The following is a 109,498-nucleotide window of genomic DNA, read 5'->3' on the forward strand; positions in this document are numbered from 1 at the left end:
GATGGCCGCGGGATCCTGGGTCTGGGGCGGCGTTGCCGGCGCGCGCGGGCTGGGCGATGCCCTGACGGGGGCGGGGCTGGTGCTGCTGGCGGGGGCGGTGATCGGCGTCTGGTTCAAGGCACCGGAATTCGGCACCGCCGATCTGGACCCGGTGAACCGGTTCCGCGAACCCGCGCTGCGGCTGGATCTGCGCGGGCGGTCGGGACCGATCATGGTGATGGTCGATTACCGCATCGACCAGGCGGACGTGCCGGAATTCCTGCGCCTGATGCGCCGCCGCCGCGCCATCCGCCGCCGCGACGGCGCGCGCAACTGGGCGCTGCTGCGCGATCTGGAACATCCCGACCTGTGGTCCGAAAGCTATCACATCGCCACCTGGGACGAATATGTCCGCCACAACCTGCGCCGCACCAAGTCCGACGCCGAGGTGACGGTGGCCCTGCGCGCCCTGCACCGGGGCGAGGGCGATCCCCTGGTGCATCGCATGATCGAACGCCACAGCGTCGGCCCCGAGGACGACCTGCCCCTGATCGGCAAGATGGAGGTCTGATTGCCATGACCACGGCCCTGTTCACCCACCCCGACGCGGAACGCCACATCACGCCGCCAGGCCATCCCGAGCAAGTGGCGCGATACGCCGCCGTCATGGACGCGCTGGAGGCTATGGACCTCGACCGGCGCGAGGCCCCGCGCGCGGACGAGGCCGACCTGCTGCGCTGCCATCCGCAGTCCTATCTGGACCGCATCCGCGCGGCGATCCCCGGACAGGGCTGGCAGATGCTGGACACCGATACCCACCTGTCGCCCGGCAGCCTGGATGCGGCCCTGCGCGGGGCAGGGGGCGCGGTTGCTGCGGTGGACGCCGTACTGGCGGGCAAGGTCGCCAACGCCTTTGTCGCCATGCGTCCGCCCGGCCATCATGCCGAACGGGAAACGCCCATGGGCTTCTGCCTCTTTGGCAATGCAGCCATCGCGGCGAAACGCGGGCTGGACCATCACGGACTGGACCGCGTGGCGGTGCTGGATTTCGACGTGCATCACGGCAATGGCACCCAGGATCTGCTGTGGGACGAATCCCGCGCCTTTTTCGCATCCTCGCACCAGATGCCGCTTTATCCGGGCACCGGGGCGGTCACGGAACAGGGCGCGCATGGGCAGGTGATGAACGTCCCCCTGCGGGCCGGATCGGATGGGGCGGCGGGGCAGGCGGCCTGGCGCGATATTCTGGCGCGAGCCCGGGATTTCAAGCCACAACTGGTGATCGTCTCGGCGGGGTTCGATGCCCATGCCGCCGATCCTTTGGCCCAGCTCAACTGGACCGAGGGCGATTTCGCCGCCATCACCCGGATGATCTGCGAGCTGGCGGCGGACCTGTCGGCGCCGGTGGTATCCTGCCTGGAAGGTGGCTATGATCTGGCGGCCCTGGGGCGGTCCGCCCGCGCCCATGTCCACGTGCTGATGGAGGCCGGAGAATGAACGACATCGCGACCATGAGCTTTGAGGAGGCCATGAAGGAGCTTGAGGCCACGGTCGGCAAGCTGGAAACCGGCGATGCATCCCTGGACGAATCCATCCGCCTTTACGAACGCGGCGCCGCCCTGCGCGCCCATTGCGAGAAGCGCCTGCGCGAGGCCGAGGAGCGGGTGGAAAAGATCACCCTGGCGGCCAATGGCCAGCCCACCGGGACGGAACCGGCCGAGGGGTTGTGATGCAGGCCCGACTGGGCGCCGTGAAGGCGCAGGTGCAGGGCGCGCTCGACCGGGCGATCGTCGCGCTGCCGCCGGGCGAGTTGCGCGACGCCATGGGCTATGCCTGCGCGGGCGGCAAGCGCATCCGGGCCTTTCTGGTCATGGAATCCGCCCGCCTGCACGGGGTGTCCGACCATGCCGCCCTGCCCGTGGCGGCGGCGGTCGAGGCGCTGCACGCCTATTCGCTGGTCCATGACGACCTGCCCGCCATGGATAACGACGACCTGCGCCGGGGCCTGCCCACGCTGCATGTGAAATGGTCCGAGGCCACCGCGATCCTGGCGGGCGACGCGCTGAATGCGCTGGCCTTCGGGCTGCTGGCCGATCCGGCGGTGGGCGATGCCGCCGCCCGGCTGCGGCTGGTTGCCGCATTGGCACGGGCCTCGGGCGGGGCGGGGATGGTCTGGGGGCAGATGCTGGACATCGCGGCTGAGTCCGCCGCCGTGCCGTTGACGCTGGACCAGATCAAGGAGTTGCAGGACGGCAAGACCGGCGCGCTGATCCGCTTTGCCGCCAGTTCCGGTCCGCTGATCGCGGATGCCGACCTGGCGCCGCTGACCGCCTATGCCGACGCGCTGGGCCTTGCGTTCCAGATCGCCGACGACATCCTGGACGTGACCGGCAACGAAGATGTGACCGGCAAGCGCGTGGGCAAGGATGCCTCGGCGGGCAAGGCGACCTTCGTGTCCCTGCTGGGCCTGGACGGCGCGCGCGCCGAGGCCACGCGGCTGATCGACGCGGCCGATGCCGCCCTTGAACCCTATGGCAAGGACGCCGAAAACTTGCGTCAACTGGCGCGTTTCGTTATCGAACGTGACACCTGAGTGACGCCCGACCCCAAGCCCGCCCCGCCATTCCTGCCCGAAGGGCCAGCCGATGACCGACCTTGCCAAGACGCCGATCCTTGACCGGGTCACGCTGCCCTCGGACCTCAAGGCGCTGAGCGACCGCGAACTGCACCAGCTTGCCGATGAACTCAGGGCCGAAACGATCAGCGCGGTCAGCGTCACCGGCGGGCATCTGGGCGCGGGCCTGGGGGTGGTGGAACTGACCGTGGCGCTGCATGCGGTGTTCGATGCGCCGCGCGACAAGATCATCTGGGACGTGGGTCACCAGTGCTATCCCCACAAGATCCTGACCGGCCGGCGCAACCGCATCCGCACGCTGCGCATGGGTGGCGGGCTGGCCGGGTTCACCAAGCGCGCCGAGAGTCCCTATGACCCCTTCGGCGCGGGCCATTCCTCGACCTCGATCAGCGCCGCCCTGGGATTTGCGGTGGCGCGCGATCTGGGCGGCGATCCGGGCGACGCCATCGCGGTGATCGGCGATGGCGCCATGAGCGCCGGCATGGCCTTCGAGGCGCTGAACAACGCGGGCCACCTGGGCAAGCGGCTGATCGTGATCCTGAACGACAACGAAATGTCCATCGCCCCGCCGGTGGGCGCGCTGTCGTCCTATCTGACCAGTCTGTACACGCGCCGCCCGTTCCAGGATCTCCGGGCCGCCGCCAAGGGCGCGGTGGGCCTGTTGCCGCCGCCCTTCCAGGAAGGCGCGCGTCGGGCCAAGGAAATGCTGAAGGGCATGACCATCGGCGGCACCCTGTTCGAGGAACTGGGATTTTCCTATGTCGGGCCGGTCGATGGGCATGACCTGGACCAGCTTCTGCCGCTGCTGCGCACCGTCCGGGACCGCGCCACCGGTCCGGTTCTGATCCACGCCGTCACGCAAAAGGGCAAGGGCTATGCCCCTGCCGAAAACGCCGCCGACCGCGGCCATGCGACGGGCAAGTTCGATGTGATCACCGGCGTGCAGGCCAAGGCGAAATCGAATGCGCCCAGCTATACCGCCGTCTTTGCCCGCGCCCTGATCGACGAAGCCGGGCGGGACGAGCGGATCGTCGGCATCACTGCCGCCATGCCGGACGGCACGGGCCTGAAGCAGTTCGCCGAACGTTTCCCGCGCCGGACCTTTGACGTGGGCATTGCCGAACAGCACGCCGTGACCTTTTCCGCCGGGCTGGCGGCGGGCGGCATGAAGCCGTTCTGCGCGATCTATTCCACCTTCCTGCAACGCGGCTATGACCAGGTGGTCCATGACGTGGCGGTCCAGAACCTGCCGGTGCGCTTTGCCATCGACCGCGCGGGGCTGGTGGGCCAGGACGGTCCGACCCATGCCGGCGCCTATGACATCGCGTTCCTGGCCAACCTGCCGGGCATGGTCGTCATGGCCGCCGCCGACGAGGCCGAGCTGATGCACATGGTGGCCACCGCCGCCGCCCATGACAGCGGCCCCATCGCCTTCCGTTTCCCGCGCGGCGAGGGCACCGGGATTGACCTGCCCGAACGCGGCCATGTGCTGGAGATCGGCCGTGGCCGCATCGTGCGCGAAGGCAAGGGCGTCGCGATCCTGTCCTTTGGCACCCGCCTGTCCGAGGCTGAAAAGGCCTGCGAATCGCTGGCCGCGCGCGGCATCACGCCGACCCTTGCCGATGCCCGCTTTGCCAAGCCCCTGGACCGCGACCTGATCCTGCGGCTGTCGGCCACCCACGAGGCGCTGATCACGTTGGAGGAGGGCGCTGTCGGCGGCTTTGGCAGCCACGTGGCGCAGCTTCTGGCCGAGGCGGGGGTCTTTGACCGCGGGCTGCGGTTCCGGTCCATGGTGCTGCCCGACCGCTTTGTCGATCACGACGCGCCTTTTGCGATGTACGACACCTCGGCCCTGAACTCCTCCCATATCGAGGCCAAGGTGCTCGAGGCGATGGGCATTACCCTGCTGGCTGACCGGTCGGCGTGATCCACGTCTGCCTTTCCGGTGGGCAGGCCGCCGGTTCGTGCGGCAGGGATCGGTTTTTTCTGCGATGCCGCATGAAATTGCGACGCGAAAAACGACTTTTTAAGCGATTCGGCCCATTGTCGGGGGGTGGAGCGTGTGATCATGCCCCATTCCTCGAAGACGACAGATGATGCCGTCCAGCCGCCGGAAACCGTCCCCCTCCTCCCTGCGATGTTTCCGGCGGCCTTTCGGACACAAGAAAGGGAGCGCCACCACAGCGCCCCAATTCGCCGTTCCGGTCAGTGAAGCGTGGCTTCGGGCTTGGGGCCTTCGCCCACGGCGCCCAGCTTGGGGCCGGCCTTGCCGACCAGGCTGCCGACGATCAGCCCGTCCGGCCCGGCACTGACATGCACGGTCTGTCCATCCAGAACCTCGCCCGACAGCAGCAGTTCTGCCAGGGGGTCCTGCAGGGCGCGCTGGATCACCCGCTTCAACGGACGCGCGCCGAAGACCGGATCATAGCCCTGATCGGCCAGCCATTGGCGGGCCGCGTCATCCAGATCCAGCGTGATCTTGCGGGCTGCCAACCGCTGTTCCAGACGCCGCAACTGGACCTTGACGATGCCGTCCATGTTCTGCCGCGACAGGCGGCGGAAGATGATGATCTCGTCCAGGCGGTTCAGGAATTCGGGGCGGAAATGCGCCCTGACTGCCTCCATCACCTGATGGCGGGCCTCCGACGAATCCGATCCTTCGGGCAGATGCGACAGCGCCTGAGACCCGAGGTTCGAGGTCAGGATGATCAGGGTCTGCTTGAAGTCCACCGTCCGGCCCTGACCGTCGGTCAGCACCCCGTCGTCCAGCACCTGCAACAGCACGTTGAACACGTCCGGATGCGCCTTTTCGACTTCGTCGAAAAGGATAACCTGATAGGGGCGCCGCCGCACGGCCTCGGTCAGCACGCCCCCTTCGTCATAGCCGACATAGCCCGGAGGGGCCCCGATCAGGCGGGCCACGGAATGTTTTTCCATGAACTCGGACATGTCGATGCGGACCATCGCGGAATCGTCGTCGAACATGTATTCGGCCAGGGCCTTGGTCAGTTCGGTCTTGCCGACGCCGGTCGGCCCCAGGAACAGGAAGCTGCCCAGCGGACGGTTCTCGTCGTTCAGGCCGGCGCGGGCGCGGCGCACGGCGTTGCTGACCGCCACCACGGCTTCCTGCTGGCCGATGACGCGGGCGCCGATCTGCTCTTCCATCTTCAACAGCTTCTCGCGCTCGCCTTCCAGCATCTTGCTGGTGGGGATTCCGGTCCAGCGTTCCACGACCTCGGCGATCTGCTCGGGGCGCACGGCTTCCTCGACCATCAACCCGTCGGCGCCGCCGTTCTCGGTTTCGGCCAGCTTCTTTTCCAGGCCGGGGATGATGCCATAGGACAGTTCCCCCGCGCGGGCCAGGTTGCCCTCGCGCTTGGCCTGGTCCAGTTCGGCCCGCGCCCGGTCAAGCTGTTCCTTGAGGTTCCGGGACCCTTCCAGCTTGTCGCGCTCGGCCTGCCAGCGGGCCGTCATCTCGGCACTGCGCTGTTGCAGGTCAGACAGATCCTTTTCCAGCCGCTCCAGCCGGTCGCGGGATGCCGAATCGTCCTCTTTCTTCAGCGCCTCGGCCTCGATCTGCATTTGCAGGATCTGGCGGTCGAGCTGGTCCAGTTCCTCGGGCTTGCTGTCCACTTCCATGCGCAAGCGGCTGGCGGCCTCGTCCATCAGGTCGATGGCCTTGTCGGGCAGAAAGCGGTCGGTGATATAGCGGTGCGACAGCGTGGCCGCGGCGACCAGGGCCGCATCGCTGATGCGCACGCCGTGATGCAGTTCGTATTTTTCCTTGATGCCGCGCAGGATGCTGATGGTGTCCTCGACCGTCGGCTCGTTGACCATCACCGGCTGGAAACGCCGGGCAAGCGCGGCGTCCTTTTCGATATACTTGCGGTATTCGTCCAGCGTCGTCGCACCGATGCAGTGCAGTTCGCCCCGCGCGAGCGCCGGCTTGATCAGGTTGGCCGCGTCCATCGCGCCGTCGGTCTTGCCCGCGCCGACCAGGACGTGCAGTTCGTCGATGAACAGGATGATCTCGCCCGCGGCATTCTCGATTTCCTTCAGGATCGACTTCAGCCGCTCCTCGAATTCGCCGCGATATTTCGACCCGGCGATCAGGGCACCCATGTCCAAGGCCATCAGCCTCTTGTCGCGCAGGGATTCGGGCACGTCGCCATCGACGATGCGCAGGGCCAGTCCTTCGGCAATGGCGGTTTTACCCACGCCGGGTTCGCCGATCAGCACCGGGTTGTTCTTGGTGCGGCGCGACAGAACCTGCATGGCCCGGCGGATTTCCTCGTCCCGGCCGATGATCGGGTCGATCTTGCCGTCGCGCGCGGCCTGCGTCAGGTCGCGGGCATATTTCTCAAGCGCCTCGTAACTGTCCTCGGCAGATGCGCTGTCTGCCGTGCGGCCCTTGCGGATGTCATTGATCGCGGCGTTCAGGTTCTGGGCGTTCACCCCCCCCGCCGACAAGGCATCGCGGGCATTGGTGTTGACCATGGCAAGCGCCATCAGGATACGTTCGGCCGGCACGAAACTGTCGCCCGCCTTCTTGGCGACCTGCTCGGCCTCGTCCAGGACGCGCACCAGCAAGGGGTCCACATAAACCTGGCCGTTGCCGCCCTTGACCTTGGGCAGCTTGCCCACGGCCAGATCGACGGCCTCCTTGACGCGACGCGCATCGCCGCCCGCGCGGGTGATCAGGTTCGACGACAGCCCCTGGTCGTCGTCCATCAGCGCCTTGAGCAGATGTTCGGGAACGACCCGCTGGTTTTCCTCGCGGATCGCAATGGTCTGGGCCGCCTGCATGAAACCGCGCGACCGCTCGGTGAACTTTTCCATGTTCATCGACAATCTCTCCTTCATTAGCCCCCGTGTCGCAGGCGCCCTGTTGCGGCGCGCCCCGGTCCGGGTCTTCGATCAAGACTTGGGGGCTTTGCCGGCACTTTCAAGGCGCGGCCGCCTGTGCGATAACACCGCGATTTCAACGGGCATGGGGACGGGCATGGACGACCGGCTGATCGTGGCGCTGGATGTGCCGAACGCCCTTGCGGGGCTGGATCTGGCCGAGCGGTTGGGCGATGCCGTGGGCTTCTACAAGATCGGGCTTGGAATGCTGACCGGCGGCGGGCTGGCGCTTGCCAACGAACTCAAGGGGGACCATGGCAAGCGGATCTTCCTGGACATGAAGCTGTTCGACATCGGCGCCACGGTGGAATCCGCCGTCCGGGGGCTGGCGGCGTTCGACCTGGATTTCCTGACGGTGCATGGCGATCCGCATGTCGTGCGCGCCGCAAAGGAAGGCGCCTCGGGGTCGAACCTGAAAATTTTGGGCGTGACGATCCTGACCTCGCTGGAACGCTCGGATCTTGACGCGGGAATGCTTCGGCCCGGCGATCTGCACGAGATCACCGTGGAACGCGCCGCCCGCGCCTTCGAGGCGGGCGCCGACGGCATCATCTGTTCCCCGCGCGAGGCGGCGGCGATCCGCGCCCTGCCGGGATCGCGCCTGATCGTGACGCCGGGGGTCCGTCCCGCGGGCGCGGCCCTGGGCGATCAGAAGCGCGTCGAAACCCCAGCCAGCGCAATCGCCGCCGGAGCCGATCACATCGTGGTCGGCCGTCCGGTCTGGCAGGCTGCCGATCCGCGCGCGGCAGTGCAGGCGATCCTGGCGGAACTGCGCGGCTGAGGGAGCAGGCGATATGGCGGACAAGAACGGGATTTCCCAAAAGGCGCACAACGATCTGGTTCTGTCGTTTCTGGCCGTTCGTCGGGCCATCGGGGCGCTGGGATTTTTTCTGCCCCTGGCCCTGATCGCCTATGGCCTGGGCAGCGGAGAGATGCTGTCCAGCCTTTCGGCCTCTTATTATTCTCCCATGCGCGAGGTGTTCGTGGGCACCCTGATCGCGCAGGCCGTGTTCCTGTGGAGCTATGAAGGGTTCCGCCCCGATGCCGGCGACCTGATCAGCGACAAGATGACGGCCCGCGTCGCGGCGGTGGCCATTGCCCTGGTGGCATTGGTGCCGACCTGTCCCGGCGACGGCATCTGCGAAGTGCCGCCAGAAACCTGCACCCTGCTGCAATGCGCCCTGAAGCCCCCGCTGTCGGCATGGGTTCATCTGATCGCGGCGGCGGTGTTTTTCGGGGCGCTGGCGCTCTATTGCCTGGTGCTGTTCACCAAGGGGGCGGTGGATGGACCAGAGAAACAGGCATCGAATCGCATCTATCGGATCTGCGGCTGGACCATCATCGTCAGCATCGGGATGGTGGGCCTATTGTTCGCCGCCCGGCTGGACGATCCGTTGAAGGGGCTGAACCCCGTATTCTGGCTGGAAACGATCGCAACCTTTGCCTTTGCGGCAAGCTGGATGGTCAAGGGCGACGCGCTGCGCCCGTTGGTGCATACGGTCGCGGCGATGCGCTGATCGGGTCAGTCTTCGCCGCCACGGCCCCGAAGGCGGCGAAAAGCCCGCCCGGCCGATTCCCGCCGGCATGGGCGCCTTTCGCTATTGCGCCGCGATCACTGTCTGGATGGGACCGTCGGCATCCAGAACAGACAGTCTGCGGATGACCGCTGTGAACCTGGCTGCGAAGTCGTCGAACCCCTCATGGGGGGTGATGGTCTGTTCATCCATGTACAATGCCCGGTCGATTTCCAGTTGCACCACATGGACGTTCTGGCCGGGGCGCCCATAGGTCGAACAGATATAGGCGCCCGCAAAAGGCGAATTGCGCCGCACGCGCCAACCTTCGGATTCGATGGCGGCGACGATGGCGTCCGACACCCGCGCGGCGGCTGACAGGCCATGGCGATTTCCCAGAACCATGTCTGGCCGCGACCCTTGCAGATGACCCAGCGCATCATGGGGCATCGAATGCATGTCGATCAGGATCGCCTGGCCGAACCGGGATCGTGCCTCGGCGATCAGGCCGGACAAGGCCTGATGATAAGGCCGCCAATAGCTGTTGATGCGGCGTTCGGCCTCGGACCGTTCAAGGGGGCGTTCCAGGATCGCGCGGCCTTGGGACACGACGCGCGGGATGACCCCCAGCCCCGCCAGGGTCCGCTGGTTCAGCGGATGGCGCGGCACGCCGCGCACGACAAGGGGGTCGATCTCGTCGGGCGCGCGGTTCAGGTCCACGACGGCGCGGGGCACCTGCGCCCGAATCGTCACCGCGCCAAAGTCGGGCGCGCCGGCGATCAGCCGGTCCACGAAGGCATCCTCGGACGAGCGCAGCGTTGCGGGGGGCAGCCGCGTGCCCTTCAGGAACCAGTCGGGATAGATGCAGCCCGAATGCGGGGATCCAAAGATGACGCCACTGACCCAGTGATCGGGCCGCTCGATCAGGACGGAAAGGTCGGATTCGGTCAAGGCAGACCCCGGCAGGCGGTTTCTTCGGGTCCCATATAAGCAATAACTTTCTTGCTGCGATAGGCTTGAAACCCTGTTTGCCCGTCTGTATAGACACGCGGACCCAAGGCCGTTCGGCGCGCAATCCTGCGGGCCGGACTTCCGGGGAACGGGCGGTTAGCTCAGCGGTAGAGCACTACGTTGACATCGTAGTGGCCACTGGTTCGATCCCAGTACCGCCCACCATTGTTTTCGCCGCCCCCGGCCGGACAGTCGGGGGCCTTTCGTTTTCCTGCGGCTGCGGGCCGCGTGATGGAGAAAAACCGATGAAGGTTCGCAATTCGCTCCGCTCGCTGAAAAGCCGGCACCGCGACTGCCAGGTGGTGCGCCGCAAGGGCCGCATCTATGTGATCAACAAGACCAACCGCCGGTTCAAGGCCCGCCAGGGCTGATCGACCGGTCCCCGTGGATCGCAGGGAGAACGAGACAACCCGCCACGCCGGCGGGTTTTTTCATGCCGCGGTCGGCGTTGGGGGGAGCCGTCCGGCGATCCGCCTGCACCCCCTTTCCATGGCGCCGCTTTTCCTTTATGGGCGGCCATCCGCCAAGGCGGAGACCTCCACGGGCCAGCGCTGGACGACATCCCGGCCTGAGCCATAACCCTTTTGCAAAAGGAGAACCCGATGTCGATCACTGTCGAGGAAAAGGCCCGCGTCATTCAGGAATTCGCGACCGGGGCCAACGACACCGGCTCGGCCGAGGTGCAGGTGGCGATCCTGTCGTCGCGCATCGCCACCCTGACCGAGCATTTCAAGACCCACAAGAAGGACAACCATTCGCGCCGTGGCCTTCTGAAGCTGGTTGCACAGCGCCGCAAGCTGCTGGACTATCTCAAGCGCAAGGACGAGGCCCGCTATACGGACCTGATCGGCAAGCTGGGCCTGCGCCGCTGATCGCGGCACGGCCGACCGCCATCCTGCATCAAGCGCCCGCAAACGATTTGCGGGCGCGTTTGATTTGCAAAGCGGGATGGTTAAGAATTCGTTAAAATTCATAGGGCTTTGTCGTAGGCTAAAGGTGGTTTGCGGGCTAGTTTCGCGATGTTTTTGTGAAAGGAACCGCACATGGTACTGAGTCTTCTGAAGCCCGTCATGAGCCCATCGCCGTCATCCACCACCACGACCGCGCCCACGACCAATATATCCGCCTCCACCTCTGCATCTGCGCCCCCCGAGTCGGAGTCCACCACCGAGGCTGCCGGGCAGCAGACAAGCCAGCCCGAGGCGCCCGAGGGGGTGAGGTTCGATTTTTCGGACGCTGCCCTGAAACAGATCGAGGCGGCGGCCTTGTCGGCTGAAACAGCGATGATGTCCGGGTCCACCCGGTCCTATGGCCTGAGCAGGTCAGAGGCTCCTGCGGCAACGTCCGCCGGTCCTGTCGAGCGATCGGCCGATGCCGTCGACCCGACCGAGGAAGATCGCGCCCGCGCCTGGGCCATCCGGGGAATGGAGCGGGAAAAGCTGCTGAATCTGGTCAGCACGCTGAACGCCACACCTGCCGCCAATCCGGCCGAAAAAGAGGTGGCAGAGTATGCCGCCGCTCAGCCAAATATCCAGATAGCCCCGTCGTCCGATCGCCTCGTGGCGTGATAAAACCTGTATCGCCCTGTCACGCCCGCAGCCTGTCAAGCTGCGGGCGTTCTGATTATTTCCCCCAGGAACTTGGACAAGATTTTGGTCTGAATGGTTTTTCATAATCCATTCGGCCAAATGCGTCGTCTTTTCTGTCCTGCGGGCACTTTCTTTTCATGTCCAGGTTTCTTCCCGGCAGACCCCCTCCAATCCTATGGCGGCAACCATGCAGCCCGGAATCTGCCTTTGTCCGACAATCTGGTTTCCGCCGATGATCGCCCTCGGCATCTCTGCATGGCGCGAGAGGTCTGAGAGTTCCGAAGAATGTCTCCTCCGGGCACAGGCACTCACCTGCCTGCGCCTGCAAGGGCGGCGAAAGCCCGAATCGCGCCGGGCTTCCCAAGACCCGTGTTTTCCTGTAATGCCCCGCCATCTGTGACGTGACGCCCCAAGCCCCGGGGCACATGCAAAGGATAGGGGCGGCGGCAATGGGGCCGCCATAGGACACGGCCGCTGCCAGAGGGCTGGCGCGGCCCAGAGGAAACCAGATGTTCGACGAAGTGAAGAAATCCATCCAGTGGGGCCAAGAAACGCTCACGCTGGAAACGGGCAAGGTTGCCCGTCAGGCCGACGGCAGCGTCATCGCCACCCTGGGCGAGACCAGCGTCATGGCCAACGTGACCTTCGCAAAGGAACCCAAGCCGGGGCAGGATTTCTTTCCCCTGACGGTTCATTATCAGGAAAAATACTATGCCGCCGGCAAGATCCCCGGCGGCTTCTTCAAGCGCGAGGCGCGCCCGACCGAAAAGGAAACGCTGACCGCGCGCCTGATCGACCGGCCTTGCCGTCCGCTGTTCGCGCCGGGCTTCAAGAACGAAACCCTGGTGATGTGCACGGTCCTGTCGCACGATCTGGTCAACGATCCCGACATCGTCGCGATGATCGCGGCATCGGCCGCGCTGACCATTTCGGGCGTTCCCTTCATGGGGCCGATCGGTGCGGCCCGCGTGGGCTTTGCCAACGGCGCCTATGTGCTGAACCCCGAGGTTCAGGATATGGACAACCTGCGCGCCAATCCCGAACAGCGCCTGGATCTGGTCGTCGCCGGCACCAAGGACGCCGTGATGATGGTCGAATCCGAGGCCTATGAGCTGACCGAGGAGGAGATGCTGGGCGCCGTCAAGTTCGGCCACGAACAGATGCAGCCGGTCATCGACCTGATCATCGACCTGGCCGAGGCTGCCGCCAAGGAGCCTTTCGATTTCCGGTCGCCCGACTACAGCACGCTCTCTGCCCGCGTGAAGGAACTGGGCGAGGACGGGATGCGCGCGGCCTATGGCCTCATCGACAAGGCCGAGCGGCGCGACGCGATCCAGACGGTGCGCGAAACGATCGTGGCCAGCCTGTCCGAGGAGGAACTGGCCGATCCGAACCTGGGTTCGGCGCTGAAGAAACTGGAATCCGGTATCCTGCGCGGTGACATCATCCGCGGCGGCGCCCGCATCGACGGCCGCGACAACCGCACCGTCCGGGCCATCCAGTCCGAGGTCGGCATCCTGCCGCGCACGCACGGCTCGGCCCTGTTCACCCGCGGCGAGACGCAGGCCCTGGTGGTCACCACGCTGGGCACCGGCGATGACGAACAGATCATCGACGCGCTGCACGGCAACAGCCGCTCGAACTTCCTCCTCCACTACAATTTCCCGCCCTATTCGGTGGGCGAGGTGGGTCGCGTAGGGTCGCCCGGCCGCCGCGAGATCGGCCACGGCAAGCTGGCCTGGCGCGCGTTGCAGGCTGTTCTGCCCGCACCGACGGATTTCCCCTATACCATCCGCCTCGTGTCCGAGATCACCGAATCGAACGGTTCGTCCTCGATGGCGTCGGTCTGCGGCGGCTCGCTGTCGATGATGGATGCGGGTGTGCCGCTCAAGGCGCCGGTGGCCGGCGTGGCCATGGGCCTGATCCTCGAGGATCAGGACAACTGGGCAATCCTGACCGACATCCTGGGCGATGAGGATCACCTGGGCGACATGGACTTCAAGGTTGCCGGCACCGCCGAGGGCATCACCAGCCTGCAGATGGACATCAAGGTTCAGGGCATCACCCCCGCCATCATGGAGCAGGCCCTGGCCCAAGCCAAGGACGGCCGGCTGCATATCCTGACCGAGATGGGCAAGGCCCTGACCGAAGGGCGCCGCGAATTCAGCGCCCATGCCCCGCGCATCGAGACGATGACCATCCCCACCGACAAGATCCGCGAAGTGATCGGTTCGGGCGGCAAGGTCATCCGCGAGATCGTGGAAACCTCGGGCGCCAAGGTGGACATCAACGACGACGGCACCATCAAGATCGCCTCGGCCAATGCCGATTCGATCAAGAAGGCCTATGATCTGATCTGGTCGATCGTGGCCGAGCCGGAAGAGGGCAAGATCTATACCGGCAAGGTCGTCAAGCTGGTCGATTTTGGCGCCTTCGTAAACTTCTTCGGCAAGCGCGACGGTCTGGTTCATGTGTCCCAGATCGCCAACAAGCGCCTGACCCATCCCAACGAGGTTCTGAAGGAAGGCCAGGAGGTCAAGGTCAAACTGCTGGGCTTTGATGACCGCGGCAAGGTCCGCCTGGGCATGAAGATGGTCGACCAGCAGACCGGCGAGGAAATCGCCGAGAAGAAGGAAGAAACAACCGAAGGCTGAGGCCCGTTGTCTTGAACCGACAGGATGCCCCCGGTCCCCGGGGGTATCCGTGCTTTGACCGGGATTGCAGATGGCTCATCTGGCATCATTCTGGACTGGCGGCGGGCTGGGCCGCCAAGGGGCAGAGGCGTTTCCAGCGCAACCCAGGCGATCGTCCGGCGACCGCCATTCCCTTTATCCCCTGATCAGGCAGTACCGCATGGCCGGCGACAGGGCCTTGGGCCTTGGGGCACAGGCTGTTGCAGCAGGCCCGGCCGACGCGGCGCGGCACGGGCCGGGACTGATGGTCACGCCGGATCCTTGGCAAACCGCAGATAAGGCAGCTTGATGTCGAGGGGGCCATAGCGTTCCGCGGCGGCCTTGTCGTCCAATGCCAGGGCCACGATCACGTCCTGCCCCGGCACCCAGTCGGCCGGCGTGGCAATGGGCACGCCATCGGTCTTGCGCACGGCATCCAGGGCCCGCAGGATTTCGGCAAAGTTGCGGCCGATCGACATGGGATAGGTCATCGTCAGACGGATCTTCTTGTCCGGTCCGACAATGAAGACGCTGCGCACCGTCGCCGAATGCTGCGGCGTGCGCCCTTCGGTCGGCAGATAGTATTCGGCGGGCAGCATGTCATAGGCCTTGGCCACCGTCAGGTCGCTGTCGTCGATGATCGCGAAATTGGCCGGAGCACCCGCGACCTGCTCGATGTCGCGCTTCCATTTGGCGTGGTCCTCGACCGAATCGACCGAGACGCCGATCACCTTGGTGTTGCGCTTTTCGAATTCAGGGATCAGCCGGGCCACGGCGCCGAATTCGGTGGTGCAGACCGGCGTGAAGTCGCGCGGGTGGCTGAAGATGATGGCATAGCTGTCGCCCAGCCAGTCGTGAAACCGGATCTCGCCCTCGGTCGAGGGGGCGGTGAAATCGGGGGCGATGTCGTTGATGCGCAGGGACATGGCGTGACCTTTCCAGAAAGGGTATCAAAGGCAACATAGGCCGATCAGGCCGGAATGCCAGAGATTGCCTGCAGCGGGCTGTCTGCTTGCCGGGGGTTGCGCCCACGCGATCCGCGATCCACGCTGCGACGGGAAATGCGACAAAGGGATGCCGATGACCGACCTTCTGGACAAGCGCAAGTTCTACATCGACGGGGCATGGGTGGACCCGGCACGGCCCAACGATCTCGAGGTGATCGATCCCTCGACCGAGGATGCCGTAGCCGTCATCAGCCTGGGCGACCAGGCCGACACCGACCGCGCCGTGGCCGCGGCCAAGGCTGCCTTTGCCGGCTGGTCGCAGACCGAACCTGCCGAACGGCTGGCCCATGTTCAGCGGATTCTGGACATCTATCGCCGCCGGGCCGGCGACATGGCCTGGGCCATCAGCCACGAGATGGGCGCGCCGCAGGACATGTCCTTGAACGACCAGGTCGATGCCGGAGCCTATCACATCCAGAACTTCATCGATGCCTTCCGGGATTTCCGCTTCATCCGCCCGTTGGGGGATCACGCCCCGACCTCGATGATCGCATGGGAGCCGGTGGGCGTGGCGGGTCTTATCACTCCCTGGAACTGGCCCATGAACCAGGTCACACTGAAGGTCATTCCCGCGATCCTTGCGGGCAACGCCTGCGTGCTGAAACCCTCCGAGATCGCGCCCCTGTCCTCTTTGCTGTTTGCCGAGATCGTTGACGAGGCCGGACTGCCCAGGGGTGTTTTCAACCTGGTCAACGGCGACGGGTCGGGGGTGGGCGCGCAGCTCTCTACCCACCGCGACGTGGACATGATCAGCTTTACCGGATCGACCCGCGCGGGCATCGCCATCACCAAGGCCGCGGCCGATACCCTGAAGAAGGTGGTTCTGGAGCTGGGCGGCAAGGGCGCCAACATCGTCTTTGCCGATGCCGACGACAAGGCCGTCGTGCGGGGCGCGCGTCACTGTTTCTATAACAGCGGTCAATCCTGCAATGCGCCGACCCGGATGCTGGTCGAACGTTCGATCTATGACCGGGCGGTCGAGACGGCCGCGCGGGTCGCCCAGGAAACGCAGGTGGCCAGCGCCCATCAGCCGGGCCGCCATATCGGCCCGGTGGTCAGCCGCCAGCAATGGGAACGTATCCAGGACCTGATCCAGAAGGGCATCGACGAGGGCGCCCGCCTGGTCGCCGGCGGACCCGGCCTGCCCGAGGGCGTCAATCGCGGCTATTTTGTGCGCCCCACCGTCTTTGCCGATGTCGGCAACGACATGGCCATCGCCCAGCAGGAAATCTTTGGCCCCGTCCTGTCGATCATTCCCTTTGACAGCGAGGACGAAGCCATCGCCATCGCCAACGACACTCCTTATGGTCTGACAAACTATGTCCAGTCGCAGGACGGCGCGAAACGCAACCGCGTGGCCCGCCGCCTGCGGTCCGGCATGGTCGAGATGAATGGCGTGTCCCGCGGTGCCGGATCGGCCTTTGGCGGTGTCAGGATGTCGGGCCGTGCCCGTGAGGGCGGCGTGATGGGGCTTGAGGAATTCATGGATTCCAAGGCCATAAGCGGCTGGGCCAACGACTGAGCCTGCCGGTCCCTTGGGATGTCCGATAATACCGGGCATTTGAGGGGTTAACTTGTTCTTTGCCCTGCATATCGCGACATTGTACCCGAATGGTTCAAGGCGGTCAGGACAATGGCAAGGCAAAAAGGGGCTGATGGTCCCACGATCATGATCAAGCGGGTCACCGCCTCGACCGAAGTGGGACACCACGGCGGGGCATGGAAGGTTGCCTATGCGGACTTCGTGACCGCAATGATGGCATTTTTCCTGCTGATGTGGCTGCTGAGCGCCACCACCGAACAACAGCGCAAGGGTTTGGCCGATTATTTCAATCCGACCATCGTGCGCACGCCGGGCGCCTCGGGCGATGGGCTGGAACAGTTGGGCAAGGCGCCATCCGACGCTGCCTTTGAACAGATCGCCGCCGAAATCGACCGGCAACTGCGCGGTGGCGGTGGCGAATCGCAGCAGTTGACCAACCTTTTGCGCCATGTCGCGACCCGGATGACCGATGAGGGCCTGGTCATCGAACTGGGCGACCTGACCGACCAGCCCCTGTTTGTCGAGGATACCGGCCAGCCGCAGCCGATTCTGTCCGACCTGACGCGAATCATCGGTCGGGTCATCGCCAAGACCCGCAACCAGATCGCCATCTCGGGCCATGTGCGGGCCTATCCGGAAACCCTCGTGACCTCTCCGGTCTGGGCCTTGTCAAACGCGCGTGCCCATACCGTGCGCAACCTGCTGGAAGGGTCGAGCCTGGACGCGCAGCGAATCCAGCGTGTTACGGGATATGCCGACCGCAAGGCAGTAACCCAGAATCCCATGGACCCGGCCAACAACCGGATCGAGGTGATTTTACTCAGATGACCACGGCGATTAGCCGAATCTTAAGCCCTGGCATGGATGATCCATGTTGAACCACAAGAAGGTGATGCCATGTCAATGTCTTCCGCAATGAGCGCCGGGGTTTCGGGGCTGGCTGCGAACTCCACGCGTCTCGCCACCATCTCGGACAATATCGCGAATTCCGGAACGCACGGCTACAAGCGAGTAGAGACCGACTTCAACGCCTTTGTGATGAATCAGGGCCGGACAGCCGGGCTGTATTCGGCGGGCGGCGTCACGGCAGCCACGCAAAGGGTGATCGAAGATGACGGAGGGCTCACTACCACTGGCCATCCTCTGGACATCGCGGTGGCGGGGCGCGGCATGTTGCCGGTAACGTCGATCGTGGGTATCGACAACGGGTTCTCTGATGCCCCTTTCATGATGACCCGGACAGGGTCGTTCAGAACCGATGCCGAGGGGGTGCTGAGAACCGGTTCGGGACTGGTCCTGATGGGGTGGCCGGCCCAGCCGGATGGCACGGTGCCGGTGATGACGCGCGACAGCATGGGCAGCCTTGCTCCGATTGTGGTCAATACCAACCAGACCGCCGGCGATCCGACGACCAGGGTTTCGCTGGGCGTCAACCTGCCCGCCACGGAAACGCAGCCGGGCGCATCGGGTGCGCCTCTTCCTTTGAAGGTGGAATATTTCGGCAATCTCGGCACCTCGGAATATCTGGACATCAACTTCGTGCCGGACACGTCAGACCCGATGGGCATGTCCAACACCTGGGTGATAGAGATCAGCGATTCTGCATCGGACCCGGCGCTGAACCCCATCTCGACCCATACCATCACCTTCAATGACGGGCGGGCCAATGGCGGCAGCATTGCCACCGTCGCACCTGCCGGCAACTACGATCCGGTATCAGGCTCGATCTCCCTGGCGGTCGGGGGCGGCGTGATGGATCTGGTGATCGGCACACCGGGGGGGACGACAGGCCTGCGGCAGTTGTCGGCCAATTTTTCGCCCACCAATATCACCAAGAACGGATCGCCCGTCGGAAACCTGACCACGGTCGAGGTGGATGCCAATGGCTTCCTGAAGGCCAGCTATGACACGGGCTTCATCAAGACGCTTTATCAGATTCCGCTAGTGGACGTGCCCAACCCCAACGGGCTGAATTCGCTCAGCGCACAGGCCTATACCGTGTCATCGACGTCGGGGAACTTTTTCCTGTGGGATGCAGGCGACGGACCGACCGGGGCGATCCAGGGTTATGCGCTTGAGGAATCGACCACCGATGTGGCCAAGGAACTGACCCATCTGATCCAGACGCAGCGCGCCTATTCCTCGAACGCCAAGATCATCCAGACGGTGGACGAGATGCTGCAAGAAACCACCAATATCAAGCGCTGAAGGACCCGGGGACATGAGCATCGCACGCGCCCTTGGCAACGCCCTGTCGGGACTGACCACGACCGCCCGGGGAACCGAGATGGTGGCGGCCAATATTGCGAATGCCTCGACACCGGGCTATGCGCGGCGCGATCTTGTCGTCAGCCCCCAGACGGTCGGGGGCAATGCCGGGGGCGTCAGGATCGACGGCGTGTCCCGCGCCGTCAATGCCAGCATCCTGTCCGAATTGCGCTCGGCCGAATCCGCGCGCGCCGAGGCTGCGACCCGGCTGACCTTTGCAGCCGAGATCGAAAACGCCATCGGCATTGCCGGCAATGCCGGAAGCCTGGGGTCTGCCCTGAACGACTTTCGCGCGGCTCTTGGTTCGGCCGCCAGCCGGCCCGATGATGAGGTTCGGCTGACCCATGCCGTGGACAAGGCGCGGGTTCTGGCCCGGCAGTTCAACACCATCTCGGACAAGGTGCAGGCTGCGCGTAGCGCCGCCGATCAGGCAATCGCTGACGATGTCGCCACCCTGAACGTGTCGCTGACCCAAGTGGCCGATCTCAACCGCAAGATCACTGCCTTGGAGGCGGACGGCTCTGACCCCTCGTCGCTCTACGACCAGCGCCAAGGCATCATCAGCGAAATCGCCAAGATCGTGCCGGTTCAAGAGGTGATGCGTCCCGCGGGCGCCGTTGCGCTGTTCACCGCCGAAGGTGCGGTGCTGTTGGACGGAACGGTTCCCACGGACTTCTCGTTTGCGGCGGCGGGCCAGATCACCCCGGACCAGACGATCGGGGCGCCGCTTGCCTTGTTGACGCAAAACGGCATTGACCTGTCTTCGCCGCAAATGCGGCTTTATGGGGGCGGGCGGCTGGCTGCAAATTTCGCCATCCGCGATGAACTGGCCCCGGCAGCCCAGTCGCTGGTGGACGATCTGGCCATGGACTTGCATGATCGTCTGACCGATCCGGCAGTTGATCCGACCCTTGCGGCGGGAATGGCCGGACTTTTCACCGATGCCGGAGCTTTTGCCGATCCGGCAAACAAGGCCGGACTGGCCGGGCGCCTCGGGGTGAACTCGGCTCTTGTGATATCCGAAGGGGGCGATGCCTGGCGTTTGCGATCGGGCATCGGCGCGGCGACCCCCGGTGCCGTTGGCGATTCATCCCTGCTGATCGCCCTGTCGAACGCCATGGACACAGCACAGGCCGCGCCCAGCGCGACAGGTTTTTCCGGCACGGCTACGCTGATAGGTCGGCTTGGCGCGGTAGAGTCGCAGATTTCGACCGCAAGGGTGAATGCCCAATCCGCAGCCACCGTCCGCAACAGTCAGGCCGATACCATCGCCACGCGCTTTCTGGCCGATGGAGTCAATAGCGACGCTGAAATGCAGAAGCTTCTGCAATATGAACAGGCTTATGCCGCTAATGCGCGCGTGATCCAAGCCATCCAGACCATGATGGACCAGATATTGGAGATTTGACGATGACGGTTCAATCCATCGGGGACCAGGCCCGCGCGTTTGCGATGCAATCTGCATCGAACCGGATCAAGACAACGCTGGCGACGCTGACCGCCGAACTTACCAGCGGAGAGGTTTCCGATCTGGGCGCCCGACTGGGCGGCAAGACGCAGAACCTGACCGGGATCGAGGCGCGCTTGGCCATGCTGGCACAATTCAAGTCGAACGCCGCAGAGGCCGCTGCGCATACGGCGGGAATGCAAGAGGCGCTGACGGCAATCCATTCAATGTCTGAAAAGCTTGGGCAAAGCCTTTACATCGAGCCGGCAGGCACAACCGATGCCTCGGTGCGTGCCCGGTCAACCGAAGCGGCCACAACATTCCAGACAGTGGTCGGGCGTCTCAATGCATCGGTAGGTCAGCGGTTCCTGTTTTCGGGCATTGCCAGCGACACTCCTCCGCTGGTCTCGGCCGATGATATGCTGGCAGAATTGTCGAATGTGGTCGGAGGCCTGACAACGGCCGTTGATATGGCCCAAGCGGTTTCGGACTGGTTCGACGCCCCTGCGGGAACCGGAGGATATGCCGATTTCGCCTATCGTGGCATGGCTGACGGTCTGGCCGTCCCGGTCGGCGAGGATACTACCCTGCTGCTGGAAACTACTGCATTGGCTTCCTCTGTTCGAGACACTTTCAAGGGGCTTGCGGCAGCGGCACTGGTTGATCGTGGTGCACTGGCAGGCAATCTCCAGGAGGAACGTGCCCTGCTCAGGGACGCCGGCAAGAATCTCATAGAGGCTTCACCCGCCTTGGTGGCGGAAATGGCGCAGGTGGGTTATGCCCAGCAAGTCATTGCCAGCACTCATACCGAGGGCGAAGCTGCCACAGCCACTCTGCAGACCGCACGCAACACCCTGCGTGAGGCCGATCCTCTTGCAACAGCAACGGCCCTCAACGATGCCGAAACAAGGCTGCAGACACTCTATGCGGTGATCGGCCGGTTGTCGCAACTCAAACTGGTGGATTACATTTGATGCGACAACTGGTGGCCATCCTTCTTATGACGTTGATGCCGATCTGGGCCGCAGCGGCCCCCGTTCGGGTCAAGGATCTGGCAGATTTCGATGGTGTGCGGGGCAACGATCTGGTCGGCTATGGCCTTGTAGTCGGGTTGGACGGGACCGGCGACGGCTTTCGAAACGCACCCTTTACCGAAGAGCTTCTAGCCGGGTTGCTGGAACGGCTGGGCGTGAATGTCACGGACGAGGCGCTGCGGTCACGCAATGTCGCCGCCGTCGTGGTCACGGCGACGCTGCCGCCCTTTGCCCGGTCGGGCAGCCGGATCGATGTCAGTGTGTCAACGATCGGCGATGCAAAGAGCCTTTTGGGCGGGACATTGGTGATGACCCCGCTCAAGGCAGCTGACGGCAATATTTATGCGGTTTCACAAGGCTCGATCATTGCGAGCGGTGCCGCAGTCGAGGGCGAGGCTGCGCGTGTGGTCGAAGGGGTGCCGACATCTGGCAAGATTCCGGCTGGCGCGCGGGTCGAACGCGAAGTCGAGTTCGACTTTGCGGGAATCGAAAACATTCGCATTGCTCTGCGCAATGCCGATTTCACCACCGCCACGCGGATCGAGGATGCCATCAACCGCGATTTCGACCGCCGCTTGGCCACTGCTCAGGACAGCGGCACCGTTCTTGTGGAATTCCGGCAGTTGGGGAATGTAAATCCTGCACGTGTCCTTGGCCGCATCGAGAACCTGACGGTCGAACCCGAGGATCGCGCCAAGGTCGTCATCGACCACAAATCGGGCACGATCGTTATCGGCGAGCGGGTGCGAATTTCAAGGGTTGCGGTATCGCAAGGCGCCTTGACGCTTCAGGTCAGCGAGGCCCCTTTGGTTTCACAGCCCAATCCGTTTTCGCGGGGTGAAACGGTCACTGTCCCGCGCACCGTGGCCGAACTGCGAAACGAGCCGGGTATCGGTTTTGCCGAAGTCGTGGGCGAAACCTCGCTCAGCGATCTGGTCGAAGGCTTGAACGCTTTGGGCGTTCGGCCGCGGGAGATGATCGACATCCTGAAATCGATCCATACGGCCGGGGCCTTGCATGCAGAACTGATCGTCGAATGACAGGACGTCATTTTCTTTGCGAGGGCAAGTGACAGTCGCGGCCGCTTCCCTTACAGGATGAGGCCGTAGTGCTGACCGGATCGCCGATGAAGATCGAAACCACCACCCTGCCCGATGTGCTTGTCCTGACGCCGCCCCGGTTCGGCGACGAACGGGGCTTCTTTTCGGAAAGCTGGAATCGCCGAACCCTGTCCCAGGCCGGCCTTGATCTGCCGGACTTTGTCCAGGACAATCATTCGCTGTCTGCACATGTCGGCACCATTCGCGGTTTGCATTATCAGGCGCCGCCTTTTGCCCAAGGCAAACTGGTGCGTTGCGGGCGGGGATCGCTCCTGGATGTTGCTGTGGACGCTCGCCTGGGCAGTCCCTTTTATGGGCAATGGGTTGCGGTTGCTCTCAGCGATCGGAACGGGCGGCAGCTATGGGTGCCGCCAGGTTTCCTGCATGGCTTCGTCAGCTTGGAGCCTGACACCGAAATCATTTACAAATGCACCGCCCACTATAACCGCGAGAGTGACGGGGCTGTCCGGTGGGACAGCCTGGGCATCGACTGGGGGGTGACCGATCCCATCCTATCGCCCAAGGATCGCGATGCTCCCCCCTTTGCGGAATGGGATTCTCCTTTTGTCTATGGCGGTGGGGCATGAGGATTCTTGTGACCGGCGGCGCCGGCTTTATCGGCTCGGCCGTGGTGCGGCTGGCTATCCGACGGGGGCACGAGGTCGTCAACGTCGATGCGCTGACCTATGCCGCCAATCCTGCCAACATCGCCGAGGCGGCCGGCAGCTCCCGCTATCGCTTCGAGCATGTGGACATTCGTGATCGGGCAGCGCTGGACCGGGTCTTTGCCCAGCACCGGCCCGATAGCGTGATGCACCTGGCCGCAGAAAGCCATGTTGACCGCTCGATCGACGGGCCCGCCGCCTTTGTCGAGACAAACGTGATCGGCACCTTCAATATGCTAGAGGCCGCCCGACGCCACTGGATCGACCAAGGCCGGCCCGATGGATTCCGCTTCCACCACATCTCGACCGACGAGGTGTTCGGCTCTCTGGGGGAAACCGGGCAGTTTACCGAATCCACGCCCTATGATCCCCGCAGCCCCTATTCCGCCAGCAAGGCCGGATCGGATCACCTGGTGCGCGCGTGGCACGAAACCTATGGATTGCCAGTTGTCCTGACCAACTGTTCCAACAACTACGGACCCTATCATTTCCCCGAAAAGCTGGTGCCGGTGGTGATCCTGAAGGCCCTGTCGGGCGAGCCGATCCCGGTTTACGGCGATGGCGGCAACGTGCGGGATTGGCTGTATGTCGAGGATCACGCCGATGCGCTGCTGCTGGTTCTGGAAAGGGGCCGGGACGGTCGCAGCTATAATATCGGCGGCGAAAACGAGGCCAGGAACATCGATCTTGTGCGAACGATCTGCGCGCATATGGACGATCTGCACCCGCGGGGGGCGCCCCATGCCGAGCTGATCACCTTTGTGGCGGACCGGCCCGGCCATGACCGCCGCTATGCCATCGACCCTTCGCGCATCCGGGACGAACTGGGTTGGCGGCCCTCGGTCACAGTCGAGGAGGGATTGCGGCGCACGGTGGAATGGTATCTGGATAATCGCGACTGGTGGCAGCCGCTTCTGGGCCGCAACGGTGTCGGTCATCGTCTGGGCCAAGCGCGATGACCGGCCTGCTGGTTTTGGGCAGATCAGGCCAGCTTGCCCAGGCTCTTGCGCGCCTTGCTCCGGACGCTGCATTCTGGGGCAGGGCCGAGGCTGACCTGACCGATCCCAAGGCCGTCGCATCCCGGTTGCGCGATCATCGGCCCTCGGCTGTCATCTTTGCCGCCGCCTATACGGCAGTTGATCGGGCCGAAACCGATGCCGAGGCTGCCATGTTGCTGAATGCCACGGCTCCGGGGCTGCTGGCCCAGGCTGCGGCTGATTTGGGTATCCCCTTCCTGCACGTCTCGACCGATTACGTCTTCGATGGATCCGGCAATGCCCCGCGCGGCGAGGATGCTGCCCCCGCCCCCTTGGGCGTTTACGGCCGGACCAAGCTGGAGGGGGAACGGCGGGTCGCCGCGGCGGCAGGGCAGTGGGCCATTTTGCGCACCTCCTGGGTTTTTTCCCCGGATGGCGTCAACTTTGTCAAGACGATGCTGCGGCTGGGTGCCGAGCGCGACCGGATCAATGTTGTGGCCGACCAGATCGGCGGTCCGACCGAGGCAGGGCGGATCGCTGCCGCCTTGCTGGAGATGGCGCACCAGATGCGGACCGACCCGCACAAGGGCGGGCTTTACCATTTCGCCGGGGCCCCGGATGCCAGTTGGGCCGATCTCGCCCGCGAGATCATGGCCCGCGCGGGCTTGCCCTGTGCCGTTTGTGACATTCCGTCCGGTGACTACCCGACCCCGGCCCGGCGTCCGGCCAACTCCCGGCTGGACTGCGGGCGCATTGCGCGCGATTTCGGCATCGGCCGTCCCGACTGGCGGGACGATCTGGACAGGGTTCTGCAGCATCTGGGATACGCGACATGACCGCACGCAAGGGCATCATTCTGGCCGGAGGTTCCGGGACACGCCTTTATCCGATCACCCTGGGCGTGTCCAAACAGCTTTTGCCGCTTTATGACAAGCCCATGATCTATTATCCGATCTCGGTACTGATGCTGGCCGGCATCCGCGAGATTGCGATCATCACCACGCCCGACGACCAGGCGCAGTTTCAGCGCCTTCTGGGGAATGGCGGGCAGTGGGGACTGCGCTTTGAATGGATTGTCCAGCCGTCGCCGGACGGCTTGGCCCAGGCCTATCTCTTGGCCGAGGATTTCCTGGCCGGCGCGCCTTCGGCCATGGTGCTGGGGGACAACATTTTTTTCGGGCACGGCTTGTCGGATTTGCTGAAGGACGCCGATCAGCGGAGAGAGGGCGGGACGGTTTTCGGCTATCGGGTGTCCGACCCGGAACGCTATGGCGTGGTGGATTTCCAATCGGATGGAAAGGTCCGTGCGATCATTGAAAAACCGCATTTGCCGCCGTCGAATTTTGCCGTCACGGGCCTTTATTTCCTCGACGGTACGGCCTCTGGGCGGGCAAGAACCGTCCGGCCGTCGGATCGCGGCGAACTGGAAATCACCACTCTGCTGGAAAGCTATCTGCACGAGGATCTGCTGACCGTCGAAAAGATGGGCCGCGGCTTTGCCTGGCTGGACACGGGCACCCATGGCAGCCTGCTGGATGCCGGCAATTTCGTACGCACCCTGGAAAAACGGCAAGGTCTGCAAACCGGTTGCCCCGAGGAAATCGCCTATGAGGCCGGCTGGATTACCGAAGACATGCTGCGCGAACAGGCCCAGAGATTTTCGAAGAATGCCTATGGGCGCTATCTGATGGGGCTGGTCGGTCAGGGTTGACGCAGCCGGCCCATCAGGGCTGCCGCATAGAGCGCAGCCGTGCCGGTCCGCGTCTGGCGGTAAAGTCCGGTACGCATCATCGTGGCGGCCGCGTACGGTCCCGGCTGGCAAAGAGCATCGCCGAGCCGGTCCAGGATCCGGCGGTTTTCCGGCCGGAACACCGTCGTGACAGCGTCCAGCGCCGCATGATTCCGGCCCAGCCAGACGGCGTAATCCCCTGACATCAGCATCCCGGCGCGTTGGGTCATGGCGGCAAGGGTGTCGTTGCGGCCCATTTCGCTGCGCGCGTGCTGCCGATAGAACAGCGCGGGGGTGGCGTCATGGATCAGCACCGCCCCGGCGCCCGAAGTGATCTGGTAGGCCCACCAGTCGTGAGAGGGAATCCGGTGGTTCTGCGCGGGCGCGACGCATTGCTTCAGGATCGCTGCGGCGGGGGCGTTGAACACGGATGTATTGCCCGCCATGATCGCCTGGACCAGGGCGTTGCGAAACCCCAGCGGGCGACGGAAATGGCGCGACGGCGCCACGGGGTTCAGCGCCGCATCCGTAATGACCGTGCGGGCCGCATAATGAGCAGGGCCGTCCTGCGCCGACAGCGCCACCATGGCGCGAGCCAGCTTGTCGGGGAACCAGACATCGTCCTGATCGCAAAAGGCGACCGGCCCGTCTGGGGCAATCGACAGCAGGTGCAGAAAATTCTGCGTGGCGCCCTGGCATGGCCCGGAAACCACCTGCACCTGGCCGGGGGCACAATCGGTCGCGAATTTGGCAACGATATCAGGGGTGCCGTCGCTTGATCCGTCATCCGACACAATAAGCCGCCAGTTTCCCAAGGTCTGTTTGGCGATGCTGCGCAGTTGCGCACTGATGAAATCCGCGCCCTGATAACTGGCCAGAAGGATCGTTAGCGGTGCCTCCTTGGGCTGGCTCTGGAAGGATGGATGGTTCACGCGGAAGCCCCTGGTCGAACAGGTCGGGCTTCTGCCCCCTGCACCCGGCCGATGCAACCGTCATCCGGCCTGACGGGCAATATCCTCGATCAGGATCGCCTTGACGGGCAGATCCGTGCCAGCCTGCGCAGCCTTGTGCAACCGTTCGCGCAGGGGTGCCAGCCGCGCCTCGGCAGTGAAGTTACCATCGAAGCCGCCGGTATTGGCATGGATCAGCAACTCGCGAAGCAAGGCATCGCGCAGGCGGTGTTCCTGCTGTTCCATGGCCGCAAGGTCGCTTTCCGAGGTCTCGATGCTCAGCGTCAGGATCATGACCGCACCCATGTCGCCGTTGCGCATCAGGGGCACAAAGAACTGCGTCGGAAAGGTGAACCATCCCGCAGGCGCCGTGGCCCCGCCTTTTTCGTCGGTCGTGGCGGCATAATCGTCGGCGGGCTTTTCGGATTCATAGTCCTCCTTTTCAGCCTCCGGACTGCTGGGTGCAATCTGGTCCGCGTTATCCGCCGGGGCCTCGGCCTGGTCGGTCGCGGGCGCGCCGGGACGCAGCATCTCGCCCGCGGCAACGCCTCCGACCAAGGCCAGGACCGGGATCAGCAGAACCAGGATCTTCTTCATCGGCGCCCTCAATACGGCAGGATCACGTCGGCCAGTTGCTGGCCGAGACGGGGTTGCTGGACATCCGTGATCTGGCCGCGCCCACCATAGGAGATGCGCGCCCCGGCAATGCGGTCATAGGCGATCTCGTTGCTGCGGTCGATGTCGGCGGGGCGGACAAAGCCGCTGACGGTCAGTTCCCGCAGTTCGAAGTTCACGCGAACCTCCTGAGTGCCCTCGATCTGCAAGGTGCCGTTGGGCAGGGTATCGATTACGGTGGCCGCCACGCGCAGGGTCAGCTTGTCGCGCCGGGTGATGTTGCCGCTGCCCTTGTAGGTCGAGGAGGACTGGGCATCGGCCAGGTCGTCGAAGCTGGCGCCCTCGGGCAGTTTCTCGTTCAAGCGCTGGGGGATGCCGACCATCTGCGGAATGCTGACGCTTTCGCCCGCCGACCGGCTGCGCCCCGAAGTATTGGTCATCTGCGCCTCGTCGTCGATCTGGATCACCACGGTCAGGATGTCACCGCGTGTGGCGGCCCGCCGGTCGCTGATCAGCGACGAGGTGGTCCCTGCCCACAGCGATGCCGCGGCTTCGGGACGGCCGGAATCGACCGGGATTTCCAGGGGCGGATTGGTCATGGCGATGAATTCCTCGCTGTTGCGAGGCGAGGTCAGGGTAGGGGGCTTGCCCAGATGGTCGGCGCGCGCGCAGGCGGTCAGGGTCAGGGCCAGGCAGATCAGGGCGGTCGGTTTCATCGGATATCCTTGCGTCATTTCATGGCCAGCAGGCTGCCATCGGGCTGGACAACCGCGCTGACGGTTGCGCGTGATTCGAGGTTCATCACACGGATCACGTCGCCCGCCGCGCCGTCCGACAGGGTGCGGGCGGTGGTCACGATGCGCAGGGCGCCGCGTTCAAAGACCAGCGGGTGCATCTGGTTACGGGAAATCAGCTTCGGGGCCTGCAACAGCGAGGCCTGCAAGGGCCGGCCCTCGTGAATGGTGATGCGGGTCTGAAGGCCGATGGCCTCGGACGGATCGGACAGACCGAGGCGGTTGCCGTCCATCGCGCGCAGGTCCGCTGCGGTGATCACCGTGCCGGCGGGCAGGGTGCGGGCGGCGGCCAGCACGGCCGCCGATGCGGGCAAGGGGGCCAAGGCCAGGATCAGGGCAAGCCAGCGCATCAGCGCACCTGCGTGGTCGCCGCCAGCATCTGGTCGGCGGCGGTGATGACCTTGGCGTTCAGTTCGTAGCCGCGCTGCGCCTTGATCAGTTCGGTGATCTCGCGCACGGAATCGACCGAACTGTCCTCGAGATAGCCCTGCCGCAGCGTGCCCAGGCCTTCCTGGCCCGGTGTCGTGACCTGCGGCGTGCCGGAGGCCGCGGTTTCCAGAAAGAGGTTCGACCCGATCGCCTCGAGGCCCTTCTCGTTGGAAAAGCCGGCCAGGGTCAACTGTCCCAGCAGTTCCGGCTCGACCTGGTCGTTGAAATAGGCATAAACCTCGCCGGCGGCATTGATCGAGATCGTCCGCGCATCGTTGGGGATGGTAATGGCGGGCACCACCGGATAGCCGTCCGAGGTCACGATCAGCCCATCGGGCGAGCGTTTCAGGCCGCCGTCGCGCGTAAAGGCCGAGATCCCCGAAGGCAGCGTCACCTCAAGGTAGCCGTCGCCGTCGATGGCCAGGTCCAGGTCGCCCTCCGTCGCATTCAGGGAACCCTGCTGCAGGTTGATGCTGACCGCTGTGGGTCGCACCCCCAGGCCCAACTGGACGCCCGCCGGAATGACGGTGCCGTCCGCCGCCGTGACGGTGCCTGGGCGCGTGGCCTGCTGATAATGCAGGTCGGCGAATTCCGCACGCCGGGCGTTGTAGCCGGTGGTGGACATGTTGGCGAGGTTGTTCGAGATCACCTCGACACGGGTCTGCTGCGCGCTCATGCCGGTGGCGGCGATCTGCAAGGCTCTCATGGGCTGTCCTTTCAGCGGGTCATGCCGGTGATCGCGCTGCGGATGCGCTGATCTTCGCGGTCAAGGAAGGATTGGCCCAGTTCGTAGGCACGCTGGACCTCGATCATGCGGGTGATCTCAAAGACGGAATCGACATTTGATTCCTCCAGGAAGCCCTGGCGGATGCGGGCGTCGTCGACCGGTTCGGGCTGTTCGTCCGTGGTGAACGCAGTGCCGCCCTGATGGGTCAGTTGCGCATCTTCAGGGGCCGTGAACACACCGATCTTGCCGAATGCCACGCCGTTTGCGGACAGCGTGCCGTCCGCCCCCACCGCGACGCCGCTGGCGCCTGCGGGCACGATGATCGGGGCCATCCCCTCGTCCAGCAGGCGGAAGCCATCGGCGGTCATCAACTCGCCCTCGGCCGAGGGCAGAAAGGCGCCCGCCCGGGTCAGGCGGTTGCCGTCGGGCGTCTCGACCAGAAAGAAACCTTCGCCCTCGATTGCCAGGTCGTAATTGCCGTTGGTCTGGGTCAGCACGCCTTGGTCAAGATCGACCAGACGGCCGCGCGCATGGGCCATCGACAGCGTGTCGCCGCGGCGGTCGAGCGCCGAAAGGTGTTCGGCAAAGATCACACCTTCGCGGCGAAAGCCGGTCGTATTGGCATTGGCGATGTTGTTGGCGACCACCCGCATTTCCGCCATCAGGCCGGATTGCCGGGTCAGGGTCGCGTAGATTCCGTTCTCCATCGGCTCAGCCTCCCGCGACCAGGGGAATGATCTGCCCCAGATAGAAATCAGACAGGGCGGTGGTCATGAAGCTCATGCTGACCCAGAAGACCGCCAGCATCAGCCCGACCTTGGGCACGAAGGTCAGGGTCATTTCCTGGATCGAGGTCAGCGCCTGGAACAGCCCGATGACCGCCCCCGCGATCAGGGCCACCGCCAGCATCGGGGCGGACATGCGCACCGCGATCAACAAGGCCTGGCGCAGCATGTCGAAAAGCAGCGTTTCATCCATGGATCACACCGGCATCCGCAGGATTTCCTGATAGGCCTCGACCACCTTGTCGCGGATGGCGACAACCGTCTCCATGGCCAGTTCGGCCTCGGCAATGGTCTGAACCAGGCGATGCGTTTCGACCTGTCCGGTCATGGCTCCGGTGGCAACGGCATCGACCTTGCCCATCTGGGCAGCAAAATCCTCGGCCGCTTGCGACACGGCTTGGACGGCGGGGCCGGACGGTCCCGGCGTGACCGCGGTGCGGGCTGCGGAATAGGCAGTGGCGGCATTGAGACTGGTGAGCATAGCGAGCCTTTCTAGCGACGCAGAAGATCCAGAAGCGACGCGCCCATCTGGCGCGTTTGTTCGAACATTTTCAGATTGGCCTCGTAGGAACGACCAGCCTCGCGCGAGTCGGCGATCTCGATCACCAGATCCACATTCGATCCCAGATAATAGCCGTCGGCATCCGCCATGGGATGCGATGGATCGTAAAGGCGCGGCAGTTCCCGCTGATCCAGCCGCAGCCGCGAGGCATCGACCTCGCCCGAAGGGCGGCCGAAGCGGATGGCCTCTTCGAAGGTGACAAGCTTGCGGCGATAGCCGGGGGTGTCGGCGTTGGCGATGTTCTCGGCCGTGTGGCGCAGGCGTTCGCTTTGCGCGCGCATTCCCGATGCCGACAGGTGCAGGGCGGATACGGGACGGTCCATCACGCCCTCCGCCCGATGCTGGTGCGCATCAGATCAAGCGCCGAGCGATAGATGCCCAGCGACAGGTCATGGCTCCGCTTGACTTCGGCCGCCTTCAGCATCTCTTCCTCCAGCGAGACGGAGTTTCCATTGGGCGAGACGCCCGTTTCGTCGGAAACCTGTCGGGCTGCGGGGGACCAGCCGGGCGCTTGCAAATGACGCGGATCGGTTGCCCGCAAGGGTTCGGACGCTGCACGATAGCTGTCGGCAAAGGACTGCACGTCCCGGGCCTTGAAGTCCGGGGTATCGGCATTGGCGATGTTGCGCGCCACCGTGATCTGGCGCTGGCTTGCGTGATGGCCCAAGGCGCGGGCCATGCGCATGACTTCGATCTTTTCAAACATGAGGCTTCTCCTCATTGGCGATAACCCGGTCTTAACTGCGATTCGTTTAGAAACCGTTTGCGGACTGAAAAAACGGATGGGACTATGGACCAGTTGGCTTCGATCGCGGCACGGATCGCCGATCTGCGCGTCACCCGGCATTTCGGCCGGGTCCATTCCATGCAAGCGGGCCTGATCCGTGTCGAGGGGTTGAACACCCATGCCTCGGTCGGGGACAGGGTTATGATTTCCCTGCAGAAAATGAACGTCGGCGGGGAAGTCGTGGGGTTGGCTCCCCGCCATGTCGAGGTGCTGCCCGAAGGAAATACCGAAGGGTTGTCGGTCGGGGCCGAGGTCGAGCTGTTGTTTGCCCCCTCCATCGCCCCCTGCGATGGATGGATCGGACGAATCATCGACCCGCTGGGCCAGCCCTTGGACGGGCGTCCCCTCCCCAAAGGGCACGAACCCCGCCCGTATCGGCGCGAGGCGCCCCCTGCTGTAAGACGCAAAAGGCTCGGTGGTCGGCTGCCGACGGGGTTTGCCGTTTTCGACACCCTGCTGCCCCTGGTCATGGGCCAGCGAATCGGGCTGTTCGCGGGATCGGGCGTGGGCAAGTCCACGCTGCTGTCGGGGCTGGCCCGGGGTGTAGAGGCCGATGTGGTGGTGATCGCGATGATCGGCGAACGGGGCCGCGAGTTGCGCGAATTCGTGGAAAAGACGCTTGGCCCCGAGGGCATGATGCGGGCGGTGATCGTGGCCGCGACCTCGGATCGGTCGCCCCTGATCCGGCGGCGCTGCGCCTGGGCGGCCATGGCGGTGGCCGAGCATTTCCGCGATCAGGGGCGTCACGTCCTGTTTCTGGCCGATTCGATCACCCGATTTGCCGAAGCCCACCGGGAAATTGCTCTGGCCGCGGGCGAGCCCCCCAGTTACCGCGGCTTTCCGCCATCGGTATCGAACCTGATCATGGCGCTTGCCGAACGATCCGGGCCGGGACTGGAGGGAACAGGCGACATCACCGGCATTTTCAGCGTGCTGGTTGCCGGATCGGACATGGACGAGCCGGTCGCCGACATCCTGCGCGGCACGCTGGACGGACATGTGGTTCTGGACCGGACAATCGCGGAACGTGGCCGCTTTCCCGCCATCGACGTCGTGCGCTCTGTGTCCCGTTCGCTGCCGGACGCGGCAACGAGCGAGGAAAACCGCCTGATCGGCGAAGCCCGCGCGGCCTTGGGGGCCTATTCCGAATCCGAACTGATGATCCGGGCGGGGCTTTATTCGGCCGGGACCGACCCGCGTCTGGACAAGGCCGTGAAACTTTTTCCCCAGCTAGAGGCTTTTGTTACCGAAAAAACGACGGGTATCGGCGAAAGTTTCACTTTCCTGGACAGGGCGTTGAGAGTGCCGGCACAGGGACGGCCCGTGCGGACAACCTGATCTTCATATAATCGGCTGGTTTGGCTTAATGAATGTTACATTGCAAGGCCACCTCGATGGAGGGAAAAGGCCTATTGCAACGGTCGCAGGTTGAACGGAAAAGGGTGCTGGAATTGGCGATCACCGAATACTTTGTCCGCTATCTTCAACAGCGCGACAATCTGGCTCCACAGGATCTCGAACGCCTGAAAGCCATCAGGACGACCCATGCCAGCTTTGGCCCCGGAGAAGTGATCGTTCCCGCCCATGTGATGGAAACGCGCAGTTGCATGATGCTGCGCGGGCTGTCGGCACGGTCCCATCGTCTTGTGGGCCGGCCCGATGACCGGGTCATCACGGCCCTGCATGTGCCGGGTGACTTTGTCGATCTGCACGGCTTCATTCTGGCCGGGCTGGATCACGCGGTGATTGCCGTCGGTCCCACCGAGGTCGAGCTGATCGAACATGAGGAACTGATCCAGATCACCGAGAACTTTCCGCATCTGACGCGGCTCTTGTGGATGGCGACGCTGATCGACGCGGCCATTCACCGGCAGTGGCTGGTCGCCGCGGCCTCGCTGCGGTCAAGCGCGCATCTCGCGCATCTCCTGTGCGAGATCTACACGCGGCTCAGCGCAGTAGGCGCGGCGTCGGGTGGACAATTCCAGTTGCCCCTGTTGCAGCGCGAGTTGGCCGACATCCTTGGCTATTCGCCCATCCACGTGAACCGCGCGGTTCGCGACCTGCGCGACCGGGGCCTGATCCGCTGGTCGGGGTCTGACATCGTCATCATCGACTGGAATGGGCTTGTGCTGCTGTCGCGTTTCGATCCGGCCTATCTGGATCTCGAGCGCGTCCGCCGCTGATCACTGACAAAGCCGCCAGCCGCCGGGACGCAAGGCGGTGTCCAGATGCAGGTGGTCGTCATGGGCCGCGTTCGATCCCGGGCCCAGGACCGTGGAAAAGAACAGGCAGCCCGACGCGCGAAGCGTGCCCTGGAATGCCTCGGCCAGATCGCCCGTATCGGTGCGCGGCTGGATGGCGATGGGGTCGCCCCGTGACAGGACAACGCCAGCGATGTCGATGGCATTGCCAAGGGCATGTTCGGACAGCTTCGGCACCTCCTGCCCGGTCCCCACGCGGGGGCGGCAATCATAGGTGGTTCCCAGTCGCAGGCCGGTGACCTGCGGCGCGCCCGGCAACCGCGCCGCGGCCGGTTGCAGAAAGTCGCGTGCCCATGATCCCAACGCCTGCGCGGTGGCACAGCGCATCACGGCCCCACCCTCCAGCGCCAGACCCGGCAGGATCTGTTCGACCCGGATCGGACGGGCAATGCCGCAATCCCGATCCTCGTCGCCGGTAATGGGCGGCTGGTCCTGGAACACCGTTCCCATCGCCGTCAGGGCCGCCTTGCAGGCCGCGAGTTCGACGTCGGTTTCGCGCAACAGCCACCAGGCCGGCGGGAGGGGCGGGCCAAGAACTGCCGCCGGTTCGCCGTCCGGTGTGGGGACGGCAGGCCCGGACGTGGCAGCGGGTGCCGACAACGGTTCCGTCGGACGCTCTGGCGGGCGATCCTGTCCAAGAGCGGGGGCCTGCCCAAGAGCGGGCGCCATCGGCAGGCAGAGCGCCGCCAGGATCGCGGCTGCCCGGATCACGGCTGTTCGCTGACCGGGGGAACGACGAAGCCGTCGGGCAAGGCCCCGGTCAGCGCATGACTGAGGGGATCGGCCTCTGGGACCAGCGAATCGGCCGCTTCTTCCGAGGTGTTCTCGTAGACCGGTTCGACCGGCGTCCTTTTGGCCGCCAGGGGATCGCTGTAATCCAGAGTGGCCTGGGGTTCGGCCGGCATGGCCTCGGCCAAGGCCGGGCTTGCGGCCACCGGCGTTTCCAACGGCTGGGCCGGCGGGATATCACCGGTCGAGATGCCCAGACTGTCGGCGATGGTCACGCCCGACGGCAGGAATTCGACGGCGGTTCCGTCGATCTTGACCATATGAGCCAGTTCCTCGGCATCCCAGTTGGTCAGCCGCACGCAGCCCATCGACTGGTTGACGAACAGTTGCGATGGCGTCGGCGTGCCGTGGATGCCGTAACTGGGCTTGGACAGGCCGATCCAGACCGTGCCGACCGGACCATTCGGACCCGGCGGCACCACCAGGGGCTTGTCATTGTCACCCTGCTGAAAATTGCGCTGGGGGTTATAGGTATAGTTGGGGTCCAGAGCGATGGTGGCCACCTGATGATTGCCCGAGGGCGAGGGTGTTGCCGCCGATCCGATAGTGGCGGGATAATCTACCAGCAACTGCCCGTCCGCCCCGAATCCTGCCACACGGCGCGTATTCACATCCACCAGAATGCGCGTCACCGTTCCCTTGAGTTTCTGACCGGGATTGATGACCTTGATCGTCGCGCCCGGCACCAGATCCACACCGGGGTTCAAAAAGGCGACGAACTTTTCGTCCATGTGGAACCGCTCGCCCAGGCGTTCGGCCACGCTGGTATAGGCCAGGGATTCCATCTGGGCCTTCTCGGCATAGTCGGTGGGGATCGAATCGACCAGACCCTGCGCGTCCTCGGCGGTGATCGTATAGTCCTGGGTCATGGGCTGTGCCGCAAAGGACTGGAGCAGGTTCCAGACATGGGCGTCCAGTTCCCCGTCGATGGGCAGGCCCGCGCGGCGCTCGAAGGCCATCAGGGCACTGCGGCTCATGCCGCCCTTGAAGCCGTCGATGACCCCCGGAGAGATCCCGGCCCGATCCAGCAGAACCTGGACCTTGGTGGTCAGCGCCGAACGCCCCGACGCAAGCCCCCCCGTCCCGCCATAGGCCGCCGCCTCGACATCGGCCGCCAGAAACGGGGCATCGTTCGTTTGGGCCGGGCCGGTCTGAGCCGGGTCGCCCTGAGCCGGGTCGGTCTGAGCCAGGGCGGGCAAGGCACCCAAGGAAGCCAGCATCACGGCAAGCGGGAATCGGAAGGAAAGGAGGGGCATCGGTGTCTCCGTCGAACAGGCGCAGCATCGGCGGTTCTGCGCAAAATCGCCAGATAGACCGTTGTTCACAATCCGGTCAATTCCCGTTCAGGACGCCGTTGGTCCAACCCCTTCTTGTCCTTTTTGCCACGGCCGACGCTTTGGTCCGTGTCGGGCCTTGGCCTAATCCCCTGACATCAGCCGGTGCTGCGGAGGGTAAAGCTGCCGCGCAAATGACAGGGGGGTTGTGTCGGCCCAGTTCGTGCGCTCGATGGCCAGAACGGGGGTGCCCTCCTCGATCTTCAGATGACGCGCATCCTCGGCTCCGGCCCGGTCGGCCATGATCGAGAAGTGTCCGTGGGTCAGGGTTACTCGATCGGCCAGCCATTCATGGGCTGACTTCCGCTCCAGATCTTCGCGCTTCAGGGGCGGCAGAACTCGTGCATTCAACCACACCGTTTCAAAGCAATGCGGCAGGTCGTCCGCGCAATAGATCGCTTTGATCGCCACGGTTTCGTCGCCGGCGGACAGTTGCAGGGCATGGGCCGCCGCCTCGGTCGGGGCCTCTACCGAAAACCCCGCAAGCGCATAGGCATAGATCGCACCCATGTCCTCGATCTCGGTGCGGATCGCAGGCATGTCCAGAACCGTGCGGCGCGCAAGCGTGGTCGCCACCCGTGTGCCGACCTTTCGGCGGCGTTCGATGATGCCGATGTCGGCCAGTTCGCGCAGCGCGCGGTTCACGGTGGCCCGCGCACAGCCAAGGCCGGCCGCCAGCTCCTGTTCGGTAGGGATCAATTCGCCAGGGGGCCATTCGCGGCTGCGAATGCGGTCCAGGACATAGGCGCGCACCGATTGCCACGTGTTCATGCGCCGGCCACCCCCGGCCGCACCTGATGCCCGCAGCGACCGGACAAGATTTCCGGAGGTTTTAACCATTCGACTGACTATGATACTCGAAAAAAGATACAACCCGGCCACATTCGGAAAAAGTTGACGCAAAAGGAAGCTATCCAAATCGTCAATTGGCGGGAACCTGCAGGTTCCTGCCGGCAGGGGGTTATAAGAGAGCCGCTTGAAACCCTTGGAATCGCTGCTATTGCATGATGTGCAGTCAGGGGGTGGAGAACCGATGCGCGCCGAGACATCGACAGCGGGGCCGGCTGCGGCCCCGGGCACGGCCTGGTGCATCCTGACCGCGATCAGCCTGTGCCATATGATCAACGACGTGATGCAGTCGATGCTGGCGGCCATCTATCCGCTGCTTCGGATCGAATTCGCGTTGAGCTATGCGCAGATCGGGGTGATGACCTTTGCCTTTCAGGTCACGGCCTCGCTTCTCCAGCCCCTGATCGGCATGGCCACCGACCGCCATCCACAGCCCCGGTCTCTGCCCTTCGGCATGGCCTCGACCTTTTGCGGGGTGCTGCTGCTGGCCTTTGCCCATCGGTACGAGATGCTGCTGCTGGGGGCGATGCTGATCGGCGTCGGATCGGCGGTGTTCCACCCCGAAAGCTCGCGCGTGGCGCGGCTGGCCTCGGGCGGGCGGTTCGGCACGGCGCAGTCGCTGTTCCAGATGGGCGGCAATTTCGGGCAATCGCTGGGGCCGCTGCTGGCGGCCTTCATCGTCGTGCCGTTGGGCCGCCCGGCGGTGGCCTGGTTCGCGGTTGTCGCCGCCCTGGGCGCCGCGCTGCTGTGGCATGTGGGCGCCTGGGCCGAGGGGCGGCGCCGCGCCACGACCATGCGGGCCGACACGACCCTGCGCCATCCTCGTGGCATCGTGTTCCGGGCAATCGCCGTTCTGGCGATCCTGACCTTTACGAAGAACATCTACACGGCCTCGATGAGCAGCTACTTCACCTTTTTCACCATCGAAAAGTTCGGCCTGGGCACACAGGGAGCCCAGATCATGCTGTTCCTGTTCCTGGGCGGCATGGCCGGGGGCGTCATTCTGGGCGGCATCGTCGGCGACCGGATCGGGCCGCTGCGGGTAATCTGGTTCTCGATCCTGGGGGTATTGCCCTTTACGTTGCTGCTGCCCCATGTCGGGCTGGCGGCGACGGGGGCGCTGGCGGTCGTCATCGGGCTGATCCTGGCTTCGGCCTTTCCGGCCATCGTGGTCTTTGCACAGGAACTGGTGCCGGGCCGCACGGGCACCATCGCCGGACTGTTCTTCGGCTTTTCCTTCGGCATGGGCGGCATCGCCGCTGCGGCCCTGGGCGTCCTGGCCGATGCGCGGGGAATCGAGACAGTGTTCGTGCTGTGTTCGTTCCTGCCCGTCCTGGGCATCCTGACGATCCTGCTGCCGCGACCGGGGCGTCTGATCGGCGGATGACGGGCGAACCCCTGTTTTTCCACATCAGCCCGGACGGTTGCGGAGAGGACCGTCTGGCCCACCTGTTCCACCGGAACGGCCTCCCTGCCATCTGCCACGACGGCGGACGGCTGGCCGAAGATATGCTGTTCGCCAAGGCCAGCGGCGGCGCGCCCCTGACCCGGTGGCCGGGAGCGGTGCTGTTTTCCGGCCTTTACCGCCATGCGCCGCATTGGCGCCCGCCGTTGGAGGCATGGCGCCATTTTGACTGTCTGGCCGGCCGCTTTCCGCAGGCGCGCTTTATCCTGGCCCTGCGCCGGCCCGAGGACTGGATCCTCGACCGCCTGACCCGCGACGGGGGTGCGGTCGCGCGCTGCCACGTCCATCATCGCGGCTGCGGCCCGGCGGATTTGCCAGATATCTGGGCTGCGGACTGGGCCGATCATCTGGCCGCCGTCGAGGCCTTTTTCGGTGACGACCCCCGCCTGATCCGCCTGAATCTGGATCGTGACACACCCGGCGATCTGGCTGCCCGGATGGGTCCGATCCTGTCGGATGCCGGATCGCCGGGCTGGTTTTCCAAAAGCGGCGAAGCCGGTATTGACCCGGCTGCTCTGGCCAAGCCTGAGGCTGAACAGGTCGATCCCGCCTATGTCGAGGATGTCGCGGCATTCTGCCTGTCTGGCCTGTTGCCCGGCACCGGCCCGGAGGCCGGCGCGGACGCCGGTCTTTCGGAATATTTTTCCAGATGGGACGGCGCGGGGGTGGTTGCCGACCGCAAGGGCGCCCCGCGCCGGATCGTGGTCCGGGACGGGATCGCCCTGTCCGCTCCTGATCGTCCCTTCAAGATCCTGCGCGCCGAAGGGGTCATCAACGACGCCCTGCGCCTGGGCTGTGCCCAGCCCCTGCGCATCGACATGGAGGATTCGCGGTGGTTCGGATCGCCGCAGGGCGAACCCTTGGCTGCGCCGACCCTGTGCCACAACCGCCGGGTCGGCGCGCGGAACGCGGTGCTGTGGCCGCTGCCCGACCAGCATTCCATCGGCCTGCCCGGTTTCGACGATGCCGCCCCCGACCCGATCCCGTGGGAAGACAAGCGCGACCAGGTCGTCTGGCGCGGCATGATTTCGGGCAGCGAGATGCGGGATGGCATCAGGCCGGGTCCGGCCGCGCATGTGTTCCTGCGTCAAGTCGCGGATGCGGGGGACGACCCGGCGGCGCGGCAGGCTGCGTGGGACCGGCTATGCAACACCAACCGGCTGGCCTTTGTGCGCCGGTGGTGGGGTCATCCTGATTTCGACCTGGGCGTCGTCATGGCCTGGGGGTTCCGCGAGTTCGCCGCCGACCCGCTGCTGGCACCCTACTGCACGCCGCGCCGAGATCGTGCCTTCTTTCGGCAGTTCCGCTATCAGTTGTGCCTGACGGGCTATGACCACGGCTCGAATTTCATCGGCGCCATCGACGGGCATTCGGTGCTGCTGAAGGAGGAGGACGGGTGGGAAGTGTTCTACTCCGGTCGCTTCCAGCCGTGGAAACACTATATCCCGCTAGAGCGTCATGGCAGCGACATCGCTGAAAAGCTGGCTTGGGCGCGCGCAAATTCCCAAGCCTGCAAGGCCATGGCGAGTGCCGCGCGGGTCGAGGCGGCCCTGCTGCGCAAGCCTGCCACGCGGCGCGCGATCCTGGCGCGCATCCTCGACGGGCTGGCGACTGCGGGCTAGAACGGGAAACCGGAGGATTCCATGACCAAGATCCGCATCGAACCTATCACCGCCGACGCCTTTGCCCCCTTTGGCGATCTGCTGACCCCGCGCGCCACCCCCGACAAGATGATCAATGGAGGCCATTGCGAGCGCCACCATGCCCTCGCCACCATCGAACGGGCGGGGGGCGAGGCGATCATCTCGATCTTCCGGTCAGACGCCGTCAGCCTGCCCTATGACTGCACGCTGCTGGAACGGCACCCGCTGGGCAGCCAGGCCTTCATGCCGCTGGGGCCGGACGCGTGGCTGTCGGTTGTGGCCCCGGATGACGGCGGCAGGCCGGGGATGCCGCGCGCCTTTCTGGTGCCGGCGGGCACCGGCGTGAACCTGCGCGCCGGGGTCTGGCATGGGGTGCTGACGCCGCTGGATCGGCCGGCGGATTTCCTGGTCGTGGACCGCGAGGGCGAGGGCGCGAACCTCGAGGAATATGCCGTTGTCCCTCCTGTCACCATCACCGCATGACATTGCCGGACTTCAGCTTTGAACGGGCCGCCCTGGCTGGGGGTGCCCGCCGCATAGCGGGCGTGGACGAGGTCGGGCGCGGCCCCCTGGCGGGGCCCGTCACCGCCGCAGCCGTGGTCCTGGACCCCGGCAACATCCCCAAGGGACTGAACGATTCCAAGAAGTTGACGGCGAAACGGCGGGAGGTTCTGGCCGAATGGCTGGCCGCCCATTGCGACCATTGCATCGTCCATGTCGGCGTCGATGACATCGACCGCTTGAATATCTATCATGCCGCGCATCTGGCGATGTGCATGGCCGTGGACGGGCTGCGAAGCCGGCCTTGTCATGTCCTGGTGGACGGCAACCGTGTCCCGCACGGGCTGTCCTGTCCCGGCGAAGCCATCGTTGCGGGCGATGCCCGCTGCGTCACCATTGCCGCGGCCTCTATCCTGGCCAAGGTGGCGCGGGACCGGCTGATGGTGGATTTAGCGCAACAGCACCCCGGATATGGCTGGGAAACCAATGTCGGATACCCGACGCCGGCGCATCGGCAGGCCCTGATGGATTTGGGCGTAACACCATATCATCGGCGTTCATTCGGACCGGTACACAACATCTTGTGTAAACCTTTGTCATCAAACCTTTGATTCAAAAAAGAAATTGACGCCGATTCGGCTCTGAATCATCTTAAGCGGATACCAGACCGGCAAAAGCCGGCAGTTTTCCCCGAGGCGATGATGATAAAGATCAAGGATCAGCGCATGGCAGCCGCGCAACCGCTCCCCCTGAACCAGATTCTGGCCGGCGATTGCATCGAGGTCATGAAGGCGCTTCCAGCCGCCAGCGTTGACCTGATCTTTGCCGACCCGCCTTATAATCTGCAACTGCGCGGCGACCTGCACAGACCTGACCATTCCAAAGTCGATGCGGTGGACGATCACTGGGACCAGTTCTCGAACTTCGCCTCTTATGACGCCTTCACGCGCGACTGGCTGACCGCCGCGCGCCGGTTGCTGAAACCCGACGGCGCCATCTGGGTGATCGGCAGCTATCACAACATCTTCCGCGTCGGCGCCGAGATTCAGAACCAGGGCTTCTGGATCATGAACGATGTGGTCTGGCGCAAGTCGAACCCCATGCCCAATTTCCGCGGCAAGCGGCTGACCAACGCGCATGAGACGCTGATCTGGGCGGCGAAGTCGGAAGCCTCGAAATACACCTTCAACTACGAGGCCCTGAAGTCACTGAACGAGGGCACGCAGATGCGGTCAGATTGGGTGATCCCGATCTGCAACGGCGGCGAGCGGCTCAAGGATGCAGCGGGCGACAAGGCCCACCCGACCCAGAAGCCCGAGGCGCTGCTGCACCGCATCCTCATCGGCACCACCAATCCCGGCGACGTGGTGCTGGACCCGTTCTTCGGCACCGGCACCACTGGCGCGGTCGCCAGAATGCTGGGCCGCGACTTCATCGGCATCGAACGCGAACCGGCCTATCGCGAGGTCGCGGAACGGCGCATCGGTCGCACCCGCCGTCTGGACGCGGACGCCCTGTCCACCACCCGCGCCAAGCGCGCCGAGCCGCGCATCCCCTTTGGCCAGGTGGTCGAACGCGGGATGCTGCGGGCGGGGGAGGAGCTGTTTTCCATGAACAACCGCCACAAGGCCAAGGTCCGCGCCGACGGCAGCCTGATCGGCAACGACGTCAAAGGCAGCATCCACCAGGTCGGCGCTGCGCTGGAAGGCGCGCCTTCCTGCAACGGCTGGACCTATTGGCATTTCCGGCGCGAAGGCCGGATGATCCCCATCGACATCCTGCGTCAGCAGATCCGGGCCGAGATGGAGGGCGAGGTGTCTCTCCCCAACTGATCCCACAAGGTTCGCCTGGTTCCCCTGGCTGCCGCCACAAAAGGGGAACTGCCTTGCCCCGCCATGCCCGCATGGCGGGGTTTTTTCGGAAACGCCCCCGCCTTGCTTGACCCCACCCGGCGGCCCGGCTAACCCGGAACCGCATCGCAAGGAGGCCCGCATGTCCGACCGTTATTCGCTTCTTGTCCTGCCCGGCGACGGGATCGGCCCCGAGGTCATGGCCGAGGTGACCAAGGTCATCGACTGGTTCGGGACCAATCGCGGCATGTCCTTTGACATCAGCCACGGGCTGGTGGGCGGGTCGTCCTATGACGCGCATGGAACGCCCCTGACGGATGAGACCATGGCCCGTGCCCAGGCGGTCGATGCCGTGCTGCTGGGTGCGGTCGGCGGCCCGGCATACGACAACCTGGATTTCAGCGTCAAACCCGAACGCGGCCTGCTGCGTCTGCGCAAGGAGATGGACCTCTACGCCAACCTGCGCCCGGCCCAGTGCTTCGATGCCCTGGCCGATTTTTCCAGCCTCAAGCGCGAGGTGGTGGCGGGCCTTGATATCCTGATCGTGCGCGAACTGACCTCGGGCGTCTATTTCGGCGAACCCCGCGGCATCCATTCCGACGACAACAATCCCGACAACGAGGGCGGGCGGGTCGGCATCAACACCCAGCGCTATACCTCGGGCGAAATCCGCCGTGTGGCGCGGTCGGCCTTTGAACTGGCGCGGCGGCGGTCGAACAGGGTCTGTTCGATGGAAAAGGCCAATGTGATGGAATCCGGCATCCTCTGGCGCGAGGAGGTGCAATGGGTTCATGACAACGAATATCCGGACGTGGGCCTGACGCATATGTATGCCGACAACGGCGCCATGCAGTTGGTCCGCCGCCCGCAGCAGTTCGACGTGATCGTGACCGACAACCTGTTCGGCGACATCCTGTCGGATGCGGCGGCGATGCTGACCGGCAGCCTGGGGATGCTGCCCTCGGCCAGTCTGGGCGCACCGATGGCGAACGGACGGCCCAAGGCCCTGTATGAACCCGTTCATGGCAGCGCGCCCGACATCGCGGGGCAGGGCAAGGCCAATCCCATCGCCTGCATCCTGTCCTTCGCCATGGCCTTGCGCTATTCCTTCGACCGGGGCGACGCGGCGGTCGAACTGGAACGGGCGGTCGAGCGGGTGCTGGCGGACGGCGTGCGCACGGCCGACCTGATGGGTCCCGAAGGCGGCACCCCCGTCACGACCGCCCAGATGGGCGACCGGATCGTGGCCGCCCTGTCGCAAGGCTGATGGAGACCGCCACGAACGTCCGCGGCGCGGCCCTGGCCCTGCTGGCCATGGGCCTTTATGCGACCCACGACGTTCTGATCAAGGTGCTGGGCGCGCAGTATCCCGCCCTTCAGGTGCTGTTCTTTTCATCGCTTCTGTCGTTCCCGCTGGTGATGGTCATCATCATGCGCGATCCCACCCCCGGAACCTTGCGGCCGGCCAATCCCGGCTGGGTCGCGTTGCGCAGCATCGCCGGTGTCGTGGCGGGAATGGGCAGCTTCTTCGCCTTTTCCCAACTGCCGCTGGCGCAGGTTTATTCGATCCTGTTCGCCGCGCCCCTGCTGATCACGATCCTGTCGATTCCCATCCTGGGGGAACGGGTCGGCCCCCACCGCTGGGCGGCTGTTGCGGCCGGGCTGGCCGGCGTTCTTGTCGTGCTGCGTCCCGGTGCGCAACCGCTGGAACTGGGTCATCTGGCCGCGCTGTTGGCGGCGCTCGCGTCGGCATCGACGGGGGTCATCATCCGCAAGCTGGGCCGGTCGGAACGCCCGCTGGTCCTGCTGATGTGGCCGATGCTTGGCAATTTCGCAGCCACCGGCGCCTCTCTGGCGCTGGACTACCGCCCGATGGCGCTGCCCGATCTGGCACTGGCGGGCGTGATCGCCTGCCTGGGGCTGGCGGCGGGGTTTCTTCTGATCATGGCCTATCGCGCGGCCGAGGCCGCGATCGTGGCGCCCATGCAATATTCGCAGATCCTCTGGGCCACCGGCTATGGCTGGTTCCTGTTCGGCGAGACGCTGGACCTGCCTACGATACTGGGCGGCGGCATCATCATCGGTTCGGGTATCTACATCGTCTGGCGCGAGGGGCGCGGGGGCAATTCGGCGAACCGCCCGGTGATCGCCTCGCGCATCCGGGCGGAAACCGTGACCGCGCCGCGCAGCACGATCCTGCAAAGATTGTGGCCCCCGCGCCCCTGACGGGGCTTGCAATCGGTCCCGGGCCGCGCTACCTGCCCCACCTACGGTCGGAGCGTAGCGCAGCCTGGTAGCGCACCTGCTTCGGGAGCAGGGGGTCGGAGGTTCGAATCCTCTCGCTCCGACCAGTTTCCCCGAAATCCCTTCCTTCAGGCCTGTCCGATCAGCAGCATGATCAACGGGATCGTCACAATACTGCCCGCGGTCGAGATCAGGATGGCGGCTGACACCCGCTGTTGTGCCACGCCGAAATACTCGGCCAGGATATAGATAGTTCCTGCCACCGGCAGGGCGGATGTGGCGACCATGACGCCTGCGGCAACGGGCTCGACTCCGATCATCCAGGCTGCCAGACCCACGGCCAGGGGATGCAGTATCAGCTTGGCCAGGCTCAGCCAGGTCGATGCCGCCAGCCGTTGGATGCGCCGCCCGGCCAGACCCGCGCCGATGGCGAACAGCGCGCCGGGGGTGGCCGCAGCGCCCAGCAGCACCAGGAACTCGTCCAGCGGGCCGGGCAGGGGCAGGCGCATCTGTGCCCAGGCCAGCCCGGCCACCATCGACAGGACCATCGGATTGGCGACAATGCCCCGCAGGACGGGGATCACGCTGGCCAGACGCAGACCGCCGCTGCGACCGGCATGAATGATCAGGGTGATCAGCGTCGAAAACACCACCATGTCGATGGTCAGCACCATCAGCACCGGCCCGATGGCCTGTTCGCCCAGCAGCACAACCAGCATCGGCACCCCCAGAAACCCGGTATTGCCGATCATGCAGCACTGCGCCTCCATCGCGGATTCCGCCAGCGACAGGCCACGCGCGCGGGCCGTCATCATGCCGATCGCCCAGACCGCAAGCGACCCGCCCAGATAGGCCAGCACAAAGCGCGGGTCGAACAGCGCCGCCAGATCCAGCCGGGCGGCAAAGCGGAACAGCATGGCCGACAGGGCAAAATAGAACACGAACTTGGTCAGCCAGGCGGCCCCGTCCTGCGGAAAAAAGCGCGTCCGCGCTGCCAGCCAGCCCAGGCCGATCAGCCCGAAGAAGGGCAGGGTTTTCAGAAATACAGCCAGCATTGTCGGTGTCTGATCATCCCTGCTGGGCAGGGGTTGCAGGCCCCCGCTCGATAATGAATTCGGTCACGCCGTCGTCGTCGGCGCTGCGCTGGACGACCAGACGATGCCCGGCTTCTGCGCAGAAATGCGGCACGTCGAGGGCGGCCATGGCATCGGTCGCCAGCAGCGTGACCCGCGCGCCAACGGGCTGCGCCATCAGGGCCTTGCGCAGGCGCAGCACCGGCAGGGGGCATACCAGCCCGCGCGCGTCGACGACACGGCTCAAGATACGCCCGCGACCTGATCCAGGCACCACTCGGCCAGATCGTCGGGCGCCAGCTCCTGTCCCATGTCGCCGCAGAAGTCGGCGAATGCCGCGCGCTGTTCGGGCGGGACATGCAGCAGGACGGGGATGCCCTCGGCCACGGCCTGCGCGATCACGCTGCGAAAGCCGCGGCCCACCGCCTCTTGACGACCGAACTTGGGCAGGATCAGCAGTTCGGCCCCCGCCATGCGCGCCGCCACCCGGGCCGATGCGGTTTCCAGCGCCCCGGGATCGAGCCTGCATCCCGACGATCCCGCCCCCAGCGACTGCGAGATGCGGATGGGCCGACCCTCGTCACCGATCACCGTCACATCCATGTCGCAGGCGCAGTCGGCCCCCCGGTCGGTGTTCACCTGCACCGCGCCCGCCACCCGCAGCCCGGCATCGGCCAGCCGGACCGACAGGCGTTCCAGCAGCCGGTCGGCCCCGCCCGGCGGGGCATCCGTTCCCATGGTGAACCATCCCAGCATGTCAGACTCCGCTGTCCAGGGCGAATTTCATCAGCCCGTTGATTCCGTCCACCCCCAGCTTGCGCTTGAGCGCCGAGGAGGTATTGGCCGCCGTCTTGTAACTGACATCCAGTTCGTCTGCGATGGCCTGAAGGCTGAGGCCGCGCCCGATCAGCCCAAGCACCCGCCGTTCGCGGTCCGACAGCGCAGCCAGGGGATCGGCCGCCGCACCCGCCCGCAACGTCGCAAGCGCCATGGCATGCCGGGGGGACAGATAGAATTCGCCCGCCTCGAGCGTGCGCACCGCCTCGCGGAAATCGTCGGGCGGCGCATTCTTGGACAGAAAGCCCTGGGCGCCTGCCTGCAAGGCGCGGGCGGCAAAGCCGGTCTGGTCGTTCATGGAAAAGACCAGGATGCGCGCCTCGGGGGCGGCCGCCAGCAACGGCGCGACCAGATCAAGCCCGTTCGCGCCGGGCAGGCTGATGTCCAGAACGATCAGGTCGGGGCCAGGATCGCCGGCAATCTGGGACAGCGCCTCCTCGGCCGACATGGCCTGCCCGACCGGGTCGTATCCCAGGTCGCGCAGCAGGCGGCTGGCCCCCAGATGGGTGATCGGATGATCGTCGATCACAAGCGCGGATTTCATCGCATCCTCTTTGACGGGCCTTCAGTCGATCTGATGCCGGGGCAGGCTGGCCGCGATGGTGGTCCCCTGCGCGCCCGTGGACAAGGCCAAATCGCCGTCCAGCAGGGTGATGCGTTCGCGCATCCCGGTCAAGCCGGTGCCTTCGCGGCTGTCCGCCGCCATGCCGCGGCCGTTGTCCGATACCGTCATCCGCCAGTGCGCCGGGTCGGTCCACAATCGAACCGCGATGCGGCTGGCCCCCGCATGGCGCAGGGCGTTGGTAGTGCCTTCCTGAAGGATTCGGAACAGGGTCAGGGCGGTGGCCTCGTCGGGTTCGGGCAGGCCGGGCATCACGTCCAGGTCGATATGGGGGACGGCAAAGCGCCGCCGCAGGTCGATCACATAATCCGACAGCACCGTTGCCAGCGGCAACTGACCGATGGCCACCGGGCGCAGGTCGCCCAACAGCGCGCGGTTCACGCGCGCGATCTCGTCGGCGATGGCGGCGATGGCCTGGGCCTGGGCGGCGATGGCGGGGGTGGGCGCGGCCTTGTGCAGGGCGTCGGCCTCGACCCGCAGGCCGAACAGGCAGGGGCCCATCTCGTCATGCAGGTCGCGGGCGATGGCCTTGCGTTCCTCGTCCCCGCGGGTGACGACGCGGCGTTGCAGCCGGGCGCGATCGGCCTGCGCCTGTTGCAGGGCCCGGGCCAGTTCGTCCATCCCGGCGGCGACGCCCGCCAGGTCGCGCCCCGCCACCGGCCCGACCCGGGCCTTCAGGTCGCCCCGGCGCAGGGCGGCCAGACGGCTGGCGATGACGGCCACAGGGTGCAGCGCCTGCCGCGTGGCCAGCAGGATCAGGACGGCCTGCACCAGGGATGCCAGCGCGGCCAGACCCAGAAAGGCCGACAGGTCGCGCCAGGCCCGCGCGATCTCGGCGTCCGGATCGGTGGCGATGAAGACATAGCCGCGCGGGCGTCCGTCGATCATGACGGGCAGGCGGGTTTCGGAGGGATCGGGGGCCACCATCGCGGCGAACCAGCCGGGCGCGCGGGCAGGGGGCGTCGGGGGGGCGGGCGGGCGGCGCACCACGCCGTCCAGGATGTCCACCGTGCCCACCGCCACGTGGCGCGGCACCACCAGCCGTTCGGGCAGCAACTGCATGATCCGGTCGGGCGGCACCGATCCCTGCATGGTGCCGATCGTTGCAAGCACCAGGGCGCGGGCCGTTTCCGCCGCCAGACGCGTTTCGGCTGCGATGTCGCGGCGCGCGCTGTTCAGGCTCGCGGCCGCCAGGGTCACAAACAGGGCCGCCTGGACCGCTAGGATCACCAGAAGAATGCGCTGCGTCAGGCTGAGGCGGTTCATGGCGGGCAGAGTGACCGAGCCTGCGGCGCGCGTCAAATGGCGCGCTTGACGGCTTTTCGCGCCCGTTCCGGCGGCATAGAAGAGGCGCATGACCGATTACGACGCCCTTCATGCCCGCATCCGCGCCCTGACCGATGGCGAAACCGACGAGGTTGCGCTGATGGCGACCCTTGCCTGCGAGATCCACCATTCGGACGACCGCTTTGACTGGACCGGCTTCTACCGCGTGGCGGCGCCCGAATTGCTGAAGATCGGCCCCTATCAGGGCGGGCACGGCTGTCTGGTGATCCCGTTTTCGCGCGGGGTCTGCGGGGCGGCGGCGCGGACCGGGCAGGTGCAGATCGTGCCGGATGTGGACGCCTTTCCCGGCCATATCGCCTGCGCCAGTTCCACCCGGTCGGAAATCGTCCTGCCGGTCCGGGGCCGGGACGGGCGGCTGATCGGCGTTTTGGACATCGACAGCGACCGGCCCGACGCCTTTACACAAGACGACGCCGACCGCCTGGGCGCCATTCTGAAGGAGGTTTTCCGTGATGTCTGATTTCACCGGACGCTGCCTGTGCGGGGCGGTCACCTTTTCGGGCCGCTGGGGCGGCGATGACCTGCGCGCCTGTCACTGCGGCCAGTGCCGTCGCTGGTCGGGGCATGTCTGGGCCGCCGCAGGGACTGTGGATCTGGCGATCGCGGGGCCGGTCAGGTGGTTCCGGTCCTCGGACATCGCCGAGCGCGGGTTCTGCCCCGATTGCGGCAGCAGCCTGTTCTGGCGCAGGCAGGGCCGCGACCGGATCGAGGTGGCGGCGGGCACCGTCGATAATCCCACCGGCCTGCGTCTGGCGGGCCATATCCATGTGGCGGACAAGGGCGATTACTATGACATCGCCGACGGGCTGCCGTGCGAGGAGCAGGGCGGATGATCTGGGATAGCCTTGCCAACATCCCCGCCGCGCAACTGACCGCCTTTGTCGCGGGCGGGCTGGTGCTGAACTTTGCGCCCGGCCAGGACGTGTTCTTTGCCAGCGCCTGCGGCATCCAGGGGGGGCCGCGCGCGGGCGCGCTGGCGGGGATCGGCGTGGGCCTGGGCGTGGTGATGCATGTGGCGCTGGCGACGGTGGGGCTGGGTGCCCTTGTTGCCGCCCATCCCGAGGCGCTGCGCGCCATCAAGTATGCGGGTGCCGCCTATCTGCTGTGGCTGGCTTGGAAAAGCTGGCGGGCGGGGCCGGTCGATCCCTCGGCGCGCGGCAGCGTCCGGTCATGGACCATTGTCCGGCGCGGTTTCCTGTCCAACGCCCTGAACCCCAAGCCGGTGCTGTTTCTGCTGGCCTTCCTGCCGCAGTTCACCCACCCCGCCTGGGGGCCGGTCTGGCAGCAGATCCTGGGCCTGGGGCTGATCTTTGCCGTGACCGGCACGCTGGTGACGATGGGCTATGGGATCGTCGGGGGTCTTGTCGGACAGGTGATGGGGCGGCGAATGGGCCTGTTGAACAAGATCGCCGCCGTCATGTTTGCCGGGCTTGCGGTCCGGCTGATCGCCCGATGACCGCCGTCGCCTATAGGCCCCCCGATGGACAGCCGCAGGTTCTCCATGCCGACCACGAGGTTCTGGTGGTCGCCAAGCCCTCGGGCCTGTTGTCGGTGCCGGGCCGAGGCGAGGACAAGGAGGATTGCCTGATCAACCGCTTGCGCGGTGCCTTTCCGACGATCCTGCTGGTGCATCGGCTGGATCAGGACACATCGGGCGTGATGGTCTTCGGCCTGACCCCCCATGCGCAGCGCAACCTGTCGAAGCAGTTCGAGGAGCGCCGCGTCAAAAAGGTCTATGTCGCCCGCCTGGCCGGGCGGCTGGAGCCGAAAAACGGCAAGGTGGATCTGCCGCTGATCGTGGACTGGCCCAACCGCCCGCGCCAGAAGGTCGATCACGACGCGGGACGGCCGGCGCTGACGGAATGGCGGGTGATCCGCGCGGGTGACGACGAAACCCGTGTGCGGCTGTTCCCCTTGACCGGCCGCAGCCACCAGTTGCGGGTGCATATGGCCGCGACCGGCCATCCGATCCTGGGCGATCCGCTGTACGCGACAGGCCCGACCGCCGATCACCCGCGGTTGATGCTGCATGCCGAAAGTTTGCGATTTCGCCACCCCGACAGCGGCGTGCAGGCGACCTTCGGCCAGCCCGCGCCGTTCTGACGCCCCGTCGCGATCCGCCTCAGACGACCCGTGTGACCAGGGGCGTCAATCCCTCGATCATGACCGTGACGGTCTGACCCCGCATCGCCGCGCCAACGCCCGCCGGGGTGCCGGTAAAGATCAGGTCGCCCGCCGACAGCTTCACGAAGCCGGACAGATGGGCGATCACCTCGGCCACCGGCCAGATCATCTGGGACAGATCCGATTCCTGCCGCAAATCCCCATCGACCGTCAGCGCGATCCGGCCCCGGTCCAGCCGCCCCGTCCGGGCGACCGGGTGCAGGGGACCGCAGGCCGCCGACAGGTCGAACCCCTTGGCCAGATCCCAGGGCCGCCCGGCCCGTTTCGCCTCGGCCTGCAAGTCGCGCCGGGTCCAGTCGTTTCCCGCAGCGTAACCCCAGATCAGATCCCCGGCGCGGTCTGGCGCCACGTCCGATCCGCCCGCGCCAAGCGCCACGACCAGTTCCGCCTCGAAATGCAGGTCGTCGGTCCGGGGCGGATAGGGCAGGACCGCATCCCCGGTCAGCAGCGTGTCGGCGGGCTTGGAAAAGAAGAACGGCGGCTCGCGATCCGGGTCGTGGCCCATTTCGCGCGCATGGTCGGCATAGTTGCGCCCCACGCAATAGATCCGGCGCACCGGAAAGCGCCTGTCCTCGCCATGGACAGGCAAGGACGGGATGGCGGGCGGGGGGATCACGAAACGGTCGTCGGCGGGCATGGGCATGGTCCGGTTGTTGCGCCGGCCACAGTGTTCGGCCCCGCTGTTATCGTCAAGGCCAGCCACGGCCCGACGACACCGGGTCCAGCACCACCACCGTTGGCCGATCGGGCAGGCTGCGCAGGGATACCACGTATTCGCTGCTGCCAGGCCGCTCGACCGCGAACTGTTCCGACATGCCCGTGACAAAGGTTTCCAGCCGGGCCGGTCCGAACCAGTGCATCGGAATCACCACCGAGCTGTTCAGACGGCTGACCACGCGCATCATCGCCGCCTGTTCCATGGTATAGCTGCCATCCACCGGCACCAGCAGCACATCCACGCGGCCCAGCATGGCATATTGCTGGTCGGTGGGTTCGTGATGCAGATGCCCCAGATGGCCGATGCACAGGCCCCCCGCTTCGAAGACGAAGATCGAATTGCCGTTTTCCTCGACGGCGCCAAAGGACCGGATGTCGGTCGGCACATTGCGGATCAGCGCATCGCCCACCGTCAGGTAATGGTCGGCCCCGATGCCGAACTGGCTGGACCAACCGCGCAGGACCTGGGGAATGCCCTGGACCGCGTCGGTCCAGTGGGTGGAATGGGCGTGATTCATCGTCACCACATCCGGGGCAGGCGCGCCCTGCGGAAGGGCGCCGTTATAGTCGGTAACGATGTCCACGCCGCCCTCGGTCTGGATCAGGAACATCGCGTGGCCCAGAAACGAAAGCCTGACGGACCGTTCGGGCACCGGGTCGGACCAGGCGGCCTGCTGGACCCGTTCGGGCCCGCCGGCGATGGCGATGCAGTGGCTGGGACGTCGGTCCTGCGCCTGTGCCCCATGGGCGAATGTCATCAGCAGGGCAGCGGCGATCAGGGCAAGGCGCATGGGATGTTCCCTTCTGCGGTTGGGTGCCGAAGACTAGCGCGAATCCCCCCTGCGCCCAAAGCCCGGCTGCACCGCCGGCCTCACATCCGCGTGACATGCACGCCCTGGGCTTTATGAATGGGAAGGGATGCCCGCAAGATCGCCAGCCATACCCTTGAAAGGACCTCTCCATGTTCATCGCCATGAACCGCTTTACCGTGCCGGTCGAGAATGCCGAGGCGTTCGAGGCCATGTGGCTGGACCGCGACAGCCGGCTTTCCGAACTGGCGGGCTTTGTCGAATTCCATATGCTGAAAGGCCCCGAAGAAAACGGGCGCCGCCTTTATGCCTCGCACACCGTCTGGGAATCCGAGGATCACTTTGTCGGCTGGACCCGCAGCCAGCAGTTCCGCGACGCCCATGCCGGGGCCGGCGGCACGCGCAAGCTGTATGACGGATCGCCCCGGTTCGAGGGGTTCACCGCCATCCAGCATATCGGGCGCACGGGATAGGCCGCGCCGGTCAGGGTTCCATGCGGGCCGGCCGGCAGGCCGAGAGGATCGCCGCTCCATAGCCATCGGCGGCAATGTCGCGGCACAGGCCGGACCAGCCGCAGCCCCCGCAGGCGCCGCGCAGCGCGCCGGTGGCAAATGCCTTGCGCATATGCGCAAGGGTCGCGGCGTCAAGCACCAGTTCATCCCCGGGCCGCACCGGACGGCCCAGCAGGGCGGCGATATCCCGGGCTGCCCGCCGGTCGCGCCGTGCCACGCTGTCATCGTGGCAATGGCAGGCGGGGTCGCCCAGCATCGGCGCGCAGACCTCGTCGGGGCCGCGTTCAAGGGTGATGCTCTCGCCGTTCGCGATGCGCCGGGCGATCGCCGTGAACCCCGCCGTGAAGGCGGGGCTGTATCCCTTGCCCGCATAAGTCAGCAGGCAGAGCAGGTGATGGGCGCGAAGCCGGATCGTCACGTCCTGCGCGCACGGCCCAGTTGCCGCAGCGCAAGCGCACCCACCGCCGATTTGAGCACCCCGCCCAGCACAAAGGGCAGAACGCCGTGGGTGATCGCCGCGTCCCAGCCGATGCCCTGCGCCAGCCAGGCCGCGCCAAGCGCAAGGCAAAGCAGGTTTCCGGCCAGCATCGACAGGAATGCCAGGCCCGGCCGGTCGCCATTCCAGCCGCGTTCGGCCAGCCAGCCGATCAGCGCGGCCATGACCGGAAAGGCCGCCAGGTATCCGGCAGTCGGTCCTGCGAAATGCGCAAGTCCCCCCGCGCCCCCCGCCAGCACCGGCAGGCCCAGGGCCGCCTGTCCCAGCCAGGCCAGCACGGTCGCAGTGCCCAGCCGCCAGCCATAGAGCGCCCCGATCATGGCCACGGCAAAGGTCTGCATGGTGATCGGCACCGGCACCATCGGTACCTCGATCCGCGAGGAAATGGCCAGCAGCACCGTGCCGAAGGCAAGGGCCGCCAAACGGAAGGCCTGGGAGCGACTTTGAAGGTCGAGGGGGCTGAAGGCGGTAGAATTGAACACGAACGAACCTCATTCCTTGATTATAGATAATTTTCGATTCACGGTGGCAACATCCTGCCAGGATTATCTATCAAATCAAGAAGGGATCTTCAGGCCTGTTGTCTTTGGCTTCTGCCCGCTGGCCTGGATGTGGCGGGCCAGAACCATTGCCGCCCTGTCCGGGTCCCTGGCGCGCAGGGCGTGAAGAATGGCGCGGTGGTCGCGGTCTGTCGGTGCCTCCCATTCCGCGCGCCACCCGGAAAACAGGAACCGCGCGCTGGCGACATGCAGGTCGTCGATGGACTGCAACAGCCGCGGCATTCCGCACGGGCCCAGGATCAGCCGGTGGAACAGCCGATTGGCCTGATCCCAGGTCTCCACATCCGCCGCATTGTCTCCGGCCCGGATCGCGTTTTCGGCCTGGTCCAGAACGGCCGGGGTCAGATGTGGGGCGGCATGGCGCAGGGCCAGCATTTCCAGCGCGGCGCGCATCTCGGCCACCTCGCGCACCTCGGCGGCGGAAAAGCCCGCCACGCGGAATCCCCGCCGGGGTTCGTTGACCGCAAGGCCCCGGCTTTCCAGTTGCCGGAACGCCTCGCGCACGGGGACATGGCTGGCGCCGAATTCCGCGGCGATGTGATCCTGCCGCAGGCGTTCACCCGGGGCGATCCGTCCCGACACGATGCGGGCGGCCAGTTCGCGGCTGATGCGGTGGGCAAGGGGTTCCGGCGGCATGGATTCCAGATAGTCCCGCCAAGGTCCGTCGTCCAGCCGTCAGAAGCCCTTGTGCGTTTTCAGGAATTCCTCCTCATCGGGCGTATTCGGCCGATCCAGCAACGCATTGCGATGAGGAAAGCGGCCGAAACGCTCGACGATCTCTCGGTGGCGGATTGCATAGTCAAGATAGTCTGGAATGCCCAGGGCCTCGAACAGTTCGACCGAGCGGGTCTGGTCGGGCAGATCCTCGCTGTGTTCGAAAGGCAGGTACAGAAAGACCCGCCGCGCCGCGTCGATCTGCCGGTCGAAGCCCGCCTCCACGGCGGCGCGGGCATGGTCCAAGGCGATGTCGTCTGATTCGAAGGCCCGCCCGCTGCCGCGAAAGATGTTCCGCGGAAACTGGTCCAACACGATGATCAGCGCCAGCGCGCCGTCGGGGGTGGCGGCCCAGTTGTCCAGCTCGCGCCGATGCCCGGCATGATAAGTGTCGGCGAACCGGTGGCGGATACGATCGTCGATCATGTCCGACTTGGCGAACCAGTGCGGTTGCATGGCGTCCGAGAACCAGAAGTCCAGCACGTCCTGGGCGGTCCTGATGGTCATGTCATGTCCTTTCCGGCAGGGGGATATGCTCGGCCCGGTCGGTGGGCGGCAGGTCGAACAGGCCCTGTCCCCAACGCTCGGCCCGCCACTGGCGTTTCGCCTCGTCGATCCGCTCGCGCGAGGAGGCGACGAAGTTCCACCAGATATGGCGTGGCCCGTTCAGCGTCTCGCCCCCCAGGGCCATCAGCCGCGCCCCCCGGTCGCCGGCCTGCACGGTGATCGCATCGCCGGGGCGGAAGACCATCATCTGCCCCGCCGTGAATTCCTGTCCGGCAATCCGGATGCTGCCCTCGGTGACATACAGTCCCCGATCCTCGTGATCGTCGGGCAGGGGAAAGCGGGCTCCCGGATCCAGCGTCACGTCCAGATAGAAGGTGTCGGAATACAGCGTGGCCGGCGCAGTCTGGCCATAGGCGCGGCCCAGGATCAACCGCGCCTGAATGCCGTTGTCGCGGATTACCGGCAGGGCGTCCCGGCCGTGGTGTTCAAAAACCGGCGCCATGTCCTCGTGGCTTTCGGGCAGGGCGATCCATGTCTGGATGCCCAGCAGGCTGCTGGGGCCCTGGCGCACCGCCTCGGGGCTGCGTTCCGAATGGGTCACCCCGCGCCCGGCGATCATCCAGTTCAGCGCGCCGGGCGTGATGATCTGATCGGCCCCGGTGCTGTCGCGATGCTGAAAGCTGCCGCGATAGAGATAGGTGACGGTGCCCAGTCCGATATGGGGGTGCGGGCGCACGTCGATGCCCTGGCCCGTCAGGAATTCGGCCGGTCCCATCTGATCGAAGAAGATGAACGGCCCGACCATCTGGCGCCTGGGCGCGGGCAGGGCGCGGCGCACCTCGAAACCGCCCAGGTCGCGGGCGCGGGGGATGATCAGGGCTTGGATGGCATCCGGGCCGATCTCGTCGGGGCAGCCGGGGGTCAGGGCGGGGTTCCAGCTCATGGCGTTTCTCCGGGCGGGACATGGGTATCATAGGATCGATGGGGCGGAACGCGAACCGGAATGTGGTTTGGAAAAACCGAACGCCGCGTTGCCCGGCGCGCCGCTGGCGCCGAAGGGGCAGGCACCGCATCTTTGGCAAGAAAGCTTTGCATAAGGAGCGCGCCATGAGCAGCGGAATCCACCACGTCACGGCGATCACCGGCGACGTTCAGGCCAATGTCGATTTCTGGATGGGCTTCCTGGGCCTGTCTCTGGTCAAGCAGACGGCGGGGTTCGAGGATGCGGAACAACTGCACCTGTTCTATGGCGATCCCGATGGTTCCCCCGGCAGCCTGGTCAGTTTCCTGGTCTGGCAGGGCGGCGCGCCGGGCCGGGTGGGCCATGGCCGGGTGGCGGAAATCGCCCTGGCCGTTCCCCGGGTCCGGATCGGCGACTGGCTGACGCGTGCCATGCAGCGGGGCCTGCGCGTCGAGGGGCCGGGCCGCGAATGGGGCGAACCCGTGCTGCGGCTGCGCGATCCCGATGGCATCATCGTCAAGCTGGTGGGCACGGATGCGCCCGATACCGCCTGGCCTGCCGCCCCCCTCCGGCTCCGCGCGGTGACGATCTGGTCCGAGGATCCTGACGGGACCGCGGCATTCCTGGGCCGCTATGGCTATCGCCCGGGTCCGCAGGGCGGTGGGGTAAGGCGGCTGCTGTCGGACAGGGACGCCATCGACATCCGCAACGCTGCGGGGTTTCTGCCGGGCGTTCCGGGAACGGGCGTCATCGACCATGTGGCGCTGCGGGTGCCCGATCTGGCAGCCCTGCATGGGCATCACGATGCCTTGCGGTCAGCCGGCGCGGCGAATGCGGTGACGGTTCATGACCGCCGGTATTTCACCTCGCTCTATGTCCGAGAGCCGGGAAATGCGCTGATTGAACTGGCGACCGACGGACCGGGCATGGCGGTGGACGAACCGGCCCGGGCCCTGGGCCGGACCCTGGTGTTTCCCCCGCATGTCGCAGACAGTGACGAGCTGCGCCTGCGGCTGCCACAATTCGCCCGTCCGGGCGAGGAAAGGATAGCGATGAGAGATCTGCCCTTTGTTCATCGGTTGCACCGGCCCGACAGGCCGGACGGATCTGCGATGGTGCTGCTGCACGGCACCGGTGGATCCGAGACGGACCTGATGCCCCTTGCCCATCGGATCGCGCCCGACGCCCTGCTGCTGGGCCTGCGCGGCCGTTCGGCCGAGGAAGGCGTGGCGCGGTTCTTTCGCCGCCTGACGATGACCACCTTCGATCAGGACGACATCCGGGCCGAGGCTGCCGCCTTTGTCGCCTTCTGGCGGGGCGCCCTGGCCGCTTATGATCTGGATCCGGCGCGGATCACGGTGATGGGATACAGCAACGGCGCCAACTTCGCGGGCGCGGTGATGGGGTTGCATCCCGGACTGATCCGGCGGGCCATCCTGATGCGGCCGATGGCGGTGCTGGACGACCTGCCGCAGGTCGATCTGGGGGGCGTGTCGGTGCTGACCCTGAGGGGCGCCCGCGATCCCTATGGTCCCCATGCGCCGCGGCTGAACGACTGGCTGGCAGCAGCGGGCGCCGATCTGGACGCGCGGGTCGTTCAGGCCGGGCACGACCTGACGGCGGATGATCTGACGGCAGCCACCGGCTGGATGGGCGTTACCGGATAGGCGCCTGTCCGAAGGGGGGCGCCACCCCGATCAGACGAACCGGAACCGCGTGCCCCAGGGATCGGCGATGGTTTTGCCCGCGTGATCGGGGTCGGCGATGACGATCTCGGCCAGGCCGGTCATCTGCGGATCGCGCGTCCCTGCGCCGCGGCTGTTCCAGATGTTTCCCGCAAGATGGTGGTGATAGCCGTTCCAGCCGTACCAGGCCCCGCCAGGGCCGTCGAAAGTCCGCGTCAGGCCCAGATTGCCTGCGAAAAACCCGTCCGCCCGGTCCAGGTCGCCGACTTGCATGTGGACATGTCCAACGGTGCTGCCCTGGGGCATCGCGGACCAGGGCGCGTCAGCCTCCGCCAGCAGATTGTTCAGGTCCAGACGGTGGGTGAACATCTGGATGCGGTCGCCATGGCGGCTCCACTGTTCGGGCGAACGATCGCAGTAAATCTCGATCCCGTTGCCCTCGGGATCGTCCAGATACAGGGCCTCGCTGACGCCATGATCGCTGGCGCCGGACAGCCGGGTGCCGCTGTCTGCGGCATGGCGCAGCCAGCGGGCCAGGGCCGCGCGGTCGGGCAGCAGAAAGGCGGTGTGAAACAGCCCCGCCTGACGCGGATCGCGAGGTTTGGCGGCGGAATCGCGGCGCAGTTCCAGCAGAATCCGGTCGCCCGCGCCCAGATGCGCGGTTTCGCCGTCGCCGCCCAGGGGCGTCAGACCCAGCACATTGCGATAAAAGGCCGCCATGCCGGGCAGGTCGCGCACCGTCAGGGCCACATGGTCAATAGAGGGGGTCATGCCCGGTCCTTTCCTGCCACGCTGGCTGAGAAGCCCACGATGAAATCGGCCACCATCTGGCGGGTCTTGTCGTCGGTCAGGCTGCCGTCCGCATCGAACAGTCCACCTGCGCGCGACACCATCAGCCGCCCGTCCCACCAGGGCCGGGTCCGCAGGGTGCGCAGCACCGGCCACCAGTGCGATTGCGCCTGCGTGGTCCCGAACCCGCCGGGCGAGGCGCCGATAACGGCCACCGGCTTGCCCACGAACAGCGCCAGCCCGTCGCCACGCGACATCCAGTCGATGGCGTTCTTGAAGACGCCCGGAATGCCGTTGTTGTATTCGGGCGTCGCCAGCAGCAGCCCGTCGGCCTGCGCAAGCTGTTCGACCAGCCGCGCGACCGCCGGGGGCGTGCCATGGGCGGTTTCCAGGTCGCCATTGTAAAGCGGCACCCCGGATATGTCGCCGATGACGACGTCCACGCCATCCGGCGCCGCGTCGCGCGCGGCCCGCAGCAGGCCCGTGTTGATCGAGGCGCGGCGCAGGCTGCCCGACAGGCCGAGGATGATGGTCATGCGGAAACTCCTGACGGGACGGGGACAGGGTGCCCCCGGCGCGGGGTTCAGTCCAGCGGTTTCAGCCCCGCCTCGATGGCGGCGCGCCGGCTTTCCAGAAAGGGCGGCAGGGACAGGCCCTGGCCCATCGTGTCGCGCGGCTCGTCCACGTCGAAGCCGGGGCCGTCGGTCGCCAGTTCGAACAGGTTGCCGCCCGGTTCGCGGAAATAGAGCGAGCGGAAGTAATAGCGTTCCACCTCGCCCGAGTTGGGGACGCGGAAGCCCCGCACATGGTTCGTCCAATCGGTCAGCGCGGCGGTATCGGGCACGCGGAAGGCGACATGATGGACCCCGCCCGCGCCCTGGCGGGCCGTCGGCAGGCCGGGCTGGACCGCGACATGCAGTTCGGCCGCCGCGCCCCCGTCGCCCATCTGAAAGACATGGACCTGGCCTTGCCCGTCCGGGCTGGCATAGTCGCGGACGCGGGTCATGTTCATGACGCGGGTCAGCACGGTTTCGGTCGGGGCCAGGTCGGGAACGGAAATGGTGATCGGGCCAAGGCCGCGGATCTGGTGTTCGGCAGGCACCGGGCTTTGGTCCCAGGGCTGGCCCGCGGGGTCGGACGCGGCGATCAGGCGCAGGCGCTGGCCTTCCGGGTCCTCCACGTCCAGGCTGGCGCGGCCGTCCAGGATCGTCACCGCGCCGGTGGAGACGCCAAGGTCGGTCAGGCGCGCGGCCCACCAGTCAAGGCTGTCTTCCGCCACGCGCAGCCCGGTACGGGTGATGGTATGGGTGCCGCGCCGTTCGCGGGCCGTGGGCCAGTCGAAAAAGGTGATGTCGGTGCCCGGCGTGCCCGCGCCGTCGGCGAAGAACAGGTGATAGGCCGAGGTATCGTCCTGGTTCACCGTCTTCTTGACCCGGCGAAGGCCCAGGGATTCCGTGTAGAAGCGGTTGTTGCCGGCCGCGTCGGCGGTGATCGCGGTCAGGTGATGGATTCCGGTCAGTTGCATGAAGCGCCTCCTGTGTTGGCCCCAATATGGCGCATGGCGGGCGTTCGTTGCACCCGCCATGCAGGCAAAGCGGCGTTCGATTCTTGCGAACGGGGGTCCGGCCGCTATGCTGTCCCCGATGGACTGGACGATCAGCGACATACGCACATTCCTGGCAGTGCTGGACGCGGGCAGCATATCGGGCGCCGCGGCGCGGGCCGACCTGTCGAAATCCGTGGTCAGCAAGCGGATCAGCGATTTCGAATCCGCCCTGGGCGTGGCGCTGTTCGTGCGTCATGCGGGGCGGATCACGCCCACGGACGCCGCGCTGGCGCTGGCCGATCGGCTGCGCCCAGCCCTTGCCGAACTGGTCGCCGCCACCGAAAGCGTGGGCGCTGAGGTCGAGTTGCGCGGACGGCTGGCCATCGCCGCGCCGATGAGTTTCGGCATCCGCCATCTTGGCCCGGTGATCGCCGGTTTCGCCCGCGCCCATCCGGGGCTGGAGATGGTGCTGGATTATGACGACCAGTTGGCCGACCTGGGCCGGGCAGGGTTCGATGCGGGGCTGCGCATCGGCGATCTGAAGGACAGCAGCCTGATGGCCCGACGCGTTTGCGAGGATCCGCGCGTGTTGGTGGCAAGCCCGGACTACCTGGCGCTGCATGGTCCCATCGACAGGCCCTCCGACCTGGCGCGGCATCCCGCCATCGGCTATCTGAATGCGCGGATGGGCGATCTGTGGCCCTTTGCCGAGATTTTGCCCCCGCCCGTGGGACGGATCACCGCCAACAACGGCGATGCGATCCGCGATCTGGCGATTGGCGGGCTGGGTCTGGCGCTGCTGCCGCTGTTCATTGTCCATGATGCGCTGCGCGACGGGCGGCTGGTGCGCCTGCTGCCCGGCCTGCCGCAGCGCCCGCTGCCCGTCAGCGTGATCTGGCCGCCGGTCCGGCCGATGCCGCGCAAGACCCGCGCCTTTGTCGATCATGTGGCGGCGGCATTTGCAGGAGCGCCGCCCTGGCAGGCGGGGTTGTGAGGGGGCAAGGCCGGAGGACTTCACGTCACCCCCGGCCTGCCGCATGGCGTTCATCGCGGGAAAACGTCCAGTGGACCTTTTTCCGGGCACGCTTCACCCTGTGTGAAATTTGAACCAAGGCAAAAGCGGGAGTTTAAAGATGCTGGTTGATCCGAATGCCCCGTTTTTCCGGAGCCTGTGGGTGCGCATCCTCTGCGTGGTCGTGCCGCTGGCCTGGGCGGGGGTCGAGCTTTATACCGGCAACCCCTTCTGGGCGCTTTTGTCGGGGGCTGCCGGGATGTATCTGGCGTTCGAGCTGTTCGTGCGCCGCAGGCCGGATTGACCTCAGGCCGACAGGCCGACCGTTCCGTCCAGCCACGCAAAGCCGTTGGCCGGCAGGTCCAGCACCTTTCCCGACAGCGTGGCCCGCGATGGCCCGACCAGGGCCGCATTGCCGGACAGGTTGAGGCTTGCTGCCGTCCTGGACAGGTTGAATACGCAGGTCAGCGACCGGTCCTCGAAGCAGCGATGAAAGGCCAGGATCGGTTCGGGCAGATCCAGAAACGATGTCTCGCCCCACCGCAGGGGGGGCTGCGCCTTGCGGAATGCGATGGTCGCGCGATAGGCCGCCAGAACGCTGTCGTTACGCCCTTGCTGGCCCGCCACGGCGCGCGCGGCCTGCGGTTCCTTGACCGGCAGCCAGGGCCTTGCGTCGGAAAACCCGGCATGGGGGCTGTCGTCCCAGACCATCGGCGTGCGGCAGCCGTCGCGGCCCCTGACCTCGGGCCAGAAGCGCAGGGCCGGGGGGTCGGTCAGTTCGACGTATTCCAGTTCGGTTTCAAGCTGGCCCAGTTCCTCGCCCTGGTACAGGCAGATGGTGCCGGGAAAGGACAAAAGCATCGCCGCCGCCTGCCGGGCGATGGCCTCGGGGCTTTCCGCATGGGGCAGCCAGCGGGTGACATGGCGGAACACGTCGTGGTTGGAGAACGACCAGCAGGCATGGCCGTCGGGCGCACCGTCATGGACCCCCTGTATCGTGTGGCGGAAATGCCGGGCGGTGAACTCGGCGCTCAGCATCTCGAAGCTATAGCACATGTGCAGCCGGTCGCTGCCTGCCGTGTATTCCGCCATGATGCGGATCGAGGTGTCGCCGCCGTCGCCGACCTCACCCACCATCATGCGGGCGTCGTATTCGTCGGTCAGCCGACGCATCCGTTTCAGGAAGCCGATGTTTTCCGGCCGGTTCTTGGAATAGACATGGCGCTGGAAGCCATAGGTGTCCGGCCCGGTGTGATCGGGATTGGGCGGGTTGCTGCGTAGCCGGGTGTCGTGGAAGTAATAGTTCACGGTGTCCAGCCGGAACCCGTCCACGCCGCGTTCCAGCCAGAACCGCATCGATTCGAGCAGCGCGTCCTGCACGTCGCGGTTCCACAGGTTCAGGTCGGGCTGTTCGATCAGGAAGTTGTGCAGGTAATACTGGCGCCGCTGCGGCTCCCATTCCCACGCGGGGCCGCCAAAGACCGAGGGCCAGTTGTTGGGCGGCGTGCCGTCGGGATTGGGATCAGCCCAGACATACCAGTCGGCGCGGTCGTTGTCGCGGTTCCTGCGGCTTTCGGCGAACCAGGGGTGCAGGTCGCTGGAATGGCTGATCACCTGGTCGATGATGACCTTCAGCCCCAGATCGTGGGCGCGTGCCACCAGCGTATCGAAATCGGCCAGCGTGCCGAACAGCGGGTCGATGTCGCAGTAATTGCTGACATCATAGCCCATGTCCTTCATGGGAGAGGTGAAGATCGGCGACAGCCAGATCGCATCCACCCCCAGGGAGGCGACATGATCCAGCCGGCGAGTGATTCCCGGCAGATCGCCCACGCCGTCGCCGTTGCTGTCCTGAAAGCTGCGGGGATAGATCTGATAGATCACCGCGTCGCGCCACCATTCCGTCATCCGGATCTCCTGTCTGGTCCGTGCCGGGTCGATTGAACACGACCGGGGTGGCAACAGAAAGGGGCTTTCGGCGTTAGGGATCGATTGCCCTGTTGCGCGGGCCGGCTAGAGTGAGGTTCATGGAACAGTCGAAGCAAGCATCCGGCCTGACGAACGACGACATCGCGGCTCTGTCCGGCGGGCGATGCGACCGGCCTTTCGACATCCTTGGACCCCATGGCGGCTGGCTGACGGTCTATCACCCCGATCTTGCCGCGCTGAGCGCCGTGACCCCCGGCGGCGAGGTTTCGCTGGACCGGGTTGCGGGCGATCTGTTCCGGGGACGGGTGGACGGCCCCTATCGGCTGAAGGCGCGGTCAGGTGGCGGGATAGAGTGGCTTTTTGACGATCCCTATCGTTTCGGGCAAGTGCTGGGCGAGATGGACCTGCATCTGCTGGGCGAGGGCACGCATCGGCGGCTGTGGCAGGCGCTGGGCGCGCATGTGATGACGCATGAGGATACGGCGGGCACGCATTTCGCGGTCTGGGCCCCCAATGCGCGCCGGGTGTCGGTGGTCGGGCCGTTCAATGGCTGGGACGGGCGGCGCCATCCGATGCGGCGGATCGGCGGTACGGGCGTGTGGGAAATCTTTTTGCCGGGCCTGGGCGAGGGGACGCTTTACAAATATGAAATCCTTGATGCCCAAGGCGGCCTTCTGATGAAGGCCGACCCGGTGGGCTTTGGCAGCCAGCATCCCCCTGAAAAGGCCAGCGTGGTGCGGGACATTTCGGGCTATGGCTGGAAGGATTCCGACTGGATGGCCGGCCGCGCCGTCATCCAGGATCGCCGTGCGCCGATCAGCATCTATGAGGTTCATCTGGGATCGTGGCGCCGCAAAATTGATCAGGGCGGCCGGCCGCTGTCCTACAAGGAACTGGCCCGCGATCTGGTGGCCTATGCGGTGGACATGGGGTTCACGCATCTGGAGCTTCTGCCGGTCAGCGAATTTCCGTTCGACGGCTCTTGGGGCTATCAGCCGGTGGGCATGTATGCACCCACCATCCGCTTTGGCCCGCCGCACGAATTCCGCGATCTGGTCGAGGCCGCGCACGAGGCGGGCTTGGGCGTGTTGCTGGATTGGGTGCCGGGCCATTTCCCGACCGATGCGCATGGGCTGGCCCGGTTCGACGGGACGGCGCTTTACGAACATGCCGACCCCCGCGAAGGCTTCCACCAGGACTGGAACACGTTGATCTATAACTATGGCCGGATCGAGGTTCAGAATTACCTGATCGCCAACGCCCTGTACTGGCTGGAGGAATACCACATCGACGGTTTGCGTGTGGATGCGGTGGCGTCCATGCTGTATCGCGACTATTCCCGGCGCGAAGGCCAGTGGATCCCGAACCGCCACGGGGGGCGCGAGAATCTGGAGGCCATCGAGTTCCTGAAGAACACAAATGTCGCAGCTTATGCGGAAAGCCCGGGCATCATGACCGTGGCCGAGGAAAGCACGTCCTTTCCGAAAGTGTCGGCCCCGGTCGATGCCGGGGGGCTGGGCTTCGGGTTCAAGTGGAACATGGGCTGGATGAACGACACGCTGCGCTACATGAGCCGCGATCCGGTGCATCGGCAATATCACCACGACCTGATGACCTTCGGGCTGATGTATGCCTTTTCGGAAAACTTCATCCTGCCGATCAGCCATGACGAGGTGGTGCACGGCAAGGGGTCGATGCTGCGCAAGATGCCGGGCGACGACTGGCAGCAATTTGCCAACCTGCGGGCCTATTACGGCTTCATGTGGGGCCATCCGGGCAAGAAGCTGCTGTTCATGGGCTGCGAATGGGGCCAGCCCGAGGAATGGAACCACAATGGCGAGCTGAACTGGCCGGCTGCGGCACAGCCGCGACATCAGGGGGTGCAGGCGCTGGTGCGCGACCTGAACCGTCTGTATCGCGGGACGCCTGCGCTTTATCGCAAGGACGCCGAGCCGGACGGGTTCGGATGGATCGCCACAGATGCGGCGCAATCGACCTTTGTGTGGCTGCGCCGGGGCGACGACGGCGACGCGCCGGTGGTCGTGGCCTGCAACATGACCCCGGTGCCGCGCCACCGGTTCCGCATCGGCGTGCCTTGCGCGGGTTACTGGCGCGAGGCGATCAACACCGATGCCGAACTTTATGGCGGCAGCGGCATGGGCAACCTGGGGGGGGTGCGCGCCAAGGATGGCCCGCAGGACGGGCAGCCCGCCTTTATGGAGATCACGCTGCCGCCCTTGTCGGTGGTGATCTTCGTGGCAGACAAAAGCGGCAAAGGGGAGGAACTGTGATGGCCGAGAAACGATTGACCCGCCGGGCCATGGCCTTCGTGCTGGCAGGCGGACGGGGCAGCCGCCTGCGGGAACTGACCGACCGCCGGGTAAAGCCGGCCGTCCATTTCGGGGGCAAGACCCGCATCATCGACTTTGCCCTGTCGAACGCGATGAACTCGGGCATCCGCAAGATCGCCATCGCCACGCAGTACAAGGCCCACAGCCTGATCCGCCATGTTCAGCGCGGCTGGAACTTTTTCCGTGCGGAACGCAACGAATTCATGGACATCCTGCCTGCCAGCCAGCGCGTGTCAGAGGAGCACTGGTACCGCGGGACGGCGGACGCGGTGACGCAGAACATCGACATCGTTGACAGCTATGACGTCGATTACATCATCATCCTGGCGGGCGATCACATCTACAAGATGGATTACGAGGTCATGCTGCGCCAGCATGTCGAAAGCGGCGCGGATGTGACCATCGGCTGCCTGACCGTGCCGCGCATGGAGGCCACGGCCTTTGGGGTGATGGCGGTGGACGGCACCGGGCGCATCACCTCGTTTCTGGAAAAGCCCGCCGATCCGCCGGGGATACCCGACGATCCCGACAGCGCCCTGGCGTCCATGGGGATCTATGTGTTTAGCTGGCCGTTCCTGCGCGACCTTCTGGAACAGGATGCCGAGGATCCGAATTCCAGCCATGATTTCGGCCATGACCTGATCCCCGCCATTGTGAAGAACGGCAAGGCCATGGCGCATCGCTTCGATGTGTCCTGCGTACGCGATCCGGGCGCCCCGGCCTACTGGAAGGACGTGGGCACCGTCGATGCCTTCTGGCAGGCTAATATCGACCTGACGAATTTCACGCCCGAATTGAACCTGTGGGATCGCGACTGGCCGATCTGGACCTATTCCGAAAGCGTGCCGCCGGCGAAATTCATCCATGACGAAAAGGATCGCCGGGGGGTCGCGGTATCCTCGATGGTGTCGGGCGGCTGCATCATCTCGGGAACGGAAATCCGCAACTCGCTGCTGTTCACGCAGGTTCATACCAACAGCTATGCCTGCCTGGATCACGTCGTTGCGCTGCCCTATGTCACCGTGAACCGCCATGCGCGTCTGACCCGTGCGGTGATCGACCGGGGTGTCGTGATCCCCGAAGGACTGGTCGTGGGCGAAGACCCCCAAGAGGACGCCCGGTGGTTCCGGGTCAGCGATGGCGGCATCACCCTGATCACGCAGGACATGCTGGACCGGCGGGCGGCCAGCCTGTGATGCGGGTTCTGTCGGTTGCCTCGGAATGCGCGCCGCTGGTCAAGACCGGGGGGCTGGCCGATGTGGCGGGCGCGCTGCCCGCCGCCCTGGCCGGGCAGGGGGTGGACATGCGCACCCTTCTGCCGGGTTATCCGGCGGTCATGGCGGCCTTGGGCGAGACGCCCGAGGTGGCCCGCTTCGATGACCTGTTCGGCGGACAGGGCCGGGTGCTGGCGGGCCGGGCAGGGGGGCTGGATCTGCTGGTGATCGACGCGCCCCATCTGTTTGCCCGGGCGGGCAACCCGTATCTTGGCCCCGACGGGCGCGACTGGCCCGACAATCCCGAACGCTTTGCCGCCCTGTCCTGGATCGGCGCGCATCTGGGCGTGCATGGCGCACAGCGCTGGCATCCGCAGATCCTGCACGGGCACGACTGGCAGGCGGGGTTGATGACCGAATACCTGCGCCAGATGGGCGGGGGTCCGGCCACCGTCCTGACCATTCACAACATCGCCTTTACCGGCACGACCGATGTCGGCCGGATGCATTCGCTGCGACTGGACCCGAACCGCTACACGGTCGATGGCTATGAATTCTGGGGCGGCATCTCGGCGCTCAAGGCCGGGCTGATGGGGGCCGATGCACTGACCACCGTGTCGCCCACCTATGCCGAGGAACTGATGACCCCCGACTACGGCATGGGCCTGGACGGGGTGATGCGGTATCGGCGCGAATCCCTGACCGGCATCCTGAACGGCATCGACACGGACGCCTGGAACCCCGCGACAGACCCGGCGATCCATCCCTATGGTGACCTTGACGGCAAGGCCGCGAACAAGTCCGCCCTGCGGGCCGAGATGGGCCTGCCCGATGCCGACGGCCCGTTATGCGTGATCGTGTCGCGCATGACCCACCAGAAGGGGCTGGATCTGGTGCTGGCGGCGCTGCCCGCGCTGCTGGACCATGGCGGTCAGCTTGTCCTGCTGGGATCGGGCGATCCGGCGCTTGAACACGGGTTCCGGATGGCGGGCGAACAGCATCCCGATGTCGCCGTGCGCATCGGCTATGACGAGAGCCTGTCCCATCGCCTGATCGCGGGCGGCGACGCGATCCTTGTGCCATCGCGGTTCGAGCCCTGCGGCCTGACCCAGATGTACGGGCTGCGCTATGGCACGATCCCCGTGGTGGGCCTGACGGGCGGGCTGGCGGATACGGTCATCAACGCCTCGCCCGCGGCGCTGGCGCAGGGCGTGGCGACGGGGGTGCAGTTCTCGCCCGTTACGGCCGACGCCCTGCGCAACGCCTTGGTCCGACTGTGCCAGCTTTATGCCGACCGTGACATCTGGCCGCGCCTGGTGGCCAATGCCATGGCCCAGCCGGTCGGCTGGGACCAGTCGGCCCGCGCCTATGCCGCGCTTTACGACAGGCTTGCAGCCGCCCGATGACCCGACCCGCCGCCGCCCTGGGCGCGATCACCGGGGGCCGCCCCTTTCCCCTTGGCGCGTCCTGTGACGGGGACGGGGTGAACTTTGCCCTGTTCTCGCGCCATGCCGACCGGGTGGTTCTGTGCCTGTTCGACGACCAGGACCGCGAAACCCGCATACCCCTGCCCGAACGCGAGGGCGATATCTGGTACGGCCATGTCGCCGGCCTGACCCCCGGACAGCGGTACGGGTTCCGCGTCTATGGACCCTATCGCCCCCAGGACGGGCACCGCTTCAATCCCAACAAACTGCTGATGGACCCTTATGCCCGGCGTCTCAGCGGGCGGCCCCGCGCCGATGACGCGTTGCTAGGATACCGCGCGGGCCATCCCGATGCCGACCTGTCCTTTGACCGTCGTGACAGCGCCGCCCATATGCCGCGGTCTGTCGTGACCGATCTTGGTCCCGGCGGGGACGACGACCCTCTGCGGCGCCCCCTGTCGGAAACGGTGATCTACGAGGCGCATGTCAGGGGCCTGACCATGCTGCATCCCGGTGTGCCGCGACCCGGCACCTTTCTGGCCATGGCCTCGGACCCGATCCTCGACCATCTGACCAGGCTTGGCGTCACCGCCATCGAGTTGCTGCCGGTTCATGCCTTTCACGACGAACGCTTCCTGACCGACCGGGGCAGGACGAACTACTGGGGCTACATGTCCTATGGGTTCTTCGCACCCGATCCGCGCTACATGGAGGGGGGCGACATCGCCGAATTCAGGCAGATGGTCGCCCGGTTCCACCAGGCCGGGATCGAGGTGATCCTGGACGTGGTCTATAACCACACCGCCGAAGGAAACGAGCTTGGCCCGACGCTGAATTTCCGGGGCATCGACAACGCGTCCTATTACCGTCTGGCCGACGACCGGCGTTTCTATGTCAACGATGCCGGCACGGGGAACGTGCTGGATCTGGACAATCCCTTCGTGCTGCGGCTGGTGATGGACAGCCTGCGCTACTGGGTCGAGACAATGGGCGTGGACGGCTTTCGCTTTGACCTGTGCACGGTCCTGGGCCGGTCGCGGGGCAGCTTCGATCCCGACGGGCCATTCTTTCGCACCATCCTGCAGGATCCGGTCCTGAACCGCGTCAAGCTGATCGCAGAACCCTGGGATCTGGGACCGGACGGCTATCGGCTGGGGGGCTATCCGGCGCCCTTTGCGGAATGGAACGACCGGTTCCGCGACGGCGTGCGGGCCTTCTGGAGGGGCGATCCGGACCATGTGGGCCAACTGGCCAAGCGGATTGCCGGATCGGCGGCGCGCTTTGACCATGGCGGACGGGCCGCAACCTCGTCCATCAATTTCGTGTCGGCACATGACGGATTCACGCTGATGGATACGGTCAGTTACGACCACAAGCACAACCAGGCCAACGGCGAGGACAACCGCGACGGCCACAATCACAACCTGTCCGACAATATGGGCGTCGAAGGCCCCACCGACGATCCGACCATCCTTGCGCGACGCATCCGCCGCCGCCGCAACCTGTTTGCCACCCTGATGCTGAGCCAGGGCACGCCCATGATGCTGGCCGGGGACGAGCTGGGCAAGTCGCAGGGGGGGAACAACAATGCCTATTGTCAGGACAACCCGACGGGCTGGGTGACATGGGCGGGGGCCGATCAGGGTTTTTTCGACTTCTGCCGGGCGGCAATCGCGTTTCGAAAGGCCCATCCGATCCTGCGCCAGCGGCGGTTCCTGCACAGCCAGCCGCGCGAACAGGACGGACTGCCCGACCTGTTCTGGCGCCGTGCCGATGGTCAGCCGATGACCTATCAGGACTGGGCCGACCCGGCCGGGCGGCTGCTGGCGGTGGAACTGCGCATGGCCTCGGGCACACCCGCCCATGCGGCGCTGCCGGGGGCGATCTTTCTGGTGTTCAACAACGGGCCGGCCACCGTTGTCCGCCTGCCCGAATCGACCCGTAATGGCCACTGGCGGCGCCAGTTCGACACCGCTTGCGATTCCATGCCGGACGATCCGGCAGCCCGGACAGAGGGGATCGCCGCGGAAAGCGTGGTGGCTTTTGTGTTGCGCGATGGTCCGATCAGGCCCTGACACGTGCCCACGCGGCAGGGCGGATCCTTGCGAAATGACGCGCTGCGAGGCGGGTGCCAAAGGGCTTTTCAATACCCGGCAAAGCTGGCAGCAGAAAATTAACATTTGTATCCTAGGGTGGCGGTTCGCCAGAATGGCGATGTGCGATCCCTTGCGGCAGGAGGCCCGATCTTGACATCAACCCCCACGGCCCAGACCCTGCACGATCGCATCCTGCATCATCTGGCCTACAGCCAGGGGCGGGGGGCGGAATTCGCCACGACCTTCGATTGGCGAATGGCGGTCAGCCATACCGTCCGCGATCTCATGACGCAGACCTGGATCGACGCCTTTCGCGCCGCCCGCGATCAGGGCGCCAAGCGGGTCTATTACCTGTCGATGGAATTCCTGATCGGCCGTATTCTGGACGATGCCATCATCAACCTGCGCCTTGAAAAGCCGATGGACGAGGCTTTGGGGATGCTGGGCCTGAACAAGCAGGAAATTCTGGACGACGAACCCGACGCGGCCCTGGGCAATGGCGGTCTGGGGCGGCTTGCGGCCTGCTTCATGGAATCGCTCTCATCGCTGAGCTGCCCCGCCTTCGGATTTGGCATCCGCTACGAGCATGGATTGTTCCGACAGCGGTTCGAGGGCGGCCAGCAGGTCGAATCGCCCGAGGATTGGTTGAACCAGCCCCACCCCTGGGAATTCGTCAAGATCGACTACAGCTATACCGTGGGCTTCAAGGGGCATGTCGAGCGGATAGGCGGCAGGTCGGTCTGGCATCCGGGCGAAAGCGTGATCGCGCGCGCCTATGACACGCCGGTGATCGGCTGGGGCGGCCACTGGGCCAACACGCTGCGGCTGTGGGGGGCACATCCGACCACCTTGCTGGATCTGCATCGCTTCAATGCCGGCGATCATACGGCGGCGGCCGAACCCGAGGCCTTGGCGCGAACCCTGTCGCGTGTCCTTTATCCCGACGACACGACCGACGCGGGCAAGGAACTGCGGCTGAAACAGGAATATTTCCTGACCTCGGCCTCGCTTCAGGACATCCTGCGCCGGTTCTTTCAGGAATATAGCGATCTGGAGATGCTGCCGGACAAGGTGGCGATCCAGTTGAACGACACCCATCCCGCCATTGCCGGACCGGAACTGATCCGCCTCTTGATGGATGATCACGGCCTTGCCTTCGAAAAGGCGCGCGACCTGGCGCGGGGGGTGCTGAACTATACCAACCATACCCTCATGCCCGAAGCGCTGGAACGATGGTCCACATGGCTGATGGGCCGCGTTCTGCCGCGCCACATGCAGATCATCCAGATGATCGACGACGACCACCGGCGGACCAGCGGGCGCCCGCCGCATGTGGGCATCATCCAGCACGATCAGGTGCTGATGGGCGAACTGGCCTTTGTCATGGCCAGCAGGGTGAACGGCGTGTCCGCACTGCATACCGAACTGGTCAAGAACACGGTGTTTGCGGATCTGCACCGATTGCATCCCGACCGGATCGTGAACCAGACCAACGGCGTCACTCCGCGCCGCTGGATGCGGCTGGCAAACCCCGGGCTGGCACGGCTTCTGGATGATACCATCGGCGAGGGGTGGACCACCGATCTGGACCGTCTGCGCGCGCTAGAGCCCCATGCCGACGACGCCGCCTTTCGCGAATCGCTGTCCGGCGTCAAGCGCGCCAACAAGGTATGGCTGTCCAACGGCCTTTTGGCGGGACTGGGCGTCAGGGCAGACCCCGATGCGATCTTCGACGTGCAGATCAAGCGCATCCACGAATACAAGCGGCAACTGCTGAATATTCTTGAAGCCATCGCCCTGTGGAAACGCATCCATGACGACCCCAAAGGCGACTGGACGCCCCGCATCAAGATCTTTGGCGGCAAGGCTGCCCCCGGATACTGGCTGGCGAAATCGGTGATCCACCTGATCAACGACGTGGCCGCAACCATCAATGGCGATCCGGTCACGGCGAAATTCCTCCAGATCGCCTATCCGTCGAACTACAACGTCTCGATGGCCGAGGATCTGATCCCGGCCGCCGACCTGTCCGAACAGATCAGCACGGCGGGCAAGGAGGCATCGGGCACCGGCAACATGAAATTCACCTTGAACGGCGCGCTGACAGTGGGCACGCTGGACGGGGCAAATGTCGAAATCCGCGATCTGGTCGGGCCAGAGAACTTTTTCCTGTTCGGCCTGACCGCCGAAAAGGCCGCAGCCGAGGCCGCCACTCCCGGCCATGCCCGCCACGCGATCGAGCAGAGCGAGGATCTGAAGACCGCGTTGCACCTGATCGCCGAGGGTCGCTTTGGCCGGGCCGAGAATTATTATCACCTGCTGGACCGAACCTGGAATGACGATCCTTTTCTGGTGGCCAGCGACTTCGACGCCTATTTCGCCACGCAGCGCCGCATCGATGCCGCCTACCGCGACAGCGCGGCCTGGGACCGGATGGCGGCGCTGAACATCGCGCGGGCGGGATTCTTTTCGTCCGACCGGACCATCCGGGGCTATATGAAGGATATCTGGCAGGCCCGGCCGGTGGTGATCTAGTCCAGTCCCGTCCGCAGCCGGGCCCGGCGTTCAAGCGCCTGGAAGCCGTGATGGATCAGCACGGCCAGGATGCCCACCACCAGCCCGCCCTGTACGACAAAGGCGGTATTGGCGGACAGCAGGCCCGCGATGATCACCTCGCCCAGGGTGCGGGCCGCGACCGTCGAGCCGATGGTCGCCGTTCCCAGCGAGATGACCGCTGTCAGCCGCATCCCGGCCAGAAGCAGGGGCAGGGCCAGGGGCAGGTCGATCTGCCATAGCCGCTGAACCGGGGTCAGGCCCATGCCGCGCGCGGCCTCGGCCACCTGTGGGGATTGGCCGGTCAGCCCGGCCAAGGCGTTTTCAAAGACCGGCAGCATGCCATAAAGAAACAGCGCGACCAGCGTCGGCCCGGTTCCGAACCCCATCACCGGCACCGCAAGCGCCAGCACGGCCACGGGCGGCAGCGTCTGGCCCACTGCGGTCACGGTCCGCGCCAGCGGCAGGAACTCGCGTCCCGACCGGCGCGTGACCAGAATAGCCAGCACAAGGCCCGCCACCGTCGAGGCCAGAACCGCCACCGTCACGATCCCCAGATGCGACAGTGTCAACGACAGGATGCTGGTCTGCTGATAGATGGCCGGGGCGCCGTTTCGGGTCAGGGGCTGGAACAGCGGGGCAAAGCGATCCGGTGCCACCAGAAAGGCAGCCAGCACCATTCCCGCAATCGCCATCATCCAGCGCCCCGTCATCGCGGGCGGGCCAGGGCGCGCAGGGTGTCCAGCGTGATGACACCGCCGCCCGCAACGGGCAGGGCGTCCCGCCCGCTCCACAGGCATTCGGCCAATGCGTCGCGCAGGCTGGCCTCGGCGGGGATGGGGGGGCCTTCGGCCCTGCCGGGGGCAGCCACGTCCGAAACGGGCGTCAGCGACAACAGCCGCAGCGCCCGGTCGCCCGTGCCAATCAGGTCGCGCACGAAAGGCGTCGCCGGGTCGGTCAGGATGCGCGCCGGGGGGGCATATTGCACCAGTTGGCCGCCATCCATGACGGCGATCCGGTCGCCCAGGTCCACCGCCTCGGTCATGTCATGGGTGACAAGGATCAGCGTGGTGCCCAGACGGCGCTGGATATCCCTGAGATCGGCCTGCGCCTTGGCCCGGATCAGCGGATCCAGCGCGCCAAAGGGTTCGTCCATCAACAGCAGGTCTGGTTTCGCCGCCAGCGCGCGGGCCACGCCCACCCGCTGCGCCTGTCCCCCCGACAACCGGTGTGGCATCCGGTTGCGGAACTGGGCGGGATCCAGTTGGAACAGGGCAAGCAGCTCATCGACCCGGGCGTCGATCTGCGGCCTGGGCCAGCCCAGCAGACGCGGCACGGTGGCGATGTTCTGCGCCACGGTCCAGTGCGGAAAGAGCCCGTGCCCCTGGATGGCATAGCCGATCCTGCGCCGCAGCAGATGGGCGGGCAGGGTGGCTGTGTCGGCCCCCTCGATCAGAACCTGGCCGGACGACGGTTCGATCAGGCGGTTGATCATGCGCAGAAGGGTGGTCTTGCCCGATCCCGATGTGCCGACCAGCACCACCAGTTCTCCGGTCTTTACCGTCAGGCTGACGTCATCGACCACGGCAATGCCGTTATACAGGCGGGTCAGGTTCCGGATTTCGATCACGGAGCAGGCCTTCGGGTTCCCTGCACCAGAAGGTCCAAGGCAATGCCCGCAACCAGCGCCAGCGCCACGGTCGGCAATGCGCCCAGCAGCACCAGATCCATGGCGGTCTGGTTCAGCCCCTGAAAGACAAACGTGCCAAACCCCCCACCCCCGATCAATCCGGCGATCACAGCCAGCCCGATGTTCTGGACCATCACGATACGCACCGCCGCCAGCAGGACCGGCAGCGCCAGGGGCATCAGCACCTGCCCCAGAACCTGTGCGCGGGTCATGCCCAGGCCCACGGCGGCATCCCGAATGGCCACGGGAACTCCGGTCAGTCCGGCCAGGGTGTTGGACACTACCGGCAGCAGCGCATACAGAAACAGCGCCGTCAGCGCCGGGAAGGCACCAATACCCGACACTCCGGCCGCCCCGGCCCCCGGAACCGTCGCGGCGACCCACCCCAGAACAGGGATCATGATCCCGAACAGCGCCAGCGACGGCACGGTCTGCACGATGTTCAGCACGCTCAGCACCGGGCCGCGCCAGCGCGGAGACTGGTAAACAGCGATGCCCAGGGGAATGCCCGCCAGCAGCGCCAAGCCCAGCGAGCCCAGGGCAAGCGTCAGATGCGCCCGAGCCTCGCGCGCGAACAGGTCGCTGCGGCTGGCATATTCGCGCATCACCGACACGCCGTCCAAAATGCCCGATACAAGGATCGCCGCGGCGATTCCCACCGCGCCTGCCAGCATCGCCCAGCGCCACGTCAACGAGAGCCGCAGCCGACCGACCGCATCCGCCGCCATCAGTCCAAAGGCCAGCAGCAAGAGCCAGAAGCCCACGGCAGGGGATACGCGTGCCAGGGCATTTCCCGATTGCTGCAAATGGGTCGCCGCCATGCCCAGCAGCAGCAAGACCGCCAGCAGCCCCGCGATCGCCACGCCTAGCCGCAGGTCGGCGGTCCAGCGGGGCAGGCAGGCGGCCAGCAGAACGACAGCCATTACAATGGTAATGGCGGCGCCCCCTGGCAAGCCCGCCAGCGCGATCCCTTCGCCCGGGACGATGCGGTTGGGCCTGAGCTGCACCAGCGGCAGTGCCAGTCCCGCCAGCCCGGTCAAGGCAAACAGGACAGCGGGCGGCTGGATTCGCGGCACCGCCGGTCAGTCCAGAAAGCCCGCCTGTTCCAGGTAATCGCGGGCCACGGCCTGCGCCGGCTCTCCTCCGACCTGGATGCGGCCGTTAAGCGTCTGAAGGGTTTGCAGCGACAGCGATTCGAAGATCGGCTGAAGCACCTCGGCGATCTGGGGATGCGCCTCCAGCACCGATGCCCGGACGATGGGGGCGGGCTGATAGACGGGCTGCACGGCCTTGTCATCTTGCATCACCAGCAATCCCGCCTCGGCAATCGCCCCGTCGGTGCCATAGACCATGGCCGCGTTCACGCCCGATGTCTGCTGCGCTGCCGCCGCGATGGTCGCGGCCGTATCGCCGCCCGCAAGCTGGACCAACTGGTCGGGGGTCAGGGTAAAGCCGTAGGTTTCCTGAAACGCCGGCAGGGCTGCGGGCGAGGTGACGAATTCGCTGGACGCGGCCAGCTTGATTGCACCGCCGCCTGCGATCCATTCGCCCATCTGGGACATGGTGGTCAGGCCGTTTTCCTCGGCCAGATCCTGGCGCAGCGCGATTGCCCAGGTGTTGTTGGCGGGGGCGGGCGTCAGCCAGACGATGTCGTTCTGTTCACGGTCCAGCTCGGCCACGCGGGCATAGCCCTGGGCCGCGTCCTTCCAGACCTCGCTGTCGGCCTCGTTGAAGAAAAAGGCGCCGTTGGCGGTATATTCGGGATAGATGTCGATCTGCCCCGCCACGATGGCGTCGCGCATGATCGGCGTGCCGCCCAGTTGCAGCCTGTCCTGCACCGGCAGGCCTGCATCCTGCAGGGCCAGCAGGATCATGTTGCCCAGCAAGCCGCCTTCGGTGTCGATCTTCGAGGACACAACGATGTCCTGGGCGGCCAGGGGAGTCGCCGCCATCATCAGAACGGCGGCAAGCGGGGCGAGACGGGGCATGGGGAACTCCTGCACGGGAAAGGTCAAGGCATGACGTCTTGACGCCAATAAGGTTCCTACGCCCGCGCCCCTGTCAACCGCTGACCGCCCTGCTGCCGGCGGTCGAGCCGAAGCCGCCGCGCGATGCGGCGGTGGCCCGCGTCATCGGCGCCTGTCCCATGGTCTGCGCAGGCCGGGCGAACTGGTTGGAATTCAGCGCCGCGCGCCCGGTGTTGCTGGAAAAGGTGCTGGTGCGCGCGGCGTTGGTATAGCCCCCGCCCGCCGTGCGGTACATCGGCTGGGACCGCGACAATCCGCCGCCCCCCAGCATCGACCCGATCAGATACCCCGCCAGCAGCGGCATGAAGATGCTGCCCGACCCGCCATTCGACACCTGCTGATCCTCTGACCCGCAGTTGCCGACGCCGTGCTGTTCCTCGCAGACCTGCAGGCTGTCGTATCGGGGGGCGGATTCGACGTGCAACTGTTCGGCCTCGGCGAAGGTCTGTTCGCATTCGGCGGCGGTGAACAGCCCCCCTTCGGCCGCGGCGGCCTGACAGCTTGCCAGATCAGGAAAGGCCTGAGCATCGACCTGTTCGTCGCGACAGCCGGCGATGGCAAAGCTGGCGGCGCCAAGGATGGTCAGCGCAACGGTTCCGGATCGTTTCCTCATGGCATTTTCCCCTGCTCCGCGATGAAATGCGGCTTGAAGCGCGACAGATCCTGCGTGATGCGCGCCCTGTCCTCGCGCATGCCCATGCCTACGCACCGATCGCCCACGATCCAGGCGCCGACGATCGGCCTGAACCCGTCGAAATCGGGCAGGGACGCATAGGCCTGAACGATGCGCGGGTGCTGGTCATAATCCGTATTCGGAGAGGCCTCGGTGACTTCGCCACCCTCGACGATGCTGACGCCCGCGCCCTCGCGCGAAAAGATCGGCTTGACCACATGGGCGCGCCGGAACTGGTCGGCGACCTTGGCAAAGGCATCGGCCACAGCGGGAAGCGGACGTCCCCCAGCCACCAGCGCGTCGGCCACGTCGTCGGCAAAGAAGGCGGGCAGCAGGTTGGGGTGGCCCGGAAACATCTGCCACAGCACCGGCAGAATACCCTTGTTGGACACAAGCGCCTTCCAGGCGGGTTCCAGGAACAGGCAACCCGATCCCGTGATGTGGCGGGCATAATCGTCGCGCAGCAGATCCTCCCACGGATACAGCTTGAACAGCGTGCCGATCACCCGATCCTCGGCATCGACGAACTGCCCCTGTTTCGTCACGCCCAGCTTGTCCAGGTCGCTGTAATGGGCGCCCATCCCCGCTTCGCGCGCGGCCCAGGCCATGGCCTCGACGGTGGCGTAATCTTCGGGGTTGTTCGCCATCGCCGTGAAATGGATGTCGGTGTTGGGGGGAAACAGCGTGCGGAACCGTTCCACCAGCGCCTCGTGGATGCCGTTGAACTGGTCGGCGCCATCGGGCAGCACGCCCGCAGCCAACTGGTCCTCCAGCCACTGCCACTGGAACGATGCGCTTTCATACAGCGAGGTCGGCGTATCGGCGTTGTATTCCAGCAGCTTGGCCGGGCCGGTGCCATCATAGGCCAGATCCAGCCGGCCATAGATCTCGGGCTCATTCCGCCGCCAGCTATCGGCGATCAGGTCGCGATGCGGGGCGGGGATGCCCAGCCGGTCCATCATCTGCTCGCTGCCCACGATCTCGGCCACGGCGTCGCGGCACATGGCGTGCAGCTCGGTCGAGGGATCCTCGATATCGTCCTCGATCTGGCGCAGCGTGAACCGATAGGCCGAGCTTTCGTCCCAATAGGGCTCGCCATGCATGTCGGCGAAGGTAAAGCCCACCTCGCGCGCGGTATCGCGCCAGGTCGGTCGTTCGGGAAGGGTGATCTTCTGCATGATGGTTTCTAGCGCGCAGGGCGGGACGGGACCAGCCGGATTCGCGCGCATTGCCATCACAAGCTGCCCAGCGGCCCCGGCCGTCGCTCCTCGGACAGCATCACGTTTGCCTCGACCTGGCCCACGCCGGGAAGGGTCATGATGCGGCGGCGCAGGATGCGTTCGAAATCGGAAATGTCGCGGGCGGTGATGCGCAAACGATAGTCGAACTGGCCCAGAACGTGCTGGACGGTCTGCACCTCGGGGATGGCGGTCACCGCGCGCTCGAAATCCTCCAGGCTTGTGCGGCCCTTTGTCGCCAGTCGGATGCCCAGGAACACGGTGACCCCAAAGCCGAGCGCGGCATTGTCCACGATCACCCGCCGCCCCGCCAGGATGCCGCTGTCGGACAGGCGCCTGATGCGGCGCCAGGCGGCGGGCTGGCCGATGCCGACGGCGCGCCCGATATCCGCCGCGCTCTGGGTGGCATCGCCGGTCAGGATCCGCAGGATCGCCAGGTCCGTCGCATCCAGGCCGGTCACAGCGCCAGTTCCCCGCTGTCCTTGATGGTGCTGACCAGCATCAGCGCGTCGCTGTCGGACACATGCGGCAGGGTCAGGATCCGGTCGCGATAGATCTGCTGCCAATGCGCCATGTCGCGGGCGATCACCGACAGGCGCAGGTCCACGCTGCCGAGGAAGGTCTGGATTTCCGTGACCTCGGGCACCTCGCGCGCGGCGGCGATGAATTCGTCAAAGGCGCGGGGGCTGGTCTTGTCCAGCGTGAAACGCAGGCTGACCTGCACCTCGTATCCCAGGGCGCGCCAGTCGATGCGCTCCTGAATGGCGGCGATCACGCCGGTATCGCGCAACCGGTCCAGACGCCGCCACAGGCTGGCGGGCGCCACGCCTGCGCGTTCGGCCAGAACCGCGTTGGTGGCCCGGGGGTCGGCAAGCAGATGGCGAAGGATCCGGCGGTCCGTGCTGTCGGGCATGAAAATTTCATTAACAATAAAAACCGAGCATGGCCATTACTGGAATGCTGTATGAAGCGATAAAATCAGATGCCAATACAATCGGCCCTGTTCCTAGAAATGCAGCATCGGAGACAAAGAGGACTTATCCCATGCGCGTTTACTATGACCGCGATTGCGACGTGAATCTGATCAAGGACAAGAAGGTCGCGATCCTCGGCTATGGCAGCCAGGGCCATGCCCATGCGCTGAACCTGCGCGATTCGGGCGCCAAGAACGTGGTCGTCGCCCTGCGCGAGGGCAGCCCCTCTGCGAAAAAGGCCGAGGGCGAGGGTCTGAAGGTCATGGGCATTGCCGAGGCCGCCGCCTGGGCCGACCTGATCATGTTCACCATGCCGGACGAACTGCAGGCCGAAACCTATCGGAAATACGTCCACGACAACCTGCGCGAGGGCGCGGCGATCGCCTTTGCCCACGGGCTGAACGTGCATTTCGGCCTGATCGAACCCAAGCCCGGCGTCGATGTCATCATGATGGCGCCCAAGGGTCCGGGCCACACCGTTCGCGGCGAATACGTCAAGGGCGGCGGCGTGCCCTGCCTGGTCGCGGTGCATCAGGACGCCTCGGGCAAGGCGATGGACATCGGCCTGTCCTATTGCTCGGCCATCGGTGGCGGCCGGTCGGGCATCATCGAGACCAACTTCCGCGAGGAATGCGAGACCGACCTGTTCGGGGAACAGGCGGTGCTGTGCGGCGGTCTGGTCGAACTGATCCGCTGCGGCTTCGAGACGCTGGTCGAGGCGGGCTATGAGCCCGAGATGGCCTATTTTGAATGCCTGCACGAGGTAAAGCTGATCGTGGACCTGATCTATGAAGGCGGCATCGCCAACATGAACTATTCGATCAGCAACACGGCCGAATATGGCGAATACGTCACCGGCCCGCGCATCCTGCCCTATGAGGAGACCAAGGCCCGCATGAAGGCGGTGCTGCAGGACATCCAGCAGGGCAAGTTCGTGCGCGACTTCATGCTGGAAAACAGCATCGGCCAGCCGACGCTCAAGGCCTCGCGCCGCGCCAACGACGAACACCAGATCGAGCAGGTCGGCGCCAAGCTGCGCGAGATGATGCCCTGGATCTCCAAGGGCAAGATGGTGGACCGCGCGCGGAACTGATCAGGCAGCCACCGGATCGCGAATACAAACGAGGGGGCCTTTGGGCCCCCTTGTCTTATGCTTGCAGCTTGTCCTGTGTCCGGGTCTGGAAATCCGAGGCGTCGTGGCGTTCCCACAACTGCTTCGCCGGATCCTCGTCCGAGGTGTTGTTCACCATGATGCCGCGCTGCACCGCCGGGCGTGCGGCGATCTCGGCCTGCCAGCGGTGGACGTTACGATAGCTTTGTGCGTCCAGGAAGGTCGCCGCGTCGCCATAGGCGCCGCCGGTGACCAGCCGCCCGTACCAGGGCCAGATCGCCATGTCGGCGATGGTATAGTCGTCCCCGGCGACAAAGCGCGTCTCGGCCAGTCGCTTGTCCAGCAGATCCAACTGGCGCTTGACCTCCATGGTAAAGCGGTCGATCGCATATTCGATCTTGGTGGGCGCATAGGCATAGAAATGCCCGAAGCCACCGCCCAGATAGGGGCCCGCGCCCATCTGCCAGAACAGCCAGTTCAGCGTCTCGGTGCGCGCGGCCGGGTCGGTGGACAGGAAGGCGCCGTATTTCTCGGCCAGATACAGCAGGATCGAGCCCGATTCAAAGACCCGCCGCGGCGGCGTCACCGAATGGTCCATCAGCGCCGGGATCTTGCTGTTCGGGTTCACCGCCACGAAGCCGCTGCCGAACTGGTCGCCGTCGGTGATGCGGATCAGCCAGGCGTCGTATTCGGCGTCATGGCCTGCCTCGAGCAGTTCCTCGAGCATGATCGTGACCTTTTGCCCATTGGGCGTGGCCAGCGAATAAAGCTGCAGGGGATGCTTGCCCACTGGCAGATCGCGGTCGAACTGGGCGCCGGCGGTGGGCTTGTTGATGCTGGCGAACTGGCCGCCATTCTCGCCCTTCTGGCTCCACACCTTTGGCGGGGTATAGTCCTCGGTCATGACAGCTCCTGATATCGGTCGGGCGCAGGATGGGGGTCGGCCGAGCAAACATCAACCGTCAAAACGCTGGCGAATGTTCCGTGATTGTTCTAGGATCTTGCCATGCTGCCGCCCCGCAATCCAGACGAGCGCCTCAAGGCCCGAGGCACGGATACCCGCCCCGATGGACGGTTCGAACCCCATCAGCGGGTCCGCGAATCCGACGACTGGGACATCCCCGAGGATCAGCACCTGCTGCGGACCGAGGTGTCTTTCGAACGCCCGCGCAGCATCATCACCCGCAACACCTCGCCCGACATCAGCTTTGACCGGTCGATCAACCCCTATCGGGGATGCGAACACGGCTGCATCTATTGCTATGCCCGGCCGACCCATGCCTATCTGGGCCTGTCTCCGGGGCTGGATTTCGAAACGCGCATCACCGCGAAACCCGAAGCCGCCCTTTTGCTGGCCCGCGAACTGGCCCGGCCCGGCTATCGTCCGGCGCCGATCGCCATGGGGACGAACACCGATCCCTATCAGCCGGTCGAATCGCGCCTGGCGATCATGCCGGGGATTCTGCGGGTGCTGTCGGACTGGAACCATCCGGCGACGCTGGTCACGCGCGGGCATACGGTCCTGCGCGACCTGGACCTGTGGGCGGAACTGGCGGCCAAGGGCATGGCGGCGGTAGGCGTCAGCATCACCACGCTGGACGCAGGTCTTGCCCGCGCGATGGAACCTCGTGCCCCTGCGCCGCAAACCCGGCTGCGCATGATCCGCGGCTTGTCCGCCGCCGGGGTGCCGGTGCGCGTCATGGTGGCCCCCGTCATCCCGGTCCTGACCGAACCCGAAATCGAGGCGATCCTGACCGCCGCGCGCGAAGCGGGGGCCACGACGGCCAGCATGATCCCCCTGCGCCTGCCGCTGGAGGTGGCGCCGCTGTTCCGCAACTGGCTGGAGAGGCACCGTCCCGGCATGGCGGCGCATGTGATGAACCGGGTCCAAGCCATGCGCGGCGGACGCGACAACGACCCGCGTTTCGGCCACCGTTTCTGGGGCAGCGGCATCGAGGCGGACCTCGCCCGGCAACGGTTCCGGCTGGCCCGCAGGCGCCTGGGCTATCAAGACAGCGGCGTGCCGCTGGATTGCAGCCGCTTTGGTCCGCCGCCCAGGGCAGGGGACCAGTTGTCGCTGTTCTAGGCGCCCCTTTTCAGGCGCCGCGGTCCTGTTCGTTCTTAGCCCAAAGATAGCCGATGAACGCGCCCTTGGTGAGCCGTAACAGGATCAGCGTCACAACGGTCGAGATGCCGCCCGTGATCACAAGCAGCATCACCGGGCTTGGCCGGAACAGCACCCAGGTGAACCCGATCAACGGGATCAGCAACAGCAGCATGATGGTCATGGCAAAGAAGGCCGGGCCATCGGCGGCCGGATAGCGCCCAAGGGGCGCGTGGCAGACCTCGCATTCGGCGGAAACTCCAAGATATCCCCGCAGCAGTTTGCCTTGGCCGCAATTGGGACACCTGTTCATCAATCCCCTGGTGACGGCGGTCTTGCTGTGACGGGTTTCGTTCATGGTCCTGATCCTTGCGCTCGGGCTGTGGATTGAGGGCTGCCCTGTCGGACGGACGGCCCGGAACGGGGCGGGGATGACCGGCGGCGACCCTTGTGCCGGTTCAAAAGGCATCCCGCTGCGATCCGGCAGATCCAACGGCTTCATCGGTTAGGCAGTCCTCTTGCCGAAACAGAGTTCAGAACCCGTCGCCCAATGACGAGAACCCGCCAAGTCGTTCTGCGATCTCCTCAAGCGATGGCCGGGGGCCGGGCGCGCGGGACTCCAGGGCCTCGCGCATGGCGCGCAGATGGGCGGGCGTGGTGCCGCAGCAGCCGCCGATGATGCGCACGCCACTGTCCCGGGCAAGGCAGGCATAGTCGGCCATGATCGCAGGGGTGCCGTCATAGTGCAGGTGCCCTCCTTCCAGGCGCGGCACCCCGGCATTGCCCTTGGCGATGATCGGGCGCTCGTTGCCCGAGGCCACGAAATCGCGCACCGTCCGCAGCAGGTCCGCCGCGCCCACGCCGCAGTTCGCGCCGTAGGCGACAGGCGGATTGGGCAGACGTTCCACGAGGGCCGACAGTTGCGCCGAGGTCACGCCCATGATCGTACGCCCGGCCGTATCAAAGCTCATCATGCCGCACCAGGGCATGTCTGCCAGACGCGCAGCCTCGGCTGCGGCACGGAATTCACGGTCGCAGCCGATGGTTTCCACCCACAGGACATCGGCGCCGCCCTCCTTCAGGGCATCCGCCTGTTCATGGAACATCTCGACCGCGCGGGCGTGGGACAGGCTGCCCACCGGGGCCATGATCTCGCCCGTGGGGCCGATGTTGCCCGCAACGATCACCTTGCGGCCTGCGGCATCGGCCACCTCGCGCGCCAGTGCCGCACCAGCCCGGTTCAGGTCGCGGACTTGATCGGCGGCCTTGCGCAGGCCCAGCCGGCTGGCATTTCCGCCAAAGGTATTGGTCAGGAACAGATCGGCCCCGCTGTCCACGGCGTCGCGATACAGGCGCCGCACACGGTCGGGATGGCGGCTGTTCCACAGTTCCGGCGCCTCGTTCGGGGTCAGGCCCATGTTGAACAGGTTGGTGCCCGTCGCACCGTCCGCCATCAGCCAGTCACGCCTGGCAAGAAGCTGGCTCAATGGGTCGGGCGTCTGCAATCCCCTGGTCCTGCAATGCGAAAGCGCCGCCCCCGGGCGGCTGTCGATGATCATGTTCATGATAGGTCCGGTTCCGGAAGGAAGCAATTTGAACCGGAACACGAAAAAGACCGTGCCGGTTTCCCGGCACGGTCCTGAATTTTGCGTGGGGAACCGGATCAGTTCCGGTCGTCGTCCCCGTCGTCGTTCGCGGCGCCGATGTCGTCGAACAGTTCGGCGATCTCGAATTCGGCCTCGGCATCAGCCTCGGCGGCCAGATCCTGGATCGACTTGCCCTGCGCCTGAAGTTCGGCTTCCTCGGCCGAACGGGCGACGTTCAGCACGATGGTGGCCTCGACCTCGGGGTGCAGGACGATGGTGACCTCGTGCATCCCCAGATCCTTGATCGGATTGCCCAGCACGATCTGGCGGCGATCGACGGTGAAGCCGGCCTCGGTCGCGGCCTCGGCGGCGTCGCGGGTCGTGACCGAGCCATAGAGCGCCCCGGCATCGGAAGCCGAGCGGATCACCACGAACACCTGACCGTCCAGCTTGTCGGCGACCTTCTGGGCCTCGGTCTTGGTTTCGGCGTTCTGGGCCTCAAGCTGGACCTTGCGGGTCTCGAAGGCCTTGATGTTGGCGTCGGATGCGCGCAGGGCCTTGCCCTGGGGCAGCAGGAAGTTGCGGGCATAGCCTTCCTTGACCCGGACGACCTCGCCCATCTGGCCCAGTTTTGCCACGCGTTCCAGCAGGATGACTTGCATGTCCCTGTCTCCTTACTTCACGGCATATGGCAGCAGCGCCAGAAAGCGGGCGCGCTTGATGGCACGGGCCAGTTCGCGCTGCTTCTTGGCCGACACGGCGGTGATGCGCGAGGGCACGATCTTGCCGCGTTCGGAAATGTAGCGCTGCAACAGGCGCGTGTCCTTGTAGTCGATCGCGGGCGCATTCTCGCCCGAGAACGGGCAGACCTTGCGACGGCGGAAAAAGGGTTTGTTGGCCATGATCAGATCCTTTCAGTCCGCTCGCGGCGTTCGCCGCGGTCAGCGCCACGATCGCCGCGATCACCCCGGTCACGGTCGCCGCGCGGGCGGTCGCCCCGGTCGCCGCGATCCCCGCGGTCGCGATCGTCGCGCTTCTGCATCTGGACCGAGGGGCCTTCGGCATGTTCGTCAACGCGCACGGTCATGACACGCATGACATCCTCGTGCAGGCGGGCCAGGCGTTCCATTTCCTGCACGGCGGCCGAGGGCGCGTCCGAACGCAGAAAGGCGTAATGGCCCTTGCGGTTCTTGTTGATCTTGTAGGCCAGGGTGCGCACACCCCAGTATTCGTTTTCGACCACCTTGCCGCCGTTATCGGCCAGCACGGTCGAGAAATGTTCGATCAGCCCTTCGGCCTGCGTGTTCGACAGGTCCTGCCGGGCGATCAGCACATGCTCGTACAGAGGCATGGCATCCCTTTCGGTTTCAGGCGCATTTCATCGACGGACAAATCCTTCCGCGCCCGTCACGAGAGACTGCGCCGGTTGCAATATCCAGGCGGAAGGATGGGGCCTTATAGCGGCAAATGCCGGGGATGCAAGGCGATTCGCAGGGGCGGCGGGCCTTGCGGGCCGGCACTGGCCGGGCCACCATGGCCCAAGCGGTACGGGGGATGACGATGGCCTTGGAAGATGCAAAGACCCAGGTGGATCAGGCGTTTACCCGGACCGACCTGCGCGGCCCCTCGTTCGAGAACGCCTTTGGCGGCGCCGCCAGCTTTCTGCGCCGCCGCTATTCCAAGGATCTGTCGGGCGTCGATGTGGCCGTGACCGGCATCCCCTTCGACCAGGCGGTCACGCACCGGCCCGGCGCCCGCTTCGGCCCCCGCGCGATCCGGGAGGCGTCCACCCTCCAGGCCTTTGATCCGCCCTATGGCTGGGGATACGATCCGCTGTCCACGCTGTCGGTGGTGGATTACGGCGACATGGCCTTCGATTACGCCGACGTGCGCGGGGTGCCGGACCGGATCACGGCGCATGTCGGCGCGATCCTGGATGCCGGTGCTGCGCCCATCACGCTGGGGGGCGATCATTTCATCACCCTGCCGATCCTGCGGGCGGTGGCCGCGCGGCGCGGCCCCGTGGCGCTGATCCAGTTCGACGCCCATTCCGACACCTGGGTGGACGACGATCCCGACCGCATCGACCACGGCACGTTTCTCTACAAGGCGATCCGGCAGGGGCTGGTGGATCCGGCGGCCAGCGTCAGCATCGGCATCCGCACCGACAATCCCGACACGCTGGGCGTGACCATCCTGGATGCGGCGGGCCTGCATCGCGACGGGGTGGAAACCACGCTGGACCGCATCAGGGGTGTGGTGGGCGGGCGCCCCGTCTATGTCACCTTCGACATCGACGCGCTGGATCCCGCATTCGCGCCGGGCACCGGCACGCCGGTCTGGGGCGGGCTGGCATCCTGGCAGGCGGCGGCGCTGTTGCGCGGGCTGGCAGGGGTGGATCTGATCGGCGGCGACGTGGTCGAGGTGTCGCCCCCCTATGACACGACCGGGGCCACCGCCATCGCAGGCGCGCATGTGGCGACCGAACTGATCGCGCTTTATGGCTGGACCCGGCGCTGATCGTCAGATCAGCCGGTCCAGGCGCCCGATGTCGCGCACATGCAGCAGATGGACCCCGGTGCGACGCGACAGCGCCTTGGCGCTTTCGGTGTAATGGCCGGTGGTGATGACCACGGCGGTATCCACCCGGTGGAAGGCCCGGCCCGAAAACGCCTCTTGCACGGCCTTGTTGCCCACCGCGCCGTCATAGCGTTTGCACTGGATCCCGATCTTGCGGCCCTTGCGCCGGGCGATGATGTCGATGCCCTGGTCGCCCGACCCGGCGGTGACATGGGCCCGCCAGCCCTGCGCCTCCAGCCGGCCGGCCACCCATTCCTCGAAGGCGTGGCCGTCCCTGGGGCAGCGGACAGGACGGCGCCGCCCCTGTCCCCTGCGCGGCGGCGTCTTTTGCCGCAGCAGCAGCGCGGGCAGCAGCAGCCCCGCCAGGACGATCCCCGCAAAGGCCGAGGTCTGGTTTCGCCCGCCGTCCATCGCGCCTTCGGCGAAGGTCGCCATCAGAAAACCGCCGATCACGACAAGCGTGGCGGACAGGACGGCATATCTGAAGAAATAGAAAGCAGAGGAAATCAGACGGCGCATTTTCGGCCAAGGGAAACGGAAGGGGCAGATTTTGGCAACCGACCCTGGGAAACCACATTCTATGGTGACGAAAAGTTATCCACAATTCCCCGCATCAGGCAATGTTCCGGACCTGTTCCGCGTGCCAAGGTGCTTGCCCGCAGGCCGCTGCCCGGCTAATCCCCCGCCATGCTGCCCCAGGATCGCCTGTCCCAGATCGTCCAGCGGTTCGAGTTTCTCGAAGCGCAGTTGAATGCCGGTGCGGCACCCGACCAGATCGCCCGGATCAGCCGCGAATACGCCGATCTGAAACCCGTGGTCGAACAGGTTTCGCGCTGGCGGGCCGCTCAGGACGGTCTGGCCGAGGCCCAGGCCATGCTGGCCGACCCCGAGATGCGCGATCTTGCCGCCGACGAGATCCGGCGGTTGCAGGACGACGTGCCCGCACTGGAGCAGGCCCTGCGCATCGCCCTGCTGCCCCGCGACGCCGCCGATGCCCGCCCCGCGATCATCGAGATCCGCCCCGGCACCGGCGGGGACGAGGCCGCGCTGTTCGCGGGCGACCTGCTGGCGATGTATCGCCGCCATGCCGAACAGCAGGGCTGGACCTTCCAGATGCTGGACCTGACCGAATCCGACCTGGGCGGCGTCAAGGAGGCCGTGGCGCGGATCGAGGGAGAGGGCGTCTTTGCCCGCCTGAAATACGAATCGGGAGTCCACCGCGTCCAGCGGGTTCCCGAAACCGAATCGGGCGGACGCATCCATACGTCCGCCGCGACCGTAGCCGTCCTGCCCGAGGCCGAGGAGGTGGATATCGACATCCCCGCGGGCGACATCCGCATCGACACGATGCGCGCATCCGGCGCGGGCGGGCAGCATGTGAACACCACCGATTCGGCCGTGCGCATCACCCACCTGCCGACCGGGATGGTCGTGACCAGCAGCGAAAAGTCGCAGCACCAGAACCGCGCCAATGCCATGGCCGTTCTGCGCGCGCGGCTTTACGACATGGAACGCAGCCGCGCCGATGCCGAACGGGCCGCCGACCGCAAGTCGCAGGTGGGGACGGGCGATCGCAGCGAACGCATCCGGACCTACAATTTCCCGCAGGGCCGGATGACCGATCACCGGATCAACCTGACGCTTTATGCGCTGGACCGGATCATGGCGGGCGATCTGGGGGAAACCATCGACGCGCTGACGGCCCATGACCAGGCCGCGCGACTGGCGTCCCAGCAATGACACCGGCCGAGGCGCGTGCCAGGGCTGCCCGGCGCCTGTCGGCGGCGGGGATCGAGGGCGCGACACGCGACGCCGACCGAATCCTGGCGGCGATCCTGGGGGTCGAGCCGGGACGCCTGCGCATGATGGACCGCACCCTGACCCGGGACGAACAGGATCGGCTGGACCGCGATCTTGCCGCCCGCGCCAAGCGTCAACCGGTCGCGCAGATCGTGGGGTTCCGCGATTTCTACGACCACCGTTTCCGTGTCACTCCTGACACATTGGACCCCCGCCCGGAAACCGAGGTTCTGGTCCGCTCCGCCCTGGATCTGCCCTGGAGCAGGGTTCTGGATCTGGGAACGGGGACCGGTGCGATCCTGATCTCGCTGCTGGCGGCGCGGCGGGGGACGGCGGGGACGGGAACGGACATTTCGGCCGCGGCCCTTGACGTGGCGCGGAACAATGCCCGATCCATTGGCGTCATGGCCGATTTCGTGCGGGCCGACTGGTTCGACGGTGTGGCCGGGCGGTTCGATCTGATCGTGTCGAACCCGCCCTATATCGCCCTGTCCGAGATGGCTGGCTTGGCCCCCGACGTCCGGGAATGGGAGCCGCCCTCAGCCCTGACCGACGGCGCCGACGGGCTGAGCGCCTATCGCGCAATCGCGGCGGGCCTGTTCCGGCATCTGGCCCCCGGCGGGCATCTGCTGGTCGAGATCGGTCCGACGCAGGCCGCCGCCGTCTCGGCCCTGCTGGTCCTGCAAGGAGCCGAAACGCGGATAATCGCCGATATGGATGGGCGCGACCGTGTCGTGAAGGCGGGGTTCTCCGCCTGAAAGGGCCAGAACAGCGGCCAATCCCGTCGATTTCGCTTGTTTCCATCCGTTCGCCGTGCTTAGTCGCGATTGTGACGGGGGCAGCGATGCCCACGCACGGGTCAGCCTGGAAAAAGCCGATTCCCTGGAAACGCCACTCTGTGTTCATTCGGGTGCAAGGCAAGGGCTGAACGGGTATGCGCCACCTCGCGCTGCCGGTGTCGCCCGCGAAGCCGTTCGGAAACCCCGATCACCCTGGAACCACAAGCAGACAGACTGATGAGATCATCGAAATCCCGTTCGCGCAACAAGTCGAACCGCCAGCGCACGCTGGGCAATGTCGTCAACCGCGTCTTCGACAGCTCTGGCCCCGAAGGCAAGGTTCGCGGGACGCCCCAGCAAATCATTGAAAAATATCTGGCTCTTGCGCGGGATGCGCAATTGTCGAACGACCGCGTTGCCGAGCAGTCGTTTCTGCAACATGCCGAGCATTATACCCGGATGCTGGGTGAGGCGCAGCGCGAAATGGCCGAACGCCAGCAATTCCACCAGCCCCGTCAGGACGGCGACGAACCCCGCGACGTTCAGCCGAACGGCAATGGCGGCGGATACCAGGCCCGCGACGACAATGGCCGCGACGACAGCCGGCGCGATGACGTCCGCCGGGATGACGTCCGTCGGGATGACATCCGTCGGGATGACAATCGCCGTGACGACGCCCGCCGTGACGATAACCGCCGCGATGATAATCGGCGCGAAAACTCCCGGCGTGAAAACAATTTCCGCGACCCGCAGCGCGATCAGGCGGGCCGCGAAGCCCAGCCGCGTGATCATGGCGCACGCGAACAGCCGCGGTTCGAACCTGCCGCCGCAGCCGAGGCGCAGCCGGTTCCGCAATCTGCGCCCCAGCCTGCGCATCAGTCCGACCATGCCACTGTGCCTGAAATCCGGCCCGAGGGCCTGGGCCTGCCGGACGCCGTGACCACGTCCGAGGACGCGGTGGCAGGTCCGGTCGAAACGCCAGAGGCAACTGCCAAGCCCGCACGCAGCCGAACCCCGCGCGCCCCACGTGGGGACAAGCCCGCAGCGTCCCAGGCCCCTGCCGCACGACCGCGCCGCCGCAAGACCCCCGAGGGAGAGGCACGGCCCGAGGATGCCCCCGCAGCCAGCGAAGAATAAGAAACAAAGGCCGCGGCGATCAGCCGGCGGCCTTTTTCATGGCGCCGTCGGGGCGGCCTGCACGGCGCGGGCCAGCCGGCAAAACCGTTCCAGATCGATTTCCTCGGCCCGCGCCGTCGGCGGGATCTGGGCCTGTTCCAGAAGGGTTTCGATCCGGGGGTGCAGTCCCCGCAGGGACGCCCGCAGCATCTTGCGCCGCTGGTTGAACGCCGCTGCCGTCACCTGCGACAGGATCGCCGGATCCGCCGGATAGCGCGGGGAAGAAAGCGCGGTCAGGTGGACCACGGCGGAATGAACCTTGGGGGCGGGCACGAAGGCCTCGGGCGGCAGGGTCATGACGATGCGGGCATCGGCCCGCCACTGGGCCAGCAAGGCCAGCCGGCCATAGGTCTTGCTGCCGGGGGCGGCCACGATACGCTCGGCCACCTCCTTCTGGAACATCAGCGTCAGGGACTGCCAGAAGGGCGGCCATTCCGGCGGCGTCAGCCAGCGGATCAGCAGTTCGGTGCCGACGTTATACGGCAGATTCGCGGCCACCCGGATCGGCGGTGTCAGATGCGCCAGCGGGTCGATCTGCAGGGCATCGCCGTGGATCACCGTCAGCCGCCCGGGATAGCGGTCGGCGATTTCCTGCAACGCAGGCAGGGCACGGGCGTCCTTTTCGATGGCAAGGACATGCCGCGCCCCCTCGGCCAGCAGCCCGCGCGTCAGTCCGCCAGGACCGGGGCCGATTTCCAGCACGTCGCATCGGGACATGTCGCCCGCCTGCCGCGCGATCTTGGCGGTCAGGTTCAGGTCCAGCAGGAAATTCTGGCCAAGCTGCTTTTTCGCCCGCAGGTCGTGGCGGGCGATCACCTCGCGCAGGGGGGGCAGGTTGTCGATGGTGGTCATGCCCGTGCCGCCGCCATGTCGCGGGCCATGCGCAGGGCGGCGATGGTCGAGGCGGGGCTGGCGATCCCCTTGCCCGCGATGCCGAAGGCCGTGCCGTGGTCGGGCGAAGTTCGGATGAACGGCAGACCCAGCGTGACGTTCACCCCGCTGTCGAAATCCAGCGTCTTGATCGGGATCAGCGCCTGGTCGTGATAGGCGCAGACCGCCGCATCATAAAGGGCGCGGGCCGGGGCGTGGAACATCGTGTCGGCCGGCAGGGGGCCGGTCAGGTCCATCCCCTCGGCCCGCAGGCGGTCCAGCAGGGGAACGATCATGTCGGCTTCCTGGCGCCCCATCGTGCCGCCTTCGCCCGCGTGGGGATTGAGACCCGCCACCGCAAGGCGCGGCGCGGCGATGCCGAAGTCGCGGATCAGGGCGGCATGGGTGATGCGGATCGCCTGTTCCAGAGCCCTGTCGGTGAAGGTGGCGGGCACATCCTGCAACGGGATATGGATCGTCGCGGGCACCACCCGGCAGGGCGGCGTCACCGTGGTCGAGGCCAGCATCATGGCCACCGGCACATCGCCCGCCAGGTGGGACAGGTATTCCGTATGGCCGGGAAAGCCGAAGCCCGCGCCGGTCTTCAACGCCTGCTTGCTGATCGGAAGCGTGCAGAGCCCCCCGGCCTCTCCGCGCATCACCAGTTCGACCGCCCTGGCAATTACGGCGATGACGCCCGCCGCATTGGCCGGATCGGGCTGGCCCGGCACGACAGGGGCTGCAAAGTCGTGGCGCAGGACCGGAAGATGTCCCGCGGGCACCGGGTCGCCGGGCGATGCGATTTCTGTAAAGAGCGTTCTGGCGGGCAAATGACGAGGATCGCCCATCCAGGCGAAATCCACGCCCGAGGCCAGGGCCTTGGGCGCCAGTTCAGGCCCCACGCCCGCGGGCTCGCCGCAGGTCAGGATGATGCGGCCCGAAAGCATGATGCCGGTCACGGACGACGGATAACGGCGCCGGCGCGCAATTCGGCCAGATAGGATTCGGCTGCGGCATTGGCCTTGCGGTTGAAGATCTCCTCGCGCACGGCATCGCGGGTGGGCAGGGCGTTCGGATCGGGCACCGCGGCCTCGACCCCGTCGTCGCGCAGGGCGGTGGTGGGCACGTCGGCCATGTCGGCCACCAGCGCGGGCTGGCGGGAACACAGCATCACCAGGTCGGCGCCGTTGCCGTAATCGACCACGCCGGCTTCATCAGGGTCCAGGCTGGCCAGACGCTGCCCGATCAGCGCCGGAATCGCGCCCTGCGGTACGGTCTGGCGTTGCACCTGCGGGGCGGCCTGGGGACCGGCCTGCACATAAAGGTCGTCGCAGGTCCGGGTCCGGGCGGCCAGCGTCGCCGCGTCCGCAGCCGTGGGCAGGCGCAGGGTCGCATAATCGACGACCTGTTCGGACGCGCCCGGCCGCAAGGTGCCCTGGCTGTCGCGCAGGTGGAACAGGACCACAGCGCCCTCGACGGTCAGCGGCTGGCTGGTCTGGCCGGGTTGCAGTGCGGTGATGACCGGGCGCAGGCTGGGGGGCAGGTTGTCGATGTTCACCCAGGCCAGCCGCCCGCCTGCCTGTGCCGAGTCGGCGGCCGAATACTGACGCGCCGCGGCCTCGAATTCGTCCGATGACAGGTTGGCCCCGGCGATCCGCCGGGCCAGGTCCATGGCCTGCTGTTCCTGGCCCGGCGGGGCGGGAATGATCAGTTCCGAGATCAGAACCCGCGACAGGATCGGGGTTTCGACCACGCGGCGCAGTTCCTGATCGACCTCGGCGTCGGACACCCGGATTCCGGGCACCACGCGGTCGCGGATGACCGACCGCCAGACCAGGCCCGCACTGACGAAATCGCGATAGGCCTGGGGTTCGACGCCCGCGCCTTCCAGCGCGGCGGTGAATTCGGCCGCCGACAGGCCGGCGCGGCCCGCGAACTCCTCGAGCCCGTTCTGCAAGCCTTCCTCGGTCGGCACGATGCCCAACTGCCGGGCGGCGTGATTGCGCAGCCGGTCCTCGATGAGCGCCTCCTGCGCCTCGGCCTCGGTGGTGCCGGGGGCACCGAGGATCTGCATGAATCGCTGACGCTGCTGCACTTCATAGCGGGTGATGGCGGCATCGTTCACATACACCACCGGCTGGAACAGGTTCTGCGCCTGAACGGGCGCGGCGGCCACAAGGGCGGCTGCCAGCACGAGTCGGGAAAGAAAATGCCGCATCGGCTGCCCCTTGTTCATCGTTTCGTTGTTCCAGATTAGCGCAAGCAGGATCGGCGCGCCACCGTGCCCGGCAAATCCTCGGACGCACCGAAGCCGCCCAGCCTGACCGACAGGCCAAGGCTTGTTTCAGGGCGCACGCTGTCCGAACTGGTAAAGCGGCGCGATACCCCCATGTCCACCGTCAGGCATTCGTTGCGATAGGTCAGATCCAGCGAGGCACGCTGCGCGCGGTTGGCCACGAAGTCATAGCGCGTTTCGGCACTGCCCCACCAGCCGTCGCGGATCTGCCAGCCGACATTGGCGATCAGTTCGCTGACATCGGGGGCCTGCACGGTGGTTCCCCGGTCTGCACCCCGGTCATTGGCGTCCCCCCCGCCAGCGTCCAGCCACAGGTGGCCCGCCGACAGTTGCAGGTCAGGGCGCAGCCAGCCCAGGCGCAATTCGTTGCGCGACATGTCCAGCCCGTCGTCGAACAGTGCCCGGTTGGCAATGGCAAGCCCGCTGCCGCTGTCGTATTGCGCCGCCAGCAGCCAGTCCGAACGCCTGCCCGCCAAGGCCGACCCGACGGGAAAGGACGGGTCCGGATCGGCCCGAAAGACCCGGCCGCCGGTCAGGCCCAGCGACCAGCCGGTGGGATCGAACCGGGTCCAGGTCACGCCCAGATTGGCGCGCAGTCCGCTCTCTCGCGCGTCCCATCCGGGAAAGCGGTTGTCCGAAAACAGGTTGCCTTCGTCGAATTCGATCAGGCGGCTGTCCTCGTTCGGGATGTCGTCGTCCTGACCGGAGGGAGAGTAGAGGATCTGGGCCACGGGTTCGACCATGTGGGTGGCGCCGTTGCTGCCGCCGATCAGCGGCCAGCGGAATTCGACCCCCAGGATCGGGTCGGCGCGGGCCTCCAGATCGTCATAACGGCTGTCCTGGGCGATGCGATAGATGTCGGCATCGATCCCGGCCAGGGCCGCGCCGACCACGCCGCCGGGCAGGATCGCGCTGCGCCGCCAATCCAGCCCGATCGAGCCGCGCGCCATGTCGCGGCCGATTCCGTCCTGGTCGGAAGGCCGGCGATGGGCATGGACTGACCATTCCAGCAGCCCTTGCCCGCCGATATAGTCGGGGGTGAAGCGGCGCTGCCAGATGACATCGGCCACCTGCGCGGGCGAGGTCTGGTTGTCCTCGCCATCGCGCAGCGAATGATAGTTTCCGACGCGGCCAAAGAACAGCTTGTCGCGGGTCACCCGCTCCAGGGTCAGTCCGCTCCACAGCCGGTCGGCATCGGTAATGTCGTAATCCAGCAGATAGCCCCGGTCCGACGCCGCCTGCACCTGCACCCCCAGCCGATAGCCGCGCGGCAGGTCGATCAGCGCGTTGCCGAACAGGTATCCTCGCGTTTCGTCCGGTTCGATGTCGTCGCGGCTGATGGAGCCGTTCCATTCGGTGACGCCATTCCTCCAGGCCTGCCTGTAGCGCAGTTCCAGCGTGCGCGTCCGGCTGGCCGAGACATAGGGCGTCGCCGTCAGGTCGGCATGATCGCCCAAGGTGATGAAGTAGGGCAGCTTGATCCCGAACCCCAGCCCCGAGGTGGTGCGGAATTCGGGGCGCAGAAACCCGGTGCGCCGTTCGACCGTAGGATCGGGCGCGGTGATGGTAAAGGGCACGGCGGCCAGGGGCACCCCAAAGGCGCGGAACTGCGGACGATCAAAGGTCATCAGCCGGGTTTCGGCGTCGTGGGTGATGTTGCGGGCGCGGATTTCCCACAAGGGGGTGGGATCGCTGGCGCAAATCTGGCAGCTCGAGGCGACGACCTGGCGCAGGTTGGTCATCCGGCCGTTGCCGGTGCGGGTCAGTTCGCGGGCGGCAAGCTGCAGCTCGCGGGCCAGAACCAGCCGGGCGCCGCGGATGATCCCGTCCTGCAGTTCGCGGTCAAGCTGTCCTGAATCGGCGATCAGGACGGCCTGGTCGTCGGGATCGGTGGCGCCGGGCCGGGACAGGTGGATCGGCCCCTCGATGGTCAGGTTTCCCGACGCGCCGTCCACCACGATGCGCGATGCCACCAGCCGCGCGCCCCCATACCAGACGACCACGCCGCCCGCCGCGATCAGCGTCCGGTCCCCTTGCAGAACCATGCTGTCGGCCAGAACGGTCGCCGCGTCATCGGGCGCCCCGTCCAGCGGTCGGGCGGGCAGGGTCACATCGGCATCGGGGTCCACGGCCTGCAATGCGGCGGCGCCGGGGGTGCGGTCGCCCAGGATGTCATTGCCCAGGGGCGTGGCGGCGGGGGCCAGGGCGGCATCGCCGGTCCAGGGGGGGCTGGCGGTGCCGCCCAGGCTGCCCGCGCCCAGACCCGGGTCCCGGGACAGGATGGTCTGGCCCAGGACGATCCCCGGCAGCAGCGCCAGCCCGATTGCCCAGCCTGTCAGGGTTCGCCGTGTCATCCATCCTCCCGCGCCAGAATCAGCGCCACCGCCAGAAGCCCGCCCACCAGCGGCGGCGTCCATCCCGCCAGGGCGGGCGGCACCTGTCCGTTGTCGCCCAGAACCTGCGCCAGATTGCGCAGAAAGAACAGCCCGATCCCCGCCCCGAAGGCCAGCAGCACCGCCCCCCCGATATTACGCCCGCGCACCGGCTGCATGGCAAAGGCGGCAGCGATCAGCACCATCGCGGCCATCATGAAGGGCCGCGCCAGTTCCATCTGCAGCCACACCTTGTGCCGCGCCGCCGAAAAGCCCGCCTGCTCCAGCCCGGCAATGAAACCCGGCAACTGCCAGACCGGCACCGCCTCGGGGCGGCCAAAGCCTTCGCGGATACGCTGCGCCGTCAGATCGGACGCCAGTTCCATCCGTGTGGCCGTCATGGCCGCCGCCTCGGGGTTGGAATCGGTCAGGGGATAGTCGCGCACGTCGGTCAGTTCCCACAGGCCGGGGACCAGCCGGGCTTCGCGCGCCTCGATCCGGCGGACCGGGCCCTGATCGTCGTCGAAGACCATGAAGGTCGCGTCATAGAGCGTCGTCGCATCCGGGCTGGCGCGGCGGGCGCGGATGACGATCTGGCCCGCCTCCTGGGTTCCTTCGGCCACGGCCTGGCGCAGCCAGACGGCGCTGTCGCCCACCGACACGGTCTGGCGGCTGTTGCGGTCGATAGCGGCCACGGCCTGATCGAAACGGGCGCCGGTGACGGCCACCAGCGGGTTCACAAAGGCCACCGTCAGCGCGCCGACCAGGGCGGCGGTTACGGCAGGCGCGGTCACGACCTTGAGCGCCGACCGCCCCGAGGCGCGGATTGCCACCATTTCCGAAGTCCGTGCCAGGTTCAGAAACAGGGCGATTCCAGCCAGGACCGTCAGCAGCGGTAGGATCGCATAAAAGCTCGAGGCGATGTTCAACCCGGCCAGCCCCAGGGCACCCCCCAACCCGATGTCGCGGTCGGAAAACCGGCGGATCATCTCGATCATGTCGATGAGCAGCAGGATCAGCAGGAACACCCCTGCAATGGTCAGGAAAGACCGCAGGAACCGCCGCGCGACATAGCGGGCCAGGATCATGCCGGGGCGCCCCTGTGCTTCAGGCGGCGCGGCCTGCCCGCCAGCCACAACAACCCGCAGCAAAGGGCGGTCCCCACCAGCGCGGGCAGATACAGCACCGGCCACATCGCCGGATCGCGCCCGGCCTGGTTGGCGGCGGCATTGGTCAGGAACTGCACCACGATCAGCCCCAGGATGGCCCACAGGATCTGCCGCCACACGCCGAATCGAGAGTAGCCGCCGATCAGCAGCGTCGCAAAACCGATCATCGCTGCGATGGGCGCCAGCAACGGCTGGGCGATGCGTTCATGCGCCTCGCGCCGGGCGTCGGCGGCGCTGGCCCCGGTCGCGGCCAGCAGGTCCGCGTCGGGGCCGAGCAGCCGCAGGGTGCCGTAATCGCGCAGGTCGCGACCCTTCTGGTCACCCCCCGTGAACAGCGCGCCCACGTCATAGCTGAATTCGTCGAACCGGGTGACCGCCAGCGACCGTTGGTCCCCCGACTGGCGCAGGTTCTGCGACAGGCCGCGCAGCAGGATCAGAACCGGGCCGCTGTCAGCGCGGGCTACCAGGGCCTCCTCGGAGGTATAGATGGTCTGGCTGGCGGGATCGCGCGCATCCTCGATGAACAGATCCAGCAGGCGGCCGTCGGTGGCGATGTCGCGGATGAACAGGGTGATGCCCTCGGCCGGATACTGGAAGGTGCCGGGACGCAGGAACCGCTCGGTCACGTCCTGGGCCAGCTCCGCCTGCCGATCGGCCAGCCGGGCGCGGGCCAGGGGCACAAGGCCGTGAACCAGGACTGCCACCATCAGCCCCACGAAGACGCCAAAGACCAGCACCGGGCGCGCCAGCCGCCATGGCGAAAGACCCGCCGCCTGCATGGCCGCCAGTTCCGATTCCCCTGCCATCCGGTTCGTGCCGTAAGCCGTGGCTGCGAACGCCGCCACCGGCAGCACGACCGAGATCACCAGGGGCAGGGTCAGGGCTGTGAATTCCAGAACCACCAGTGCGGTCTGCCCGTCGCTCAGAAGATCATCGAACAGGCTGACGGCACGGTTGATCCAATAGACGGATACCAGCACCAAGGCAAAGAACCCGAACAGCGTCAGCATCTGGCCAAGGATGTATCGGTCGATCCGGGGCATGTCGCGGGGGCTGTCCTTGGTGAGGCATCGGGGGCGTCGGTCACGTCTTGCTTAGCCGCACGGGCGGCTCTGGAAAAGGGTGCGCGGGGGGGCTAGGCTTTCATCCGCAGAACCACGAGGACGCCATGACCCATCCCGCCCCGATCACCTTTACCGAAATCGCCGCCGACCGGCTGGCCAGCCATCAGGGCCGGGTGGCGATGATCGTGGCGCCGGGCGGCAAGCTGCCGTCGGGGCTGCCGCGCGCCGCGCGCGAGGCGGCGCAGCGGGCGCTGGACTCCAAGGCGGGCAAGGGGCTGAAGCCCGGCACCGCGCTGGAACTGGCCTTTCCGGCAGGCATGGCGGCCGAGGCGCTGATGCTGGTGGCGCTGCCCGCCGATGCCTCGGTGACGCAGGCACGCAAGGCGGGCGCGGCCATCGGCGCCAAGCTGGGCACCACGCATACCTTGGTGCTGGCGGGCGGGCATCGGCTGTCGAACGAGGTCGCCTTGGGCATTGCGCTGCGTGGCTATGATTTTTCCGTGTATCAGACCAAGCCTGCCGAGAACGGAATCGGAGAAACAGGCGCCGATCCGATCCCGCAAAGCATCACCCATGGCCCCGAGAACGCCATCCTGGCCGATGCGCAGGCCGACAGCGCGCCCGAGACGGCGGACGAGCCGGTGGGCGAAAAGGCCCGCGTGACGTTCATGGTCAAGAATCCCGAGGCGCTGGCCCGCGCCGCGCAGGACGCCGCCGCCGTGGCCGAGGGCGTGTTCTTTACCCGCGATCTGGTCAACGAACCCGCCAATGTCCTGACCACCACCGACTTTGCCGACCGCCTGAAGGCAATGGAGGAGATCGGCCTGACCGTCGAGGTGCTGGAGGAGGACCACCTGGCCGAACTGGGGATGCGCGCCCTGCTGGGCGTGGGGCAGGGGTCGGAGAGCCCCTCCAAGGTCGTCGTGATGCACTGGAACGGCGGCGGGGATCAGGCCCCGCTTGCCCTGGTCGGCAAGGGCGTCGTGTTCGACACCGGCGGCATTTCCATCAAGCCTGCCGCCGGGATGGAGGAAATGACCATGGACATGGGCGGCGCGGGCGTCGTGGCGGGCGTGATGCGCACGCTGGCCCTGCGCCGGGCCAGGGCGAACGTGGTGGGGCTGGTCGGGTTGGTGGAAAACATGCCCGACGGTCGCGCGCAGCGTCCGGGCGATATCGTGAAATCCATGAAGGGCGACACGATCGAGGTCATCAACACCGACGCCGAGGGTCGCCTCGTGCTGGCCGACGTGCTGTGGTATGCGCAGACGCGCTTCAACCCCTCGGCCGTCATCGACCTCGCGACGCTGACCGGCGCCGTCATCATCGCGCTGGGCCACGACAACGCGGGCGTCTTTGCCAATGACGATGCCCTGGCCGACACCATCCTGGCCGCCGCCAAGGCCGAGGGCGAGGGCGCCTGGCGCCTGCCGCTGGGACAGCCCTATGACAACCTGATCAAGTCGCGGCTGGCCGACATGAAGAACACGGGCGGCCGGGCGGCGGGGTCCATCACCGCAGCGCAGTTCCTGCAACGCTTCATCCGCAAGGGTCAGTCCTGGGCGCATATCGACATCGCGGGCGTGACCCTGCCGCCCGGCGCCACCGACCTTGCCCCCAAGGGCGCGACCGGCTGGGGGGTGATGACCCTGGACCGCCTGATCCGCGACCGGTACGAGAATCGCTAAGGCCATCGTTCAGGCAACCGCCATGGCAGGACCCGGTCCGATGAATGACCAGAATCCGATCGAAACCCGATTCTTTCGGGAATCGGACGGGAATCGGACGGGGCTTGTGCATATCCACGACGGTTTCGTGAAACGGTGCGATTTCGGTTTCAACGCACCGCTTGAGCGTCCTGGCAATCAGCCTGCCTATGTCGTGCTGGATGACGCACGTGTTCTGTCCCTGCACCACCATCACCTCGTCTCTACCGAGGATGTCCAAGCCTATCACAGCGGACAGCGTGTCAGCCGTGCCGAGACTGTATCGCACCTGGCGCTGATCGGGTCCGACCCTTGGCGGGCGGACGAGCCGGTGCGGCGCGTTTCGTTTTTCTGCCCGGATGCCGATCACCTGCGGTTCTGGATCGAGTTTTCCGATGGCTGCCCGCTGGACCGCATCCGGCAGACGTCCAGCGAACGCATGTTGACCGCATGGCGCTGGTTCGAGCGTCTGCCGGATGCAGGTGAAAGAAAGGCTTTGGCCCCCGAGGCCATTGATGCCCTTGTCGATGCGGCGGTTGCTGTCGCACAGGATAAAGGCCCGACTATTGAAAGAGAGCGCAGAACCGCGCAACACCCCGCGCGCCCGGAGGCATGATGGGCAACGCGCTTTTCTATCACCTGACCCGCTCGCCCGCCGAAAGCCTCTTGCCGGTGCTGATCGGCAAGTCGCTGGCGGCGGGCTGGCAGGTGGAACTGCGCGGCACCGATCCGGCCCGGATGGAGCGGCTGGATCTGCACCTGTGGCAAGCCGAGGGCTTTCTGCCGCACGGGCTGGCGGGCGGGCCGCATGATGCGCGCCAGCCGGTGCTGCTGACGGTGGCCGGGCAGGGGGCCGCCAACCGCCCCGCCTGCCTGATGGCCCTGGACGGGGCCGAGGTCGCACCCGACGAATGTGCCGCGATGGAACGGGCCTGCATCCTTTTCGACGGCGGCGACGCGGCTGCGACCGCGCGGGCGCGCGACCAGTGGCGGATGCTGACCGGTGCCGGGGTGGCGGCAGAGTACTGGTCCGAAGAAGGGGGGCGGTGGGAGCGCAAGCGGTGATGCCCTCAAGGGCGCCCGGAATTGCGGATCCGATCCCGGCCCAGCGGAGCCGCTAATCGACCGGGAGGGTGGCGGCCTTCTTGCGGATCTTGGCGTTGCTAGCGATCCAGTCCATCGCCGCCAGAAGCACGCCCGAGATGACGAAGACCAGATGGATGATGACCATCCACCGCATCTGTTCGGCCGTGTATTTGCTGACATCCATGAAGACCTTGAGCAGGTGGATGCCGGAAATCGCCACGATCGAGGCCACCAGCTTCAGCTTAAGCCCAGAAAAATCGACCTCTCCCTGCCATTCGGGGCGGTCCTTTTCCTGGTCCAGCTCCATCCGGCTGACGAAATTCTCGTATCCCGAAAAGATCACGATCATCAGCAGGTTGGCCGCCAGGCTGAGGTCGATCAGCGCCAGGACGCCCAGGATGGCGTCGTTGACGGTGATGACCGGGACGATCAGAACGAATGCCCAAAGTTCTCTCAGAAACACCCAGACCAGGATCGCCAGGGCGGCCGCCAGCCCCAGATACATGGGCGCCATCATCCAGCGGCTGGCGAAAAGGCTGCGTTCGATCAGGCGTTCCATCGCGGTCTCCGAAACGGGGTTCCGGCGGGCTATACAGCCGCCCGCCGACCGCGAAAAGCCGTCATGCCGCCGCGTGCCCGGCCAGCCGGGCGTGCAGATCGGCGCGCCGCAGGCGGGCCTTGGCGCCCTGCATCACCGGGCGACCACGCTCCAGCACCAGAAAGTCGTCGCCCAGTTCCCAGGCAAAATCGAAGAACTGTTCGACCAGCACGATCGCAATGTCGCCCTGGTCGCGCAGGGCGGCGATGACGCGGCCGATCTGGGCGATGATGTTGGGCTGGATGCCCTCGGTCGGCTCGTCCAGCAGCAACACGCGCGGCCGGGTGATCAGCGCGCGGGCGATGGCCAGTTGCTGTTGCTGGCCGCCTGACAGGTCGCCGCCGCGCCGGTGGGCCATTTCGGCCAGAACGGGGAAGCTGTCGAAGATTTCGTCGGGGATGCGGCGGTCGGCGCGGGGCAGGCAGGCGAATCCCGTCTCCATGTTCTCGCGCACGGTCAGCATGGGAAAGATCGCGCGGCCCTGCGGCACATAGCCCACGCCCAGGCGGGCCATCGCCTGGGCGGTGACGCGGCCCAAGGGCCTGCCGTCGAACGCGATCTCGCCCCCCGATCGCGGGTGGCGCCCGGCCAGCAGGTTCATCAGCGACGTTTTGCCCACGCCGTTGTTGCCCATCACGCAGGTGACCGATCCGGGCCGCGCGGCGATGTCGATGCCGTGCAGGATCTGGCTGGTGCCGTAATGCAGGGTCAGGTTCTTGGCGTCCAGCATATCCTATCGTCCCAGATAGACTTCGATCACGTCGGGATTGCGGGTCACATGATCCAGGCTGCCCTCGGCCAGCACCGATCCCTGGTGCAGCACCGTCACCTTGCAGTTCAGGCGGCGCACGAAATCCATGTCGTGTTCCACCACCACCACCGCCCGCGTCTGCGCCAGCCGCACCAGCAGCGCGGTCGTTTGTTCGCGTTCGGCCAGCGTCATGCCCGCGGCGGGTTCGTCGACCAGCAGCAGCCGCGGGTCGGATGCCAGCAGCATCCCGATCTCCAGCCACTGCTTCTGGCCGTGCGACAGTTCGCCCGCCTTGCGGCCGACCTGCGCGGCAAGGCCTACCTCTGAGGCCAGTCCGGCCACCTTTTCGACCGAAGCCTGCGATGGCCGCCAGCCCAGCACCGCAAAGGGGCTGCGCGCGGCTTTCAACGCCATGGTCAGATTGTCGGCGACGGTCTGGTCCTCGAACACGGTGGGCCGCTGGAACTTGCGGCCGATCCCCTCGCGGGCGATCTGCGCCTCGTTCATGCGCAGCAGGGATTTCGGCGGCGTGCCCCATTTTACGTCGCCCGCATCGGGCCGGGTCTTGCCGGTCACGATGTCCATGAAGGTGGTCTTGCCCGCGCCGTTCGGGCCGATCACGGCACGCAGTTCCGCCGCGCCGATGCTGAAGGACAGGTTGTTGATGGCCCGGAATCCGTCGAAGCTGACCGAGATGCCGTCCACTTCCAGAAGCGCGCTCATGCCTTGGCTTCCTGTTCCTGAAGGGCGCCCTGGTCGGGGCCAGGGTCGCGTCCGGGGCGGCGTGGGGGCATGATGCCGCCCAGCCGATCGACGATGCCCGCGATGCCCTTGGGGGCGAACAGGGTGACCAGCACGAAGCTGACGCCCAACGCCACCTGCCACCAATCCACCCAGTTCACCGTATATCCCGGCAGGTGGATCGAAGGCGCCCGACCGCCGGTGAACCAACTGGACAGAAGCGAGACGACAACCGCCCCGATGATCGCGCCGTACAGCCTGCCGCGCCCGCCGATCGCCACCCAGACCGCCAGATAGATCGAGGCGATGGGCATCAGTTCCGCCGGGTTGATGATCCCGGCCTGCGGGTAATACAACGCCCCCGCAACGGCGGTGATCATCGCCGCCAGCGTGAAGACCACCAGCTTGAATCCCTCGACCGGATAGCCCAGGAAGCGGACGCGGGTTTCGTCGTCGCGGATGGCGCGGACGACGCTGCCGAACTTGCCGCTGACCAGCCAGGCCGCCAGCACATAGGCCAGCCCCAGGGCCAGGGCCGAGGCCCAGAGGAACCAGACCGACAGCCTGGCCTGATCTACGCCGTCCAGGCCGGGGATGTTCTGCAACCCCGACAGCCCGTTGTTGCCCCGGAACCCGCTGTCGTTCTGGAACAGCCACAGCGCAAGCGCCAGCGTCATCGCCTGCGTCAGGATCGACAGATAGACGCCGTTCACGCGGCTGCGGAACGCCAGCCAGCCAAAGACCATCGCCAGCAGGCCGGGAACCGCCACCACCAGCAGCAGTTGCAGGGGTAGCGAATGGGCAAAGGACCAGACCGGCGGCAGGTCCGACGACCCGACCACCCCGAAGATCTGGTTGGCGACGCCCTCCTGCAGTTCGGCCGGGGTGGGCGGGATCGGGTTCCCGGCCAGCGATGCCGCAACGATGGCTTCGGTCCGGGCATACATCAGCCATTGCCCGATCAGATAGCCGCCAAGGGCGAAAAACGCCATCTGGCCCAGCGACAGGATTCCCAGGTATCCCCAGACCAGATCCATCGCCACCGCAGCCAGGGCCAGGCACAGCGTCTTGCCCAGAACCTTCACGGTCGAGGTCGGGATGACGCCGCTGCCATAGGCCTGGCTCAACAGCGTGACGGCGACGGTAAAGACCGCCAGCACCGCCAGCACCGCCAGGATCGAGGGATTGCGCAGGATGAAGGGTTGCCGGGTCGGACGGTCGGTCATGGGGTCACGCCTCTGCCGCACGGCCGCGCTGCGGGATGATGCCGCGCGGGCGGAACTGGATGAAGATGATGATGAACAGGATCATGAAGGTCTGGGCCGCCAGCGTGTTGGCCGGGTTCAGGAACTCGATCACCTTGGACAGCCCGCCGATCAGGGCGGCGCCCGCCAGCGTGCCCCAGATGTTGCCCACGCCGCCCACGACCACGGTCATGAAGCTTTGCACGATGTATTGCTGGCCCAGTTCCGATGTGACCTGCGCGAACAGACCGATGGCCACGCCCGCGATGCCCGCGATGCCGGACCCCAGGCCAAAGGTCATCATGGCGATGCGGTCGGGGTTGATGCCCATGCTGGCCGCCATGCCGGGGTTCTGGGTCACCGCGCGGACCTCGAGCCCCAGGCGGGTGCGTTTCATGATGAACAGGAACAGCCCCAGGAACAGCAGGGCGAGGACAAAGATCGCCACCCGGATCGAACTGACCCCGATCACGTCGTTGACCGTGATCGCGCCCTCTAGCCAGGCGGGGGCGGTCAGCGGGCGGGCCTGGGTGCCGAAGATGTTCTTGGCAAGCTGTTGCAGGGCAATGGACACGCCAAAGGTCGCCAGCAGCGTCTCCAGCGGACGATGCGCCAGATGGCGGATGACCAGACGATAGAGGATCACCCCGGCCAAGGCCGTCACCGCGAAGGCCAGGGGCAGCGCCACGACCAACGACAGCGTACGGTCGGCGATCAGGGTTTGCACGGTATAGCCCGTATAGGCACCCATCATGATGAATTCGCCATGCGCCATGTTGATGACGCGCATGACGCCGAAGGTGACGGCGAGCCCGATCGCCGCCAGAAAATAGATCGAGGCCAACGACAGTGCGTCCAGCCCCAGGTCGACGCCGGTCATCGCCGCCAGCCGCAGTTGCGCGCCGACCTGGGCCGCCCGGGCCGCGTCGGTGACATCGCTGTCGGCTTCGGCATAGACCTCGAAGAAGCGATGGGCGGCCAGCGCGGCTTCGGCCTCGGCATCGGTCGCGGCGGGGGGGACGGCGCCCGAAGCCTCGAGGGCCTCGTAGGCGCGGTCGCGGGCGGCAGGGTCTGACAGGTCGGCCACGGCCACGCCGCCCACGCTGCCGCCCTCGATGTTCGCGGCCAGGGCGGTGCGCTGATCGGCCGGGGTCAGGCGGGGTTGCAGGACACCCTGGCTTGTCAGCAGGGCGATCGCAGCCTCGCGCGGGAAGCCGTCGTCGCCCACCGCCAGTTCTCTCGCGATGTTGGCATCCGTCGGTTCTGCCGGCGCGGCAATGCGCGTGGTGGCCAGCAGCGGGTTCAGCGCGGCCCGGAAATCCAGCCCGACATCCCCCGCCATGGCTTCGATGGCGGCCACACGGGCGGCGGGATCCCCGTCGAACTGGATGGTCAAGAGCGATAGGGCGCGGTTGCGCTGCACGGCGAGAGCCGGATCGTCCTCTGGCGCCGCCGCCCGCAGGGCCGCCAGATGCTCGGCTGTCCCGTCGCGGGCGATCGAGGCCAGGGCGGCGGCGCGGCGGGCGGGATCGGGGTCGGAAATCTCGCCCGCGACCAGGGCGGATTCGATCACGCCGCGCACGCCAGAGTTGGGGCGCAGCATTTTCGGATCAGCGGCGGGCACCGGCTTGCCGGTCACGGCATCGGTGGCGCCGTCGCCATCCACGATCAGCAGCCGCCCGTCATCGGTCATGCCCAGCGACCGATTGGTCCAGGCGGACAACAGCGCAAGCCCCTCGGGGCCGGTGGCGGCGATCTGGGCGACAACGGGTTCCACCGTCCGACGGGACGGTTTTTCGATCTGGTCGAGATTGTCTGCGATCACCGCCTCGAGCGCGGGGTTCGCGCTTGCGGGCATCGCCAGCAGCAGCGTCAGGACAAAGACGGTCAGGGGGCGGATCATGGGCGCGTTCCTTGACGGAAGGGGGCGGTGTCGCCGCCCCCGCAAGGGTCAATAGTTCGACTGGACCTGCACGCAGGTGTTCGTCTCGGTGTTGAACATGCCGCAGTCCTTGCCCGGCCAGTCGGCTTCCAGCTTGGCGGATTCGGGCAGATAGTCGGTCCAGGCGTCGCCCGGAACGGGGTCGGTCTGGCTGACGATGTCGAACTGGCCGTCCTCGCGGATTTCCCCGATCAGCACAGGCTTGGTCAGGTGGTGGTTCGGCAGGACCGTGGCGGTGCCGCCGGTCAGGTTGGGAACCTCGACGCCGACGATGGCGTCCAGAACCGGATCGACATCGGTGGTGCCGGCCTTTTCGACCGCGGCGACCCAGGCGTTGAAGCCGATCACGGTGGCTTCCATCGGGTCGTTGGTCACGCGCGCGTCGTCGCCGATGAAGGTTTTCCATTCCTCGATGAAGGCGGTGTTGGCATCCGATTCCGCCGTCTGGAAATAATTCCAGGCCGCCAGATGGCCAACCAGGTTCGCGGTATCCAGACCCGCCAATTCCTCCTCTCCGACCGAGAACGCCATGACCGGGATGTCATCGGCCGAGACGCCCGCCGCCGCCAGTTCCTTGTAAAAGCCCACGTTGGCGTCGCCGTTGATCGTGGACACCACGCCCACTTTCTTGCCGCCCGCGCCAAGCGCCACGACATCGGCCACGATCTTGGACCAGTCGGAATGGCCGAAGGGGGTATAGTTGACGAAGATATCTTCGGCCGCGACGCCCTTGTCCTTCAGATAGGCGTCGAGGATATTGTTCGTGGTGCGCGGATAGACATAGTCGGTACCCAGAAGCGCCCAGGATTCGACGCCCAGCTCCTCCATCATGTAATCCACTGCCGGGATCGCCTGCTGGTTCGGCGCGGCGCCGGTGTAGATGACGTTCTTGGACGATTCCTCGCCCTCGTACTGCACCGGATAGAACAGCAGGCCGTTCAGTTCCTCGATCACCGGCAGGACCGACTTGCGCGACACGGACGTCCAGCAGCCGAAGATCGCGTCAACCTCGCTGACGGTCAGCAGTTCGCGGGCCTTTTCGGCAAACAGCGGCCAGTCGGATGCGGGGTCCACCACCACGGCTTCCAGGGGGCGGCCCAGCAAACCGCCCTTGGCATTTTGTCGTTCGACCATCATCAGGACCGTATCCTTCAGCGTGGTTTCCGAAATCGCCATGGTGCCCGACAGCGAATGCAGCACGCCGATCCTGATCGGCTCGCCTTCCTGCGCCATCGCCCCGGGTGCAAACGAGATCGCACTGGTCAGCATCAGCGTTGCGGTCAGTTTCCTCATGATTACCTTCCCGGCCCTGCGGCCCGTTTTCCCTGTTGACCCTGTGAAGGCATGGCGCCTTCGCATGTGCAGCAAGACGGGTTTCAGGCGGGCTGAACAGGTTTCGGGCAGGATCAGGGCCGGAGATGCGGAAAGTGTCCGGCGGGCAGGCAAACAGGCAGGCACCTGCCTATTTCGCGGGCTGCTTCAGTCCGTGCGGGGCTGCAGCCCGCCCTGGTCGATCAGGAAATCGACGATCCGGTCCACGCCGACGCCATGACGCAACTGCGCCATGACTACCGGGCGGGCACCACGTGCCGTCCGGGCGTCGGATTCCAGCAGGGCGGCATCCACCCCCACATGGGGCGCAAGATCGGTCTTGTTCACCACCAGCAGATCCGACCGCGCCAGTCCCGGTCCGCGCTTGCGGGGAATGTCCTGACCGGCGGCGGTGTCGATGACATAGATCGTCAGATCGGCCAGTTCCGGGGAAAAGGTCGCGGCCAGATTGTCGCCACCCGATTCGATCAGCACCAGATCGAGGTCGGGAAAGGCCGCGTTCAGATCGGCGATGGCGGCCAGGTTGATGCTGGCATCCTCGCGGATGGCCGTATGGGGGCAGCCGCCCGTTTCCACGCCGCGGATTCTGTCCTGCGGCAGAACCTGGGCGCGCATCAGCGCCTCGGCGTCCTCGCGGGTATAGATGTCGTTGGTGATCACCGCCATCGACAGGCGCGGGGCAAGGGCGCGTGCAAGCTGTTCGGTCAGCGTGGTCTTGCCCGCGCCGACAGGGCCGCCGATGCCGACGCGGAGGGGTCCGTTGTTGCTCATGATCGGAATATCCTGACGGGCATGGTTTCATGGCGCATGGCGGCGATGTCCGCACCCCAGCCGGTGCTGGCAAGATCGTCTGCGGTTGCCTGCGCCGCACGGGCGGCGGCTGCCATGATCGCGGGTTGCAGCGCGGCCAGCACCCCTTGCCCCTGAACCGCGCCAAGCGGCAGAAAGCGGACGGCGGCGCTGATCAGCGCGGCGGCCTGGGCTTGCAGGAACGCCGCGATGATTTCGGGGTAGGGCAGGGGCATGTCGGCGCAGGCCCGGCCAAAGGCCACGGGGAGGGCGGCGGGGGGCCGATCCTGCCCTGTCAGCGCGGCAAAGGTAGCGGCGAAGGCGGTGCCTTGTTCGACGGTCTCGACCAGACGCTGCGAAGTCAGGCAGGCGGCGCGGGCCAGGTCGTCCAAGGCGGCATGGTCCGTTGCCTGCAGCGACAGGGCAACCAGAACAGCGTCGGTCCAGCCTGCGCCGTGTTCCAGCCAATCGGCCAGCCAGTGCGGCAAGGTGGCGCGGGTGACGATGCCTTGATCCATCGCCCATTCCAGCCCCTGCGACCAGGCAAAGCCGCCCACCGGAAAGGCGGGCGACAGAACCTGGGCCAAGAAAAGACGCGCGGCCTCAGGCGTGGTGGTGTTCGTGGGCTTGGGAATGGCTGTGGCCGTTCGTGTGATGTGGCGAATGATCGTGCCCGTGCGAAGGGTTCTGCGACAGTCCATGGTCATGGCCAAAGGTGCGGCCATGGCCATAGGCGCCGCCTTCCGGGCGGAAAGGCAGGGTCTTGTGACAGATCTCGGCCCCCAGCTTGCGCAGCATCGCTTCCAGCACGTGGTCCTGGCGGATGATCAGGCGGTCGGCCTCGATCCGGCAGGGAGTGTGACGGTTGCCGATATGCCAGGCAAGACGGGCAAGGTGGCCGCGAATGACCATAACAGGTTCGGATTTCGCGCGCACGACGATCTGGCGCCCGTCGGACAGTTCGAAGGCGTCGCCATCGTCCAGGCTGGTGGTTTCGGACAGATCGACCAGGAAATCACCCGCGCTGCTGGCCAGCTTCTTGCGCCGCAGTAGGCGGCCTTCGTAGTCAAGCGAGATCTCTCCATCGAACGGCGCGGGTGCGTTGCGAATGATACTGGTGGCGGTAATCATGACTGTGTCCTCCCTCAGAAGAGGAAATAGCGTTGGGCCATCGGCAGTTCCGTCGCGGGCTCACAGGT

115 protein-coding genes and 2 tRNA genes (2 of these 117 running past the window's edge) are annotated in these 109,498 nt (G+C 66.1%); 54 read left to right on the top strand and 63 right to left on the bottom strand.

What is annotated here, in order from left to right:
• The 5 genes in view from EYE42_RS03325 to dxs are tightly spaced (at most 52 nt apart) and all read left to right on the top strand, a layout consistent with a single transcriptional unit that may run on beyond the window.
• A protein-coding gene (locus tag EYE42_RS03325; RefSeq protein WP_130989903.1) for an MFS transporter crosses the window boundary here: on the top strand, nucleotides 1-550 show its 3' end. 1,094 nt of this gene lie to the left of the window's left edge; the window shows 550 of its 1,644 coding nt (coding positions 1,095-1,644); its start codon lies off the left edge, out of view; the stop codon is at nucleotides 548-550.
• 5 nt (nucleotides 551-555) lie between these two features.
• The gene (locus tag EYE42_RS03330) at nucleotides 556-1,476 is read left to right on the top strand and encodes a histone deacetylase family protein (RefSeq protein ID WP_130989904.1); all 921 of its coding nucleotides are present in this window, start codon (nucleotides 556-558) and stop codon (nucleotides 1,474-1,476) included.
• Nucleotides 1,473-1,709, top strand: coding sequence for an exodeoxyribonuclease VII small subunit (locus EYE42_RS03335; RefSeq protein WP_130989905.1), 237 nt, complete (start codon nucleotides 1,473-1,475; stop codon nucleotides 1,707-1,709). The genes EYE42_RS03330 and EYE42_RS03335 overlap by 4 nt, the downstream gene beginning before the upstream one ends.
• Nucleotides 1,709-2,572, top strand: coding sequence for a polyprenyl synthetase family protein (locus EYE42_RS03340; protein ID WP_130989906.1), 864 nt, complete (start codon nucleotides 1,709-1,711; stop codon nucleotides 2,570-2,572). Before EYE42_RS03335 ends, EYE42_RS03340 begins: the two co-directional genes overlap by 1 nt.
• A 52-nt stretch (nucleotides 2,573-2,624) precedes the next feature.
• Nucleotides 2,625-4,541, top strand: a complete 1,917-nt coding sequence (gene dxs, locus EYE42_RS03345) for a 1-deoxy-D-xylulose-5-phosphate synthase (RefSeq protein WP_130989907.1) — start codon at nucleotides 2,625-2,627, stop codon at nucleotides 4,539-4,541.
• Nucleotides 4,542-4,819: 278 nt separating this feature from the next.
• On the opposite strand, the gene clpB is transcribed toward dxs, so the two are convergent.
• Nucleotides 4,820-7,459 carry an ATP-dependent chaperone ClpB gene (gene clpB / locus EYE42_RS03350; RefSeq protein ID WP_130989908.1) on the bottom strand — a complete coding sequence of 880 codons (2,640 nt, stop codon included), beginning with the start codon at nucleotides 7,457-7,459 and terminating at the stop codon, nucleotides 4,820-4,822.
• A 157-nt stretch (nucleotides 7,460-7,616) separates the two neighbouring features.
• On the opposite strand from clpB, the gene pyrF reads away from it, so the two are divergent.
• Entirely contained in the window at nucleotides 7,617-8,300 is a 684-nt protein-coding gene (pyrF, locus tag EYE42_RS03355) for an orotidine-5'-phosphate decarboxylase (RefSeq protein ID WP_165455702.1), read from the top strand.
• Nucleotides 8,301-8,313: 13 nt separating this feature from the next.
• Nucleotides 8,314-9,036, top strand: a complete 723-nt coding sequence (locus tag EYE42_RS03360; protein ID WP_130989910.1) for a hypothetical protein — start codon at nucleotides 8,314-8,316, stop codon at nucleotides 9,034-9,036.
• An 81-nt stretch (nucleotides 9,037-9,117) separates the two neighbouring features.
• On the opposite strand, the gene EYE42_RS03365 is transcribed toward EYE42_RS03360, so the two are convergent.
• Nucleotides 9,118-9,984 carry an N-formylglutamate amidohydrolase gene (locus EYE42_RS03365; protein ID WP_170309490.1) on the bottom strand — a complete coding sequence of 289 codons (867 nt, stop codon included), beginning with the start codon at nucleotides 9,982-9,984 and terminating at the stop codon, nucleotides 9,118-9,120.
• A gap of 150 nt (nucleotides 9,985-10,134) precedes the next feature.
• Here EYE42_RS03365 and EYE42_RS03370 point away from each other — a divergent pair.
• The 5 genes from EYE42_RS03370 to pnp all read left to right on the top strand — a co-directional run bounded on the left by EYE42_RS03370 (nucleotide 10,135) and on the right by pnp (nucleotide 14,287).
• Nucleotides 10,135-10,209 (top strand) — tRNA-Val (locus EYE42_RS03370).
• A gap of 80 nt (nucleotides 10,210-10,289) precedes the next feature.
• A complete protein-coding gene (gene ykgO / locus EYE42_RS03375) occupies nucleotides 10,290-10,415 on the top strand; it encodes a type B 50S ribosomal protein L36 (RefSeq protein WP_042245282.1) in 126 nt (41 codons plus the stop codon).
• Between the two features lie 231 nt (nucleotides 10,416-10,646).
• On the top strand, nucleotides 10,647-10,916 hold the full coding sequence (gene rpsO, locus EYE42_RS03380) for a 30S ribosomal protein S15 (protein ID WP_130989911.1): 270 nt from the start codon (nucleotides 10,647-10,649) through the stop codon (nucleotides 10,914-10,916).
• A 171-nt stretch (nucleotides 10,917-11,087) separates the two neighbouring features.
• Nucleotides 11,088-11,612 (top strand): hypothetical protein, encoded by a 525-nt coding sequence (locus tag EYE42_RS03385; protein WP_130989912.1) that lies wholly within the window; start codon nucleotides 11,088-11,090, stop codon nucleotides 11,610-11,612.
• 530 nt (nucleotides 11,613-12,142) lie between these two features.
• Nucleotides 12,143-14,287: a polyribonucleotide nucleotidyltransferase gene (pnp, locus tag EYE42_RS03390; RefSeq protein ID WP_130989913.1), complete on the top strand. Its 2,145-nt coding sequence runs from the start codon at nucleotides 12,143-12,145 to the stop codon at nucleotides 14,285-14,287.
• Between the two features lie 287 nt (nucleotides 14,288-14,574).
• Here pnp and EYE42_RS03395 read toward each other — a convergent pair whose 3' ends face one another.
• Nucleotides 14,575-15,231 carry a redoxin domain-containing protein gene (locus EYE42_RS03395; RefSeq protein WP_130989914.1) on the bottom strand — a complete coding sequence of 219 codons (657 nt, stop codon included), beginning with the start codon at nucleotides 15,229-15,231 and terminating at the stop codon, nucleotides 14,575-14,577.
• A gap of 154 nt (nucleotides 15,232-15,385) precedes the next feature.
• Between EYE42_RS03395 and EYE42_RS03400 the strand changes: the two genes are divergently transcribed.
• From EYE42_RS03400 to rfbA, 10 genes are all read left to right on the top strand, one after another.
• A complete protein-coding gene (locus EYE42_RS03400) occupies nucleotides 15,386-16,834 on the top strand; it encodes an aldehyde dehydrogenase family protein (protein WP_130989915.1) in 1,449 nt (482 codons plus the stop codon).
• A gap of 111 nt (nucleotides 16,835-16,945) precedes the next feature.
• Entirely contained in the window at nucleotides 16,946-17,683 is a 738-nt protein-coding gene (locus tag EYE42_RS03405; protein ID WP_130989916.1) for a flagellar motor protein MotB, read from the top strand.
• Between the two features lie 69 nt (nucleotides 17,684-17,752).
• Nucleotides 17,753-19,063 carry a flagellar hook protein FlgE gene (locus EYE42_RS03410; protein ID WP_130989917.1) on the top strand — a complete coding sequence of 437 codons (1,311 nt, stop codon included), beginning with the start codon at nucleotides 17,753-17,755 and terminating at the stop codon, nucleotides 19,061-19,063.
• A gap of 13 nt (nucleotides 19,064-19,076) precedes the next feature.
• The gene (flgK, locus tag EYE42_RS03415; protein ID WP_130989918.1) at nucleotides 19,077-20,531 is read left to right on the top strand and encodes a flagellar hook-associated protein FlgK; all 1,455 of its coding nucleotides are present in this window, start codon (nucleotides 19,077-19,079) and stop codon (nucleotides 20,529-20,531) included.
• Between the two features lie 2 nt (nucleotides 20,532-20,533).
• Nucleotides 20,534-21,544 (top strand): flagellin, encoded by a 1,011-nt coding sequence (locus EYE42_RS03420; RefSeq protein ID WP_130989919.1) that lies wholly within the window; start codon nucleotides 20,534-20,536, stop codon nucleotides 21,542-21,544.
• Nucleotides 21,544-22,644, top strand: coding sequence for a flagellar basal body P-ring protein FlgI (locus EYE42_RS03425; protein WP_130989920.1), 1,101 nt, complete (start codon nucleotides 21,544-21,546; stop codon nucleotides 22,642-22,644). The genes EYE42_RS03420 and EYE42_RS03425 overlap by 1 nt, the downstream gene beginning before the upstream one ends.
• Before the next feature lie 86 nt (nucleotides 22,645-22,730).
• Nucleotides 22,731-23,291, top strand: coding sequence for a dTDP-4-dehydrorhamnose 3,5-epimerase (gene rfbC / locus EYE42_RS03430; protein WP_130989921.1), 561 nt, complete (start codon nucleotides 22,731-22,733; stop codon nucleotides 23,289-23,291).
• A complete protein-coding gene (rfbB, locus tag EYE42_RS03435) occupies nucleotides 23,288-24,328 on the top strand; it encodes a dTDP-glucose 4,6-dehydratase (RefSeq protein ID WP_130989922.1) in 1,041 nt (346 codons plus the stop codon). Before rfbC ends, rfbB begins: the two co-directional genes overlap by 4 nt.
• Entirely contained in the window at nucleotides 24,325-25,182 is an 858-nt protein-coding gene (gene rfbD / locus EYE42_RS03440; RefSeq protein ID WP_130989923.1) for a dTDP-4-dehydrorhamnose reductase, read from the top strand. Before rfbB ends, rfbD begins: the two co-directional genes overlap by 4 nt.
• Nucleotides 25,179-26,057, top strand: a complete 879-nt coding sequence (gene rfbA / locus EYE42_RS03445) for a glucose-1-phosphate thymidylyltransferase RfbA (protein WP_130989924.1) — start codon at nucleotides 25,179-25,181, stop codon at nucleotides 26,055-26,057. The genes rfbD and rfbA overlap by 4 nt, the downstream gene beginning before the upstream one ends.
• Here rfbA and EYE42_RS03450 read toward each other — a convergent pair.
• Genes EYE42_RS03450 through EYE42_RS03495 form a run of 10 tightly spaced genes read right to left on the bottom strand, consistent with a single transcriptional unit; the run spans nucleotide 26,048 to nucleotide 31,643 of the window.
• Complete coding sequence (locus EYE42_RS03450) at nucleotides 26,048-27,007, bottom strand: glycosyltransferase (RefSeq protein ID WP_165455703.1); 960 nt, start codon at nucleotides 27,005-27,007, stop codon at nucleotides 26,048-26,050. The genes rfbA and EYE42_RS03450 overlap by 10 nt on opposite strands.
• A 60-nt stretch (nucleotides 27,008-27,067) precedes the next feature.
• Nucleotides 27,068-27,622 carry a hypothetical protein gene (locus EYE42_RS03455; protein ID WP_130989926.1) on the bottom strand — a complete coding sequence of 185 codons (555 nt, stop codon included), beginning with the start codon at nucleotides 27,620-27,622 and terminating at the stop codon, nucleotides 27,068-27,070.
• 8 nt (nucleotides 27,623-27,630) lie between these two features.
• Entirely contained in the window at nucleotides 27,631-28,356 is a 726-nt protein-coding gene (flgH, locus tag EYE42_RS03460; protein WP_246020567.1) for a flagellar basal body L-ring protein FlgH, read from the bottom strand.
• Nucleotides 28,357-28,370: 14 nt separating this feature from the next.
• Nucleotides 28,371-28,784 carry a flagellar basal body P-ring formation chaperone FlgA gene (flgA, locus tag EYE42_RS03465; protein ID WP_130989928.1) on the bottom strand — a complete coding sequence of 138 codons (414 nt, stop codon included), beginning with the start codon at nucleotides 28,782-28,784 and terminating at the stop codon, nucleotides 28,371-28,373.
• Entirely contained in the window at nucleotides 28,784-29,569 is a 786-nt protein-coding gene (gene flgG / locus EYE42_RS03470) for a flagellar basal-body rod protein FlgG (RefSeq protein WP_130989929.1), read from the bottom strand. The genes flgA and flgG overlap by 1 nt, the downstream gene beginning before the upstream one ends.
• 11 nt (nucleotides 29,570-29,580) lie before the next feature.
• Nucleotides 29,581-30,297, bottom strand: a complete 717-nt coding sequence (locus EYE42_RS03475; protein WP_130989930.1) for a flagellar hook-basal body complex protein — start codon at nucleotides 30,295-30,297, stop codon at nucleotides 29,581-29,583.
• A 4-nt stretch (nucleotides 30,298-30,301) separates the two neighbouring features.
• The gene (locus EYE42_RS03480; RefSeq protein WP_130989931.1) at nucleotides 30,302-30,568 is read right to left on the bottom strand and encodes a flagellar biosynthetic protein FliQ; all 267 of its coding nucleotides are present in this window, start codon (nucleotides 30,566-30,568) and stop codon (nucleotides 30,302-30,304) included.
• Nucleotides 30,569-30,571: 3 nt separating this feature from the next.
• Nucleotides 30,572-30,856: a flagellar hook-basal body complex protein FliE gene (gene fliE, locus EYE42_RS03485; protein ID WP_130989932.1), complete on the bottom strand. Its 285-nt coding sequence runs from the start codon at nucleotides 30,854-30,856 to the stop codon at nucleotides 30,572-30,574.
• A gap of 11 nt (nucleotides 30,857-30,867) precedes the next feature.
• Nucleotides 30,868-31,260, bottom strand: coding sequence for a flagellar basal body rod protein FlgC (gene flgC, locus EYE42_RS03490; protein ID WP_130989933.1), 393 nt, complete (start codon nucleotides 31,258-31,260; stop codon nucleotides 30,868-30,870).
• On the bottom strand, nucleotides 31,260-31,643 hold the full coding sequence (locus EYE42_RS03495; protein ID WP_130989934.1) for a FlgB family protein: 384 nt from the start codon (nucleotides 31,641-31,643) through the stop codon (nucleotides 31,260-31,262). Before EYE42_RS03495 ends, flgC begins: the two co-directional genes overlap by 1 nt.
• 84 nt (nucleotides 31,644-31,727) lie before the next feature.
• Between EYE42_RS03495 and EYE42_RS03500 the strand changes: the two genes are divergently transcribed.
• Nucleotides 31,728-33,062: a FliI/YscN family ATPase gene (locus EYE42_RS03500; RefSeq protein ID WP_130989935.1), complete on the top strand. Its 1,335-nt coding sequence runs from the start codon at nucleotides 31,728-31,730 to the stop codon at nucleotides 33,060-33,062.
• A 104-nt stretch (nucleotides 33,063-33,166) separates the two neighbouring features.
• Nucleotides 33,167-33,907, top strand: a complete 741-nt coding sequence (locus EYE42_RS03505) for a Crp/Fnr family transcriptional regulator (RefSeq protein ID WP_246020568.1) — start codon at nucleotides 33,167-33,169, stop codon at nucleotides 33,905-33,907.
• Here EYE42_RS03505 and EYE42_RS03510 read toward each other — a convergent pair whose 3' ends face one another.
• The 3 genes from EYE42_RS03510 to EYE42_RS03520 all read right to left on the bottom strand — a co-directional run bounded on the left by EYE42_RS03510 (nucleotide 33,908) and on the right by EYE42_RS03520 (nucleotide 36,879).
• On the bottom strand, nucleotides 33,908-34,696 hold the full coding sequence (locus EYE42_RS03510) for an extensin-like domain-containing protein (RefSeq protein ID WP_130989936.1): 789 nt from the start codon (nucleotides 34,694-34,696) through the stop codon (nucleotides 33,908-33,910).
• Nucleotides 34,693-36,030 carry a L,D-transpeptidase family protein gene (locus EYE42_RS03515; RefSeq protein ID WP_130989937.1) on the bottom strand — a complete coding sequence of 446 codons (1,338 nt, stop codon included), beginning with the start codon at nucleotides 36,028-36,030 and terminating at the stop codon, nucleotides 34,693-34,695. The genes EYE42_RS03510 and EYE42_RS03515 overlap by 4 nt, the downstream gene beginning before the upstream one ends.
• A gap of 162 nt (nucleotides 36,031-36,192) precedes the next feature.
• Nucleotides 36,193-36,879, bottom strand: a complete 687-nt coding sequence (locus EYE42_RS03520) for a histidine utilization transcriptional repressor HutC (protein WP_165455704.1) — start codon at nucleotides 36,877-36,879, stop codon at nucleotides 36,193-36,195.
• A 262-nt stretch (nucleotides 36,880-37,141) separates the two neighbouring features.
• On the opposite strand from EYE42_RS03520, the gene EYE42_RS03525 reads away from it, so the two are divergent.
• The 8 genes from EYE42_RS03525 to EYE42_RS03560 all read left to right on the top strand — a co-directional run bounded on the left by EYE42_RS03525 (nucleotide 37,142) and on the right by EYE42_RS03560 (nucleotide 44,767).
• Entirely contained in the window at nucleotides 37,142-38,344 is a 1,203-nt protein-coding gene (locus EYE42_RS03525; protein ID WP_130989939.1) for an MFS transporter, read from the top strand.
• A complete protein-coding gene (locus tag EYE42_RS03530; protein WP_130989940.1) occupies nucleotides 38,341-40,044 on the top strand; it encodes a glycosyl transferase family 90 in 1,704 nt (567 codons plus the stop codon). The genes EYE42_RS03525 and EYE42_RS03530 overlap by 4 nt, the downstream gene beginning before the upstream one ends.
• Nucleotides 40,045-40,065: 21 nt before the next feature.
• The gene (locus EYE42_RS03535) at nucleotides 40,066-40,548 is read left to right on the top strand and encodes an ureidoglycolate lyase (protein WP_130989941.1); all 483 of its coding nucleotides are present in this window, start codon (nucleotides 40,066-40,068) and stop codon (nucleotides 40,546-40,548) included.
• The gene (locus EYE42_RS03540; protein WP_130989942.1) at nucleotides 40,545-41,177 is read left to right on the top strand and encodes a ribonuclease HII; all 633 of its coding nucleotides are present in this window, start codon (nucleotides 40,545-40,547) and stop codon (nucleotides 41,175-41,177) included. The genes EYE42_RS03535 and EYE42_RS03540 overlap by 4 nt, the downstream gene beginning before the upstream one ends.
• A 114-nt stretch (nucleotides 41,178-41,291) precedes the next feature.
• A complete protein-coding gene (locus EYE42_RS03545) occupies nucleotides 41,292-42,398 on the top strand; it encodes a site-specific DNA-methyltransferase (RefSeq protein ID WP_130989943.1) in 1,107 nt (368 codons plus the stop codon).
• Between the two features lie 160 nt (nucleotides 42,399-42,558).
• On the top strand, nucleotides 42,559-43,683 hold the full coding sequence (leuB, locus tag EYE42_RS03550) for a 3-isopropylmalate dehydrogenase (RefSeq protein ID WP_130989944.1): 1,125 nt from the start codon (nucleotides 42,559-42,561) through the stop codon (nucleotides 43,681-43,683).
• Nucleotides 43,683-44,642 (top strand): DMT family transporter, encoded by a 960-nt coding sequence (locus tag EYE42_RS03555; RefSeq protein ID WP_130989945.1) that lies wholly within the window; start codon nucleotides 43,683-43,685, stop codon nucleotides 44,640-44,642. The genes leuB and EYE42_RS03555 overlap by 1 nt, the downstream gene beginning before the upstream one ends.
• 48 nt (nucleotides 44,643-44,690) lie before the next feature.
• A tRNA-Pro gene (locus EYE42_RS03560) sits at nucleotides 44,691-44,767 on the top strand.
• A 21-nt stretch (nucleotides 44,768-44,788) separates the two neighbouring features.
• On the opposite strand, the gene EYE42_RS03565 is transcribed toward EYE42_RS03560, so the two are convergent.
• Genes EYE42_RS03565 through EYE42_RS03585 form a run of 5 tightly spaced genes read right to left on the bottom strand, consistent with a single transcriptional unit; the run spans nucleotide 44,789 to nucleotide 48,548 of the window.
• On the bottom strand, nucleotides 44,789-45,715 hold the full coding sequence (locus EYE42_RS03565) for an AEC family transporter (RefSeq protein ID WP_130989946.1): 927 nt from the start codon (nucleotides 45,713-45,715) through the stop codon (nucleotides 44,789-44,791).
• A gap of 13 nt (nucleotides 45,716-45,728) precedes the next feature.
• A complete protein-coding gene (locus tag EYE42_RS03570) occupies nucleotides 45,729-45,980 on the bottom strand; it encodes a sulfurtransferase TusA family protein (protein ID WP_130989947.1) in 252 nt (83 codons plus the stop codon).
• The gene (locus tag EYE42_RS03575) at nucleotides 45,977-46,489 is read right to left on the bottom strand and encodes a DUF2478 domain-containing protein (RefSeq protein WP_130989948.1); all 513 of its coding nucleotides are present in this window, start codon (nucleotides 46,487-46,489) and stop codon (nucleotides 45,977-45,979) included. Before EYE42_RS03575 ends, EYE42_RS03570 begins: the two co-directional genes overlap by 4 nt.
• A gap of 1 nt (nucleotide 46,490) precedes the next feature.
• Nucleotides 46,491-47,114 carry a response regulator transcription factor gene (locus EYE42_RS03580; RefSeq protein ID WP_130989949.1) on the bottom strand — a complete coding sequence of 208 codons (624 nt, stop codon included), beginning with the start codon at nucleotides 47,112-47,114 and terminating at the stop codon, nucleotides 46,491-46,493.
• 21 nt (nucleotides 47,115-47,135) lie between these two features.
• A complete protein-coding gene (locus EYE42_RS03585) occupies nucleotides 47,136-48,548 on the bottom strand; it encodes an ATP-binding protein (protein ID WP_130989950.1) in 1,413 nt (470 codons plus the stop codon).
• Between EYE42_RS03585 and EYE42_RS03590 the strand changes: the two genes are divergently transcribed.
• The 4 genes from EYE42_RS03590 to EYE42_RS03605 are packed head-to-tail and all read left to right on the top strand — an operon-like array spanning nucleotide 48,547 to nucleotide 50,642.
• The gene (locus EYE42_RS03590) at nucleotides 48,547-48,999 is read left to right on the top strand and encodes a GAF domain-containing protein (RefSeq protein ID WP_130989951.1); all 453 of its coding nucleotides are present in this window, start codon (nucleotides 48,547-48,549) and stop codon (nucleotides 48,997-48,999) included. The genes EYE42_RS03585 and EYE42_RS03590 overlap by 2 nt on opposite strands.
• Nucleotides 48,992-49,372 (top strand): GFA family protein, encoded by a 381-nt coding sequence (locus EYE42_RS03595; RefSeq protein ID WP_130989952.1) that lies wholly within the window; start codon nucleotides 48,992-48,994, stop codon nucleotides 49,370-49,372. The genes EYE42_RS03590 and EYE42_RS03595 overlap by 8 nt, the downstream gene beginning before the upstream one ends.
• Nucleotides 49,369-49,995 (top strand): LysE family translocator, encoded by a 627-nt coding sequence (locus tag EYE42_RS03600; RefSeq protein ID WP_130989953.1) that lies wholly within the window; start codon nucleotides 49,369-49,371, stop codon nucleotides 49,993-49,995. Before EYE42_RS03595 ends, EYE42_RS03600 begins: the two co-directional genes overlap by 4 nt.
• Nucleotides 49,992-50,642 carry a pseudouridine synthase gene (locus EYE42_RS03605; protein WP_130989954.1) on the top strand — a complete coding sequence of 217 codons (651 nt, stop codon included), beginning with the start codon at nucleotides 49,992-49,994 and terminating at the stop codon, nucleotides 50,640-50,642. Before EYE42_RS03600 ends, EYE42_RS03605 begins: the two co-directional genes overlap by 4 nt.
• Nucleotides 50,643-50,661: 19 nt before the next feature.
• On the opposite strand, the gene EYE42_RS03610 is transcribed toward EYE42_RS03605, so the two are convergent.
• Nucleotides 50,662-51,360 carry a fumarylacetoacetate hydrolase family protein gene (locus EYE42_RS03610; RefSeq protein ID WP_130989955.1) on the bottom strand — a complete coding sequence of 233 codons (699 nt, stop codon included), beginning with the start codon at nucleotides 51,358-51,360 and terminating at the stop codon, nucleotides 50,662-50,664.
• 52 nt (nucleotides 51,361-51,412) lie between these two features.
• Nucleotides 51,413-52,231, bottom strand: coding sequence for an MBL fold metallo-hydrolase (locus EYE42_RS03615; RefSeq protein WP_130989956.1), 819 nt, complete (start codon nucleotides 52,229-52,231; stop codon nucleotides 51,413-51,415).
• A 170-nt stretch (nucleotides 52,232-52,401) separates the two neighbouring features.
• Here EYE42_RS03615 and hmuQ point away from each other — a divergent pair, with 170 nt between their 5' ends.
• Entirely contained in the window at nucleotides 52,402-52,722 is a 321-nt protein-coding gene (gene hmuQ / locus EYE42_RS03620; protein WP_130989957.1) for a heme-degrading protein HmuQ, read from the top strand.
• Between the two features lie 10 nt (nucleotides 52,723-52,732).
• Here hmuQ and EYE42_RS03625 read toward each other — a convergent pair whose 3' ends face one another.
• The 5 genes from EYE42_RS03625 to EYE42_RS03640 form a co-directional block, all read right to left on the bottom strand.
• The gene (locus EYE42_RS03625; RefSeq protein ID WP_130989958.1) at nucleotides 52,733-53,179 is read right to left on the bottom strand and encodes a DUF1284 domain-containing protein; all 447 of its coding nucleotides are present in this window, start codon (nucleotides 53,177-53,179) and stop codon (nucleotides 52,733-52,735) included.
• Nucleotides 53,176-53,679, bottom strand: a complete 504-nt coding sequence (locus EYE42_RS16135; RefSeq protein ID WP_246020569.1) for a biotin transporter BioY — start codon at nucleotides 53,677-53,679, stop codon at nucleotides 53,176-53,178. Before EYE42_RS16135 ends, EYE42_RS03625 begins: the two co-directional genes overlap by 4 nt.
• A 135-nt stretch (nucleotides 53,680-53,814) precedes the next feature.
• Nucleotides 53,815-54,453, bottom strand: coding sequence for a GntR family transcriptional regulator (locus EYE42_RS16140; RefSeq protein ID WP_211657890.1), 639 nt, complete (start codon nucleotides 54,451-54,453; stop codon nucleotides 53,815-53,817).
• A 39-nt stretch (nucleotides 54,454-54,492) separates the two neighbouring features.
• Complete coding sequence (locus tag EYE42_RS03635) at nucleotides 54,493-55,038, bottom strand: DUF924 family protein (RefSeq protein WP_130989959.1); 546 nt, start codon at nucleotides 55,036-55,038, stop codon at nucleotides 54,493-54,495.
• A gap of 1 nt (nucleotide 55,039) precedes the next feature.
• The gene (locus EYE42_RS03640) at nucleotides 55,040-55,981 is read right to left on the bottom strand and encodes a pirin family protein (RefSeq protein ID WP_130989960.1); all 942 of its coding nucleotides are present in this window, start codon (nucleotides 55,979-55,981) and stop codon (nucleotides 55,040-55,042) included.
• Between the two features lie 164 nt (nucleotides 55,982-56,145).
• Between EYE42_RS03640 and EYE42_RS03645 the strand changes: the two genes are divergently transcribed.
• Entirely contained in the window at nucleotides 56,146-57,666 is a 1,521-nt protein-coding gene (locus tag EYE42_RS03645; RefSeq protein WP_130989961.1) for a VOC family protein, read from the top strand.
• 30 nt (nucleotides 57,667-57,696) lie between these two features.
• On the opposite strand, the gene EYE42_RS03650 is transcribed toward EYE42_RS03645, so the two are convergent.
• From EYE42_RS03650 to EYE42_RS03660, 3 genes are read right to left on the bottom strand one after another with little or no spacing between them, the layout of a single operon-like run.
• A complete protein-coding gene (locus EYE42_RS03650; RefSeq protein ID WP_130989962.1) occupies nucleotides 57,697-58,455 on the bottom strand; it encodes a VOC family protein in 759 nt (252 codons plus the stop codon).
• Nucleotides 58,452-59,009, bottom strand: coding sequence for an NADPH-dependent FMN reductase (locus EYE42_RS03655; RefSeq protein ID WP_130989963.1), 558 nt, complete (start codon nucleotides 59,007-59,009; stop codon nucleotides 58,452-58,454). Before EYE42_RS03655 ends, EYE42_RS03650 begins: the two co-directional genes overlap by 4 nt.
• A 47-nt stretch (nucleotides 59,010-59,056) precedes the next feature.
• Nucleotides 59,057-59,998, bottom strand: coding sequence for a ring-cleaving dioxygenase (locus EYE42_RS03660; protein WP_130989964.1), 942 nt, complete (start codon nucleotides 59,996-59,998; stop codon nucleotides 59,057-59,059).
• Between the two features lie 106 nt (nucleotides 59,999-60,104).
• On the opposite strand from EYE42_RS03660, the gene EYE42_RS03665 reads away from it, so the two are divergent.
• Complete coding sequence (locus EYE42_RS03665; RefSeq protein WP_246020570.1) at nucleotides 60,105-61,013, top strand: LysR family transcriptional regulator; 909 nt, start codon at nucleotides 60,105-60,107, stop codon at nucleotides 61,011-61,013.
• Between the two features lie 139 nt (nucleotides 61,014-61,152).
• On the top strand, nucleotides 61,153-61,335 hold the full coding sequence (locus EYE42_RS03670) for a hypothetical protein (RefSeq protein ID WP_130989965.1): 183 nt from the start codon (nucleotides 61,153-61,155) through the stop codon (nucleotides 61,333-61,335).
• A gap of 2 nt (nucleotides 61,336-61,337) precedes the next feature.
• Here the strand turns inward: EYE42_RS03670 and EYE42_RS03675 are convergent, their stop codons facing one another.
• Entirely contained in the window at nucleotides 61,338-62,939 is a 1,602-nt protein-coding gene (locus EYE42_RS03675) for an alpha-glucosidase (RefSeq protein ID WP_130989966.1), read from the bottom strand.
• Nucleotides 62,940-63,058: 119 nt separating this feature from the next.
• On the opposite strand from EYE42_RS03675, the gene glgB reads away from it, so the two are divergent.
• The 5 genes from glgB (at nucleotide 63,059) to EYE42_RS03700 (ending at nucleotide 72,583) form a co-directional block, all read left to right on the top strand.
• On the top strand, nucleotides 63,059-65,251 hold the full coding sequence (glgB, locus tag EYE42_RS03680; protein WP_130989967.1) for a 1,4-alpha-glucan branching protein GlgB: 2,193 nt from the start codon (nucleotides 63,059-63,061) through the stop codon (nucleotides 65,249-65,251).
• Nucleotides 65,251-66,507 carry a glucose-1-phosphate adenylyltransferase gene (glgC, locus tag EYE42_RS03685; protein ID WP_130989968.1) on the top strand — a complete coding sequence of 419 codons (1,257 nt, stop codon included), beginning with the start codon at nucleotides 65,251-65,253 and terminating at the stop codon, nucleotides 66,505-66,507. The genes glgB and glgC overlap by 1 nt, the downstream gene beginning before the upstream one ends.
• The gene (gene glgA, locus EYE42_RS03690; RefSeq protein ID WP_130989969.1) at nucleotides 66,507-67,931 is read left to right on the top strand and encodes a glycogen synthase GlgA; all 1,425 of its coding nucleotides are present in this window, start codon (nucleotides 66,507-66,509) and stop codon (nucleotides 67,929-67,931) included. The genes glgC and glgA overlap by 1 nt, the downstream gene beginning before the upstream one ends.
• Entirely contained in the window at nucleotides 67,928-70,027 is a 2,100-nt protein-coding gene (gene glgX, locus EYE42_RS03695) for a glycogen debranching protein GlgX (protein WP_130989970.1), read from the top strand. The genes glgA and glgX overlap by 4 nt, the downstream gene beginning before the upstream one ends.
• Nucleotides 70,028-70,198: 171 nt before the next feature.
• On the top strand, nucleotides 70,199-72,583 hold the full coding sequence (locus EYE42_RS03700; RefSeq protein ID WP_246020571.1) for a glycogen/starch/alpha-glucan phosphorylase: 2,385 nt from the start codon (nucleotides 70,199-70,201) through the stop codon (nucleotides 72,581-72,583).
• Here EYE42_RS03700 and EYE42_RS03705 read toward each other — a convergent pair.
• From EYE42_RS03705 to EYE42_RS03740, 8 genes are all read right to left on the bottom strand, one after another.
• Nucleotides 72,580-73,299 carry an ABC transporter permease gene (locus tag EYE42_RS03705; RefSeq protein ID WP_246020572.1) on the bottom strand — a complete coding sequence of 240 codons (720 nt, stop codon included), beginning with the start codon at nucleotides 73,297-73,299 and terminating at the stop codon, nucleotides 72,580-72,582. The two genes, EYE42_RS03700 and EYE42_RS03705, sit on opposite strands and share 4 nt — an antisense overlap.
• A gap of 11 nt (nucleotides 73,300-73,310) precedes the next feature.
• Nucleotides 73,311-74,231 (bottom strand): ABC transporter ATP-binding protein, encoded by a 921-nt coding sequence (locus tag EYE42_RS03710; RefSeq protein WP_130989972.1) that lies wholly within the window; start codon nucleotides 74,229-74,231, stop codon nucleotides 73,311-73,313.
• A complete protein-coding gene (locus EYE42_RS03715) occupies nucleotides 74,228-75,367 on the bottom strand; it encodes an ABC transporter permease (RefSeq protein ID WP_246020573.1) in 1,140 nt (379 codons plus the stop codon). The genes EYE42_RS03710 and EYE42_RS03715 overlap by 4 nt, the downstream gene beginning before the upstream one ends.
• A gap of 6 nt (nucleotides 75,368-75,373) precedes the next feature.
• A complete protein-coding gene (gene osmF / locus EYE42_RS03720; RefSeq protein ID WP_130989973.1) occupies nucleotides 75,374-76,279 on the bottom strand; it encodes a glycine betaine ABC transporter substrate-binding protein OsmF in 906 nt (301 codons plus the stop codon).
• Nucleotides 76,280-76,352: 73 nt separating this feature from the next.
• Nucleotides 76,353-76,931 (bottom strand): DUF1190 domain-containing protein, encoded by a 579-nt coding sequence (locus EYE42_RS03725; RefSeq protein ID WP_130989974.1) that lies wholly within the window; start codon nucleotides 76,929-76,931, stop codon nucleotides 76,353-76,355.
• Nucleotides 76,928-78,169 (bottom strand): glutathionylspermidine synthase family protein, encoded by a 1,242-nt coding sequence (locus tag EYE42_RS03730; protein ID WP_130989975.1) that lies wholly within the window; start codon nucleotides 78,167-78,169, stop codon nucleotides 76,928-76,930. The genes EYE42_RS03725 and EYE42_RS03730 overlap by 4 nt, the downstream gene beginning before the upstream one ends.
• Nucleotides 78,170-78,225: 56 nt before the next feature.
• Nucleotides 78,226-78,690, bottom strand: coding sequence for an Lrp/AsnC family transcriptional regulator (locus EYE42_RS03735; RefSeq protein ID WP_130989976.1), 465 nt, complete (start codon nucleotides 78,688-78,690; stop codon nucleotides 78,226-78,228).
• A complete protein-coding gene (locus EYE42_RS03740; protein WP_130989977.1) occupies nucleotides 78,687-79,142 on the bottom strand; it encodes an Lrp/AsnC family transcriptional regulator in 456 nt (151 codons plus the stop codon). The genes EYE42_RS03735 and EYE42_RS03740 overlap by 4 nt, the downstream gene beginning before the upstream one ends.
• A 131-nt stretch (nucleotides 79,143-79,273) precedes the next feature.
• Between EYE42_RS03740 and ilvC the strand changes: the two genes are divergently transcribed.
• On the top strand, nucleotides 79,274-80,296 hold the full coding sequence (ilvC, locus tag EYE42_RS03745) for a ketol-acid reductoisomerase (RefSeq protein WP_130989978.1): 1,023 nt from the start codon (nucleotides 79,274-79,276) through the stop codon (nucleotides 80,294-80,296).
• 55 nt (nucleotides 80,297-80,351) lie between these two features.
• Here the strand turns inward: ilvC and yghU are convergent, their stop codons facing one another.
• Complete coding sequence (yghU, locus tag EYE42_RS03750; protein ID WP_130989979.1) at nucleotides 80,352-81,218, bottom strand: glutathione-dependent disulfide-bond oxidoreductase; 867 nt, start codon at nucleotides 81,216-81,218, stop codon at nucleotides 80,352-80,354.
• 102 nt (nucleotides 81,219-81,320) lie between these two features.
• Between yghU and EYE42_RS03755 the strand changes: the two genes are divergently transcribed.
• Nucleotides 81,321-82,400: a PA0069 family radical SAM protein gene (locus EYE42_RS03755; protein ID WP_130989980.1), complete on the top strand. Its 1,080-nt coding sequence runs from the start codon at nucleotides 81,321-81,323 to the stop codon at nucleotides 82,398-82,400.
• 10 nt (nucleotides 82,401-82,410) lie between these two features.
• Here the strand turns inward: EYE42_RS03755 and EYE42_RS03760 are convergent, their stop codons facing one another.
• From EYE42_RS03760 to rpsF, 5 genes are all read right to left on the bottom strand, one after another.
• Nucleotides 82,411-82,776 (bottom strand): DUF983 domain-containing protein, encoded by a 366-nt coding sequence (locus EYE42_RS03760; RefSeq protein WP_130989981.1) that lies wholly within the window; start codon nucleotides 82,774-82,776, stop codon nucleotides 82,411-82,413.
• A gap of 175 nt (nucleotides 82,777-82,951) precedes the next feature.
• Entirely contained in the window at nucleotides 82,952-83,983 is a 1,032-nt protein-coding gene (gene bmt / locus EYE42_RS03765) for a betaine--homocysteine S-methyltransferase (RefSeq protein ID WP_425466555.1), read from the bottom strand.
• 98 nt (nucleotides 83,984-84,081) lie between these two features.
• Nucleotides 84,082-84,666, bottom strand: a complete 585-nt coding sequence (rplI, locus tag EYE42_RS03770; protein ID WP_130989982.1) for a 50S ribosomal protein L9 — start codon at nucleotides 84,664-84,666, stop codon at nucleotides 84,082-84,084.
• A gap of 12 nt (nucleotides 84,667-84,678) precedes the next feature.
• A complete protein-coding gene (gene rpsR, locus EYE42_RS03775; RefSeq protein WP_020949472.1) occupies nucleotides 84,679-84,906 on the bottom strand; it encodes a 30S ribosomal protein S18 in 228 nt (75 codons plus the stop codon).
• Nucleotides 84,907-84,908: 2 nt separating this feature from the next.
• Nucleotides 84,909-85,355, bottom strand: a complete 447-nt coding sequence (gene rpsF, locus EYE42_RS03780; protein WP_130989983.1) for a 30S ribosomal protein S6 — start codon at nucleotides 85,353-85,355, stop codon at nucleotides 84,909-84,911.
• Nucleotides 85,356-85,564: 209 nt separating this feature from the next.
• Here rpsF and speB point away from each other — a divergent pair, with 209 nt between their 5' ends.
• Entirely contained in the window at nucleotides 85,565-86,524 is a 960-nt protein-coding gene (gene speB / locus EYE42_RS03785; RefSeq protein WP_130990224.1) for an agmatinase, read from the top strand.
• 3 nt (nucleotides 86,525-86,527) lie between these two features.
• Here speB and EYE42_RS03790 read toward each other — a convergent pair whose 3' ends face one another.
• Nucleotides 86,528-87,103 (bottom strand): restriction endonuclease, encoded by a 576-nt coding sequence (locus EYE42_RS03790; protein WP_130989984.1) that lies wholly within the window; start codon nucleotides 87,101-87,103, stop codon nucleotides 86,528-86,530.
• A 168-nt stretch (nucleotides 87,104-87,271) separates the two neighbouring features.
• Here EYE42_RS03790 and prfA point away from each other — a divergent pair, with 168 nt between their 5' ends.
• The 3 genes from prfA to EYE42_RS16560 all read left to right on the top strand — a co-directional run bounded on the left by prfA (nucleotide 87,272) and on the right by EYE42_RS16560 (nucleotide 90,300).
• Nucleotides 87,272-88,324: a peptide chain release factor 1 gene (prfA, locus tag EYE42_RS03795; protein WP_130989985.1), complete on the top strand. Its 1,053-nt coding sequence runs from the start codon at nucleotides 87,272-87,274 to the stop codon at nucleotides 88,322-88,324.
• Nucleotides 88,321-89,142, top strand: a complete 822-nt coding sequence (gene prmC, locus EYE42_RS03800; RefSeq protein WP_130989986.1) for a peptide chain release factor N(5)-glutamine methyltransferase — start codon at nucleotides 88,321-88,323, stop codon at nucleotides 89,140-89,142. The genes prfA and prmC overlap by 4 nt, the downstream gene beginning before the upstream one ends.
• A gap of 258 nt (nucleotides 89,143-89,400) precedes the next feature.
• Nucleotides 89,401-90,300: a DUF4167 domain-containing protein gene (locus EYE42_RS16560; RefSeq protein WP_130989987.1), complete on the top strand. Its 900-nt coding sequence runs from the start codon at nucleotides 89,401-89,403 to the stop codon at nucleotides 90,298-90,300.
• A gap of 36 nt (nucleotides 90,301-90,336) precedes the next feature.
• On the opposite strand, the gene rsmA is transcribed toward EYE42_RS16560, so the two are convergent.
• Genes rsmA through lptF form a run of 6 tightly spaced genes read right to left on the bottom strand, consistent with a single transcriptional unit; the run spans nucleotide 90,337 to nucleotide 98,089 of the window.
• Nucleotides 90,337-91,191 (bottom strand): 16S rRNA (adenine(1518)-N(6)/adenine(1519)-N(6))-dimethyltransferase RsmA, encoded by an 855-nt coding sequence (gene rsmA, locus EYE42_RS03810; protein ID WP_130989988.1) that lies wholly within the window; start codon nucleotides 91,189-91,191, stop codon nucleotides 90,337-90,339.
• Nucleotides 91,188-92,156: a 4-hydroxythreonine-4-phosphate dehydrogenase PdxA gene (pdxA, locus tag EYE42_RS03815; protein WP_130989989.1), complete on the bottom strand. Its 969-nt coding sequence runs from the start codon at nucleotides 92,154-92,156 to the stop codon at nucleotides 91,188-91,190. The genes rsmA and pdxA overlap by 4 nt, the downstream gene beginning before the upstream one ends.
• A gap of 8 nt (nucleotides 92,157-92,164) precedes the next feature.
• Nucleotides 92,165-93,427 carry a peptidylprolyl isomerase gene (locus tag EYE42_RS03820; protein WP_130989990.1) on the bottom strand — a complete coding sequence of 421 codons (1,263 nt, stop codon included), beginning with the start codon at nucleotides 93,425-93,427 and terminating at the stop codon, nucleotides 92,165-92,167.
• Nucleotides 93,428-93,462: 35 nt separating this feature from the next.
• Nucleotides 93,463-95,859 (bottom strand): LPS-assembly protein LptD, encoded by a 2,397-nt coding sequence (locus EYE42_RS03825; protein WP_130989991.1) that lies wholly within the window; start codon nucleotides 95,857-95,859, stop codon nucleotides 93,463-93,465.
• On the bottom strand, nucleotides 95,856-96,965 hold the full coding sequence (gene lptG, locus EYE42_RS03830) for an LPS export ABC transporter permease LptG (RefSeq protein WP_130989992.1): 1,110 nt from the start codon (nucleotides 96,963-96,965) through the stop codon (nucleotides 95,856-95,858). Before lptG ends, EYE42_RS03825 begins: the two co-directional genes overlap by 4 nt.
• Nucleotides 96,962-98,089 (bottom strand): LPS export ABC transporter permease LptF, encoded by a 1,128-nt coding sequence (gene lptF, locus EYE42_RS03835; RefSeq protein WP_130989993.1) that lies wholly within the window; start codon nucleotides 98,087-98,089, stop codon nucleotides 96,962-96,964. Before lptF ends, lptG begins: the two co-directional genes overlap by 4 nt.
• 125 nt (nucleotides 98,090-98,214) lie before the next feature.
• On the opposite strand from lptF, the gene EYE42_RS03840 reads away from it, so the two are divergent.
• The 3 genes from EYE42_RS03840 to EYE42_RS03850 are packed head-to-tail and all read left to right on the top strand — an operon-like array spanning nucleotide 98,215 to nucleotide 100,881.
• Nucleotides 98,215-99,798, top strand: a complete 1,584-nt coding sequence (locus tag EYE42_RS03840) for a leucyl aminopeptidase (protein WP_130989994.1) — start codon at nucleotides 98,215-98,217, stop codon at nucleotides 99,796-99,798.
• 40 nt (nucleotides 99,799-99,838) lie between these two features.
• Nucleotides 99,839-100,432 (top strand): hypothetical protein, encoded by a 594-nt coding sequence (locus tag EYE42_RS03845; RefSeq protein ID WP_130989995.1) that lies wholly within the window; start codon nucleotides 99,839-99,841, stop codon nucleotides 100,430-100,432.
• Nucleotides 100,432-100,881, top strand: coding sequence for a DNA polymerase III subunit chi (locus EYE42_RS03850; protein ID WP_130989996.1), 450 nt, complete (start codon nucleotides 100,432-100,434; stop codon nucleotides 100,879-100,881). The genes EYE42_RS03845 and EYE42_RS03850 overlap by 1 nt, the downstream gene beginning before the upstream one ends.
• A 52-nt stretch (nucleotides 100,882-100,933) precedes the next feature.
• On the opposite strand, the gene EYE42_RS03855 is transcribed toward EYE42_RS03850, so the two are convergent.
• From EYE42_RS03855 to ureC, 10 genes are all read right to left on the bottom strand, one after another.
• A complete protein-coding gene (locus EYE42_RS03855; RefSeq protein WP_130989997.1) occupies nucleotides 100,934-101,461 on the bottom strand; it encodes a TIGR00645 family protein in 528 nt (175 codons plus the stop codon).
• A 61-nt stretch (nucleotides 101,462-101,522) separates the two neighbouring features.
• Complete coding sequence (gene urtE, locus EYE42_RS03860) at nucleotides 101,523-102,230, bottom strand: urea ABC transporter ATP-binding subunit UrtE (RefSeq protein ID WP_130989998.1); 708 nt, start codon at nucleotides 102,228-102,230, stop codon at nucleotides 101,523-101,525.
• 3 nt (nucleotides 102,231-102,233) lie between these two features.
• A complete protein-coding gene (gene urtD / locus EYE42_RS03865) occupies nucleotides 102,234-102,974 on the bottom strand; it encodes an urea ABC transporter ATP-binding protein UrtD (RefSeq protein WP_130989999.1) in 741 nt (246 codons plus the stop codon).
• A complete protein-coding gene (gene urtC, locus EYE42_RS03870; protein ID WP_130990000.1) occupies nucleotides 102,971-104,218 on the bottom strand; it encodes an urea ABC transporter permease subunit UrtC in 1,248 nt (415 codons plus the stop codon). Before urtC ends, urtD begins: the two co-directional genes overlap by 4 nt.
• A 4-nt stretch (nucleotides 104,219-104,222) precedes the next feature.
• A complete protein-coding gene (gene urtB, locus EYE42_RS03875; protein WP_130990001.1) occupies nucleotides 104,223-106,139 on the bottom strand; it encodes an urea ABC transporter permease subunit UrtB in 1,917 nt (638 codons plus the stop codon).
• Between the two features lie 48 nt (nucleotides 106,140-106,187).
• Nucleotides 106,188-107,471: an urea ABC transporter substrate-binding protein gene (gene urtA, locus EYE42_RS03880; protein ID WP_130990002.1), complete on the bottom strand. Its 1,284-nt coding sequence runs from the start codon at nucleotides 107,469-107,471 to the stop codon at nucleotides 106,188-106,190.
• Between the two features lie 186 nt (nucleotides 107,472-107,657).
• Entirely contained in the window at nucleotides 107,658-108,281 is a 624-nt protein-coding gene (gene ureG / locus EYE42_RS03885; protein WP_130990003.1) for an urease accessory protein UreG, read from the bottom strand.
• Nucleotides 108,278-108,886, bottom strand: coding sequence for an urease accessory protein UreF (locus tag EYE42_RS03890; protein ID WP_246020574.1), 609 nt, complete (start codon nucleotides 108,884-108,886; stop codon nucleotides 108,278-108,280). The genes ureG and EYE42_RS03890 overlap by 4 nt, the downstream gene beginning before the upstream one ends.
• Before the next feature lie 16 nt (nucleotides 108,887-108,902).
• Nucleotides 108,903-109,430 carry an urease accessory protein UreE gene (locus EYE42_RS03895; RefSeq protein WP_130990005.1) on the bottom strand — a complete coding sequence of 176 codons (528 nt, stop codon included), beginning with the start codon at nucleotides 109,428-109,430 and terminating at the stop codon, nucleotides 108,903-108,905.
• Between the two features lie 14 nt (nucleotides 109,431-109,444).
• Nucleotides 109,445-109,498: the 3' portion of an urease subunit alpha gene (gene ureC / locus EYE42_RS03900; protein ID WP_130990006.1), read on the bottom strand. 1,632 nt of this gene lie beyond the right edge of the window; 54 of the gene's 1,686 nt are visible here — the last part of the coding sequence; the start codon falls outside the window, past its right edge; its stop codon occupies nucleotides 109,445-109,447.

Origin of the sequence: Paracoccus subflavus (assembly GCF_004310345.1) — a bacterium.
GTDB lineage: Bacteria > Pseudomonadota > Alphaproteobacteria > Rhodobacterales > Rhodobacteraceae > Paracoccus > Paracoccus subflavus.

What these genes read in the sequence shown, in the direction of transcription:
- rfbA (WP_130989924.1), top strand. Translation starts at nt 25,179, where the DNA reads ATGACCGCACGCAAGGGCATCATTCTGGCCGGAGGTTCCGGGACACGC.
- flgG (WP_130989929.1), bottom strand. Translation starts at nt 29,569, where the DNA reads ATGAGAGCCTTGCAGATCGCCGCCACCGGCATGAGCGCGCAGCAGACC.
- leuB (WP_130989944.1), top strand. Translation starts at nt 42,559, where the DNA reads ATGTCCGACCGTTATTCGCTTCTTGTCCTGCCCGGCGACGGGATCGGC.
- rfbC (WP_130989921.1), top strand. Translation starts at nt 22,731, where the DNA reads ATGAAGATCGAAACCACCACCCTGCCCGATGTGCTTGTCCTGACGCCG.
- EYE42_RS03565 (WP_130989946.1), bottom strand. Translation starts at nt 45,715, where the DNA reads ATGCTGGCTGTATTTCTGAAAACCCTGCCCTTCTTCGGGCTGATCGGC.
- EYE42_RS03730 (WP_130989975.1), bottom strand. Translation starts at nt 78,169, where the DNA reads ATGCAGAAGATCACCCTTCCCGAACGACCGACCTGGCGCGATACCGCG.
- urtD (WP_130989999.1), bottom strand. Translation starts at nt 102,974, where the DNA reads ATGAGCGCGCTTCTGGAAGTGGACGGCATCTCGGTCAGCTTCGACGGA.
- EYE42_RS03635 (WP_130989959.1), bottom strand. Translation starts at nt 55,038, where the DNA reads ATGACCATCAGGACCGCCCAGGACGTGCTGGACTTCTGGTTCTCGGAC.
- osmF (WP_130989973.1), bottom strand. Translation starts at nt 76,279, where the DNA reads ATGCCCCGTCTCGCCCCGCTTGCCGCCGTTCTGATGATGGCGGCGACT.
- EYE42_RS03360 (WP_130989910.1), top strand. Translation starts at nt 8,314, where the DNA reads ATGGCGGACAAGAACGGGATTTCCCAAAAGGCGCACAACGATCTGGTT.
- rpsF (WP_130989983.1), bottom strand. Translation starts at nt 85,355, where the DNA reads ATGCCTCTGTACGAGCATGTGCTGATCGCCCGGCAGGACCTGTCGAAC.
- EYE42_RS03400 (WP_130989915.1), top strand. Translation starts at nt 15,386, where the DNA reads ATGACCGACCTTCTGGACAAGCGCAAGTTCTACATCGACGGGGCATGG.
- EYE42_RS16140 (WP_211657890.1), bottom strand. Translation starts at nt 54,453, where the DNA reads ATGCCGCCGGAACCCCTTGCCCACCGCATCAGCCGCGAACTGGCCGCC.
- EYE42_RS03895 (WP_130990005.1), bottom strand. Translation starts at nt 109,430, where the DNA reads ATGATTACCGCCACCAGTATCATTCGCAACGCACCCGCGCCGTTCGAT.
- urtA (WP_130990002.1), bottom strand. Translation starts at nt 107,471, where the DNA reads ATGAGGAAACTGACCGCAACGCTGATGCTGACCAGTGCGATCTCGTTT.
- EYE42_RS03455 (WP_130989926.1), bottom strand. Translation starts at nt 27,622, where the DNA reads ATGAAGAAGATCCTGGTTCTGCTGATCCCGGTCCTGGCCTTGGTCGGA.
- glgX (WP_130989970.1), top strand. Translation starts at nt 67,928, where the DNA reads ATGACCCGACCCGCCGCCGCCCTGGGCGCGATCACCGGGGGCCGCCCC.
- urtC (WP_130990000.1), bottom strand. Translation starts at nt 104,218, where the DNA reads ATGACCGACCGTCCGACCCGGCAACCCTTCATCCTGCGCAATCCCTCG.
- ilvC (WP_130989978.1), top strand. Translation starts at nt 79,274, where the DNA reads ATGCGCGTTTACTATGACCGCGATTGCGACGTGAATCTGATCAAGGAC.
- rfbD (WP_130989923.1), top strand. Translation starts at nt 24,325, where the DNA reads ATGACCGGCCTGCTGGTTTTGGGCAGATCAGGCCAGCTTGCCCAGGCT.
- bmt (WP_425466555.1), bottom strand. Translation starts at nt 83,983, where the DNA reads ATGAACATGATCATCGACAGCCGCCCGGGGGCGGCGCTTTCGCATTGC.
- glgA (WP_130989969.1), top strand. Translation starts at nt 66,507, where the DNA reads ATGCGGGTTCTGTCGGTTGCCTCGGAATGCGCGCCGCTGGTCAAGACC.
- rfbB (WP_130989922.1), top strand. Translation starts at nt 23,288, where the DNA reads ATGAGGATTCTTGTGACCGGCGGCGCCGGCTTTATCGGCTCGGCCGTG.
- clpB (WP_130989908.1), bottom strand. Translation starts at nt 7,459, where the DNA reads ATGAACATGGAAAAGTTCACCGAGCGGTCGCGCGGTTTCATGCAGGCG.
- EYE42_RS03670 (WP_130989965.1), top strand. Translation starts at nt 61,153, where the DNA reads ATGCTGGTTGATCCGAATGCCCCGTTTTTCCGGAGCCTGTGGGTGCGC.
- EYE42_RS03665 (WP_246020570.1), top strand. Translation starts at nt 60,105, where the DNA reads ATGCTGTCCCCGATGGACTGGACGATCAGCGACATACGCACATTCCTG.
- EYE42_RS03535 (WP_130989941.1), top strand. Translation starts at nt 40,066, where the DNA reads ATGACCAAGATCCGCATCGAACCTATCACCGCCGACGCCTTTGCCCCC.
- EYE42_RS03585 (WP_130989950.1), bottom strand. Translation starts at nt 48,548, where the DNA reads ATGCGCCTCTTCTATGCCGCCGGAACGGGCGCGAAAAGCCGTCAAGCG.
- EYE42_RS03595 (WP_130989952.1), top strand. Translation starts at nt 48,992, where the DNA reads ATGTCTGATTTCACCGGACGCTGCCTGTGCGGGGCGGTCACCTTTTCG.
- EYE42_RS03475 (WP_130989930.1), bottom strand. Translation starts at nt 30,297, where the DNA reads ATGGAGAACGGAATCTACGCGACCCTGACCCGGCAATCCGGCCTGATG.
- EYE42_RS03790 (WP_130989984.1), bottom strand. Translation starts at nt 87,103, where the DNA reads ATGCGCCGTCTGATTTCCTCTGCTTTCTATTTCTTCAGATATGCCGTC.
- EYE42_RS03675 (WP_130989966.1), bottom strand. Translation starts at nt 62,939, where the DNA reads ATGACGGAATGGTGGCGCGACGCGGTGATCTATCAGATCTATCCCCGC.
- EYE42_RS03820 (WP_130989990.1), bottom strand. Translation starts at nt 93,427, where the DNA reads ATGCGGCATTTTCTTTCCCGACTCGTGCTGGCAGCCGCCCTTGTGGCC.
- pnp (WP_130989913.1), top strand. Translation starts at nt 12,143, where the DNA reads ATGTTCGACGAAGTGAAGAAATCCATCCAGTGGGGCCAAGAAACGCTC.
- EYE42_RS03840 (WP_130989994.1), top strand. Translation starts at nt 98,215, where the DNA reads ATGACCCATCCCGCCCCGATCACCTTTACCGAAATCGCCGCCGACCGG.
- rpsR (WP_020949472.1), bottom strand. Translation starts at nt 84,906, where the DNA reads ATGGCCAACAAACCCTTTTTCCGCCGTCGCAAGGTCTGCCCGTTCTCG.
- EYE42_RS03580 (WP_130989949.1), bottom strand. Translation starts at nt 47,114, where the DNA reads ATGAAATCCGCGCTTGTGATCGACGATCATCCGATCACCCATCTGGGG.
- EYE42_RS03640 (WP_130989960.1), bottom strand. Translation starts at nt 55,981, where the DNA reads ATGAGCTGGAACCCCGCCCTGACCCCCGGCTGCCCCGACGAGATCGGC.
- EYE42_RS03655 (WP_130989963.1), bottom strand. Translation starts at nt 59,009, where the DNA reads ATGACCATCATCCTCGGCCTGTCGGGCAGCCTGCGCCGCGCCTCGATC.
- EYE42_RS03480 (WP_130989931.1), bottom strand. Translation starts at nt 30,568, where the DNA reads ATGGATGAAACGCTGCTTTTCGACATGCTGCGCCAGGCCTTGTTGATC.
- pyrF (WP_165455702.1), top strand. Translation starts at nt 7,617, where the DNA reads ATGGACGACCGGCTGATCGTGGCGCTGGATGTGCCGAACGCCCTTGCG.
- EYE42_RS03755 (WP_130989980.1), top strand. Translation starts at nt 81,321, where the DNA reads ATGCTGCCGCCCCGCAATCCAGACGAGCGCCTCAAGGCCCGAGGCACG.
- flgC (WP_130989933.1), bottom strand. Translation starts at nt 31,260, where the DNA reads ATGGACCGTCCCGTATCCGCCCTGCACCTGTCGGCATCGGGAATGCGC.
- EYE42_RS03850 (WP_130989996.1), top strand. Translation starts at nt 100,432, where the DNA reads ATGGGCAACGCGCTTTTCTATCACCTGACCCGCTCGCCCGCCGAAAGC.
- EYE42_RS03520 (WP_165455704.1), bottom strand. Translation starts at nt 36,879, where the DNA reads ATGAACACGTGGCAATCGGTGCGCGCCTATGTCCTGGACCGCATTCGC.
- yghU (WP_130989979.1), bottom strand. Translation starts at nt 81,218, where the DNA reads ATGACCGAGGACTATACCCCGCCAAAGGTGTGGAGCCAGAAGGGCGAG.
- urtB (WP_130990001.1), bottom strand. Translation starts at nt 106,139, where the DNA reads ATGATCCGCCCCCTGACCGTCTTTGTCCTGACGCTGCTGCTGGCGATG.
- EYE42_RS03425 (WP_130989920.1), top strand. Translation starts at nt 21,544, where the DNA reads ATGCGACAACTGGTGGCCATCCTTCTTATGACGTTGATGCCGATCTGG.
- EYE42_RS03725 (WP_130989974.1), bottom strand. Translation starts at nt 76,931, where the DNA reads ATGAGGAAACGATCCGGAACCGTTGCGCTGACCATCCTTGGCGCCGCC.
- lptF (WP_130989993.1), bottom strand. Translation starts at nt 98,089, where the DNA reads ATGCCCCGGATCGACCGATACATCCTTGGCCAGATGCTGACGCTGTTC.
- EYE42_RS03405 (WP_130989916.1), top strand. Translation starts at nt 16,946, where the DNA reads ATGGCAAGGCAAAAAGGGGCTGATGGTCCCACGATCATGATCAAGCGG.
- lptG (WP_130989992.1), bottom strand. Translation starts at nt 96,965, where the DNA reads ATGATCCTGGCCCGCTATGTCGCGCGGCGGTTCCTGCGGTCTTTCCTG.
- EYE42_RS03610 (WP_130989955.1), bottom strand. Translation starts at nt 51,360, where the DNA reads ATGCCCGCCGACGACCGTTTCGTGATCCCCCCGCCCGCCATCCCGTCC.
- flgA (WP_130989928.1), bottom strand. Translation starts at nt 28,784, where the DNA reads ATGCGCTGGCTTGCCCTGATCCTGGCCTTGGCCCCCTTGCCCGCATCG.
- glgC (WP_130989968.1), top strand. Translation starts at nt 65,251, where the DNA reads ATGGCCGAGAAACGATTGACCCGCCGGGCCATGGCCTTCGTGCTGGCA.
- EYE42_RS03540 (WP_130989942.1), top strand. Translation starts at nt 40,545, where the DNA reads ATGACATTGCCGGACTTCAGCTTTGAACGGGCCGCCCTGGCTGGGGGT.
- EYE42_RS03605 (WP_130989954.1), top strand. Translation starts at nt 49,992, where the DNA reads ATGACCGCCGTCGCCTATAGGCCCCCCGATGGACAGCCGCAGGTTCTC.
- EYE42_RS03590 (WP_130989951.1), top strand. Translation starts at nt 48,547, where the DNA reads ATGACCGATTACGACGCCCTTCATGCCCGCATCCGCGCCCTGACCGAT.
- flgK (WP_130989918.1), top strand. Translation starts at nt 19,077, where the DNA reads ATGAGCATCGCACGCGCCCTTGGCAACGCCCTGTCGGGACTGACCACG.
- EYE42_RS03545 (WP_130989943.1), top strand. Translation starts at nt 41,292, where the DNA reads ATGGCAGCCGCGCAACCGCTCCCCCTGAACCAGATTCTGGCCGGCGAT.
- prfA (WP_130989985.1), top strand. Translation starts at nt 87,272, where the DNA reads ATGCTGCCCCAGGATCGCCTGTCCCAGATCGTCCAGCGGTTCGAGTTT.
- EYE42_RS03525 (WP_130989939.1), top strand. Translation starts at nt 37,142, where the DNA reads ATGCGCGCCGAGACATCGACAGCGGGGCCGGCTGCGGCCCCGGGCACG.
- ureG (WP_130990003.1), bottom strand. Translation starts at nt 108,281, where the DNA reads ATGAGCAACAACGGACCCCTCCGCGTCGGCATCGGCGGCCCTGTCGGC.
- EYE42_RS03385 (WP_130989912.1), top strand. Translation starts at nt 11,088, where the DNA reads ATGGTACTGAGTCTTCTGAAGCCCGTCATGAGCCCATCGCCGTCATCC.
- EYE42_RS03600 (WP_130989953.1), top strand. Translation starts at nt 49,369, where the DNA reads ATGATCTGGGATAGCCTTGCCAACATCCCCGCCGCGCAACTGACCGCC.
- EYE42_RS03530 (WP_130989940.1), top strand. Translation starts at nt 38,341, where the DNA reads ATGACGGGCGAACCCCTGTTTTTCCACATCAGCCCGGACGGTTGCGGA.
- flgH (WP_246020567.1), bottom strand. Translation starts at nt 28,356, where the DNA reads ATGAAACCGACCGCCCTGATCTGCCTGGCCCTGACCCTGACCGCCTGC.
- EYE42_RS16560 (WP_130989987.1), top strand. Translation starts at nt 89,401, where the DNA reads ATGAGATCATCGAAATCCCGTTCGCGCAACAAGTCGAACCGCCAGCGC.
- EYE42_RS03615 (WP_130989956.1), bottom strand. Translation starts at nt 52,231, where the DNA reads ATGCGCCTTGCCCTGATCGCCGCTGCCCTGCTGATGACATTCGCCCAT.
- prmC (WP_130989986.1), top strand. Translation starts at nt 88,321, where the DNA reads ATGACACCGGCCGAGGCGCGTGCCAGGGCTGCCCGGCGCCTGTCGGCG.
- EYE42_RS03855 (WP_130989997.1), bottom strand. Translation starts at nt 101,461, where the DNA reads ATGGAACGCCTGATCGAACGCAGCCTTTTCGCCAGCCGCTGGATGATG.
- EYE42_RS03410 (WP_130989917.1), top strand. Translation starts at nt 17,753, where the DNA reads ATGTCAATGTCTTCCGCAATGAGCGCCGGGGTTTCGGGGCTGGCTGCG.
- EYE42_RS03650 (WP_130989962.1), bottom strand. Translation starts at nt 58,455, where the DNA reads ATGACCCCCTCTATTGACCATGTGGCCCTGACGGTGCGCGACCTGCCC.
- EYE42_RS03825 (WP_130989991.1), bottom strand. Translation starts at nt 95,859, where the DNA reads ATGACACGGCGAACCCTGACAGGCTGGGCAATCGGGCTGGCGCTGCTG.
- EYE42_RS03740 (WP_130989977.1), bottom strand. Translation starts at nt 79,142, where the DNA reads ATGCCCGACAGCACGGACCGCCGGATCCTTCGCCATCTGCTTGCCGAC.
- EYE42_RS03555 (WP_130989945.1), top strand. Translation starts at nt 43,683, where the DNA reads ATGGAGACCGCCACGAACGTCCGCGGCGCGGCCCTGGCCCTGCTGGCC.
- urtE (WP_130989998.1), bottom strand. Translation starts at nt 102,230, where the DNA reads ATGCTGGACGCCAAGAACCTGACCCTGCATTACGGCACCAGCCAGATC.
- EYE42_RS03495 (WP_130989934.1), bottom strand. Translation starts at nt 31,643, where the DNA reads ATGTTTGAAAAGATCGAAGTCATGCGCATGGCCCGCGCCTTGGGCCAT.
- dxs (WP_130989907.1), top strand. Translation starts at nt 2,625, where the DNA reads ATGACCGACCTTGCCAAGACGCCGATCCTTGACCGGGTCACGCTGCCC.
- rsmA (WP_130989988.1), bottom strand. Translation starts at nt 91,191, where the DNA reads ATGACCACCATCGACAACCTGCCCCCCCTGCGCGAGGTGATCGCCCGC.
- glgB (WP_130989967.1), top strand. Translation starts at nt 63,059, where the DNA reads ATGGAACAGTCGAAGCAAGCATCCGGCCTGACGAACGACGACATCGCG.
- EYE42_RS03340 (WP_130989906.1), top strand. Translation starts at nt 1,709, where the DNA reads ATGCAGGCCCGACTGGGCGCCGTGAAGGCGCAGGTGCAGGGCGCGCTC.
- EYE42_RS03645 (WP_130989961.1), top strand. Translation starts at nt 56,146, where the DNA reads ATGAGCAGCGGAATCCACCACGTCACGGCGATCACCGGCGACGTTCAG.
- rplI (WP_130989982.1), bottom strand. Translation starts at nt 84,666, where the DNA reads ATGCAAGTCATCCTGCTGGAACGCGTGGCAAAACTGGGCCAGATGGGC.
- ykgO (WP_042245282.1), top strand. Translation starts at nt 10,290, where the DNA reads ATGAAGGTTCGCAATTCGCTCCGCTCGCTGAAAAGCCGGCACCGCGAC.
- EYE42_RS03660 (WP_130989964.1), bottom strand. Translation starts at nt 59,998, where the DNA reads ATGCAACTGACCGGAATCCATCACCTGACCGCGATCACCGCCGACGCG.
- hmuQ (WP_130989957.1), top strand. Translation starts at nt 52,402, where the DNA reads ATGTTCATCGCCATGAACCGCTTTACCGTGCCGGTCGAGAATGCCGAG.
- EYE42_RS03420 (WP_130989919.1), top strand. Translation starts at nt 20,534, where the DNA reads ATGACGGTTCAATCCATCGGGGACCAGGCCCGCGCGTTTGCGATGCAA.
- EYE42_RS03500 (WP_130989935.1), top strand. Translation starts at nt 31,728, where the DNA reads ATGGACCAGTTGGCTTCGATCGCGGCACGGATCGCCGATCTGCGCGTC.
- rpsO (WP_130989911.1), top strand. Translation starts at nt 10,647, where the DNA reads ATGTCGATCACTGTCGAGGAAAAGGCCCGCGTCATTCAGGAATTCGCG.
- EYE42_RS03335 (WP_130989905.1), top strand. Translation starts at nt 1,473, where the DNA reads ATGAACGACATCGCGACCATGAGCTTTGAGGAGGCCATGAAGGAGCTT.
- EYE42_RS03575 (WP_130989948.1), bottom strand. Translation starts at nt 46,489, where the DNA reads ATGCTGGGATGGTTCACCATGGGAACGGATGCCCCGCCGGGCGGGGCC.
- pdxA (WP_130989989.1), bottom strand. Translation starts at nt 92,156, where the DNA reads ATGCTTTCGGGCCGCATCATCCTGACCTGCGGCGAGCCCGCGGGCGTG.
- EYE42_RS03760 (WP_130989981.1), bottom strand. Translation starts at nt 82,776, where the DNA reads ATGAACGAAACCCGTCACAGCAAGACCGCCGTCACCAGGGGATTGATG.
- EYE42_RS03845 (WP_130989995.1), top strand. Translation starts at nt 99,839, where the DNA reads ATGAATGACCAGAATCCGATCGAAACCCGATTCTTTCGGGAATCGGAC.
- EYE42_RS03705 (WP_246020572.1), bottom strand. Translation starts at nt 73,299, where the DNA reads ATGATGGCGATTGCGGGAATGGTGCTGGCTGCCTTTCTGGTGGCACCG.
- EYE42_RS03395 (WP_130989914.1), bottom strand. Translation starts at nt 15,231, where the DNA reads ATGTCCCTGCGCATCAACGACATCGCCCCCGATTTCACCGCCCCCTCG.
- EYE42_RS03515 (WP_130989937.1), bottom strand. Translation starts at nt 36,030, where the DNA reads ATGCCCCTCCTTTCCTTCCGATTCCCGCTTGCCGTGATGCTGGCTTCC.
- speB (WP_130990224.1), top strand. Translation starts at nt 85,565, where the DNA reads ATGGCCTTGGAAGATGCAAAGACCCAGGTGGATCAGGCGTTTACCCGG.
- fliE (WP_130989932.1), bottom strand. Translation starts at nt 30,856, where the DNA reads ATGCTCACCAGTCTCAATGCCGCCACTGCCTATTCCGCAGCCCGCACC.
- EYE42_RS03330 (WP_130989904.1), top strand. Translation starts at nt 556, where the DNA reads ATGACCACGGCCCTGTTCACCCACCCCGACGCGGAACGCCACATCACG.